The organism is Actinoplanes sp. NPDC051405 (genome assembly GCF_055586185.1).
The window spans coordinates 1-112,167 of sequence record NZ_JBVJIR010000013.1 but is presented as its reverse complement, the minus strand read 5'-3'; the positions used below and the strand labels follow the sequence as shown (position 1 = coordinate 112,167).

Here is a 112,167-nt window from a genome sequence, read left to right as displayed (position 1 = left end):
AGACCGCCGCGGCCCTGGCCGCGAAGACCGACGTGAAGGCCCGCGTACGCGCCAAGGCCTCCGACGTCGCCGTCCGGACCACCGCGCTGGCGGGCACCGTGCGCGACCGGGCCGCGACGACGGTACGGCGTCCCGTGCCGGTGGCGATCGTCGCCGCGGTCGCCTCCGCGGCCACGGTGGCGCTGGTGCTGATCCGCCGCAGCCGTCGCTGACCTCTGACGCTCGGCAGCCCGTCCCGAACCGGGGCGGGCTGCCGTCGTTAACCGAGCTTTTTTCCGGTTTCGCCAGCTTCACGCGCTGATCCGAGGCGTAATAGGCGATGTGAAAAGTCTGCTCACAGTGCTCAGCGCCCTCGTCCTGACCGTCGCGCCGGCTCTCGTCCCGGCCACCCCGGCAGCCGCGGTGACCCCGGCCGACGCAGCGCCCGCCTATCACGTGGTCCGCCCCGGCGAGACGATCAAGAGCATCGCCCGGGCCCGCGGCCTGCGCCCGCGTGACCTGCGCGCCTGGAACGGCATCGTCAAGCCGAACCAGCCCAGCGCGGACGGGGTGCTCAACCTGGCCCGCCCGGCGGCTGGGCGGCTCTCCGGCTGGCGCTCCTCGATCGAGGTCGTGACCCCGGGGACGGTGAACTGGGATCCCGCCAAGAAGTGCCCGGTACGCCCGGCCGACCTGCGCAAGGTCTGGGTCACCTACATCGACTTCTACGGCGTGTCGCACCAGGGCAGCATCATCGTGCACCGCACCATCGCCACCCGCACCCAGCGGGCGTTCCGGACCCTGTACCGGATGCGCTTCCGGATCCAGGGCATGAGCCCGATGACCCTCAACGCGCCCTACATCTCCGACATGGCCGCGGTCACCTCGGGCTACAACTGCCGCGTCGTCAGCGGGAGCAGGACCTGGTCGCAGCATGCGTACGGCAAGGCCATCGACGTCAATCCGGTGCAGAACCCGATGGTCCGCGGCTCGTACGTCGACCCGGCCGCCGGCACCGACTTCCTGCGGCGCGACGTCTACCGCCGCGGCATGATGCACGCGTCCGGCGCCGTCCGGGCGTTCACCGACCAGGGCTTCTACTGGGGCGGACGGTGGAACAGCCTCAAGGACGACATGCACTTCAGCATGAACAACCGCTGATCAGGCGGGCCGGAGCAGGGCCACCAGGAAGTCCGAGCCGGGGCCGAACGGGCGCAGATCCCAGGTCGCCAGCAGCACGTCCTCGGCCAGCCCGGCGGCGGCCGCGTCGGCGCGGAACTCGTCGAACTCATAGCCCCGGCCGGCGCCGAAACCGATCGCCACCCGGCCGTTGCCGCCCAGGTGGGCGCGCATCCGCCGGAGGATCTCACCGCGGGTGTCCGGGGCCACGAAGGTCATCACGTTGCCGGCGCAGACGATCACGTCGAAGCGGTCCGGCAGCTCCAGCTCGGCCAGGTCGCCGACCTGCCAGTCGGTGCCCGGATAGTCCTGCCGGGCGGCCGCGATCAGCTCCGGGTCAAGATCCACGCCGGTCACCCGGTGGCCGGCCGCGGCGAGCCGGCCGCCCACCCGGCCGGTGCCGCAACCCGCGTCGAGAATGCGCGCGCCGCGCGGGACCATCGCGTCGATCAGCCGGGCCTCGCCGCCGAGGTCGGCACCCTTGCTCGCCATGGTGCGGAAGCGTTCGACGTACCACTGCGAGTGGCCGGGGTTCGCCGCGATCTGCTGAAGCCAGAGGTTCTCCACGTCCACGAACACTGCCAGACGCGACGGGCCCGGTCTCACGAAGAGACCGGGCCCACATTGCTCCGGGACCTACCAGTTACGGAAGTTGTCCTGGGTCTGCGCGTTGAACTCGTCCGTCAGGAACCGGCGGGCCGGGTTGGTCCGCCGATCCTTGAGCTTGAGGACGTCGAGGCCCTTGACGATGTCGTTCGAGAAGATGTAGCCGTTGTACCAGTACGCGGACCACGAGCCACCCAGCACGAAGCTGTCGGCCGAGAGCGGGCCGCGCTCCCAGTAGGCGATCTCCTTGGGCTTGCGGGAGTTGGTGAAGTCCCAGACCGAGATGCCGCCCTGGTACCACGCCTGCACCATGATGTCGCGGCCCGGGACCGGGATCAGCGAGCCGTTGTGGGCCACGCAGTTCTCGTTCTCGGTGTTGGTGCGCGGGATCTTGAAGTAGCTGCGGAACTCCAGCTTGCGGTTCTTGCCCTTGCCGACGATGTCGTAGATCGCGTCGGCGCCCCGGTTCGGGCCGATCTCCGGGTTGCAGGTGGCCGCGCCGCCGCCGCCGAGCTCGTCGGTGAAGACGACCTTGGTGGCGTTGTTGTTGAAGGTGGCCGAGTGCCAGAACGCGAAGTTCACGGTGTCCCGCACGCTGGTGATCACCTTCGGCGCGCTGCGCACGGAGATGTCGAACAGCACGCCGTCACCCATGCAGGCGCCGGCCGCGATGTCCTTCTCCGGGTACGCGGTGATGTCGTGGCAGCCGGTCGTCGCGGACTGGCCCTCGGTGCCACCCGGGTAGCCGCCGTCCGGGAACAGCACCGGGGTCGCCACCACGGCCGCCGCGGTGGGGTTCTGCACCGGCACGCGCACGACCGAGATCTTGTCGTGCGGCAGCGGGCAGTTCGGCAGGTCCGCGCCGGCCAGGTTGTACGACGACACGTACAGGTAGATCGAGTTGTCGCCGCGCTTGCCCGGCACCAGCGTCTGGGTGTGCGAGCCGCAGTCCGTCTTGACCGACTTCAGGTACTTGGGCGACCGCGGGTCGCTGATGTCGAAGATCTTGATGCCTTCCCACCGCTCGCCGGGGGCGGCGGTGGTGGAGCCGACGTTGTCGCAGGAGTCGTTCGTCCGCTGCGAGTCGGTGCCGAGGAACAACAGGTTGCCCTTGACCGAGACGTCGTTCTGCGAGCCGGGGCAGAGCACCTGCGCGGCGACAGCGGGCTCCTCCGGGTCCTTGATGTCGTAGACGGTGAAGCCGTTGTAGTTACCGGCGTATGCGTAATCGTCCTGGAAGGCGAGGTCCGAGTTCGTCGAGGTGGCGAACGGGCCCGTCTTCGGCAGGTTGGCGACCTGGTTGAGGTTGGGGGTGCTGGCGACCTCGTCGACACCGGGCGGGGTGCCGGGATCGAGTGCGGGGGCCTGCGCGGCGCCGCTCGACGGCGCCGACAACAGTCCGATGAGGACCGCGGCCGCGCTGACGCACGCCAGGCGCTTGAGCTGCCGCCCTCGTGAGGCAGAGTGCTTCATGGAGCTCCTTCCGGCTGCTGGCGCACCGAGGGGCAGGATGTTGTCACGGTCGGTGCGCATTCACCTTCGTCGCTACAGTAGTGGCCAGAGGCGGAACGCGGGGGACATTGTTATCCGGGCGAGAGGACCTGATGACTCGGCAAAGGACATTCATGCTGGTCAGCGCGGCAGCCGTGGTGCTGGCGGCCGGCGGGACGGCAGTGGTCGCGCGGGCCGGCGACGACCGTTCGGCCGCCGCGCCGCGGCCCGCCGCGAGTTCCACGCCGCCGGTCCGCGTCGTGCTGCCCGGCCGGCCCGGGGAGTCGGCCCGGGTGACCGACTCCGATCAGGTACGCGCACCCGACGGCTCGACGTACAACACGATCGACGTCGCCTTCGTGCAGATGATGATCGTGCACCACACCCAGGCGATCGAGATGGCCGAGCTGGCTCCGGAGCGCGCCGGTGGCACCGGGCTGCGCGCGCTGGCCGCCCGGATCAGCGCCGCCCAGGGGCCGGAGATCACCTGGCTGAAGCGCTGGCTGGCGGATCGCAAGCTGCCCGCGACCGATCCGGGGCACGACCACAGCACCATGCCGGGCATGCAGTCCCCGGCCGACCTGGCGGCGCTCGGCGCGGCCCGCGGCGCCGACTTCGACCGCAAGTTCGTCGCGATGATGACCGCGCACCACAAGGGCGCCATCCAGATGGCCGGCGACGTGCTGGGCGGCGGCAGCGACGAGTTGCTGCGGGAGACGGCCAACGAGATGGCCGTCGAGCAGGGCAGCGAGATCCGGCGGCTGGAGCAGCTCTGAGCCCTGTTGCGTCGGTCACCTGATCGAGCTCCGGAGATGCGTTCCGTCCCTGTTCACCGATAGGTTGTCCGGTGTGGATATGAGGGGTGTGCTTCGCCGAACGAGGCTGCCGCTCGTCGTCTCCCTGTTCCTGGCCGCGCTGCTCGGGGCACCGACCGCGGCCGGCCCGGTCACCGATCCCCTGCCGGCGCCCGTCACCGCCGCCGCGGCCGCGGCCCCGGTCGCTCCGGCGCCCGCGCCGCTGGTTCCCGAGGAGATCGTCCCCGATCCGCCGGCCGCCGCCACGGCACCGGCCGGGCCCGTCCGGCTCGCCGCTCCCCTCCTGACCGACCAGGTCAGCACCGCTGCGACCGCGCCGCGGGGTCCCCCGCACACCGCCTGAACGTCTCGTCACGCCCTCGGCCCGCTTCGAGGGTGCTCGATTACTGACCTCTCGCGGTGGACAAGGGATAGATCATGGACTTCGCTGTGGAAATCTTCGTCGGCAACAGCGGCCGGATGGCCGCCATCTGGCTCACCCTGATCCTGCTGGCCCTGGTCGCGCTCTTCGCGCTGGCCCTGCCGCGCGGCGTGCACCGCCCCCGGCAGATCTCCGCCTGGCTGGCCGCCAGCGCGGAACAGAAGCGCGCCGAGGCCGAGCGCCGGGCCGCGGAGGCCGCCGAGGCGATCCGGTACGCCGATGAGATCACCGTGGCTGCCCGGGGCGCGGCCCACACCGCCGAGCGCCGCCGCGAGGAATGCCAGCGGGCCCAGGCGGCCGTGGAAGGCGCCTGGCAGGCGTACCAGCGGGCGGACGCGTCCCTGGCCCGGGCTCGCCGCGCCGCCGCGTACGGCGTGCCGCAGACCCCGATCACCGACGAGGAGCGCGCGGACCGGGCCCAGGCCCTGCGCCGCTCCGCCCAGGCCGCCTACCGCCGGGGCGACCTCTCCGACACCCAGTTGCTGGACGCGCTGACCCACCGCAACGGCTGGGACCCGGCCCTGCACCCGGTCGAGCAGGAGCTCGTCCTCGCCCGGGCCGCGGTCACCCACCGCTTCAGCGCCTACCAGGACGCGCTGGACGCCGAGCAGGCCGCCTGGCAGGCATCGGACATCGCGACCGCCGCCGTACGCAGCCTCCGCCAGGAGGTGGCCAACGCGGAGGCGCTGGCCGAGGCCGCCCGGGCCGTCGTGCCGGAGAGCGCCCGCCCGGCCCGCAGCGCCCGCCGCGTCCCAGCTGCCGCCTGAGCCGCGTCCCGGCTGCCGCCTGAGCCGCGTCCCGGCTGCCGCCTGAGCCGCGTCCCGGCTGCCGCCTGAGCGGCGTCGTGCTGCCGCCTGGGGGGCGTCGCGGGTCCGGCGGTGGCGTCAGGCCACGCCGCCGTTGACGTAGATCGTCTGGCCGTTGATCCACCGGGCCGGGCCCGCCAGCGACGAGATCACCTCGGCGATGTCCTCCGGCCGGCCCAGCCGCTCCATCGGGTTCATCTTGGCCATCCGCTCGATCGTCGCCTCGTCCTTGCCGTCCAGGAACAGCGCGGTCGCGGTCGGGCCGGGCGCCACGGCGTTGACGGTGATGTCGCGGCCGTGCAGCTCCTTGGCCAGGATCGGGCTGATCGCCTCGACGGCTGCCTTGCTGGCCGCGTACGCCGCGTAGGTCGGCAGGTGGAGCCGGGTCACCGAGGTCGAGAAGTTGATGATCGCGCCGCCGGCCCGGATCCGGCGGGCGGCCTCCTGCGCCACCACGAAGGTGCCGCGGATGTTGGTGCGGTGCATCCGGTCGAGCTCATCGAAGCTCAGCTCGGCGACGGGCGCGAGCAGCATGATGCCGGCCGCGTTGACGACCACGTCGATGCCGCCGTACCGCTGCTCGGCCCGGTCGAAGGCCGCCCGGACGGCGGTCTCGTCGGCCACGTCGGCCTGGATCGCGACCGCGGAGCCGCCGGCGGCCTCGATGGCCGCCACCGTCTTCTCCGCCTCGTCCTTGTTTCCCGCGTAGACGATGACGACGCTCTGCCCGTCGGCGGCGAGCCGCTCGGCGGCCGCGCGGCCGATGCCGCGGGATCCGCCGGTGACGATCGCGACGCGGTTCCGGTTGCCGGTCATGGTGACTCCTTCGTTAGCTCTGGTGGCGCCGATAACGTAACCACGTTATCACCGCTAACGGCAAGGCGCTAACAGTTGAGTGTTATCGTCGTTACATGGCGCCAACCACCCGCGAACGGATCATCGAGGCAGCTGCCGCCCTGCTCACCGCGGGCGGCCGGGAGGCCGTGTCGACTCGTGCGGTCAGCGCGGCCGCCGGCGTTCAGGCACCCACCATCTACCGCAGCTTCGGTGACAAGCAAGGCCTGCTGGACGCGGTCGCGAGCCACGGCTTCGCCACCTATCTGCGCAGCATGGCCGCCCTCGAGCCCGGCGACGACCCGGTCGAGGACCTGCGCCGCGGCTGGGACCTGCACGTGGCGTTCGGGGTGGAGAATCCGGCGTACTACGCGCTCATCTACGGCGAGCCGCGGCCCGGTGTGCAGTCACCGGCCGCGCGCGAGGCAGCGGTGATCCTCGCCGGCCAGGTACGCCGCATCGCGGAGGCCGGCCGCCTGCGGGTGAGCGAGGAACGCGCCGCGTACCTGATCCACTCGGCCGGCGCAGGCATGACCTTCCAGCTCATCAGCATGCTCCCGGAGCACCGCGACCCGGCCCTGTCCACGCTGGCCCGGGAGTCGGTCATCGCAACCGTGACGACGGACTCCCCCGCTGCCGGCCACGACGGCGTGACCGGCCACGCCGTCGCCCTGCGCGCCGCACTACCGCAGCTCACCGAGCTGTCCGGCGCCGAGCGGGCCCTGCTCGGCGAGTGGCTGGGCCGCATCATCCGCTAACGCAGGCGCACCCACGCGCCGCTGTCGACCGACCGGGCCATCGCGTCCAGCGCCAGCGCGCTGTGCACGGCGTCGTCGAGGGTCGCGCCGTACGGCTTGTCCTCGGCGATCGACCGCAGGAAGCGGTAGGCCTCGATGACCTTCAGGTCGTCGTAGCCCATCGCGATGCCGGCGCCCGGCTGGAACGCCGCATACTCGCCCGCTTCCGGTCCGACGTAGACGGTCCGGACCGGCAGGTCCTGGTAGTCGTCGCCGGTGCTGACACTCAGCTCGCCCATCCGGCGGAAGTCCCAGGCCACCGATCCGCGCGTGCCGTGCACCTCGAAGCCGTAGTTGTTCTGCTGCCCCACCGCCACCCGACTGGCCTCCAGCACCACCCGGGCCCCGGAGGCGAGCCGGAGCTGACTGGAGACGTAGTCCTCGTTCTCCACCGGGCCCAGCTCACCGCCGCTGGCCCGGCTGTGCCCGGCGGTCGCGCCGGTCGGCCGGGCCCGCTCGGTCACGAACGTCGCGGTGTCGGCGACCAGCGCGTCGATGTCACCGAGCAGGTGCCGCACCAGGTCGACGCCGTGCGCGGCCAGGTCACCGAGCACCCCGCTGCCACCCCGCGCCCGCTCGAAACGCCAGCTCAGCGCCCCCTCGGGGTGGGCGGCGTAGTCGCTGAACAGCCGGAACCGAGCGTGCGTCACCGGGCCCAGCTCACCGGCGGCGATCAGGTCGCGGGCGGCGGCCACCGCCGGGGCGTTGCGGTAGTTGAAGCCGACGGCACCCTGGACGCCCGCCTCGCGTACCGCCGCGGCGACCGCCTGCGCGTCCGCGGCATCGAGGCCGACCGGCTTCTCGATCCAGATGTGCTTACCGGCCCGGGCCAGCGCCACTCCCAGCTCGCGGTGCAGGAAGTTCGGCGCGGTGATGCTCACGGCCCGGACGCGCGGGTCGGTGGCCAGCTCGCGCCAGTCGAGGGTGGCGCCGGCGAAGCCGTACTGCTCGGCAGCCTCGGCGGCGCGGCCGGGCACCTCGTCGGCGACCGCGACCAGTTCCGGCCGGACCCCGAGCTGCGGGAAGTGGTGCGGGACCCGCAGGTAGGACTGGGTGTGCACCCGGCCCATCCAGCCGAAACCGGCGACGGCGACCCCGAGGGCTTCTCGACTCATCCGGCCAGTCTGCCCCAGCGCCGGCGCCCTGCTAGCCCAGAATCTGTCCGACCTCCAGCCGGCCGGGCTGGACAACGTCGGCGTAGGTGCCGAAGCAGGCGGCGCGGCCGAGGCCGGGGACCTGGATGCGGTACTGCCGGGCCAGCGTGCTCAGCACGGACTTGTCGGCCGGCAGCTCACCCTGGCCCAGACCGGGAATCACGCAACGCGGGGTGGGCAGGTCGATCCGCAGCACCACGTCGCCCAGCCGCAGCTCAGTGCCGGGCTCCGGGTCCTGCGGCAGGTCGAGGATCACATTCGGCCGGAACCGGGCCGCGGACACCGGAGCGCCGCCGCTGCGCTCACCCAGCCGGGTCAGCTCGCCCGTGGTCACGATGTGCAGCGCGCCGAAGTCGGCGAACCGGCCGAGCCGTTCCACGCCGCCGACCGGGCTGACGGTCTCCTCGCCGGGCAGGCTGCCCGCCATCCACTCCGGGACCATGCCGGCGTCGTCGGGCAGCACCCGGTGCAGGCGCGGATCGGCCGGCGCGGTCCGGCTGAGCCGTACCGGCCGGCCCAGGTGGGCGGTCAGGGCCGCGTCGGCCTCGGCGCTGCCCGCTCGTACGGCGGATGCACCGACCCGCAAGGTCAGTTCGTCCTCGTGCAGGGACGTGCCGACCTCGAGCAGCCGGCCCCAGCGGCGCGGGTGCTTGGCGCTGCCGACCATGCCGTCCTCGCCGTCCACGCAGGCCCAGATCCGGTCGCCGGCCAGGCCGGTACGGTCCACGTCGGCCGCGCCGAGGGCCTCGCCCAGCGCACTCTTCAGGGGATAGCGCCGAAGCGCGACGATTTTCGGCATACCGCGATCCTATTTGTCCTCAGGCCGGCCCGGTGACAACGCCGGCCCGGCCCGGCGCCTCCGCACGCCGGCCGAGGGCCCGGACGGCGACGATGATGATCGGCACGAGGACCAGGTGGCAGAGGGCGAGAGTCACCTTGCTGGTGGCATCGAGGTCCGTGGGCAGCGTCATCACGACGATCGTGGCGACGGCCAGCAGCGGTCCGACGATCAGCGCGGTGCGGACCACCCACGCGCCGAAGCGGGACAGCAGCGCCACCGCCACGAGCCCGGCCAGGAGCGGCAGGGCGCTGAAGGCCGCCACGGTGACACCGTCGACCACGGCCGGGCCGGTGGGTGTGGTGAAGCGGAAGGTGCCGCCGGCTGCGCGGCCGACGCCGTACAGGATCAGATTGATCAGCACCGCCGCGCCGGCGGCGGCCGCGATGACCAGCACCCGGCTACGCATCGGCCGGCTTGGTCCCGCGGATCAGGAACGCCTCGATGCGGTCGAAGGCTCCCACCCACACCTCGCTGACGAAGAAGTCGCGGACCTCGGGCACCGGGAAGCCGCTCTGCACGACGGTCATCAGGGTGCCGTCGCCGGCCGCCTCGAAGGTGACCTCGATCCGGGTGCTCATTGTCATGCCGTCCGGGCTGGTGCCGGTGGACTCGGTGACCAGCCGGTGCGGCCGGTCGATCTCCACGAAGGTCTGCGTCTCCCGGAACAGGGTGTCCCGGTCGGGGCCCCACACGGCGGTCTGCTGACCGCCGACCCGCAGGTCCACCTCGATCTCGACGATGCCGGGCTGCTCATCGAGGATGCTGAACCAGATCTTCTGCTGCTCCGCGTCGGTGTAGGCGTCGAAGACCTCCGCCGGTGTGGCCGGGAGCTGCCGGGTCATGCGCATGTCGAGGGTCACGATGCGTTTCCTTCCGTGCCGTTGCGAAGGGTGAAGTAGGCGTCGAGGCCGTCGAGCTTGCGGGCCCAGAGCCGCTGATAGAAGGCGATCCACGCCATGGCGTCGTCCAGCGGCGCCGGGCCCAGGCGGCACTGCCGCGACCGCCCGACCTTCTCCGTGACGACGAGGCCGGCGTCCTCGAGCACCTGGACGTGCTTCTTCATGCCGGTCAGGCTCATCCCGACCGGCTCCGCCAGCTCGCCGATGGTCGCCGGGCCTTCGCCGAGCCGGACCAGGATCCGGCGGCGCTGCTGATCGGCGAGCGACGCGAACACCCGGTCGAGAACCTCTCGCTGAACCATGTGGTTCACCTTACGACACTGAACCACTCAGTTCAACATGCTCGGGGATTGGCTTCCGTCGTCCCGGGTACCCGGCGCCCATGCGATTCGGAAACGTGGAAGTGCGACCGCTCGGCGGCGGAATGGGCTGCCTGTTCATGGTCCTGGGGTCGATCGTGCTGTCGGTGCTGTGCACCCTCGGCGCGAACCTGTTCGTGCGCTGAGAAGGGCGGGCGACCCCCGTGGCCGCCCGCCCTCTGCTCAGTCCGTCCTCACCAGGTGCTGGGGGCCGGCGGCGCGACGACCGGCGGACGGTCGTCACAGGTGATCGTGTTCGGCAGCTCCCAGGGCGCCAGCCACGGGCCGGTCGTGCCGCCACCGTCGTTGCCGCCGAGGTCCGTCACGGTGAACTCCGAGCCGGTCGGCTTGAAACCGAACGAGCCGCAGTTGTTGATACCGACGGCACCCACGTTGCGGGCGTCGACGTTGGCGAAGGAAGCCGAGCCGGCCACCCGGGCGCTGAGCACCGAGGTGCCGGTGCCGTCGACCCGGATGTCCTGGAAGGCGACCCCGTTGATCGAGTAGAGGTCCTTCACGCCCCAGTCGCTGACCAGCATGATCGCGTTGTAGGTGCTGTCCAGGTAGTGGTCGCCCGTCACCCGGATGTTGGCGTCGATGCTCTTGTCGAGGGCGTAGAACCAGATCGCGCCGAGGCCGATCTTCCAGTTGAGTTCGAACGTGCCCGCCCGTACCACGGTGTTGTTCTTGATCGTCAGATCGCCGGCGAACGGCTCGGCGCCGAACCGGGAGCCCACGTGGATGCCGCTGCCCTCGCGGATCGGGTCGGCGATCAGGTTGTTCGACACCGTGTTGTCGGTGCCGCCGTAGATGGCGATGCCGTTGGCCAGCGTCGGCGTCTGCACGGTGTTGTGGTCGAAGGTGTTGCCGGCGTTCGTCGTCTTCTCCGCCCACATGGCCAGGCCGTCGTCGCCGGTGTTGCGGATGAAGTTGTTGCGCACCACCGAATTCGTGACACCGGTGTGGAAGTTGAGCGCGTCGGCGATCTGGTCGACGATCACGTTGCCGGTGACCCGCAGATTGCGCATCGGGCCGTCGAACCACATGCCGACCTTGGTGTGCCGGATGAACAGGCCCTCGATGCTGGAATCGCTGAGCGCCCCGCCGACGCCGTTCACCTGGTCGGTGTCGATGCGCTCGCGGACGTCACCCTCGATCGTGAAGCCCTTGAGGTGCACGTTGCGGCTGCCACCGTCGGCGGCGTCCTTGCCGTAGAAGCCGACGCCGGTGTGCACCGAGCCGTCCGGGGCGGGCTCGGCCAGCGTGACCTGCTTGCCCTTGATGATCGTGTGCCAGCTGCCGGCACCCTCGATCGTCACGTCGTCGACGATGATGTGCCGGTTCACCTGGAACGTGCCCGGTGGCACGTACACCTTGAGCCGGGCCCGCTTGGCGAAGGCGATCGCCTTGTCGAACGCGGCGGCGGAGTCCCGCCGCCCGGTCGGGTCGGCCCCGAAGAGCAGCACGTTCGCCGCGACCAGGTCGACGTGCGGGCGGGCGACCAGCTGCGAGTCGAGCAAGTCGATGACCGTCCACGCGGCGCCGGTCGAGGCGGTGAGCCGGATCCGGTCACCCGCGCGGTAGGTGCGGCTGAGCAGCATCCGCTGCTCGTCGAAGAAATGCATGGGCCGGAACGGCTTGTCGACCTGCGGCGTGGGGGTGGTGGCCGACGGTACGCAGCCGCACTCGGTGATCCACCAGTCGGGGTGCAGCAGGTCCGCGGCCGGGTCGTTGCTGAACGGGTACTGGTTGTAGAGGTACGCGTACTGCGAGGTCAGCGTCATCGTGCCGGCCCGCCGGCCGTTGACGGCGACCTTCAGGGGTGCGGTGATCCCGCCGCCGGTGGGGGCGTCGGGGATGCTGTAGCGCACAGTGATCGCGTTGGCCGCGGCGGGCAGGACGAACTCGACGTACTGCCCCGGGGTCAGTTTGACCGCCGTACGCCCGGAGGCCTCACCGGCCACGGTGTAGGCGGCCCGGTCGGGGCCGATCCGGGAGCCGGTGAAGGTGGCGTTCTCCGCCTCCTGCTCGGCGAAGTCCACTGTCGCGCCGCGGCCGGCGACGAGGGCGGGATCGAGGCCGGCGCGGGTCACGACGGGGGCGGCCGGGGCGGCACTCGCGGGGACGCCCGCGCCGAACACCAGTCCCAACCCGACCAATGAGGCGGTAGCCAGGACGGGCCACCTCGCATACACAGACATCGAGGAGCTCATTTCTCTCGGGGAGCTCGTTCATCTCGGGAGCGACCTGACCTTAGGTCTGCTGTGACGAATTCCACAAGAGCCTGTCGACTAATTTCGCAGTTCTGCTCGCTTCTTTCAGACCGGCTCGTTCGGCAACACCACGAACTTGCCGACGGCGACGCCTGCCTCCATGTCCGTGTGCGCCTGGACGATCTGGTCGAAGCGGTAGGTGCGATCGAGCGGCACAACGGCCTCACCCGCGGCGACCGCGTCGAGGAAGTCCTGGAGAACCGCCGGCGGCAGATCGTCGGCGTCGCCGCCGTAGCCGGTCAGCCGGACGCCCCGCGGGATGTACCCGATGGGATAAAAGTCCGGCACGGTCCACTCGTTGGACAGCATCCCGGCCATGCAGACGACCCCGAACCGGCCGGCGGAACGCAACGTGTCGGGCAGCGTCGGAGTGCCGACCAGCTCGAGGGCGTTGTCCACACCGTCCGGCAGGATCGCGCGCACCTGGGCGGCCACGTCACCGTCGTCGACGAGCACGTGGTCGACCCCGATGGCCCGCAACGCCTCCGCCTTGGCGGGATTGCGGGTGGTGGAGAGCACGGTCAGGCCGCGGCGCTTGGCGAGGATCGCGGCGGCCATACCCACGGATGAGGTGCCACCCCGGACGAGCAGGGACTGGCCGGGCTGGGCGTCGAGGCCTTCGGTCAGCGCACCGTACGCGGTCTGCAGCATCTCCGGCACCGCGCCGAGCGTGGCCCAGTCCAGGTCGCTGCGGAACGCGATCACCTGGGTCGCCGGGACGCAGGTGAACTGGGCGTAGCCGCCGTCGAAGGTGCGGCCCATCCCGCCCATCATCGCGAAGACCTGCTGCCCGACGGCGAACTCACCACCGGGCGCCGCGGCGACGACGCCGGTGGCCTCGATGCCGGGGACGCGGGGGAAGGTGACGCCGTCGGCGAGCCCGAGCCGGGTGTGCAGCTCGGAACGGTTCAGCCCGAAGGCCTTCACCTGGATCAGCACTTGTCCTGGCTGGGGCACCGGGATGGGGAGCTGACGGATGTGCAGGGCTTCGGGTGGGCCCGGCGCGTCCAGCACGATTGCTTCCATAGAATTAGATTCCATGGAAGCAATGTAACCCGGGTCGTCGGGGATGGCGCGGTGGCCTTGCGCACACATGTCGGCTGGCTGGTCGCCCCCGCAGGTGGGCGTCGCCCCCCGCTGACCGCATGTCTCGCGGAGATGCGCCGACCCGGCTCACCGCATGTCGGCCGCCAGGTTGACCCGGAGATGGGCGTCGACCCAGGCCGCGACGGCCGCGTCGCCGGGGTCCGGGCCGAGCCGGCCGGCCAGGGCTTCGACGGTTTCCGCGACCCGGCGCAGCCCGGCCCCGCGCAACCGTCCCGCCGCTGCGCGCAGCCGCCCGGGCATGGTGGCGGGCGCGTGCTGGAGACCGACGTGTGCCAGCTCAGCGAGCAGCGCCGCGGCCTCCTCCAAGGCCAGACCGATCGCGTCCGTGGCGAGAGGCGCAGCGTCGTCGGGATCAGGCCCGCGAGCGGCCTCGGCGAGGTCCGGAACCACCACGGAGCCGTCGAGAGCGAAACCGATCGGGTCGACCACCACGCCACCGCCGGCGCGGCGCACACTGCCGGCGACGTACCGCAGCTCCCCACGCAGGGCGGCGGCCATGCTGTCGAGCCGGCCGGGGGCGCAGGCCGCGTGGGTGGCGGACACCACGGCAGTGACCCCGGCGGCATCGGCGATGACGGCATCGAGGCGCTGGGCACCGGGTGCGTAGCTGACCGCGTGGACCTCGGCGACCGGGATGACGCGTACCAGCTCCGCCTCGACCCGGGCCCGGACCGGGCGGGGCGGCAGCGCATCGAGCTCGTCGGAAAGGGCGGCCAGGTCGTCCGCGATCAGCGCCGGCGGCAGATCCTGCCAGGAACCCCGCGACGTCATCGCCTCCGTGCGGCTCAACCGCCGGGTGCCGAGCCGAACAGCCCGGCTCGCACTGCGGGCGGCCGACTCGGTGACGACGGCGCCACCGGCCAGCGCACCGATGCTGACCCCGGCCACCCGCCGGCCGGCAAGCTCGGGCCCGATGCCAGTGGTCTCGTAGGTGCGACCCAACACCAGCACGGTGGCGCTGTCGGCGTGGGCGAGGAAGACCTCGACCGTTCGCTCGCCGCCGACCGCGGACACCCGCGCACCGAGACCATCAAGCCGGGCGCGGCGCAGCGGGGTCTCGGAAGCCTCATCGGTCCCGAGCACCCGGGACCGCAACGCTCGGCGTTTGGCGGTGCTGGTCACCGCACGATGGCGGGCGTGCAGCTCGGCGACGTGATCGGCCAGTGCCTCCGGTCGGTAGCGGGCGCTGCGGTCCCGGTAGGCCTCCAGCTGTGCGACAAGATCGTCGACGGCGAGGAGCGGCCATCGCATTCGGGCGGCTTCCAGGGCGCGGCGGACAGCGGTTACGTCCGCCGCGATTCCGGCGCCGACGTGGACGGCGCCTTCGCGCAGGACCACGCTTGTGAGGGCTACGGCTGCGTCCAGGGCCGGGCTGTCCGTCGCGGCTGCGGTGCCGCCTACCTGCACCTGCACGTCGGCTTCGGTTTTGGAGGACGCGTCCGCTTCGCGGAAAGCCCAGACGGCCAGGGCCAGGACGTCATCGCGCGCTCCGGCGACCGCGTCGGTCCGGGCGAAACCCAGATCGCCGGGTACGAGGAAGCGCACGGTTGCGGTGGGCAGTTCCACGCTGGGTACCGGATCGCCGGGTCGCGCCCGGTGCACCCGGGCGACGTATCCCGTGCGCAGGATTCGGCGGGCGGCGGCCATCATGCGTGCACCGATCCGGGAGATGAGTTGGTCGTCGGTGAAGTCGCCCGGTGACCATCCGGTTTGTGCGGTCGTGGTCGTCGCGGGGTCCTCGGATGGGGCGGGCAGTTCCGCTGTGTGGCCCGGATGTGGGCCGGCGGGTGGCCCGGCTGAGCGATCTTGATGCTCGTCGGTTGACGCGGCCGCGAGATCTGGGTATCCGGCAGTCGGCGCCGCTGTCGGATTCACCTCATCGATGGGTGGCACCGCAGAGACATCTGGTTGGCCGGCGCGCGGCATCGCCGGGACATCCCGTTGGCCGGCAGTCGGCATCGCTGCAGGCGCCACGTGACCAGGCGCCGGCTGCGTCGCGAGATCCCTATGGTCAATGGTCGGCTCAGCCTCGGTTTCCGGGTGAACGACGGCCGGAACCGCCGCAACATCCGGCTGCCCACCGGCCGGCGCGGTTGAGGCCTCCAGATGACCGGCGGCCAGGTGATCGGTTTCGTCGACGTGGCTCAAGTAGGCGAGGACCAGTCCGACGATGTGCCGGCACACGCCCGGGGCGCCGCAGCTGCATCGTCCCCTTTCGAGCCCGCCGGTCGGCAATGCGGTGGTCACGCCGTCGTCGTAAATGGCGTGGACTGTCGCTTCGCCGTCTTCGGTGATTGCCGGGGCTGAGCGCTCGACCTCACGCGCTGCCCGCTTCACCAGGCCTCGGTTTGTCAGCTCCGCCAGCGTCGCGGGTGTCAGCGCCCGCAGGTCCGCCCTCACGCCGCCCTCCGACAGCCGACGGCGCTTCCCGGAAGCGTGCGGGCGTTCATCGGCCCACCTGTTCGGCGACGAAGGCCGCCAGCTGGGCCGGAGTCATCGCGCCCACCGAGGCTCCCACGTCGGCCAGTTGCTGGGCTGTTTCCCGGTCGTAGCCGGGGTTCGCGTCCTGGTCCAGGGCGGCCAGGCCGAGGACCTTGGTGCCCTGCTCGACGAGTTCCCGGACCGTACGGATCAGCAGCGCCGGGGAACCGCCCTCGTAGAAGTCGGTGATCAGGACGACGATCGCCCGGCGGGGCTGGTCGATCAGGCCGGCGCCGTAGCGGACCGCGCGGCCGATGTCGGTGCCGCCGCCGAGCTGGACCTTCATCAGCAGCTCGACCGGGTCGTCGACGTCGCTGGTCAGGTCGACCACGTCGGTGTCGAACGCGACCAGGTGCGTCCGTACCCCCGGCAGGCCCCACAGGCAGGCCGCCGTCACCGCGGAGTGGATGACCGAGTCGACCATCGAGCCGGACTGGTCGACGAGCAGGATCACCTGCCACTGCTCGACATGTTTACGGGTACGGGAGAAGAAGTGCGGTGTCTCGATGTACAACCGGCGTTCGTCCGGGCGGTAGTGGCCGAGGTTGGCGCGGATGGTTCGTCTCATGTCGAAGTCGCGGGCCTGCTTCCACCGGCTCGGCCGCCGGGCCCGGGTGCCGGTGAACGCCGCCCTTACCTCGGTGGCCATCCTCGCCATCAGGTCGCGGACCACGGCTTCCACGATGCGGCGGGCCAGGCGCAGCACCTCCGGGTTCATCAGATGCTTGGTCTGCAGGACGGCTTTGAGCAGCGCCGGGTTCGGCTCGATCCGTTCCAGCACAGCCGGATCCGTGACGATGTCGGTGATCTCGTAGCGTTCGATGGCGTCGCGCTGCAGTCGTTCGACCGTCTCGCGGGGGAAGAGCCGGTTGATGTCGTTCAGCCAGTCCACGGTGGTCAGCGCGGACGGGCCGTCGCCGCCGGCCCGGCCCTGGCTGCGCCTGACGTCGCGTTTCTCGAGTTCGCCGTCGCGGCCGTAGAGCCAGTCCAAGGCCGCGTCGCAAGCGAGGCCGTCCGCTCCGAGCGGTCCCAGTTTCGCGGCCGGGGCGCCGAGGACCAGCCGCCAGCGTTCGAGATCCGGATCAGTCATGGTCTCCACCCGTCAGTCCCTCACGGCGCAGTACGGCGTCGACCCGGTCGTCCAGCACCATCCCGGCGGCAACGAGCTCGGGATCGGTGACGCCGCGCAACAGGCTGCGCCCGGTGCCGGCGAGACCACGGCGTTCCAGCAGCCGGCCGGCGATGATCTCCCGCTCGCGCGGCGGGAAGAACTCGAACGCTTGCCGCAGTCCCGGCACCGCGACGAGGAACTCGTCCGCCGCCATCGCGGACAGCAGCTCGTCGAGGAGCCCTATCACGGCCGGGGTGTGCAGCACCTCCTCCCGCGCGAGCGCGAACAGACCGGCCAGCCAGTCCCCCGCCGACTCGGGATGGAAAGCGCCGCGCACCGCACGCTCAGGATCAAGCCCCCCGACCAAGGGCTGAACACCCGCCGGCTCCCCGCTCGCAGCATCAGCCGGCGATGGTTGTAAGGCCCAGCGCAGACCGAAAGCAGCACCACGCAGATCAGGCGGCGCCTCGGCATCGGCCCCGACTCGCGCCGCCACCTCCAGCGCTGCTGTCAGATCGAGTTCCAGCTTCGGACGGGCGTATCGCAGGGCGTCACGACAAGCCGCCAGCGCTCCGATCCGCCCCAGGTCAGCGGCCGCGGACCGCCCGTGCACGCCCTCGGCCAGCCACAGGATGCGGCGCACCGACGAGACAATGACCACCGCGAGCGTCGAGCTGTGCGCCGTCCCCAGGATACGGTCGTGCCGCCACATCGTCAGGACCACCGCGAGCATCCGGCCGAGCGAGCCGAGGTCGGCCGCCCCCGCGACCGTGCTCTCGATGGCCGCCAGCGCCTGCTCGGACACGTCCGCCGTGCCGGACAGAGCCGCGTCGAACAGCACGGCCGCGAGCAGGTCCACGTCGCGGCCGGCCTGAGCGGCGCGTTCGGCCAGGACTGCCGCGCATGCGTCGGCGAGGGTGGCGCCGTACGCGCCGGCCTCGATGAATGCGGTGAGCCGTTCCGGGCCTGGCCGTAGCGTCCAGCGTTCCTGGAGGATCGGGTCGAGACCTGTCGACGGTCCGGAGTCGCGGCGGAATCCTGGTACGGCCAGGACGCGGACCCGGTGCAGGACCTGGCTGCGGGCCCGGTCCGCGGCGACGGTCAGGTCCAGGTCGAGGTCGTCACTTCCGTCCAGGCCGAGGCGTTCGAGCTCCGCGTTGACGTGGTGCACCAGGGGCGGCGCGGGCGTGGCGGGGTGCAGGCGGCCGACGCGGGTGCCGCTGAGTGCGGCGACCATCTCGACCACGACCGGGTGGCTGCCGGTTCGGAGGGTGCCCCGGGCCGCCCACGGCAGGGGTACGTCCAGCGCCTCGTTCACCAGTGCGGATGCCAGCCCGTCCAGCACATCCGTACGGGCCGGATGCCGATGCCCCCGTACGGTGGCCAGCCCCTCCGCGGTGACCCGGGCCGCGATGAGGTCCGCGGTGGACACCGGCTGCTTGCGTTCGCGCAGCCGTCCCGCCACCGACTCGGTGAGGTGTCGCGCCGCGGCCCGCGGCCCCGATTCCCACAGCTCCTGGTAGTAGCCGGGTGACGGCATCCCGCTCTGGTAGCCGTCGAAGGCGTCCAGCCGGCGGAACGAGTACGGCACCAGGAAACTCCCGCCGACCGCGTCCGATGGCAGCACCGGCACCTCGGGCCACCCCGCGGACGACGGATCACTGGCGAGCGCGGACACCAGCGCGGGGCGGTGAAATCCGCCGGTCACCACCACGACCGGCCGCTCCCCCGCTTCGGCAGCCGCGGCCCGTACCCACTGCGCCATGTACGCCTCGCGCGCGGTGTCCGACTCGCCGGCTGCCGACTCACCGCGTACGAGATCGAAGTAGACCGCGAGTCGCTCCGCCAGATCGTCGTCGGCGGCGATCTCGAAGAGGTGGTCCCACAGCACGTCCACGTTGTCGACGCCGAAGCTGCCGCACAGCCGCTGCATCACGTCGGCGTAGCGCAGCTCGGCGTCCGCATAGCGATTGCTGCGCCCGGCGAAGGCGGGATGCCAGGCCGGCAGGTCGATGAACCTCAGCTCGGCACCGACCGCCCGGCCGTGGGTGAGCGCCACCCATTCCGGCGAGTACGCGCAGAACGGCGCCCACGACCCGTGCCGCCGCTCGCCGTCGCGGTAGCTGCTGAACACGGCGACCGGCAGCTCATGGCCGAGCAGCAGCTCCCCGATCCGCTCGTTGAGATCCGCCGGCCCCTCGATCAGCACGTACGCGGGCCGCAGCGCGTCGATCGTGGCGGCGACCAGCCGGGCGCACGCCGGGCTGTGGTGGCGGACCCCGATGAACGTGACCGTCACAGCTCAGCCCGGCAGCAGGTGACGGGCGTTGTGCAGGGCCTGCCACTGCTCGCCGTTGCGCCAGGTGACCTGCTGGGCCAGGTAGCGCCGCAGCTTCGCCAGGTCCTCCGGGTTGTCCTTGGCCGCGGTGCCGGCGAGGCAGGACACGAGATCCTCGGCCGTGCCGGGCTCGCCGCGCAGGAACCAGCCCCGCAGACCGACCGCGTGGGCGACGGAGACCGCCTCGGCGGTGCTCATGACCGCCGACAGCCGGTCCATCGAGTCGCCGCGAGCGGTCTCCCCGGTGCGCAGCTCCCGGAAGGTGGTGACCAGCACCTCGAGGACGTCGCGGCGGGGCTCGGCGGTGACTCCGGAACGCCGCAACAGCGCGGACGCCTCGGCCTCGACCAGCGCCAGCTCGGTGCCGAAGTCGGCGATCGGGAAGACCGTCTCGAAATTGAAGCGCCGCTTCAGGGCGGAGCTCATGTCGTTGACGCCGCGGTCGCGGGTGTTCGCCGTGGCGATGATGCTGAAGCCGTCGCGGGCGAAAACCATCGACTCCGGGCCGGTCAGCTCCGGGATCGCCAGGACCCGGTCGGACAGCGGGGAGAGCAGGCAGTCCTGGACCTCCAGCGGGCAGCGGGTGATCTCCTCGAAGCGGACGGTGCGGCCCTCGGCCATGCCGCGCAGCAGGGGCGCGGGCACCAGCGAACGCGGCGAGGGCCCGTCGGCGACGAGCAGGGCGTAGTTCCACGAGTAGCGGATCTGGTCCTCGGTGGTGGCGGCGCCGCCCTGGATGGTGAGGGTGGAGTCGCCGCTGACCGCGGCGGCGAGCAGCTCGGACAGCAGGGACTTCGCCGTGCCGGGCTCGCCGACCAGCATCAGCCCGCGGCTGGTGGCCAGCGTGATCAGGGCGCGTTCGATCAGCGAGGGGTCGCCGACGAACTTGCGGCTGATGCCCAGCTTGCTGTCACCGACGACGAACCGGCGGGCGGCCTGCACGCTGAGCACCCACCCGGGCGGGCGCTCGGCGGTGTCGGCCGCCCGCAGCCGGGCCAGCTCGTCGGCGTAACGCACCTCGGCCGGCGGCCGCTGCACCTGAGCGGCGGACTCGGAAACCTCCACAACAGACTCCGGACCGAGCCCGGCCGCCGATCCAGAAAATCCCACGACCGAACCGGAACCCGCGGAGACCGGCGAGGCGGAGGAAGGACCGGCCGGGCCGGCCGGGCCGGCGGAAGGGCGAGCGGGAGTCATGCGGTCAGCTCCGTCAGGTCGCGGATGATCTCGGAGGCGATGACCGGGTCCAGCCGGCCGAGCGGGACATAGCCCTGCGTGGTGCTCCAGCGCCCGCCCGTGCCGTCCGATACGAAGATCATGTCCAGGGTCTGCTCCGGGAAGATGTCCATCGCGCCGATCGCGATGCCCGGCTCCAGGCTGATGACGACCTCCTGACCGGGGCCCACGGCCAGCTCGATGCGGCTCTGCACGCCCGCGTCCTGCGGGGTCTCGCGCCGCCAGCCCTTGCGTTCGAGGCCGATCACCCGTCCGGTCGGCACGGTGTGCCCCTCGAAGCGGGCCAGCCGGCCGCTCCCGGCCTCCTCGGCGGTCAGGCTGAACGTCTCCCGACTGAGCTGCGGGAACGGCTGCAGGATCTCGTAGTCGGCGAAGACCTCGACCCAGTCGGCCAGGGTGTCGCCGAGATGCAGCGGGTGGGCGACCCCGACCGACGCGTCATCGGCCAGCGGCGTCCCGTCGTCGTGCACGTCCGAGAAGCTGCGGTCCTCGGCGACCCGGATCGCCCCGGTCGGCTTGCCGCTCTCGTCGTAGACGGCCCAGACCAGGCGCCGGACGATGTGCCAGAGCAGCGGGTGGTCCACGAACAGCTGGCGGAACTCAGCACCGGTCCAGCGGCGGCCGGTGACCATCGCTCGTTCGAGGCGGCGGATCTGGTCGGTGGCGACCGTGCGGACGTCCTTCTTCAGGGCGGCGAATCGCTGGTAGGCCGCGGGTGCCAGGTCGGCGTCGTCGCGGGCGCCGGGCTTGGGCAGGGCCTTGAGGTGCTTGCCGGCGCTGTCCGCCACGTACGGGCGGAGCTGCTCGTCGAAGCCGACGGTGAACTGGCGGCTGCCGTAGTCGAGCACCATGCTGCCGGCGTCGTCGAGCCCGAACCGAGGCACCAGCCGGTCGGCGAGCTGGTCGGCGCTGAGCCCCAGCCCGGCGGCGACCTCCGCCATCTTCTCGCCCGCGGCCGCCTTGAGCCCCTTGAACTTCGCCCGTTGTGCGATGCCGTGCAGGTGCATGAGGGCGACGTCGGTGCCGATCCGGGCCAGCACCTGCACGCCGGTGACCGCCCGCGCGTGTCCGCCCTCGCCCGGCCAGGCCAGGATCACCGGGGTCAGCCGGCGGACGGTCTCGTCGTCGCCGACCACGCCCAGGGTGTCCAGGACCCAGCTCTCCTTGCTGTTGGCGCCGGAGGTCTGCCAGCGCTGAAAGAGCCCCCAGGCGAACTCGGCGAGGTCGGCCGGCTCGCACGCCTGCCGGACGACGTCGACCCCGGCGTACGGCGTGCCGGCCCGGCCCAGCGCCAGCACCATCACGAGATTGGTGACCGCCTCGGCGGGCAGGGCGCCGGCGCCGTCACGCAACCGCACCGGGGGCAGCAGTCCCGGGACGGCCCAGGCGGGCACGGCCGGGAGTTTGGCCGGCAGCACGGCCAGCGGATCGGTCGCCAGCAACGTCTGGATGGCCGCGGCCGCCGCCTCGCCGTAGCTGCGGGCGGCCGAGCGCACCACCTCGGTGTATCCGTTGGCGTGCAACGCGAGCAGCGCCTCCTCGGCCTGACGGCGTGGGACACCGGCCCTGTCGAGCGCCGCCGGCACCAGCGCCCGGGCGGCCGCCTCGGGGTGCCGTCGCAGCCAGGTGAGGGCGGTCTCGCGGACGCTCTTGAGCCGTGCGTACGCGTCGGCCATCAGGACCGCGATCTCCGGAGCGGCGAAGGGCAGCAGCAGACCGGCGGTCTCTGCGGGGCTGCGCCGCGCCAGGTCCAGGGCCGCCGGCAGGGCGTCGAGCTCGAACCGCTCGACGACGATCCGCATCCACAGAGCGGCCTGCCAGGTGTCCCCGACGCGCCACGTCGCCAGCAGCGGACGCGCGAGCTCCTCGGGCGCGGCGGCGAAGAACTCGGCCGGCTCCGACCAGCGGCTGGTGCCGGCCGCGATCCGCTCGGCCTTGCGCTGCCAGTCCTTGGTGCCGTCGGAATACATCTCGTAGCGGGTCTCCCGCCAGCTCTCCCGCTCGTCGTGGAGCCAGCTGATCGAGGGCGCGTCGGTGCAGGCCAGGCCCGTGATCACCACCGGCTTGGCGGCTCGTTGCGGCTGCCGCCACGGCGGGTCGAGCAGCAGCGGCGGCACGGCCGACAGTGGCGCCGGCACGACCGCCGCCGCCTGCTCGCGGATTGCCTCCACGCGTTGCCGGGCCGGGGCGCTGAGCAGCGGCAGCACCGGCTCGACGACGCCGGGGTGGGCGAGGACGTGGGCGCGCAGCAGCTCGGCCACGGCGGGCTTGGTGGCGCTCTCGGCGAGCATCCGCAGGGCCCGCGCGGGACTGCGGCCGGCCGCCTCGAGCAGGGCCGGCGGCACGTACTTGACATCGATCCGGTCGATCAGCCCGCGCATCACCTCGTCGCTGGGCAGCACGGCGAGCACGCTCAGCAGCCGCCGCTCGGCCTCGGCGAAGTCGATGGTGTCGAGCCAGTGGAACAGGGCCGGTCCCGCGGCGACGCCGACGCCGTCGACCAGGGTGGCCAGCATCGCCATCGACGACGGTACGGAATAGGGGCTGACGATCGCCGCGAGCGCGGTCACCTGCTTTTCCGAGCCGGCGGCGCTCAGCATTGCGGCCGCGCGGCAGCTGTCCGCGTCGGTGATCGCGGTGTCGACGTCCTCGGCGACCCACTCGTGCCGGGCCGGCACCAGCACCGATGTCGCCGTCCGCGCGTAGGCGCCGCCCGCCCGGTACGGCGTGATGGCCTCGATCACCTCGGCATACTCCTGCTCGGAGGCGGCCGCGAGGGCCGTGCGGACGCGCAGCGCGGTCATCAGCGCCGGATCGCTGTGCCAGCCGCGGCGTTCCTCGCCCGGACGGATGACCCGGATGCCGAAGTGCTGGTGGGCGCCGGCGCGGGGGCCGGGCGGAAGGCCGTCGTCGAGCTTGAGAGTCATCAGCTCGACCGCGGCCACGGCGGCGAAGGACAGCCCCCGCTCGGCGATCCAGAGGTCGGCGAAGGCGACGAACTTCTCGTTGACGTCCCAGTTGCCCAGGGTCGCGGCGGCGGCGACGGCGGCCGCTCCGAGCGGGGTGGCCTGCGGATCTCCCTCCAGCCAGTCCGCGCCGGCCCGGGCCACGGCCGGGTCGGTGACCGGTGCCCGGAAGGCCTTGAGGACTCCACCGGGGCGGCGGCTGATGAGCTCGTCGGTCACCGCGCGGGCCTTGGCGTCGGGCACGAACGCGGTCAGGCCGGTGCTGCCGCGGCGGGCGTAGCGGTGCCGGTGCCACGCAGCGGGGAAGACGAAGGTGTCCTCGTCAGCGGGTGCCTCGGTGGGAGCGGGCGGCGTCGGATCCGGTGTGCGGGAGGGGGACGCCGGTGCGGTTGTCGCGGCCGTCTCGCCGTACCCCTTCCGGGTCTTCTCCGCGATCAGCTTGCCCTCGTGGGCCGCGGCCGCGGCCGCCGTGGCGAAGGTCTTGACCTTGGTCTGACCGGCCGTGCCGACGCGCCCCCAGCGGACCGTCACCTCGGTGCCGGCCTGGTCGATCTCCCAGAACTTCGCCGACGTGCCGTCGGCGAACTCGAAACTGCGCATGTGCGAAACCCTCCATCGGCACCGGTGCGAGGCACGGTAGCGATCCGGTACGACAAAATCATCGGATGGGCAGACCGGTGGTGGGAGTTGGATTGATCTTGGTGGATCCGCGGGGGCGGGTGCTGCTCGGTAACCGCATCAAGGCCGGCGAGGAGCCGACCTGGTGCCTGCCCGGCGGTCACGTCGAGGGCGGCGAGACCATCGAGCAGGCGGCCGCCCGGGAGGCGGCCGAGGAGGCCGGCATCGGGGGTACGCACCCAGAGGTCATCGCCATCGGCGTGCAGACCACGGGCAGCGGGATGACCGCCACGGCCGTGGCACCGTGGCCCGGTACCCCGCCGCAGGCCCTCGAACCGGACGTCCTGACCGACTGGGGCTGGTACGCCCCGGACGAGCTGCCCGAGCCGCTCTACCCGCCGTCGGCCATGAGCCTCACCGTCTGGCGCGGCCTGCCCCCGCCCGACGGCTGGCGCGTCTATCCGGTGGGCTAGCCGCGTTCGACCGCGACCAGTTCCCGGGTGGCCGGGGCGACCTCTGCCGCGAAGCGCTCGATCGTGGCCGGGTCATCGGCGGCCAGGATGAACGCGCTGACGCCGTGTTCCAGGGTCAGCCCGGCCAGGTCCTCGGCCCACTGCTCGGCCGGGCCCTGCAGGAAGGCCCGTCCACTCGGGGCGAACTCGCCGCTGATGTTGAGCAGCCGCCGGACCGCCCGCGGATCGCGGCCGGCCGCCTGCGCGCCTTCGTCGATGTGCTGGTTGATCGCCGTCAGGTCGTCCGCGCCGTTCGGCAGGTAGCCCAGCGACGGCAGGGCGCCGTCCGCGGCCCGGCCGATCAGCCGCAGCATCCGCGGCTTGTACGCCCCGACCCAGATCTTGATGTCGTGCGCCGGCGCGGGCCCCCGCTTGGCCCCGCTGACCCGGTAGTAGTCACCTTCCACCTTGACCGGCCCGGCCTGGTCCGTAGCCCAGATCTGCCGGATGATCTCGATGCCCTCGGCCAGTGCGGCCACCGACTCACCCGGGCTCAGCCGGCGGCTGCCCATCGCCTCGATCGCGTCCCAGAAGCCGCCGGCGCCGATGCCGAGCTCGATCCGGCCGCCGCTGAGCAGGTCGAGGCTCGCCGCCGCCCGGGCCAGCACGGCCGGCGGGCGCAGCGGCAGGTTGAGCACGTTGCCGCTGAGGTGGATCCGCTCGGTACGGGCCGCCGCGTACGACAGCAGCGTCCAGGTGTCGTGGAAGCGCGGCAGGTACGGGTGGTCCTGGAAGGTGGCCAGGTCCAGCCCGGCCCGGTCCGAGACGACAGCCAGTTCCGCCGCCTGGTGCACGGGTTGCGCGGTGGGCGTGATGAACGTGCCGAAGAGCAGGTCGTGCCCGTAGTCGGTCATCGGGTCTCCTGGGTGGTCCGGATCGGGAAGTTGTCGCGGAACAGGTGCTGCGGGTCGTAGCGGCGCTTGAGCTCCCGCAACCGTTCCAGGGTGCGCGGCGGGAAGGCGTCGGCGAGGCGTTCCGGGCGCTGGTCGCTCTCGAAGCTGAGGTAAAGGCCGTCGAAGTGGGCGGCCAGGGCGTCCCAGAGCGGGTCGAGCCGGCGCCGGCTGGAACCCATCACCACCACGGAGAAGTTGGCCGAGCGGTAGCCGTACGCGGTGGCCTCGGCCGGGACGTCGGCCACGGCGCCGCCGACCGTGCGGATCTGGAACCAGTGGATCGCGCCGCTGGCGATCAGCGCGGCCGCGGCCGCCGCGAACTCCGGGGTGAGGTGCTCGATCAGCCCGGACCGCGAGACCGGCTCGCCCTCAGCCTGGTGGTAGCCGTCACCGGGCCGGGCCAGGACCGCCGCGTACGGCGCCAGCACCACGTTCTGCTGGTACAGCGGCCCGGCGCTCGCCACCGGAGTGAGCTGGTCGATGATCGTCTGCGGGTCGTCGTTGTCGACCATGGCCATCAGCTGCGCGACGCCAGGCTGCCCCGGGCGCGGCCGGCCCATGATCAGCTGCCCGCTGAGGTCGCGCGGCGCGGCCTCGATCGCCGCACCCCAGCGCACCAGCAGGTCCGCCGGATCGTCCGCGCCCACCACGAACTGCGCCCAGCCCACCTCGCCGACCTCGTCCACCTCGAAGTCGAAGGAGGTCACCACGCCGAAGTTGGCGCCGGCCCCGCGGACGGCCCAGAACAGCTCCGGATTCTCGTCCTCGGCGGCGCGGACCACCGAGCCGTCGGCCAGCACCAGCTCCACCGCGCGCAGGTGGTCGATGGTCAGCCCGTGCTTACGGGCCAGCCAGCCGACCCCACCCGCGGTGGCCAGGCCACCGACCCCCACCCCGCCGTAGTCGCCCGAGCTCAGCGCCCAGCCGTACGGCCGCAGCGCGTCGGCCACCTCCGACCAGCGGGCGCCCGGTCCGACCCGGATGAGCCGGCGCTGCTCGTCGAGCACCTCGATCGTGTTCATCGCGGCCACGCTCAGCACCAGGCCACCGTCGTTGGTGGACCGTCCGCTGATCCCGTGTCCGGCGCTGCGTACCGAGAAGGGCAGGCCGGGATGGGCCCGGGCGAAGGCCAGCGCGTCGACCACCTCGGCGGTACTGCGCGCCCGCAGGACGAGACCGGGAGACCCGCCGCGCATGTACGTCGAGCGGACCCGGGCGTAGTCCAGGTCGCCGGGCTCGACGGCCCGCTCGGCCAGGCTCGCGGGCACGTTGTCGTAGTCGATGCCGGGACGGCGCTTGGCGCGTACCGCCGCGGGCCGGAAGACGGCCGTGGGCGCGGCCGGCAGCTCGCGGGCCGCGGCCTCGCGCAGCGCCGGCATCACCTCGCGGGCGAAGCGGTCCAGCGTGGCGGTGTCGTCGGCCCGGACGATGAACGTGCTGACGCCGTCCTCCAGCACCAGCGCGAGCAGCTCCGGCACGGTGTGGTCGGCGGTGATGTGCAGCAGGCGGCGGATCTCGGCGGGCTCGCGCCCGGCTTCCAGGGCGGCCTCGTCGATGATCTTGTTGGCGGCGGCGTACTCCCCGGGCCGGAACGCGGTCAGGGTGGCCGCCCATCCGTCCGCCTTACGCCCCGCAAGCCGCAGCATTGCCGGCTGGTCGCCGTCGAGCCGGATCGGGATGCGGTGCGCGGGCAGCGGACCGCGTTGCGCCTGCGGGATCCGGTAGTGCGCGCCCAGGTGCCGCAGCGGGCGCGGCTCGCCCGCGTCCAGGACGCCGCGGACGACGTCGATCGCCTCGTCCAGCGCGCCAGCGGCCTGGCCGGCCTCGATCCGGCGGCCGCCCATCGCCTCGATCGCGTCCTGATCGGCGCCCCCGCCGAGCGCCAGCTCGAGCCGGCCGCCGGAGAGCAGGTCCAGGCTCGCCGCGGCGCGGCCCAGCACCGCGGGATCACGCAGCGGGACGGTGAGCGCCGCCGGCACCAGCCGCACCCGCCCGGTACGCCCGGCGACCCAGCCCAGCACGGTCCACGCGTCGAGCAGCCCCGGCTCGTCCGGGCGGTCCTCAACGGTGACCAGGTCGTAGCCGAGCTCCTCCGCGTGGCGGGCCAGGTCGACCGCCTCCACGGGTGTCCCGGACGGCGACGCGACGAGGGCGCCGAACGTCAGCGGATGTCCGTAGTTCATCGCGCACTTCCTCAGCATCCCGGTTGACACATCAACCCAGTTGATACATCAACCGGCGGCCTTCCGGCAAATGGAAGTACGATTCCCGGCGTGAGTGCGACCGCCGACGTCTCCGCCGCCTGGCAGGCGTATCAGCGCATGCGCCTGCAACTCAACGGCCGGATCAGCCGTGAGCTCTACCGCTCCACCGGGCTGTCCGAGGCCGACTTCGACATCCTGTTCCTCCTGGAGGAATCACCGGGCGGCACCGCGCGCTCGATCGCCCTGCGCTGCGGCCTGGAGTGGGAGAAGTCACGGCTGTCCCACCAGCTGCGCCGGATGCAGGGCCGCGGGCTGATCACCAAGACCGCCGACGCGGTGGTGGAGCTCACCGACAAGGGCCGTGAGCAGATCGCCGCCGCCCGGGCCTGTCACGGCGCCGCGGTCCGCCGCTACTTCGGCGACGTGCTGACCGATGACCAGCTCGCCACGCTGACCGCGATCTCCGACCAGGTGGTGGCCCGGCTGACGGACGACTCCGCCCGGGACCACGCGCACGCGCGGCCCCGGGCGGAAGCCTGACCTACGGCTGACTGCGCGGGCTGTCCGGCGCCAGCGTGTCGATGAACTCGTGCGGGCTGTGCACCTCGACGGTCCGGCGGGCGGCGTCGGCCTCGGCCGCCAGCGCCTTGGCCGCACCGGCCGGGTCGACCCCGGCCCGCTTCGCGGCGGCGACGACCTGGTTGTAGGCGCCCTCGGCGAACGCGTACGCGGCCCGGTAGTCGTGCCGCGCGAACGCCTTGGTCGACAGGCCCAGCAGCACGTCGGCCGCGCGCAGCTGCACCTTCGCCCGCGACGCCCGCGGCGAGGCCAGCACGTCGGCGGCCAGCCGGTTGGCGGCCTCGTGGTACGCCGCCGTCAGGAACCGGTCGCTGTTGTCCCGGTCGAACTGGCTGAAGTCCCAGTTGACGTCGATGTAGCTCATCATCGAGTTGCTCTCGTCGCCGGCGTTGGCGAACAGGAAGCGGCCCGCCGGCTCGTAGTCCACCCCGGTCTCGCTGTCGTAGCCGTCGTGCGGGTGGCTCATGCCCAGGTGGTGGCCGACCTCGTGGATCTGGGTGGTGGTCAGGCCGTACCCGGAGGCGACGACCTCCGGCGAGATGAAGCTGAAGACCCCGGTCTGGGTGCCGTCGACGTAGTTGTCGTCGGCGAAGCCCAGCGCCGGCACGTCCACGCCCTCACCGACGGCGTAGTTGAACAGCGGGATCTCGTAGTCGACCCGGCCGGCGTCGTCCTTGGTGCGTTCCAGGTTCGCCCAGTTGTAGAGGTACAGGTTGGCGAACGCCGGGTAACCCGAGTCGGGGTAGCAGCTGGTGTCGGTGAGCACCCCGAGGTAGCACTCCTCGGCCTTGGCGTCGTACGGCAGGTCCTGGTTGTCGAAGTCCAGCCGGTTGCGCCAGCGCAGCTCGGCGAGCTCGTCGACCAGCAGCTCGGGGGTGATGTACCGCTCGGACGCGTCGACGCCGGGCCAGCCCTCGTAGGTGTTGCTGTCGATGTTGAGCGACTTGGGCGGTGCCGGCGTGGGCAGCTCGACCGGGTAGAGCGGAGACGACGTCATCAGCAGGTTGATCGCGACGTAGCGGGTGATCAGTGAGAGGTCACCGGCCAGGGCCCCGGGCGCTCGGAAGCCGCCCGCGGTGTACTCCCAGGTCGGGGGCATCCGGTAGTCGACCTCGCCGTCACCGTCGAGGTCCGGGTTGTCGACGTCGTAGTTGCTGGTCCAGGACTCGGGACCGGCGGACAGGTCGTGGAACCAGACCCGCCGGGTGCTGCCCAGACCGGTCTCCTCGTCGTCGGCGGTGGTGCCGCCCCAGGCGATGACCTTGCGGCTGTCCCGCTCCTGGCCGAAGTCGTAGCCGGTGTCGGGATCCGGTTCGCCGGTCTTGGTGTAGACGTGGAACTTGAAATCGGAGCGCCCGTACCAGTTGATGAAGAAGATCGTGTTGCGCCGGGTGTCGACCCCGGCGGGCGGGTGGTACGCGAGCCACTTCTCCACGCTGGGCGCGTCGATGGCGTGGTTGGCCGTGATGTCCTTGACGTTGTTCGCCTGCTCGTTGTAGGCCGTCTGGTACTCCGTCAGCGGCGCGGGCTTGGCCAGCTTGCCCAGCTGCTTGAAGAACTTGTCCTCGTACGACCGGCTGCCGTAGCTGACCTTGTAGTCGTAGGTGTAGGTGATGCCCAGCTTCTCGGTCTGGCCGTAGACCAGCCGGTAGCGGACGAGGGGTTCGTACTTCTTCGGCAGGCCGGACAGGTAGGCGGCCCGGCCGACCTGATCCGGCTCGTAGCCGAGGAAGACCACGTTGACCGGCACCTTCTCGGTCAGCCGGGGCTGGCCTCCGGGGTGCAGGTAGGCGTACGAGGATTTCGGTGCGGCGCCCGCTGCTCCCGCGGACGCACCCACCATCGCCGTAATAAGCGCAACGACGAGCGCGGCTCTCCGTCTCATGTGGTCACGCTGCCACTCCGCGGACACCGGGTAAAGATTTACGCAGGTAAAGGCATGGATACGTTGGTGCCACGGTTACCGGGTTTCACCGGGCCCAGGTTCTAAGCTCTTCCGGTGGCGAAGTATTTCGACGTACATCCGGACAATCCGCAGGCCCGGTCCATCTCCCAGGTGGTCCGCATCCTGCAGGACGACGGGCTGATCGCTTATCCGACCGACTCCTGTTACGCCCTGGGCTGCCGGATCGGCAACGCCAAGGGCCTCGACCGGATCCGCGACATCCGCCATCTGGGCAGCGACCACCACTTCACCCTGGTCTGCCGCGACTTCGCCCAGCTCGGCCAGTTCGTGCACATCAACAACGCGGTCTTCCGGGCGGTCAAGGCCGCCACCCCCGGCAGCTACACCTTCATCCTGCCGGCCACCCGGGAGGTCCCGCGGCGGCTGATGCACCCCAAGAAGAAGACCGTCGGGGTACGCATCCCGGAGAACACGGTGACCAGCGCGATCCTCGCCGAGCTGGGCGAGCCGCTGCTCTCCAGCACCCTGCTGCTGCCGGGCGACGAGGAGCCGCTCACCCAGGGCTGGGAGATCAAGGAACGGCTCGACCACGTGGTGGACGCGGTGATCGACTCCGGTGAGTGCGGCACGGTCCCGACCACCGTCATCGACCTGTCCGGCGGCGAGCCGGAGATCCTGCGGGTCGGCGCGGGCGACCCGACGCGCTTCGAATAACGGTGGCGGCCGCCCATAGGCTGGTAGGTACCACGCTCCGACGGAGGAACTGACGATGTATCTGCCCGTGCCGGCCCAGGTCGATCTGGGTGCGCTGGACCACGACGTGCTGCATTTCTGGCAGGCCGAGAGTGTGTTCCACCGCAGCCTCGAGCAGTCCGCGGGCCGGCGTGAGTGGATTTTCTACGAGGGCCCGCCCACCGCGAACGGCATGCCCGGCACGCACCACATCGAGAGCCGGGTCTTCAAGGACGTCTTCCCGCGGTACAAGACGATGAAGGGCTTCCACGTCGCCCGCAAGGCCGGCTGGGACTGCCACGGCCTGCCGGTCGAGCTCGCGGTGGAGAAGGAGCTCGGCTTCACCGGCAAGCAGGACATCGAGGCGTACGGCATCGCCGAGTTCAACGCCCGCTGCCGCGCCTCGGTGACCCGGCACACGGACGCGTTCGCCGAGCTCACCCGGCGGATGGGCTACTGGGTCGACATGGACGACGCGTACCGGACCATGGATCCGGGCTACATCGAGTCGGTCTGGTGGTCGCTGCAGCGGATCTTCGACAAGGGCCTGCTGGTCGAGGACTTCCGGGTGGCGCCCTGGTGCCCGCGGGACCAGACCGCCCTGTCCGACCACGAGCTGGCCCAGGGCTACGAGCAGGACGTCGACCCGTCGGTCTACGTGCGTTTCCCGCTGACCTCGGGCCCGTTCGCGGGGCAGGCCTCGCTGCTGGTCTGGACCACGACGCCCTGGACGCTGGTCTCCAACACCGCCGTCGCGGTCAACCCGGACGTCACCTATGTGGTGGCGACCGACGGCAATGAGCAGCTCGTCGTCGCTTCGGACCTGCTCGCCGAGGTGCTCGGCGCGGCCTGGACGGTGGTGGCCACCCTCGGCGGCAAGGAGCTCGAACGCTGGACCTACCGGCCGCCGTTCGACCTGGTCGAGGTGCCGGACGCGCACATCGTGATCCTGGCGTCGTACGTGACCACCGACAGCGGCACCGGCCTGGTGCACCAGTCGCCCGCCTTCGGCGCGGACGACCTGGCCAGCTGCCGGGCCTACGGGCTGCCGATGGTCAATCCGGTACGGCCCGACGGCACGTTCGCGCCGGAGGTGCCGCTGGTCGGTGGCGTGTTCTTCAAGACCGCGGACGCGACGCTGGTGACCGACCTGCAGAGCCGCGGCCTGCTGTTCCGCGAGACCCCGTACGAGCACAGCTACCCGCACTGCTGGCGTTGCCACACGCCACTGATCTACTACGCGCAGCCGTCCTGGTACGTGCGCACCACCGCCGTCCGCGATCAGCTGCTGCGCGAGAACGAGCGCACCAACTGGCAGCCCGCGACGATCAAGCACGGCCGGTACGGCGACTGGCTGACCAACAACGTCGACTGGGCGCTCTCCCGGCAGCGCTACTGGGGCACCCCGCTGCCCATCTGGCGCTGCCCGGAAGGCCACCTGACCTGCATCGGTTCCCTGCAGGAGCTGAGCGAGCGCACCGGCGAGGACCTGTCCGCGCTGGAACCGCACCGGCCGTTCATCGACGCGGTGACCTTCGCCTGCGAGTGCGGCGCCACCGCCACCCGGGTGCCGGATGTCATCGACGCCTGGTACGACTCCGGCGCGATGCCGTTCGCCCAGTTCGGCTACCCGTACCGCAACAAGGAGCTGTTCGAGCGCAGCTATCCGGCGCAGTTCATCTCCGAGGCGATCGACCAGACCCGCGGCTGGTTCTACACCCTGATGGCGATCGGCACGCTGGTGTTCGACCGGTCCGCGTACGAGAACGTGGTCTGCCTGGGGCACATCGTGGCCGAGGACGGCCGCAAGATGTCCAAGCACCTGGGCAACATCCTCGAGCCGTTGCCGCTGCTGGAACGGCACGGTGCCGACGCCGTGCGGTGGTTCATGGCCGCGGTCGGCTCGCCGTGGTCCTCGCGCCGGGTCGGGCACACCACCCTGCAGGAGGTGGTCCGCAAGACCCTGCTGACGTACTGGAACACGGCCGCTTTCCAGGCGCTGTACGGGCGTACCGCCGGCTGGACGCCGTCGGAGTCGGACCCGGCGCCGGCCGACCGCCCGGTGCTGGACCGCTGGGTCCTGTCCGAGCTGCACACGCTGGCCCGGGACGTGGACGCGGCGCTGGCCGCCTTCGACACCCACGAGGCCGGCAAGCTGCTCGCCGCGTTCATCGACGACCTGTCCAACTGGTACGTGCGCCGCAGCCGCCGCCGCTTCTGGCGCGGTGACCCGGCCGCGCTGGCCACGCTGCACGAGGCGCTGGCGACCGTGACGCTGCTCATGGCGCCGATCACGCCGTTCATCACCGAGCGGATCTGGCAGGACATGGTCGTGCCGGTCACGCCGACCGCCGCGCCTTCGGTGCACCTGGCCGCGTACCCGGTCGCCGACGAGTCCTTGATCGACCCGGCACTGATCGAGCAGATGGCGCTGGCCCGCCGGCTGGTCGAGCTGGGCCGCGCGGCGCGGGCCGACTCGGGCATGAAGACCCGGCAGCCGCTGTCGCGGGCGCTGGCGTCGGCGCAGGGGTTCGCCGGTCTCTCCCCCGAGCTGCTCGCCGAGATCGCGGCCGAGCTGAACGTCGGCGTCGTGCTGGCGGTCGGCGCGGCCGGCGACTCGCTGGTGGACACCACGGCGAAGGCCAACTTCCGGCCGCTGGGCAAGCGCTTCGGCAAGGGAGTGCAGCAGGTGGCGGCCGCCGTGGCCGCCGCCGACGCGACAGCGCTGAAGGAGTCCCTGCGCTCGACCGGCACCGCCGCAGTCATCGTCGGCGACGAGACTGTCACGCTCAGCCCCGACGAGGTGATCATCACCGAGACGCCTCGGGAGGGCTGGGCGGTCGCCGCGGAGGGCGGCGCGACCCTCGCCCTGGATCTGCACCTGACGCCGGAGCTGCGCCGGGCCGGCCTGGCCCGCGACGCGATCCGGCTGATCCAGGAGGCTCGCAAGACCAGCGGCCTGGAGGTCTCCGACCGGATCGCGCTGCGCTACGCGGCCACCGATGACGACACAGCGGCCGCGCTGGAAGAGCACGCGCAGCTGGTCTCCGACGAGGTGCTGGCCACGGACTACGCCCCCGGTGAGGCGTCCTGGGCCGAGGCCGTCCCGTTCCGCGAGGAGGCGATGGGTCTCACCTTCTGGCTCCGGAAGGCCTGATGCCGGCGGCCAGGTTGCTGCGCGCGCTCGCCGCCCTCGCGTTGGTCGGCGCCTGCGCGTCGGCGCCCACCAACGCCTGGACGGAGCTGTCGCTGCCCGGCCCCGGCACGCGGCTGCTGCGGGACGCGATCGCGTGCGGCGAGCACTGGTACGTCGTCGGCGGCCGCGCCGGGGCCGACGGCGAGACCAGCCCGGCCGCCTGGGACAGCACGGACGGCCGGAGCTGGCGCAGCCTCACGCTGACCCCGCTGCCCGGCAGCTACTACGGCCCGCGCAGCGTCCTGTACGCCGTGGGCTGCGCGAACGGCCGGATCGCGGCGGTCGGCTCGCGCAGCGGCGGCGCGCACGGCAATCCGCGGACCAGCACCTGGTATCAGCGCCCGGACGGCTCACTCGCCGAGGCGGCGGCACCCTTCGAGACGTACGGCGGTGACACGGCGGTCGACGTCGGCCGGATCACGGGCGGCCGGGCGGGCTTCCTGATCGCCGGCAACCGGACCAGCGGCGCGGCGGCCTGGCTCTCCCCGGACGGCACGCGCTTCCGCCTCTTCGAGAACGCTCCCGGCCTGGCCCGGGCCTTCGCGCGGGACGGCGCTGTCCTTGATGGACGGTTTCTGCTCGTCGGTAGCTCCGGCAACGCACCCGCCGCGTGGAGCTCGGTCGACGGCAGCTCGTGGCAGCGCGCGGATGTACCGGACGAGGACGGCTACGACGAGCTGCAACGCGTGGTCCGGCTGGGTGACCAGCTGATCGCGGTCGGACCGCGTGGTGACACCTTCGGCGCGTGGCAGGGCCCGGACTGGACGGCGGTCGGCCGCTTCGGCAAGCCCGACGCCGCCGGCGTACGGTCACTGACCGTGTCAGCCGGACGGTTGTACGCGGTCGCCGGCGGACTGTGGCGCTCCGTCGACGGCGGCCGGTCCTGGGTGACCGTCACGACACCGCGGGGCGCGAGCCCGCTGTCCGCCGTGGCCGGCCACGACGGCGACGTCCTGCTGGTCGCCGGCGATCGGGTCTGGCTGGCTCACGGGGTGTGACACGTACCCTTGGACCGGCCGCGCCCGGTCAGCGGGCTGGCTCCAGCCGGAAACGGTTGACGATCACTCGCAGGTCGTCGGACATCTCCGCCAGCTGACCGGCGGCCCGGTTGGCCTCGATGACGTTGCTCATCTCGTTGGTGGTCACAGTCTGCTCCTCGACCGCGGAGGCGATGGTGGTCCGGAACTCTGCTGGGACAGATCCCCTCGGCGACCGCCTCCAGCACCGAGGACACCCGGCGCGGGCGCGGCTCGGCCTGCTCAGACGTGCGGCGGCATTCTGCTCGGCGCAGTGGGCACCCGGGCGGCCCTGCTGCCGGCCGCACTCATCGGCGGCATCGGCTGGGCCGTGGCGCTGCTTGCCGCAACCGCCACCATCCGGGGCAGTGCCCGCACCGTCGCGCGGGCCGCCGTCGGACGGGTCCCGACTTCGTGCACCTGGGCGCGGGTCAGCAGGGTCACGCCGGCCGCCGCGACCACCGCGCTGACCAGGGCGACCGCCGCCCCGAGCAGCCCACCGGTGATCTGCTCCCCCAGCAGCACCAGACCGATGGTCGCCGCCGCGACCGGATTGGTGAGCGTGCTCACCGCCAGCGGCGCGCCCAGCCCGTCACGATAGGAACGCTGCGTGAACAACGTCCCAGCCGTCGACAGCACAGCGATCGCAAGCGCCGCGACGGCGACCGTCGGGTTGAGCAGCGCACCGAACCCGTCGTCCGTGACGTGCACCGCGACGGTCTGGGTCAGGGCCGACGAGACGCCGAACGACACCCCGGCCGCAGCCGCCGTCCACAGGCCCGAAGCGCCGGGCACCGCGCCCCACCCGCCCAGCGCGGTCAGCAGCGCCGCCGTGACCAGCAACAAGCCGACGAGCTGGGATGTGGTCAGCACCGCGATGCCGCTGGTCGTACCGGCCAGCAGCAGGATGCCGATCAGTCCGGCCACCGTCAGCCCGATGCCCCGGCCCTCGATCCGGGTGACCGCCCGCCGGGCCAGCATCGCCGCGAGCGGCACCGCCAGCACCAGAGTCAGCACCCCGAACGGCTGGACCAGCGACAACGGGCCGTAGCGCAGCGCAACCACGTGCAGAGCCGCGCCGACCCCGTTGAGAGCGATCGCCGCCCACCACAACGGCATCCCGAGCAGCACGCCGAGCGGTTGCTGCGCCAGCCGCGCCTGCAGCACGGCCGCGGCCGCATAACCCGCCGCTGACGCGACGCAGAGCAGGACCGCGAGAACGAGCGCGCTCACGGCTGGTCACCCGGACGGACCAGACCACTCTGGTACGCGATGACGACCAGTTGCGCCCGGTCCCGGACACCGAGCTTGCCCATGGCCCGGTTGATGTGCGTCTTCACGGTCAGCGGCGACAGGTACAGCCGCTCGGCGATCTCGTCGTTCGACAGCCCGTACGCCACCAGCGCCAGCACCTCCCGTTCCCGGTCGGTGAGCCCGCCCAGCTCCAGGGCGGCCGGCAGCGCACTCGGCACCGGCTGGCTCAGGAAGCGGCTGACCAGCCCACGCGTGGCGGCGGGCGACAGCAACGCCTCACCGGCGGCGACGACCCGGATGGCGTGCAGCAGATCGGCGGGATCGACATGCTTGCCGAGGAAGCCGCTGGCCCCGGCCCGGAGGGCGAGCACGACGTTGTCGTCGTTCTCGAAAGTCGTCAGGACGAGCACCCGTACGCCGGCCAGGTCCTCGGCGGCGGCGATCCGGCGGGTGGCCTCGATGCCGTCCATGTCCGGCATCCGGATGTCCATGAGCACGACGTCGGCGCGGGCGGAACGAGCGAGCTCAACAGCCTCACGACCGGTGCCGGCCTCACCGACGACCTCGACCTCGGGGTCAGGCTCGACGAACATCCGGAACCCGGCCCGGATCAGCGGCTGGTCGTCGACCAGCAGAACCCGGATCGTCATGACAGCACCTGCTCGCCGTCGACAGCCCTCGCGTTCAGCCGCTCTGCGTGGTCGCGGGGCGGGAGGTCAGCGCTGGGGAGATCGGCGTGGACCGTGAAACGGCCGTTGGCGTCCGGACCCACGGTCAGCGCTCCCCCGGTCGAGGCGGCGCGCTCCCGCATGCCGATGATGCCGTAGCCCGAGCCGGACCGCGGGACGTCCGGCCGGACCTGGTTGGTGATGTCCAGCGTCACCCCGTCGGCGGTGTAGGCCACGGTGAGCCGGGCGGTGCCGTCGCCGTACTTCTGGGCGTTGGTCAATGCTTCCTGGGCGATCCGGTACGCCGCGAGATCGACCAGCGCGGGCAGCTCCCGGGCCTCGCCGAGGCGGCGGTGGTCGACCCGCAGGCCGGCTGCGGCCAGGTCGTCGAGCAGGCCGGACAGCCGGGCCAGACCACGGGTCGGTTCGGTGGCCGGCGCCTCGCCCCCGTCCAGGTCGTCGGAGCTGCGCAGCAGGCCGACCACCGAGGCGATCTCCTTCAGCACCGCGTCCGAGGAGCGGCTGATGTGGTCCAGCGCCGGGGCGACCTGCTCCGGACGCAGGTGCAGGATGTGCTTGGCCCCGGTGGCCTGCACCTTGATGACCGCGATGTGGTGGGCCACGACGTCGTGCAGCTCACGGGCGATCCGTACGCGTTCCTCGACGACCTGCCGCCGGGCCTCCTCGTCGCGGCTCTGCTCGGCCCGCCGGGCGCGTTCCTCGACCTCGGCCACGTACGCCCGCCGGCTGCCGGTCGCGTCGCCGACCGCGGTGGCCATGCCGATCCAGGCCAGCGCGCCGAGATTTTCCGGGGCGTACCAGCTGCCGCCGGCCCAGATCACTCCGCTCAGGCAGACGACCGCCCCGAGGCACACGGCGGTGAGCCACGCGGTGCGCCGGTCGGCCCACGCGGCGTGCGTGAAGAAGAGCAGGACCAGGGCGATCATCAGCATCGGCTGCCGGTCACCCTGCTCGATGGTGAACAGGATCGTGGCGAACGTGGTGAGGATCAGACCGGCCACGGTGTACCGGCGGCGGAAGGTGATCGCCACGAAGCCGATGGTTGCGGCGATCATGTCGGCGGTGCCCAGCATGCGGGGCTCCTCGCCGTGCCCGCCGCGGCGCACGGCCAGGATCACCGGCACCACCACGGCGAGGGCCAGGGCTGCGTCGCAGAGCTGCGGGTGCCGGCGTACGGCCTGCCACGCCCGTGTCTCACGCACCTCGCCCAACTCCATGACGATCACGTTACGCGTGGACCTGCCTGCGAAGCGTCGTCCCGGCGCGGTAACAAGGTGACCTCGGATACCACGCTGGTAGTAGTCCGAGCTGCCCGCCGCCGGACGACGCCGATCACCGGTTCGCTGAACCAGGCTGGCTCACATGATCGAGGTCCACGAACTCACCAAGCGGTACGGCGCCAAGACCGCCGTCGACAACCTCACCTTCACCGTCAATCCGGGCATCGTCACCGGCTTCCTGGGCCCCAACGGCGCCGGAAAATCCACCACGATGCGGATGATCCTGGGACTGGACCGGCCGACGTCGGGCACGGCCACGATCAACGGCCGCCCGTACGCGGAGCACACCGCGCCGCTGAAGCGGGTCGGCGCGCTGCTGGACGCCAAGGCCGTGCACACCGGGCGGTCGGCGTACCACCATCTGCTGGCCATGGCCGCGACCACCGGGGTGCCGCGCACCCGGGTCGACGAAGTGATCGACATCGTCGGTCTGCACGAGGTGGCCCGCAAGCGGGCCGGCGCCTTCTCGCTCGGCATGGGTCAGCGGCTCGGCATCGCGTCGGCGCTGTTGGCCGACCCGGAGGTGCTGATCCTGGACGAGCCGGTGAACGGTCTCGACCCCGAGGGCATCCTCTGGATCCGGCACCTGATGCGGGGCCTGGCCGCGCAGGGCCGTACGGTTTTTGTCTCCTCGCACCTGATGAGCGAGATGGCGCTGACCGCCGAGCACCTGGTGGTCGTAGGTCGCGGCAAGCTGATCGCGGACGTCTCGGTGGCGGAGTTCATCGAGCAGGCCGCGCACGACTCGGTCCTGGTCCGCTCGCCGCGCGCGGTGGAACTGCACGACCTGCTGGCCGGACCGGGCGTCACGGTGCTCAGCGTGGAGCGCGGCGCCTTCGAGGTGACCGGCCTGTCCGCCGCCAAGATCGGCGAACGCGCGGCGAATGCCGGCATCGCCCTGCACGAACTGACCGTGCAGCGGCCGTCGCTGGAAGAGGCGTTCATGGAGCTGACGAGGGACGCCGTGGAATACCAGACCGTAGGAGCAGCAGCATGAGCACCGCGACCCTGTCCCCCGAAACGGCCCCGATCGTCGCCCCGGCGGCGGTGTCCAACCTCAAAGTGACGCAGGGCCGGGTGATCCGCTCGGAATGGATCAAGTTCTGGTCGCTGCGCTCGACGCTGATCACGCTGGCCACCGCGGTCGCGCTGCTGATCGGCATCGGCCTGCTCGCCTCGTCGATGCTGAACTCCGGAGCGGCGACCGGGCCGGGCCCGGAACCGGGAGAGCTCGGCCCGGTCGACGCGAGCCTGGCCGGCATCACGTTCGCCCAGCTGGCGTTCGGAACCCTGGGCGTGCTGTTCATGGCGAGCGAGTACAGCACCGGGATGATCCGGTCGTCGCTCACCGCCGTACCGAAAAGGTTGCCGGTCCTCTGGGCCAAGATCGCGGTTTTCGCAGTCGTGGTCTTGGTGATCGGCCTGGCGGCGTCGGCAGTCGCCTTCACCGGCGGGCAGGCCCTGATCGGCGACGGCGCGGCGTCCTGGTCCGACGCGGGTGTGGTGCGGGCGGTGGTGGGTTCTGCGGTGATCCTGGCCGGGTCGGGGGTGCTGGGCCTGGCGCTGGGTGCGCTGCTGCGGTCCACGCCGGCGGCCATCAGCACCCTGTTCGGGGCGATGTTCCTGCTCAGCGGGGTTGCGCAGCTGCTGTTGCCGGAGTCCTGGCGGGACAACGTCGTGCAGTATCTGCCGTCGGATGCGGGTAGCGCGTTCACGTCGGTCAGTCAGGGGGCGGATGCGCTGTCGCCTTGGGTGGGGCTCGGGGTGTTCGTGGCTTACGTCGGGGCTGTGGTTGTGGGTGGGGCTTGGCGGTTGAAGCGCGCCGATGCGTGATGAGGCTTTCGGCTTCGCGTCGCGTGCTGGTCAAGCTCCGGGATTCGCGTCGGCGGTCGGCGGCGGTTCGGATGCGCCGCCCGCCGGCAGCCGGGTCAGCCCGCAGCCCGGATGCGCCGCCCGCCGGCCGCCGGTTTAGCCGCAGCCCGGGTGCGCCGCCCGCCGGCGGCCGGGTCAGCGGTGGCCCGGATGCCCGGCCCGCCTGGGCCGGGGTCGGCGGATGTCCAGCTCGGCGCCGGGTGCGGTGCCCGGCCGTGGGTTTACGCTCGGGCGATGGTTTTCGAGCAGCACGGACACACCCACCGCCTCGACTGGGTTGATCCGACCATCCGTGAATGGGACTGCACCGTCGTCTGGTCCGACCCGGCCGATCCGGACGCCGGGATCGTGCTCGACCGGTCCGCGTTCTACCCGGGCGGCGGCGGCCAGCCCCCGGACCACGGCGTCCTCATCTGGCAGGGCGTACAGACCCGGATCGTCGACACCCGCAAGGGCGACGAGCACTACCTGATCCCCGCCCCGGGCGACCCGATCCCACCCGCCGGCGCGACCGTGCGCGGCGCAGTCGACGACGACCGGCGTACCACGCTGATGCGCACCCACTCCGGCTTGCACATCCTGTGCGGCACCGTGTTCCGCGACTTCGGTGCGCTGGTCACCGGCGGGAACATGCAGCCGGGCGAGGCCCGCATGGACTTCAACCTGCCCGAGGTGCCGCCGGGCTTCAAGCAGGCCCTGGAAGACGCCGTGAACGCGGAGATCGCCGCCGACCGCAAGATCGTCGCGCGGGTGCTGCCGCGGGAGGAGGCCCTGGCGATCCCGGACCTCGTCCGCACGCAGGATGCGTTGCCACCGTTGGAGAACCCGGAGATCCGGGTGGTGGACATCGTCGGCCTGGACGTCCAGGCCGACGGCGGTACGCACGTGGCGTCAACAGCGCAGGTGGGTCGCGTTCAGGTGGTGAAGGTCGAGAGCAAGGGCCGCCAGAACCGTCGCGTCCGCATCAAGCTGGTCAGGTGATTCTGGCTTTCACCTCCCACCGCCGCCTCACATAGCCGGCGGAACCGCGGGGCGGCCGAGGCGCCGACCGCGACGGAGGGATCCCGGAAAACGAAGTCACCGCATGCCGCAGGGCGGAGTTGGTCGCCGCGGCGATCAGCGACCCGACAGCCCCCAACGCGGCCCGGCAGATCGCCGGGGCGGCCACCGCCCGCCGGTCCACCGGTAACCCGGCGGGCCGACGCATGCCGACCCGCCCAGGAGCCCAAGTTATCTGATTGAGGACGCAGAATTTCTCTGAACTATGAACGACGCGACAGCCGGAAACGCCATTGTCGAGCCTGGATAGACAGCGGCCGAATATGAACCGGAGATTGCCGGCCGCACGAGCGGCAGTCGGACGGGCGAAAAGGTGGCATCGAGTTCCTACGATCCACCCGACCGCAGCACCCTCGCTGCGGTCACCGTCCGAAAGGCAGTTCGTATGCCCTCTTCCGCCAGTCGTTTGGCGATCGCCGGAATCGCCGGCGTTGTCCTCGCAGCCAGTGCCGTGGTGCCCGCAGTGGCCGCCACGCCTCGCACCGTCGCCCCCGTGTCCGCCGTCCCGTCGCTGGCCGCCAAGAAGGCCGCGACGACGAGCGCCAAGGAACGTAAGCGAGTCGACAGCGTCAAGACGCCCAAGCTGGGCTGGTACAAGTGTTATGACACGGCGGAATGCGCCACCGTGCGCCTGCCGCTCGACTACGACAAGCCCAAGGGTGCGACGACCGAAGTCGCGGTTCTGCGCGTCAAGGCCCGCGACCAGAAGCGCAAGATCGGCAGCCTGTTCCTGAACCCCGGTGGCCCCGGCGGCTCGGGCACGTCCATCGCGCTCAACGCGCCGCTGTTCCTGAGCGACTCGGTGCTCGACCGCTTCGACATCGTCGGCGTCGACCCGCGCGGCATCGCCAACAGCGAGAACGTCAAGTGCTTCAAGTCCACCAAGGACCAGACCCAGGCGTACGCCGGCCTGAACGTCTCTTTCCCGTACGGCAAGGCCGAGGAGAAGGCGTACATCAAGTCCGCCAAGGCCGTGGCCAAGGCCTGCTCGACGACCGGCAAGAAGATCGCCGGTGCCATGTCGACCGCCGAGGTCGTCCGGGACATGGACGTGCTGCGCCGCGCCGTGGGTGACAAGAAGCTGACCTACCTGGGCTTCAGCTACGGCACCGCGATCGGCCAGTACTACGCCAACATGTTCCCGGACCGCTTCCGTGCGCTGGTCGTCGACGGTGTCATCGACCCGGTTTCGTGGACGGGCACCAGCAAGACGAAGAACCAGATCCAGGACGAGCGCATGCACTCGGCCGACGGCGCGTACAAGGCGTTGCGCGAGATTCTCAAGCGCTGCGACAAGGCCGGCGAGAAGTACTGCAGCTTCGCGGCCGGTGACCCGGTCAAGAACTTCGAGACGATCGCGCAGAAGCTGCGGGCGAAGCCGCTCGTCATCACCGACGAGTTCGGCACCTACACGATCACCTATGCCGACTTCGTCGGCGGCATTCTCGGCTCGCTCTACGACACCTACGCGGGCGACGTCGTGGCCGACCTCTCGTCCCAGCTGTGGACGCTGCTGGCCGCGCCCGCCGCGACCAGTGCCGACAAGGTGGTCGCGAAGAAGGCGGTCATCGAGCGGATCAAGGACGCCCGCAACCGCAAGCCGGGTCGCGACTTCCCGTACTACAACGACTTCGAAGCCTTCAGCGGTGTGATGTGCACCGACGGTCTGCACCCGAAGGACGCGAACTCGTGGCCGGCGGCGACGGCCAAGGCCGACAAGCGCGCTCCGTACTTCGGCCGCGCCTGGGCCTGGGGCAGCGTGCAGTGTGCCCGCAACTCCTGGACCGTCCGCGACGAGGACGCCTACACCGGTCCCTTCAACCGTCGCTCCGCTGCGCCGGTCCTCGTAGTCGGCAACTACTGGGACCCGGCCACGAACTACCAGGAGGCCGTCTCCTCCGCCAAGCTCCTGCCGAACAGCCGCCTGCTGTCCAGCACGAACTGGGGCCACACCGCGTACGGCACCTCGGCGTGCGCGACGACCGCGATCGACAACTACCTGCTCAAGGCCACGCTGCCCGCCAAGGGCAAGGTGTGCCAGGGTGACATCCAGCCGTTCACCGAGCCACTGGTGAGCCCGGACAAGCCGGAGGAGATGTCGACGATGCGCGCGGACCAGTCGAAGCAGCTTCCCCCGGTCGCCGACCTGATCCCGGCTTCGGTGCTCAACGGCACCAGGTAGTACCGCAGCGGCGCTGCCACCGGCTGTCGGCTCTTCGGAGCTGCCAGTCGGCCGGCAGCGCCGCACTGCGGCCACCATCACGAATCCCCTACCAGCTCGTCAGAAGCAGATGGTTGACCAGCAGCGCCATCGCGGCCTGCAGGATGAGCCAGGCCCGGCGACTTCGCAGAGGTAGCAGCACAGCGCCCGCGGCGAACCAGACCGCGAAGGGCAGCCAGATCCGTTCCACCTCGGCCTTGCTGAGCCCCGAGACGTCAGCGATCAGAATGGCCACCAGGGCAGCGATCGGAAGCAGCCGCTCCGCGGTGACCGGTCGCGCCAGGACAGCTCGCCGCAGGATGGGTGCCGCCGCCAGCCCGGCAGACGCCGCCACCGCTGCGAGATTCGCCCAGACCCAGTAGCCGTACGAGCGCTGGCTCGCCACACCTTGGTAGTACCGCTCCACCACGAGCTGGTAGCCGTCCCACCACCAGAAGCCGGATGCGGTGAAGGCGGCGACGGCCACGCCACCGCCCAGCGCCGCGAAGACGAGCGGCCGCCAACGCCGGGCAAGGAAAACCACAGCCAGCACGATCGGCGCGAGCAATGTGAGCCCGTACGAGAGATAGAGCGCGAAGGCGAGCAGAACGCCACCGAAGAAGGCCGCCACCGGCGCGCGCCGGGTCAGCCCTCGCGCCAACAGCATCACTCCCACCGCGGCCAGCCCGGCGAACAGGCCGTCGGCGGACGTGCCCACCCACACCGCTCCCGGAAACAGCACGGCGAACGGCACAGCGGCCCGGGCAGCTTCCGCGGTATCCGAAGCTCTCCCCGCGCCCAGCAGCCGAACTGTCTCAGGCACTGCCACCGCTGCCGCCGCACCGCCCAGGACGCAGACCATGGCTGCCCATCCCCCGCCATCGAGACCGACGCGGTCCAGGCCGACGAAGACGAGAAGAGCTCCCGGCGGGTGCCCCGAGACATGGGTGGTCCAGGAATCCGGCTGGAAGTCGAGAATCCGAGCGGCGAACCCTCGCAGCATCGCCGGCACGTCGGTGACACCGGGCACCTCGTGCAGATACTCCGGCTGTGTGGTGAGGCGACCCGCGAGTCCTCGCTGCCAGCCGTCGACGAGGCCCAGGCTCAGCGTCCAGACGACCGCTGTGCCGTAGCCCGCAACAAGCAGAGACCGCCACGACAGGCGCGAGGCCAACGCCTGCCCATGCCAGACGACAAGGCCCGCGATCAGCAAGGCCAACGGCGTTCCCGGGCCGATGTGCGGCACCCAGTGTGCGTAGAAGGGCGCTGAACTGGCCTGCACCGGATGACCGGCCAGATAGAGCAGGCCTCCCACCAGAGCTCCGACACCGACCAGCGCCAGGGCCACCAGAGCCGCCACAATGTCCGCCCGTGACGAGCTGGACAGGCGCCCCCGGGTCCGCGACGACCGGATCCGCTGCAGGGTGGTCACGCCCGCAGCTCCGCGGCGGCGAAGTCAGCCATCCCGGTAGAGAGGTCGATCTCCGCCGAGAAGCCGAGCTCCTCGGCCGCCCGTTCCGGGGAGGCGACCACGTGGCGAACATCGCCGAGGCGGAACTCCCCGGTCACCACCGGCGCGGTACCGGCCATCACGTCGGACAGTGCCTGCGCCATGTCACCGACCGTCGCCGGGCGGCCGGATGCGATGTTGTAGGCCGAGAAGGCGGACGTCCCGGTCGCTTCGAGAGCCGCCACATTGGCCCGGGCCACATCGGTCACGTGCACGAAGTCACGGCGTTGGCGGCCGTCCTCGAAGACTCGCGGTGCGCGGCCCGCCTCCAGGGCAGAGCGGAAGATCGCTGCGACTCCGCTGTAGGGAGTGTCGGGGGGCATCCCCGGCCCGTAGACGTTGTGGTAGCGCAAGGCGACCACTGAACCACCGCTCTGCCGTGCCCATGCTGCCGACAGGTGCTCCTGGGCGAGTTTGGTTGCCGCGTACACACTGCGTGGCTCGAGCCTGGCGTCCTCGCTGGTGGTGATCGAGACCAGCGGAGCCCGGCACACGGGGCACGGCGGTTCGAACTGGCCGGCTTCGAGATCCGCGGCGGTTCGGGACGGTGGGCGCTGGGGGCCGTGGTCCGGGCACGCGTACGAGCCCTCGCCGTAGACGACCATGGAGCTGGCCAGCACGAGGCGACGCACCTTGGTGCGGGCCATCTCGGCGAGCAGCACGGCGGTGGCCAGGTCGTTGCTGCCGACGTAGTCCGGGAGGTCGGCGAGATCCACGCCCATGCCGACCATGGCTGCTTGATGCACGACAACGTCGACGCCCCGAAGCGCGGCAGCGACGGCATCGCGGTCACGAAGATCGGCGATCTGGACCGTGGCGCCCGCAACGGTCTCCGGTAGGGGCTGCCGGTGCGCCGCCGGGTGGCCGTTGTCGAGGATCGCCACGGAATGCCCTGCCGTGAGCAGCGCAGCGGTCACGTGGGTTCCGATGAAGCCGGCGCCGCCGGTCACAAGCACATGGGTCACGGCGGCCACGTTAGGCCTCGGCGGCGGGATGCGGGATGGTTCGGCGGGAGGCGTCAGCGGTTCGTAAGAACTGTCCCCGACGTCATTATCTTGTAAGGGTTTCCGCAGCTCTTCCCTCGATAGCTTGCGGACATGACCGATGTGGTGCTGCCCTGCCTGAACGAGGCCCCCGCCCTGCCGTGGCTGCTCAGCCGACTGCCCTCGGGCTACCGGGCGATCGTCGCCGACAACGGCTCGACGGACGGGTCGGCGGACGTCGCACGCGCCCACGGTGCCGAGGTGGTGCCGGTCCCCGAGCCGGGTTACGGCGCCGCCGTGCACGCCGGGCTCCTGGCAGCGGATCCGGATGACGGTGTCGTCTGCGTGCTGGATGCCGACGGCTCGTTCGATCCCGCCGTCCTTCCCCGGCTGGCCGATCCCGTGCGCGCGGGTGCGGCGGAGCTGGTCGTCGGGCGACGGCGGCCGACCACCCGGAACGCGTGGCCGGCGCACGCCCGGCTCGGCAACGCGGTGCTGTCACAGCGTCTGCGCCGCACCACCGGGCTGCCCGTACACGACATCGGGCCGATCCGTGCCGCGCGCAAGTCCGACCTGCTGGCGCTCGGGCTGCGTGACCGCCGTTTCGGCTACCCGCTCGAGCTGTTGATCGCGGCCGGCAAGGCTGGTTGGCGGGTCACCGAGATCGACGTCGCCTATCACCCGCGCACCGCCGGCACCCGTTCCAAGGTCACCGGGACGGTGCGGGGCACCGCTCGGGCGATCCGCGACATGAGTGCGGTGCTGGCCCGATGACCCGGATCCTCGTGCTGGCCAAGACACCCGTCCCCGGTCGGGTGAAGACCCGGCTCTGCCCACCCTGGACACTCGAGCAGGCCGCCATGGTGGCAGCAGCCGCGCTGAACGACACCCTCGAAACCGTGGGCGCGGGTGTGCTGGTGGTGGACGGCGACCGGCCCGCGCCGCCCGGCTGGGCCAGGATCGCCCAGCGCGGCGACCAGCTTCCGTCACGGCTGGCCAACGCCTTCGCGGACGCCGGAGCGGGTCCCGCAGTGCTGATCGGCATGGACACCCCGCAAGTGACGCGCGCCCTTCTGGCCCAGGCCGCGGCCCGGCTCGCCGATGCGGACGCCGTTCTGGGACTGGCCGAGGACGGCGGCTGGTGGGCTCTCGGACTGCACGATCCCGCCCATGCCGAAATACTCCGGGCGATTCCCACCTCCCTGTCGGACACGGGCGCACGCACCCTCCGGGCGCTGCAGGACTCAGGTCTGCGGGTGAGCTCGCTGCCGGTTCTGCGCGACGTCGACACAGTCGCGGATGCTCGTGGGGTCGCCGACCTGTGCCCGGCCGAGAGCCAGTTCAGGCGTCTCGTGACCGCTCTCGATGCGGGAGTGCCGGTATGACCACCACGACGATCAGCAGCCTCGAGATCCTCGATGTCTATGAGGAAGCATTGCGCCGGGCCGAGGCGGGCGAGAACGCCGAGCTCGTCCTGCGGAGCCCGCACGGCTCCGAGCGGGTCATCGATGCCGCGTCCTGGTGCCGGGCCCGGATCCCGGGTGATGCCGGGCTGCTCAGGCGCTGTTCCGGCCCGACCCTCGACGTCGGGTGTGGTCCCGGTCGGCTCATCAATGCCCTGAACCGCTGGGGTTGTCCCGCTCTCGGTGTCGACATCAGCGCCACCGCTGTTCGCATCGCTCGGGCGCGGGGAGCGACTGTGCTGCGGCGTGACGTCTTCGGGCAGTTGCCGGGGCACGGCCGCTGGCGGCATCTGCTGCTGGCCGACGGAAACATCGGCATCGGGGGTGATCCGGTGACTTTGTTGCGTCGCTGCCGCGAACTGCTCGGCTCCGACGGACGCCTGCACGCCGAACTCTCCGCCGCGGGCACCCGCAGCTGGGCCGGCGCGGCGAGCATCCGCGCGGCGGGTGACCCGGCCGCCGCGACGTTCCGGTGGGCTGAGGTGGCGCCGGAGGACCTGGCTGATCTTGCTGATCTGTCGGCTCTGCGGGTGACCGGGACCTGGAAGGAGGCAGGGCGATGGTTCGCGACCCTCACCCCGGCATGACCACTTCGCCGGCCCGACGCATCCGGCTGCCCAATCTGCTCCGACAGCCGCTCCCGCAACCTCCTGAGGCGTTGCGCCGCGGGCCGTTGAGGGAGGGTGCGTTCCCCTCGACGCTGAGGTCAACACGACTGACGAGTCAGCTCGGGACTGCCCTCGCGGTCGCCTTCACCATCTGCTTCCTGACCGGGCTGACCAGCCACTTCATCCAGCACCCACCGTCCTGGTTCTGGTGGCCGTCGCGCCCCGCCGGCCTCTACAGATTCACCCAGGGGCTGCACGTCATCACAGGCCTGGCCTCGATACCCCTGCTCGGCGCGAAGCTCTGGTCGGTCTATCCACGGCTTTTCGAATGGCCACCGGCGCGAAGCATCATGCACGCCATCGAGCGCACAAGCATCGCGGTGCTGGTCGCGTCGGCCCTCTTCCAGCTGATCAGTGGCGTTCTCAACATCGCCCGCTGGTACGGCCCCCTGCCGTTCTACTTCACGACCGGCCACTACTGGGTGGCATGGCTGACCGTCGGCGCGCTACTGGTGCACATCGGCGTCAAGCTTCCGGTGGTCCGCGAGGCGTTCGCCCGGCCCGCTCCAGAGGAACCCGGTCGAGGGCTCAGCAGGCGCGGACTGCTCGGCACCGTCGGAGCCGCAGCCGGTGTGATCACTCTCGCTACGGCGGGACAGACCATCACCCCGCTGGAGCCGGTCTCCGTGCTCGCGCCGCGACGGTCCACTTTCGGGCCGCAGCACCTTCCGGTCAACAAGACGGCAGCCGGCGCCGGCGTGCGTGATCGAGCGCTCGACCCGGCCTATCGCCTGACGATCGCCGGTCCGACCGGCGAAGTCACCCTCTCGTTGGACGGCCTGGCCGCGCTGGAACAGCACACCGTCGTGCTACCCATCGCATGCGTCGAGGGCTGGAGCGCGACCGGCACCTGGACGGGAGTACGGCTCCGGGACCTGATCGTCCTTGCCGGCGGTGACCCGGAAACGGCGTCCGCCGAGATGGAATCACTGGAGCAGGGCGGGCGATACCGAACGTCGACCGTGGCGTCTCCGCACGTGCGGGACCCCTGGACGTTGATCGCGCTTCGGCTCAACGGCGCACCGCTGGATCTGGACCACGGCTATCCGGCGAGGCTCATCGCACCGAACCGGCCCGGCGTGCTGCAGACCAAGTGGCTCGCCCGGATCATCGTTCAGGAGGCGTCGTGAGGGGCGCCCTGATCGCGGCGGGCGCGATCGTGATGGGGTACGGGGTGCTGGGCGCGGCCACCGACCCGGACCTCAAGCCCGGCGGCGTCCTGCTCTTTCTGGCCGCGGTTCTCGTGGCGCACGATGCGGTGCTTCTGCCAGCAACGATCGCGGGAGGGGCAATCATCGGGCGCTTCGCTCCTCACCGGTTCCTGCCCGGCATCCGGGCAGCGGCGATCATCAGCATCGCCGTTGGTGTGGTGGCACTGCCACTCGTGCTCGGCTACGGCCGATCCGCCGACAACCCGTCGGTCCTACCACTCGCCTACGGTCGCGGCCTGCTCCTGATCCTCGCCGTGACCTGGGCTGCCGCGCTTGTGTCGGCCGGACTGGTGCGCCACCGTGCCGGTGCAGCGAAGGGCGACCGTCCGACACCGGTTCAAGCCCCGCGTGCGCCATCGCACCAACTGGCTGACGGCCCGGGAGCCCCCACCACAAGCATGCGCACGCCATCATCCGAGCCTGCCGAAGGTCCGCAACCGGCACCACCTCAGCCGTCCGAAGGACAGCAGTGACTGACTCCCACCGCGAGCAACCGCGCCTCACGTCCGCCCGGCCGCGGCCACGACGCGGCATCACCGCCGGCTCCCACTCCCAACCAGCTCAACCTGGCCGGGTCCGCCGAGAACAGGTACCCCGCGGCAACACCGTAAGAGGATCGCAAGGTCTCTCAGCCCCGCGCATGGGTAGCGTCGCAGCCGTGAGCCACCGCGTACTCGTCGTCGACGACGACCCGACTGTCAGCGACGTCGTCCGCCGCTACCTTGAGCAGGAGGGCTGCCAGGTCCGGCTCGTCGGTGACGGCCTTGCCGCCCTCGCTGCCGTGGCGTCCGAGATGCCCGACATCGTCGTCCTCGACCTCATGATGCCCGGCATCGACGGCCTGGAGGTCTGCCGGCGCCTACGGCGCGACGCACCCGAGCTACCCGTCGTCATGCTCACCGCGCTGGGCGAGGAATCGGACCGCGTGCTGGGGCTCGAGGTCGGCGCCGACGACTACGTCACCAAGCCGTTCTCGCCGCGTGAGCTTGTGCTGCGGATCCGCTCGGTGCTGCGCCGGACAGTGGCACCGGTCGCTCCGCCCGCCTCGGCCACTGTCGTCGACGGTGATCTGACCGCCGACACCGGGCGCCGGATCGCTCGCCTCGGTGGTGAAGTGCTTCCGCTGACCACCCGGGAGTTCGATCTCCTGGAGTTCCTGATGCGTCATCCGGCTCGGGCCTGGTCCCGGGCCGAGTTGCTCGACAAGGTGTGGGGCTGGCAGTTCGGCGACCACTCGACGGTGACGGTTCACGTGCGGCGGTTGCGGGAGAAGATCGAGGCCGATCCGGCTTCTCCGCGGCGCATCCTCACCGCCTGGGGTGTCGGTTACCGCTACGAACGGGTGTCCGGCAATGTCTGATCTCATTCTCATCGGTCTCTACGCCCTCGCCGCCGGCGCTGTCGTCGGGGTGGTCGGCGAGATCGCTCTGCGACTGCTGCGGAAGCGGTCGATCATCCTGCATGTCTGCGTGCTGCTGACGATCACCGTCGCTTCTGTCGTGGCCGGCGTCGCCGCTGTTGCCCGGGCCATGTTCCTGTCGGCTCACGACCTTCAAGTCGTGCTGATCACCGTGGCAGCATCGGCCGCGGTCAGCCTCGGTGTGGGCGCCACCTTCGGCCGCCGGCTCGCCACCGCCTCGGTCTGGGCCACCCAGGCCCGTGAGCGGGAACGCCAACTAGAAGCCGGCCGGCGCGACCTGGTGGCCTGGGTGTCGCACGACCTGCGTACTCCGCTCGCCGGACTGCGGGCGATGGCCGAGGCCCTCGAGGACAACGTCGTCGGCGACCCGGCGACCGTGGCGGAGTATCACCGGCGGATCCGCGTCGAGACCGACCGGATGGCCTATCTCGTCGACGACCTGTTCGAGCTGTCCCGCATCAACGCCGGCGCACTGCGGCTCGCGCTCTCCAGCGTGCCGCTCGGTGACGTCGTCTCCGATGCCATCGCCACCACCGCACCCCTCGCTGCCATGCGAGGAGTGCGGATTCTTGCCCGCGAGTCCGGCTGGCCCATCGTGACGGCCGGTGAGCCGGAGCTGAGCCGGGTCGTGGCCAATCTCCTGGTCAACTCCGTGCGATACACCCCACCGGACGGCACCGTGGTGGTCGACGCCGGGGCCGAGCGCGGTGAGGTCTGGCTGGCTGTGTCGGACACCTGCGGCGGCATCCCGGAGGACGACCTGCCCCGGGTCTTCGATGTTGCTTTCCGTGGCGAGCGCGCCCGGACACCGCGACCGCAGGATCACGGTCCGGACAATGCGGCAGCCGGTGGTGGTCTCGGGTTGGCGATCGTCCGGGGGCTGGTTGAGGCGCACGGCGGACACGTCGGCGTACGCAACACCGTCGACGGCTGTCGGTTCGAAGTACGGATACCTGCGAGTAGCCTGGGCAGCCGGACCTAGACCGGGGGGAACAGGTGAGCCGGCTGCGTCGGCGCTGCGAGCGCCGCCTCGAGAACATTGCCATTCCGAATCCGTTCGATCTGGACATTTTCTGCGCTGCCATGGCCGCTTATCGGGGACGTCCGCTCACTCTGCGACCGATGCCCGGGCTCAGCGCAGGCTTGCCGTGCGGGTTGTGGATCTCCGTTGAGAGCGCGGATTACGTGTTCTACGACCCGGAGACCTCGCAGCTGCATGCCGAGCACATCGTTTTGCATGAGCTGAGTCACATGCTCAGCGGCCACACCACTGGCATCAACGCCGGCCCGGACGACAAAGGCAGCGGCGGACGCAGCGGCAGTGCCAGCAACGGGATCGGCCGGCTGGTGCCCGATCTCGACCCCCGGACGATCGACACGATCCTCGGCCGCGTCAGCTACACCACTACCCAGGAGCGCGAGGCCGAGATGCTGGCTTCGTTGATCAGGGCCCGTTCAGCCTTCGGGGCAACCACCGGTCGCCGGTCCGGGGACACACTCGGCCGGGTTGCCGACGTCCTGAAGTTCTCGTCTTGAACGGCGCCCTCACCGGCATCGTGCTCGTGCTGCTGTGGGGCACGGTCGTCGCTCGCCTGCCCACCCTCTGGCGCGACGCCCAGCAACGGGCCATGTGGGCGACGCTGTTCTCGCTCGCCCTGGCCAAGACGGTGGCGACGCCCGGAGTCAACGCGACGGTCAGCGAGTGGATCCCGCAATCACGGGTCATCCCTCACGTTCTCGGCGTTCTCGCCGCGTTCTTCCTGTTGCGGTTCGTCTCCCTGATCACCGACTACGACGCGAAGCACCCGCACGCGGCGCGTTATCAGCAGCTGCTGGCCGCCTCGGTGCTGGTCGCGCTCATCATCTTGATCGGCGTCACACCCGGCGGCATCAAGACCAGGGCAACCGAGCTTTCAGGTACGGACATACCGCCGACGGCAGCAGCCTATTGGGTCGTTCTGAACGGATATCTGGGCGCAGTGCTCGCCATCACCACGGCGTTGTTCTGGCGGACCAGCCGCTCGGCCTCAGCCGCCCTGCTGCGCAACGGGCTGCGCGCGATGGCACTCGGCACCTTCCTGGTCGCCGTTTACGCAGTGCTGAAAACCGTGGCGATAGTCGCGCACAGCCTCGGCGTCTTGATGCCCATCGAACGAGCCGAGCCCGCGGCCAACGCCCTCCGCGCATTCGGCATCATCATCTGTCTCATCGGCGTGACCGTGCCGGCGAGCGGCAAGCTGCGCTCCGGTCTCCACGCGTACCGCTCACTCTGGGCGCTGCGTCCACTGTGGCGGATCATGCGACAGACCTTCCCTGACGTCATCCTCTTCCCCCGGCGACGGGCACTGCTCGAACTGGCCGGGGTGGACGAGGTTCAGCTGCGCCTCTACCGGCGGGTGATCGAGATCCGGGACGGCATGCTCACGCTGCGGGACTACCTGCCGGCGGGCGCGCTCGATGAGGCGCGGAAGTACGTCGGTGACCGTCCGGCGCTCATCGAGGCATGCGGTATCGCCCTCGCCCTGCGACTGCACCGGGCCGGGGCACCGCCGGTCGAGAACGGTGACCGGTGGGCGGACATCGGCGGGGAGATCGCCGACGAGGTGGCCTGGCTCAGCGCCGTGAGCGCCGCCTTCCGCCGCGACGAGCCGGCAGCCTTCGCCGCCCGCCAGCCCGCAACCGCAGCCCCTTGAACCAGAACCGCAGCTCGCTGGGCGGTCACGCTGCTGACGAGCAAGGAGAGCGCCAGCCGGCCGACACAGGCCGGCGAGCTGCGCCGGCTGCTGCTGACCGTCATTGGCAGCGTCGAGGGTGCCGCCCTGGTGCATGCGTCCGGCCCCGGCAACCACAAGGGATGAGCGGCCGTGCCCGATGATCTTGGCGGCCCCGAAAGACAACCTGCCGCCTGATGGCCCGAAACCACAGCTCAAGCGTCAGGCTTGCCCCGGTCGCGTTCCAGCTCCCACACCTGGCGCACCAGCTCGCCGATCGTGTCGCGACTGCTCGGTGACACATCGGCCGCACGCAGGGCGATCTCCTTCACCTTGGCGTCGCGCAGGGTGCCGAGCAGGGCCAGCTGACTGTCGATCTTCCGGGCCTCGTCGTCGTCCAGGAAGTAGGCGATCGGGACGCCGAAGTAGGTCGCCAGGCCCTTCAGGTGCTGGACGGTCGGGTTGGTGCGGCGTCCGGTGCGGAGCTGCCAGATGTAGGTGTGCGAGATCTGGATGCCCTGCTGCGCCCGGATGGCCTCGGCCACCGCCATGTAGCTGGCCTCGCCCTGGCCAGCGGACCTGACCTGGGTGAAGAGGCGGTCCAGCTTTTCGGCGATGGAGAACTCGCTGGGCACCGCACTCCCCTCGTCGCCGGGCCAAGATGGGACATGCGGATCATACCGACGAAAACCGGTCGCTGCATCGACGCCCATGAGCAGCCGAGGCTGCACATCCCCCGATGTTGGGGCGTCGTTGAACGACCGTAAACTCAGATTGATGACGCTCGGCCGAGCCTAAACGATGCAACCCGCCTGCTCAACCCGCCGGTATCCTTTTCACCGTGACGGACATTGTGGAGAGTCCAGAAGTATCGACCTTGCTCGATGAGTTGACTCGCCTGACCGGCCGCGAGGATCCGTACCCCCGTTATCAACGACTCCGCGAGATCTCCCCCGTCGTGCGCGCCGACGACGGCGCGCTGGTTGTCACCCGGCACGCCGACTGCATCGCGGTCACCCGCGATCCGCGGCTCGGGCACATGCCGTCGCACATGCTCGAGTTCGTCCGGGCCGACTGGGCCGATCACCCCGCGCTGCACCAGCTCTTCACCAGCATCCTGGCGATCAACCCGCCGGACCACACCCGGCTGCGCCGGCTGGTCAGTTCCTCCTTCACCGCCCGCCGGGTCCAGGCCCTGCAGCCGCGGATCACCGAGATGGTCGAGGATCTTCTGGTACGCATGAACGGCGACGTCGACTTCATCGATGCGTTCGCGTTCCCGCTGCCGGTCAACGTCATCGGCGAGCTGCTCGGCATCCCGGAGGAGGACCGCGCGCAGTTCCAGGGGCTGGTCCGGGACTGGACCCAGGTGCTCGAGGTCATCACACCGGAGGTGCTGGCCACTGCGGACCCGGCGGCCGCCACCATCCGGGCCTATCTCGCCGGCCTGGCCGCCGAGCGCCGCCGCAAACCGGGTGCCGACCTGATCAGTGCGCTGGTAGCAGCCGAGGAGGACGGCGAGAAGCTCACCGAGGACGAGCTGCTCACAATGGCGGCGCTGCTGTTCGCGGCCGGGTTCGAGACGACCACCAACCTGCTGGCCAACAGCGTGGTCGCGCTGCTGCGCAACCCCGACCAGCTTGAGCTGCTGCGCCGGGAGCCCGAACTGGCGGCATCAGCGGTCGAGGAACTGCTGCGCTTCGACACCCCGGTGCAGCTGCTGAGCCGGGTGGCCTGGGACGACGTGGAGATCGCGGGCGTGCCGGTGTCGGGCGGCGAACGGATCGTGGCCTACCTGGGGGCAGGCAACCGTGACCCGGAACGCTTCACCGACCCGGACCGGCTGGACCTGCGCCGCCCGGACAATGCACCGCTGTCCTTCGGCGGCGGCATCCACTACTGCCTCGGTGCGCCCCTGGCGCGTCTCGAGGCACAGATCGCCATCCCGGCGTTGCTGGCCCGCTTCCCGCAGCTCGCCCTCGCCGGCAGCCCCGGCCGGCGCGACAGCCTCGCGATCCGCGGCTACACCAACCTGCCGATCTCCGTCGGCTGAGCGGGCCACCAACCAGTCCGCGAACGCCGGGCGGTTCAGCGACGGACCGGAGACCGGCAATCAGCGGCGGGCGCTCAGCGCTCGCAGTAGAGCGAGGACGCGCGGCAGAACGAGAACCGACGCGCCGCGGAGGGAGGACCAGCTCGCGGCAAAGCAGGGACCGACGCGCCGCGGAGCGAGGATCCGGCTCCCGGCAGAGCGGGAACCGGCGAGGCCTGGCCCACCGGGCCGGGAGCCGGGCCGGGAGCCGGGCCGGGCCGGGCCGGGAAGGCCGGGAGCCGGGCCGGGCCGGGCCGGGAAGGCCGGGAGCCGGGCCGGGCCGGGCCGGGAAGGCCGGGAGCCGGGCCGGGCCGGGAAGGCCGGAAGCCGGGCCGGGAAGGCCGGAAACCGGGCCAGGAAGGCCCGAAGCCGGGCCAGGCCGGGCCAGGAAGGCCGGAAGCCGGGCCGGGCCGGGAAGGCCGGAAGCCGGGCCGGGAAGGCCGGAAGCCGGGAAGGAAGGCCGGAAGCCGGGGAAGGCCGGAAGCCGGGGAAGGCCGGAAGCCGGGGAAGGCCGGAAGCCGGGGAAGGCCGGAAGCCGGGGAAGGCCGGCAGGGCCGGAAAATAGGAGCGCCGCTGCGAATTCCACGGGGGAAGAACTCGCAACGGCGTCGTAGGAAAGAGTATCGACCGTGGCGGTTATTGTCCATCCGTACCGTCGATCATCGCCGAATGGCCGAATCTCCGATGGCCCACTCTCCGGTCAGCAGGGGCGGGTCGGCGGAAGCGGCGGCCCGCCGGGCCGTCGCGACGGTCGCAGCCTCCGGTCGGCGGACGTCGCCCCACCGCCCGGCCCGGACCTGACCCGGCTCGGCTGAGTACCGGCATTGACGTGCGTAATTAGCCGACCGGCGATTATTCCGTGACGCCCACAGGCGGCGCCTCGGCGCTCTCCGCCAGCAGCCGCTTACGCTTCTTGGCCGGCAGCCGGTCGACGTAGAGCAGCCCGTCAAGGTGATCGGTCTCGTGCTGGAGGCAGCGGGCCAGCAACCCCGTCCCGTCGATGCGCACCGGCTGGCCGAACATGTCGACGCCCGTCACGTAGGCGGTCGCGGGCCGGCCGACTTCGGCGCGCACTCCCGGGACCGACAGGCAGCCTTCGCTGTCCACCTCGAGGTCCCGCGCGTCCGGCACGTGCAGGACCGGGTTCACCACGTGCGCCACGACGTTCGTCTCGGTGGCGTCGGGGCAGTCGACCACGAAGATCCGGGCGTCGACGCCGATCTGGTTCGCCGCCAGGCCCACCCCTTCCGCGGCGGCCATCGAGGCGAACATGTCGGCGATGAGCTGTTGCAGCTCCTCGTCGAACACGGTCACGTCGGCGCATCGCCGATGCAGGACGGGATTCCCGTAGCGGGTGATGGGTCGTGGGGTTCCGGCACGCGTCTGCACAGCACGATTTTATGCCGTCCGCCGGGCTGGGGACCGCCCGCGCCGGGGGTGGGGTACCGGAGGCGCGGGCGGTCCCGGTCAACGAGGACCGGCAGGTCAGACCGGCGGGGTGTCGCCGGCCGGCGGGTCAGCGGGCCGATCGGCCGGCCGGCTCTCGCGGCGCGCCGCCCGTCCGGCCGCGTCCGCCGCCGTGCTGGCCCACGCCCGGGCCTTGCCGGCCTGGGTGCCGGCCCAGTCGCCGAGGTCCGCCGCTCCGCCGGTCACCCGGCGGGCCAGTGTCACCAGCGGGTCCTGCGAGTTCTCGAACGACTCGCGGTAGTGGCTGGCCGCCGCCTTCACGTCGCCGGTCACCGAGGTGTTGCCGTCCGAGTCGCGGCGCGGATAGTCGCCGCCGATGATGCGGCTGTACTCGCCGGAGTCGACCCACTTGCGCAGTTCCGCCGCGCGGGCCACCGGGACCGGGTGGCTGCTCCACGCGGTCATGCTGATCTTGTGGATGCTGTCGCGCAGGTCCCCACCGCCCTGGTACTCGGCCGCCTGCTCCAGGAACGCCGCCGTGTCGATCTGGGAGAGGTCGCCGCCGCCGGCCAGTTTCATCAGCAGGCGGATCGACGCGGCCGGGTCCTGGCCGGCGAGCAGGCCCGCGCGGTCGGCCGACAGTTCCGCCTTGCGCCACCACTCGTACATGGCCGCGATGATGGCGCGCAGGGCGATCGCGCCGATCGGGAGCCAGCTGACGTTGGTCGCCCACTTGGTCAGAATCATCATGATCGTCTTGTAGACGGCGTGGCCGCTGCGTACGTGACCGATCTCATGACCCAGCAGGGCCCGCAGTTCGTCGTCGTCCAGCTTCTCGACGGCCGCGGTCGTGATCACGATGAACGGCTTGTCCATGCCGATCGCCTGGCCGTGGATCATCGGTGACTGGCTGACGAACAGTTCCGGCAGCTCGGCCACGTCGAGGGTGGTCGCCGCCTCGGTGAAACGCTGGTACACCCGGGGGTACTGGCGGTGGTCGACCCGGATCGAGCCGGCCAGGTACTGCAGGCGGAAGCCGCGCTCGTTCCACATGCCGAAGAACGCCTTCACGACGTCGTCGAAGCCGCGCAGTTCACGCAGGGCGGTCAGGGCGCCGCGGTCGGCGGGGTGTTCCCACGCCCGGGAGCTGATGTCGGTCAGCGTGACCCGTTGCCGGGCCGGCCGATTCTCGTCGTCGATCGTCATGGTGGTCCTTCCGCGCCTCGTCTGGAGATCCGAGATGAGCTTCGCCAATGCGGCAGCCGGGCGCATCGGCTCGGAGCGGGACTTCCCCGCGTACGGATCAGACTTTTGGCCGACCCGGCCCGCCTGGCGCTGAGGTCTTTTTGATGGACCCGGCCGCTTGTTACGGACTCGTCACCGGCCCATTCTCAGCGTGAGCGACGTGAGGAGCGGAGCATGAGAATCGCCGGAGCGCCCATCTCCTGGGGTGTGTGTGAGGTGCCGGGCTGGGGACATCAGCTGAGCCCGGAGCGGGTCCTGCGGGAGATGCGCGAGGTGGGCCTGACCGCTACGGAGTTCGGCCCGGACGGCTTCCTGCCCTCCGACGAGCTCCTGCGGGAACTGGGCCTGCGCGCGGTCGGCGGCTTCGTACCGGTGGTCCTGCACGACCCGGCGCACGAGCCGGTGCTGGATCTCGACCGGTTCGTGGCGGCCGGCGCGGACACCGTGGTGCTGGCCGCGGCCACCGGCCAGGAGGGTTACGACGCCCGGCCGGAGCTGGACGCCGCGGGCTGGCAGCGGTTGCTCACCAACCTCGACAAGCTCGACGCCCAGGCCCGGGAGCGCGGCCTCACCGCCGTGCTGCACCCGCACGTCGGCACGATGGTCGAGCAGACCGCCGAGGTGCGGCGGGTCCTGGACGGCAGCGGCATCGGGCTCTGCCTGGACACCGGGCATCTGCTGATCGGTGGCACCGATCCGGTGGCGCTGGCCCGGTCCGCCGGTGACCGGATCGCCCACGTGCACGCCAAGGACGTCGACGACAGCATCGCCGCGCAGGTCCGCTCCGGACAGCGAACCTACACCGACGCGGTGGACGCGGGCATGTACCGGCCGATCGGCGATGGGGACGTGGACTTCGCCGCGGTCGCGGCGGCGCTGCGCCGCCACGACTACGACGGTTGGTGGGTGCTCGAGCAGGACACGATCCTGCGGGCGGAGCCGGTGGGCGAGGGCCCGGTCGCCGACGTACGCCGCAGCGCCGACCGGTTACGCGAGATCCTCGGCTGAGGCGAAGCGGTACCTGGTCTGCGTGTACGGCCCCTTGCCGAAGGAGAGCACCTTCGCGGGCCGGATCCCGTACACCAGGCCGTTGCGCCCGGCCGGGTCCCGGAAGGCGTCCTCGCCCACCTCGAAGTCCCAGTCCAGTTTGGACTTCCACAGCGCCGCGAGCTCCCGCAGCCGGCCCGGCTCGGTGACCCGGACGGCGACGCCCTCGACCACGACGTCCAGCCCGCCGTGCAGCGCGCTCGTGCCGGTGGACAGCACACAGGCCGGGTTTCGGGCCAGATTCTTCGCCTTCTGCTCCTGGTCGCCGGTGCAGATGTGCAGCACACCGCGGTCCCAGATGGCCGGAAGCGGGGTGACGTGCGGACGGCCGTCGGCGCGGACGGTCGACAGGAAGAACATCTCCGACGTCGTCAGCACCCGCTCGACGTCGGCCCACGGCACCGCAGGGGCGCCCGGCTCGCTGAAGTCACCGTTGAATTCGACGGTCGGTGTGGTCATGGTTCCTCATCTCGGGAGAGTTCCTCGGCGCGGGTCAGCAGAGCCCGGCGCACCGGTCCGGCCGCGGCGGCCCCGGCGGCCTGTTCGAAGAGCGTCACGGCCCGGCCGGTGTCTCCGGCCCGGGCGGTCAGGTCGGCCTCCGCGGCGATGGCGTACGGGTACCCGTCCAGCGCCCCACCGACTCCCGCCTCGGCCAGCAGCCGCAACCCGGCCGCCGGCTCGTACGCGTACCCGTGGGCCACCGCCCGGTTGAGTGCCACCACCGGTGTCGGCAGCAGCGAGAACAACTGGTCGTAAAGGGCGGCGACACCCGGCCAGTCGGTCGGCGTCGTGGCGTGGCAGGCGGCGATGCGGGCCTGCAACGCGTACGGGCCGGTGGTTGCCGGCAGCAGCGCGAGCGCCTCGGCGATGGCAGCGTGGTCCCAGAGTGACCGGTCCTGCTGGTCCAGTGTGCGCAGGTTGCCGTCGTCGTCGCGGCGGGCGGCCCGCCGGGAGTGCTGGAGCAGGCACAACGCCAGCAGCCCGGTGATCTCCGGCTCCCCGGGCATCAGCTCGGCGAGCAGCCGGGTCAGCCGGATCGCCTCCTCCGCGAAGGCCGGCTCACCGTCGGCGTCGTAGCCCCGGGTGAACAGCAGATACAGCACCGCCAGGACGCCGGGCAGCCGCTCGGCCAGCGCCGCCCCGGCCGGCACCCGGTACGGGATACCGGCCGTGGCGATCTTGGCCTTGGCCCGGGTCAGCCGGCGCGTCATGGTCGACTCGGTGACCAGGAAGGCGCTCGCGATGTCCGCGGTCGGCACCCCGGCGATGGTCCGCAGGGTCAGCGCGACCCGGGCCTCCAGCGCCAGCGCGGGATGGCAACAGGTGAAGATCAGCCGCAGCCGGTCGTCCACGACTTCCTCCCCCTCCTCGTCCTCCGGCCCGGCGGACTCGGTCAGCAGAGCCAGTTCCTGGAGCTTGCGGCGTTCGACGGTCGCGCGCCGCAGCACGTCCAGCGCACGGTTGCGCGCGACCGTCATCAGCCAGCCACCCGGGTTCGCCGGCACCCCGTCCCGCGGCCAGCGTTCGAGGGCCATCGTCAGCGCCTCCTGGGCGCAGTCCTCGGCCAGGGTCCAGTCGCCGGTGATCCGGATCAACGCGGCGACGATCCGGGGGTACGAGACCGCACCCGCGTCGGCGACTGCCTGCCCGAGGTCCGGCATTCAGCTGGCCAGGTCCACGAACGGCCGCAGCTCCAGCCGGCCGTTGTAGGCCATCGGGTGCTTGCGGGCCACCTCGATCGCCTCGTCCAGGTCGGCGCACTCCAGGATGTCGAAGCCGACGATGACCTCCTTGGTCTCGGCGAACGGGCCGTCGGAGACGAGCAGGTCGCCGCCGCGTACCCGGACGGTCGTGGCCGCCGCGGGCGAGCCGAGCACGCTGCCCTCCACCCGCCGGCCGGCGGCGTCGTTCTCGGCCACCCAGGCCTCGATGTCGGGCACCAACGACTCGTCGGTCTCCGGCTCGGTGTCGGTGCAGACGAACATCATGAACTTCATCTCGGGGTTCTCCTCTTCTTCGTGATCTCACCACGGTGACGAACGGGGACCACGGTTCCGGACAGCCGGACGAAGAAAACTTCAGAATTCCGCGGGCGGGGCGTTGTGCGGCGTGATCACCTGGATCGCCGACGGGTTCGAGCGCACCGGCCCGGGCAGCGCACCCTGCGCCTGCATCACCACCTGACAGGCCCGACGCAGGTCCTGGCGCAGGTCGTGGTGCAGCACGGCGGAGAGCCGGCGCTCGCGCAGCAACGCCGTGTTCTCCCCGTCGAGGTCGTGCGCGACGAACACGTCGTAGGGACGCCGCTGCCGGTCGAAGGCGTCCACCACCGCGGCGTTGCCGCCGGCGCCGGCATAGAGCGAATAGACCGCGCGGACCGCCGGGTGGGCGGCGAGGACCTCCCGGGTGCCGATGTGTACGGCGTCAGCCCGGTCCTCCTCGTCCACGACCTCCAGCAGCCGGCGCCCCCCGTTACGCGCGCGCATCTCGGCCCGGAAACCCATCTCCCGCTCGTCCTCACCCCGGAAAGAACCGTGCCCGCGCACCACCAGCACGTCCCCGGCCCGGTCCGCGAGCCACTGTTGCACCAGGTAAGCAGCCGTCGCACCGGCCGCGCGGTTGTCGATGCCCACGTACGCGGCCCGGGCGCTCGTCGGCAGGTCCGTCACCAGGGTCACGACCGGCGTGCCGCGCCCGGTCAGCCGGGTCACCGCGGCCACCACCTCGGGCACGTCCGGGGCCTTGAGGATGACGCCGTGCGAGCCCTTGCGGATCACCCGGTCGAGCACGCCGACGAGGTCGCCGACCGCCGGGCTGTCCAGGAAGTGGAAACGGGACCGGATGACGGCGGGACGCAGCGCGGGCAGCTCGGCCTCGAGGGCGGCGCGCACGGCGGTGCAGAACCGCTGCGGGGCCTGCACGACGACGTCGACCATGAACGTACGGCCGCCGAGGCGCAGCTGCGACTGCTGCCGGTCCAGGTCGGCGATGGCCTGCTCGACCTCGCGGACCGTGCTCGCCCGGACCCCGCCCCGGGAGTGCAGCACCCGGTCGACCGTGGCGGGGCTCAACCCGGACTGGGCGGCGATCTCGCGGATCCGGTACGGATGCTTCACCCCGTACACGATGAGGGTTTTTTGAGGGGTTCTCAAGGGCTTCTGAGGTGGTCCGCGGGCCTAGCCTGCCGTTATGACTACCTGGTTCGCGGCGGCCGACTGCCGCCTCGCCGACTTCCGGGCCCTGGTCGAGCAGGCGACCGACCGGGCCGACTACCCGCACGCCGCCCAGGTGCGGCAGAACGTGCTGATCTACGAGCCGGACGTCCACGCCGCCGATCGCCGCGAGGTGCAGTCCGAGCTGGCCCGCGCGCTGCTCGACGGCCCGGGCATCGTGGTCTTCCGGGGCGCGTTCGACCCAGCGGTGGTGGACCGCGCCACCGCGGTCTTCACCGCGATGATCGAGGAGCAGAAGGCCGCCGGCGTGGTCGGCGGCGACCACTTCGCCAAGCCGGGCGCCAACGACCGGGTCTGGGGCGCGCTGGACAAGTTCGCCCTGCGGGATCCGGCGGCGTTCGCCGGCTACTACGCCAACGACACCCTCGCGCTGGTCTCGTCGGCCTGGCTCGGCCGCGGCTACCAGCTCACCTCTCAGATCAATGTGGTGAACCCGGGCGGGCAGGCCCAGGTGGCGCACCGCGACTACCACCTCGGCTTCATGAGCCAGGAGCAGGCCGAGAGCTATCCGGCGCACATCCATCAGCTCTCCCCCGCGCTGACGTTGCAGGGTGCGGTCGCGCACGTCGACATGCCGGTGGAGACCGGCCCGACGCTGTACCTGCCGCACTCGCAGAAGTACCCGGCCGGCTATGTGGCCTTCCACCTGCCCGAGTTCACCGCCTACTTCGAGGCCAACTACGTGCAGCTACCGCTGGAGAAGGGCGACGCGGTGTTCTTCAACCCGGCGCTGTTCCACGGCGCGGGCACCAACCGCAGCGCGGACGTCCGCCGGATGGCCAACCTGTTGCAGGTGTCCTCGGCGTTCGGCCGGGCCATGGAGACCGTGGACCGGACCGCCATGTGCCACGCGCTCTATCCGGTGCTGCGCAGCTTCACCGGGAACGTGGCGAACGTGGTCGCGGCGGCGGCCGAGGGCTACGCGTTCCCCACGAATCTGGACCGTGACCAGCCGATCGGCGGGCTGGCCCCGCAGACCCAGGCGGACCTGCTGAGGCAGGCCCTGACCGAAGAGTGGGACACGCCACAATTTGCCAAGTCCCTGCTTGACCAGCAGGAACGCCGGGTCTGAGGAATCCGGACCCAGCAGCGATCTTGGGGCTCGGACGCTATGGTGGAGCGAGCGCCCGAAAGCGGCGCGAGCCCCGGGTCGAGAGGCGCTGCGACGGAGTCCACGGACATCCGCCACGCTCGGCCCCTCGGGTCACAGACGCAAGGGCGCCTCCCGATGAGGGGGGTGCCCTTCTTCATGAACAATCGTCTCCAGCAGCGCAACGGCCTCGACTTCGCCGTTGCCGACCTGTCGCTGGCCGCCTTCGGCCGCCACCAGATGCGTCTGGCCGAGCACGAGATGCCGGGCCTGATGTCGATCCGCGCCGAGTACGCCGACACCAAGCCGCTGCGCGGCGCGCGCATCGCCGGCTCGCTGCACATGACCATCCAGACGGCCGTGCTGATCGAGACCCTCGTGGCTCTCGGCGCCGACGTCCGCTGGGTCTCCTGCAACATCTTCTCGACCCAGGACGAGGCCGCCGCGGCCGTCGTCGTGGGCCCCGAGGGCACGGTCGAGGCGCCCACCGGCACCCCGGTCTTCGCCTGGAAGGGCGAGACGCTGGAGGAGTACTGGTGGTGCACCGAGCAGCTGTTCACCTTCGGTGACGGCCTCGGCCCCAACATGATCCTCGACGACGGCGGCGACGCCACCCTGCTCGTGCACAAGGGCCGGGAGTTCGAGCTGGCCGGTGCCGTCCCGGCGACCACCGCCGAGGACAGCCACGAGTACACGATCATCCTCGACACCCTGCGCCGCAGCCTGGCGTCGGACTCCCAGCGGTTCACCAAGATCGCCGACGGGATCAAGGGCGTCACCGAGGAGACCACCACCGGCGTCGCCCGGCTCTACAAGTTCGCCAAGACCGGCGAGCTGCTCTTCCCGGCGATCAACGTCAACGACTCGGTCACCAAGAGCAAGTTCGACAACAAGTACGGCATCCGCCACTCGCTGGTCGACGGCCTCAACCGCGCGACCGACGTGATGCTCGGCGGCAAGCTTGCCGTGGTCTGCGGCTACGGCGACGTCGGCAAGGGCTCGGCGGAGACGCTGCGCGGCCAGGGCGCCCGCGTCGTCGTCACCGAGATCGACCCGATCTGCGCGCTGCAGGCAGCCATGGACGGCATGCAGGTCGTCCGCATCGAGGACGTCGTCTCGCAGGCCGACCTGTTCATCACCACCACCGGTGGCCAGGACATCATCACGCCCGAGCACATGGCGCAGATGAAGCACAACGCGATCGTCGGCAACGTCGGCCACTTCGACGACGAGATCGACATGGCCGGCCTGGCCAAGGTGCCGGGCATCGAGAAGGTCGAGATCAAGCCGCAGGTCCACGAGTGGCGCTTCCCGGACGGCCACGCGGTCATCGTGCTGTCCGAGGGCCGCCTGATGAACCTGGGCAACGCCACCGGGCACCCGAGCTTCGTGATGTCGAACTCCTTCACCAACCAGGTGATGGCCCAGATCGAGCTCTGGACCAAGCCGGAGGCGTACGACAAGCAGGTCTACGTGCTGCCGAAGCACCTGGACGAGAAGGTCGCGCGGCTGCACCTGGACGCGCTCGGCGTCCGGCTCACCACGCTGACCAAGAAGCAGGCGGAGTACCTCGGCATCGACGTCGAGGGCCCGTACAAGCCGGACCACTACCGGTACTGATCGATCGACGGCCCGGGTCTCCGCGCTCGCCGGGAGACCCGGGCCACCGTCGATCATGAGCGCGTGATCGGCCGCCGTCCGGGAGAATGTGCCGGGTGAAAGTCGAGACGACGTTGCTGTTCATCCTGGCCGGTGTCGCCGTGGTGGTGGCGATGCGCTGGGTTGCCGGAAAATCCGGCCTGCCCGCCGCCGCCCTGCTGACCGTCACCGGCATTGTCTACGCCGTCCTGCCCGGCCCCAACATCGAGCTGGACCCGCATCTGGTCCTGACTCTCATCCTGCCGCCGCTGCTCTACAGCGCGGCGCTGGACTCCTCGCTGGTCGACATCCGGCGCAATCTGCGCACAGTGATCAGCCTCTCAGTCGTGCTGGTCCTGCTCACCGCCGTGCTCATCGGCTACGGCTTCAGCCTGTTCGTGGCCGGCGCCACCCTCGCGGCCGGGGTCGCGGTGGGCGCCGCGGTGGCGCCGCCCGATCCGGTGGCCGCGCTCGCGATCGGCAAGCGGATCGGCCTGCCCCGCAACATCGTCACCCTGATCCAGGGTGAGGGCCTGCTCAACGACGCCACCGCGCTGACCCTGCTCAGCGTCGCGCTGGCCGCCGCCTCCAACGGCAGCTTCTCCATCACCTCCGCGGTGGGCGAGTTCGTCATCATGGCGGTCGGCGGGGTGATCGCCGGCACGGTGGTCGCCTACGCGGTCCGGGCCGCCCGGCGGCTCATGCAGGACCCGCTGATCGCCAACGCCATCTCGCTCGGTACGCCGTTCGTGGCGTACCTGCTGGCCGAGCGGGTGCACGTCTCCGGTGTGCTGGCCGTGGTGGTGGCCGGCCTGATCGTCGGGCACGACATGCCCAGGATGAGCTCGGGCGCGAGCCGGCTGCAGGTCAGCGCGGTCTGGCGGCTGGTCGACTTCCTGCTGGAAGGGCTGGTCTTCCTGATGATCGGCCAGCAGCTGCCGGCCGTGGTCCGGGGCCTGTCGCAGTACGAGACCTCGACGATCGTCATCGCGGTGTCCATCTCCGTCGGCGTGGTGCTGCTGCTGCGCCCGCTGTTCCTGGTGCTGACCCAGATGCTGCCGATCTCGCTGCACACCCGCCTCGGCGGCACCAGCGACGAGACCGAGCAACGCGGCCGGGACCGGGAACGCCGCCTCAACGGCAGGGAGATCACGGCGCTGAGCTGGGCCGGCACCCGCGGGGTGATCACCCTGGCGGCGATCTTCACCGTGCCGCTCACCCTGCGCGACGGCTCGCCGTTCCCGGACCGGGACCTGCTGCTGTTCTGCGCGTTCGTCGTGGTGCTGGTGACGCTGGTCGGCCAGGGCGTCACCTTCGCCCCGCTGGTGCGGATGCTCGGGCTGCGCGCCAACGAGGCCGACAAGGTACGGCTGCGCAACGAGGCCCGCTCGGCGTCGGTGCAGGCGGCCCTGGACCGGCTCGACGAGATCGACCACGAGAAGCATGACGACATCGAGGACCACGCCATCGAGACGGTACGCAAGCAGCTCGGCTCCCGGATGGAGCGCTACCGCCGGCGGTTGGACCTGCTCGACCAGTCCGACTCGGATGAGGTGCCGGTGTCCCCGCAGTACGAGGCCGGGCTGCGGGTACGCCGGGCGGTGATCGACGCGCAGCGGGAGGAACTGCTGCGCTGGCGGGACGCGGACCGGCTCTCCGACGAGGGGCTGCGGGTGCTGGAACGCGAGCTCGACTTCGAGGAACGGCTGCTCCCCGACCGGCCCCGCTGACGGAGTCGGACGGAGAGCGGATCAGGTGGTGGGCACGTCGCGGCGCCGGAAGCCGGCCAGGCCGGCGGCGCCCACCACCACCGCGACCAGCGTCAGCACCACGAAGGGCGTGGCCGTGGCGTGCCCGCCCGGCAGGTGCGGGACGTGGGTGAACGGCGACAGGTCCAGCACCCACTGCGAGAGCCGCAGAGCGGCCCCGACCAGCAGCACGAGCAGGCACGCCGCGACCGCACCCCAGGCGACCGGGGCGAATCTCGGCAGCAGGCCGAAGAGCCCGACCGCGACGGCGGCCAGCACCCACACCGCGGGCACCTGAGCGAGCACACCGCCCAGCATCGCGGCGACCTGGCCGCCCACGTCACCGGACGCCAGCCCGTGCACCAGCCCGGCGACCGCGCCGCTCACCACCAGGGCGAGGACCGGCCCCAGGAAGGCGAACACGAGGTGGCTCGCCAGCCAGCGCAGCCGGCTCGCACCGGTGGTCAGCACCAGCTCCGCGGACCCGGCACCTTCCTCGTCGCGTACCCGGAGCAGAGCTTGCACGGCGTAGGCCGCGGCGATCAGTCCCAGGATGCCGGTGACCCCGGCGAGGTAGCTGTCGACCGCGCCCGAGGCGCCACCCAGCCGGGCGAAGACATCGGCCAGCTCGGGACTGTCGTCGACCAGGTCGGCGACGCTCCGCGCGACGGCACCGAAGACGAGGCCGAGCAGCGCGAAGCCGGTCACCCAGCCGATCAGCATGCCGCGGTGCAACCGCCAGGCCAGCGCCAGCGGGGAACGCAGACCGGGGGCAGCGACCGCCGGGCCGGGGCGGTCGGGCAGCACGCCGGCACCGACGTCGCGGTGTGCGGCCAGGAGCACGGCGGCCCCCACGAGCAGGCAACTGAGGCCGGCTGCCGGGATGATCGGCCACCACACGTCCGCGCCGTACGGGAACATGTGCTGGACCCAGCCGATCGGCGAGAGCCAGGAAAGCCAGCCGGTCGCGCCGTCGCCGATGTCGCTGACGTCGCCGGCCAGGCGTAGCACGTACGCGATGCCCAGCGCGACCAGCGCGAACGAGCGCGCCGACCGCGCGCCACCGGCCAGCTGGGCGCAGACCGCGGCGACGGCGGCGAACATGCAGCCGGCCAGCGCGAACTCGAGCGCCATCAGCACCGAGCCGGTGACCGGCAGCCCCTGGGAGATCATCACCGGCGCCTGGATCAGGGCCAGCACCGCGTTGGCGCCGAAGGCCACGATCAGTGCCGCGAAGAGCCCGGCGTGCCGCGAGACCGCGGCGGCCCCGATCAGCTCGGTGCGTCCGGCCTCCTCATCCGTACGGGTGTGCCGGATGACCGTGAGCACACTGAACAGCGCCACCAGCACCGGGATGAAGCCGCCCCGCCAGGCGATCAGCTCGCCGAGGCCGGTGCCGTGCAGCGGACCGTAGAGCGCGACGAAACCGGCGTTGCCCGCGCTGACCCGGGCGTATTCGATGCGTTCGGCGTCGGTCGGGAACAACGCCTCGAAGGACGAGACGTAGAGGGCGGGGATGAGCGCCAGCGGCACCACCCAGAGCGGCAGCAGCACCCGGTCGCGGCGCAGGATCAGCCGGATGAGCTGTCCCGTGCCGGTCATCGCGCCGGCTCCCGGTACTGCCGGAGGAACAGCTCCTCCAGGGTCGGCGGCTGGCTGACCAGGCTGCGCACGCCCACCCCGACCAGCTTGCGCAGCGCCGGGTCGAGCGCGTCGGCGTCCACGTCGAAGTGCACCCGGCCCGCCTCGGTGCGCAGGTCGTGCACGCCCGGCAGGGTGGCCAGCCCGTCGACCGGCCCGATCAGCTCCGCCTCGATCGAGGTGCGGGTCAGGTGGCGCAGGTCGACCAGCGTGCCCGTCTCCACGGTGCGCCCCTCGCGGATGATGGTGATCCGGTCGCAGAGCGCCTCGACCTCGGACAGGATGTGGCTGGACAGCAGTACGGTCCGGTCGTTGCGGCGTTCGTCGCGGATGACGTCGCGGAACACCTCCTCCATCAACGGGTCCAGCCCGGAGGTCGGCTCGTCCAGGATCAGCAGCTCCACATCGGAGGCCAGCGCGGCGACCAGAGCGACCTTCTGCCGGTTGCCCTTGGAGTAGGTGCGCCCCTTCTTGCGCGGGTCCAGCTCGAAGCGCTCCAGCAGCTCGTCGCGGCGCCGGGGATCGAGGCCGCCGCGCAGCCGGCCCAACAGGTCGATGACCTCGCCACCGGACAGGTTGGGCCAGAGCGTGACGTCGCCCGGCACGTACGCGAGCCGCTTGTGCAGTGCGGTCGCGTCGGCCCACGGATCGCCGCCCAGCAGCGAGGCGCTGCCACCGTCGGCGCGCATGAGGCCCAGCAGGATCCGGATGGTGGTGGTCTTACCGGCGCCGTTGGGCCCGAGGAAGCCGTGCACCTCGCCGGTCCGCACGTGCAGGTCCAGGCCGTTCAGGGCCCGGGTCCGCCCGAAGCTCTTGGTGAGCCCCGCGACGGTGATCGCCTCGGTCATGTCATGACTCCTCAGGGACAGTGAGCCGGTCCAGGGCCGCGTACGCCTCGTCGGCCCGGCCGGCATCGAGCAGGGGTTGCGCGAAGATCTCGACGGAGGCCCGGAGCATGCGGGCGTGGTGGGCGGGCACGTCGAGATCGACGTCGAGCACCCGGGAGAGCTGTTCGCGCATGAGGAACATGCCCATCTTCATCGCGACGAGCACGGCCGCGTACGCACGCGGATCCTTGCTCTTGATCGGCTGCTCGGCCAGCCACAGCTCACCGGCCTCCACCATCCGCTCGAACATGGCCTCGGCCGCGGGTGAGCCGTCCATCATGGAACGGACGAGATAGCGCTGCAGCAGCATCGCTTCGGGATGCACCGCACCGACGAAGGCGGCGTCACCGAAGGCGCCCCGCGCCAGCAGTTGCGCGCGCAGGGTGGCCATCCGCTCCGTCGCGAAGTCGTCGCAGGCGTCGCGCAGGCCCTCCTTGGACCCGAAGTGGTGGCGCAGCAGGCCGGAGGACACCGAGGCGGCGTGGGCGATGTCACGGATCGTCGCCGGACCGATGCCCTTCTCGGCGAAGAGGCGGATGGCCGCGTCCCGGATGCGGGCTCGCGCCGTCAGATCACTACTCATGTGTGTAGTTTATTACACACGTGTGTAGCCGCCTAGAGCGGCGGCGCAAGATCTTTGCTGCCGACGCCGATCAAGATCGCTCTGTCCACCGCCGTACGCGGGCTGCTGAGCACCGGGATCGGCAGGTCGGCGAGCAGATCGGCGGCGGGGGCCATGCTGGCCTGCGCGAGCACGATCACGTCGGCGTCCAGGGTGCGGGCGTGCGCCGCGATCACCCGCAGATAACCGGCCTGGTCGCCGGCCTCGAACAGGGCCCAGGCGTCCAGGCAGGGAGCCATCACCACGTCCGCTCCGGCCGCGCACTCCAGCAGCAGGTCCCGGGTCGGCGCGAGGGTGGACTCCACCGCCGCCACCACCGCGATGCGGCCTCCGATCGCGACCGCCCGCTCGGCCATGGGCCGGTCGATCCGCAGCACCGGCACAGCAACCGGGATCCGCTCGGCGTGCCCGCTCAGGGTCGAGCAGGTGCACACGATGACGTCCGGACCCCGGCCGGCGAGCTCCCGCAGCCGCTCAGCCAGACGCTCCTCAAGAACGGCGTCCACGCCGCGTTCTCGGGCGTCGGCCAGCAGAGTGGCGTCGACGAGGTGCAGATCCCGATGGCCCCGCTCAGCCACCAGGGCGTGGAAAGTCGCGACGTGGACATCGGCGGTGTGCAGGAATCCGATCGTGGTCATGGCCCGAGCATGCCAAGACCCAGGACGCTCACGGCAGACGCAGGTGCTCCGCCGCCCAGGCCGTCAGCGTGGTCGGGGTTGTGCTGACGAAGCTCCGCGGCTGCTCCGGGACGAAGCCGTCGCGCAGCCCGGCCGTCATCCCGACGATCCCCTCGACCACCCCCGGTGTCAGCCCGGCACCCCGCAGCGCGCCTCGCAACTCGTCATCGGTGATCACCTGCACCGCGACCTCGCGCCCGAGCGCGGCACCGACGATGCCGGCGACCTCGTGCCAGCTCAGATCGGCCGGTCCGTGCACCGCCTGCACGGATGAGGACGACCACTGCCCGCTCAGCAACCGGGCGGCCGCCACCTCACCGACGTCACGCGGATCGACCCACGGCATCGGCGCGTCCGCCGGTCTGGTGGTGGTGAGCGTGCCGGCCCGCATCTCCTCCAGGCTGCCGAGCAGATTGGTGAAGTAGTAGCCGCAGCGCAGCGTGCACACCGGTCCCGCGCCGGTGAGCAGCTCCTCGGCGCGGGCCAGTCCGTCGATCATCCCGGCGCCGTGCCGCCGTTCCGCGCCGACGCTGCTGATCAGCACGGTGCGGCCAATGGAGTTGGCGGCGACCGCGGCGGCACCGTTGGCGGCGATCCGGGTCATCTCGGCGACCGGGTCGTCGGCGGTGAAGGATTCGGGCACGATCCAGAGCAGAGCGTCGACACCTTTGGTGGCCTCGGTGACGTAGGCGGCGTCGCGCAGGTCGCCCGGGAGCACGTCGACGAGGTCGCGGACCTCGGCGGGCAGCTTGGCGGGATCACGGATCAGCACGGTGGGGCGCACCCCGGCCTGGATCAGCACCTGCACGGCGCGGGAGCCGACATGACCGGTTGCGGCGGTGACAGCAATAGTCATCCCGGCACCATAAGCACCGGGTACGACAGTTCGCCCCGCTCAGACCTGGCGGAAATCGATGCCCAGCAGGCTCGCCGCCGCCTTGTAGTCCGCGGCCCGGTGATCCAGCGACAGTGACCAGTGGTGACCCACGCCGGACGCGCTCCAGTCGTCCACCCATTCGCCCGGGTCCCGGCCGAAGTCGACCCGGCTGGTCGTGTTGCCGATCGCCAGCAGCGGACCCGGCACCACGGTCCCCTCGGCGGCGATGAACGACAGCGAGCCGTCCCGGTCCTGCCCCAGACCCAGCAGGGTGACCGGGCCGGGCCGTACGTCGAACTCCACGCTGACGCCCCAGCCGCGCTTGCCGTGATAGACGCCCAGCCCGCGCAGCAGCGGGTCGCGGGCGCTGACCGCCAGGTGCGCCGGGCCGTCGTGGCCCATCTCCACCACGTTGTCCTCGAAGTTCAGGGCCTGCAGCTCGCAGAAGGAGCCGCCGGCCCCGACCGCCTGGGTGGCCAGCTGGGCCACGGTCGTGCGCAGCTCGTACTCGCCGGTCGTCGGGATGCCGCGGGCGGTGAGCAGGGACGCGCCCAGGATCATGCCGGCGCCGAGCCGTTCGTGCTGCTCGCCGTCGAGGCCGCGGTGGTAGTAGGCGATGCTGTCCAGCTCGAAGTCGTCGACGAGGCGGTCCAGCGCCACGGAGACGGTCGCGCCCCAGGCGAAGTCCTCCTCCCGGACCGTGTCGTCCAGGGTGAAGATCTCCCGGGCCAGGTCCATCCGCTGCTTGGTCTCGGCCTCGGTGACCTTCTCGACGCGCTGGCGCAGGTCGTCGAACTCCAGCACCTCGACGTGCGAGCCGAAGGTCACCGGCAGCAGCGTCAGGTCGGTCGAGACGTCCAGCATGCCGGGGTAGAGGTGGCCCATCAGGCCGTGCCGGGCGTGCCGCAGCGCCGCGCGGACGTGCGCGGCCCGGATCCACTGGCCGATCCGCCGCCAGGCCGACTCCTGCCGCAGCCAGCCGGAGACCGACCGGAACGGGATCCCGGCCCGGCGGAACGTGTTGCCCATCTCCGGCACCGGGCACTGCCCGCAGTAGGCCAGCCAGGCCCCGGTGTCGAAGGACGCGTGGTCCATCTTCTCGGTCGGCTGGAGGTCGATGACCAGCACCGGGGTGTTGGCCCGCTGCGCGATCGGCAACACCATCGAGGCGGTCAGGTACGTCGTCAGGAACAGCACGATCAGATCGCAGTCGGCCCGGCGCAGCTGTTCCGCGGCGGCCGCCCCCTCCTGCGCGTCGGAGATGAAGCCGACGTCGGTGACCTCGGCGTCCATGTCCTGGAAGCGCTGCGAGACGTAACGGGCCGACTCCTGCAACTGCGGCAGCAGGTCCGGGAACTGCGGCCAGTACGTGCCCAGGCCACCGGCGACCAGGCCGATCCGGGTCTTGCGCCGCTGCTTGACGGGCAGAAGTTCGGTCATGACGGAGCCTCCGTGAGGATGACGTGCAGGCGGCGCGGGCCGTGGACGCCCTCGACGCGGTTGAGTTCGATGTCGCTGGTGGCCGACGGGCCACTGATCCAGGTGAGTGGGCGGTACGGGTCGAGCCGGGTCAGCGCCTCGGGCACCGACGCGACCACCTGGTCCGCGCGTACCACGCAGATGTGCAGGTCCGGCAGCAGGGAGATGATCCGGCGGCCCTGGTCGGGCGAGCCGTCGAGCACGATGGTCCCGGTCTCCGCGACGGCGACCGTGGCCGCGGTCAGCACTCCCCCGGCGACCGCCAGCGTGTCGGCGCTCAGCCCCTCGTCGCGCAGCACCTCGACACGGTCCGGCAGCCACGCGGGGTCGATGCCGGGCGGCACGATCAGCGGCGCGGGGGCGAGTGCGGCGACGGTCTCCGCAATCGAGACACCGCGGTGCACGACCGCCTTGTAGTCCTCCAGCCGGTGCACCAGCAGGTCGAGGTCAGCTACCTGGTCACCACGGCGGTAGTCGCGCGGGATCCCGGCCGGCCGGGCGGTGTCGCCGAGCGCGGCCCGGATCCGGCCGAGCATCAGCTCGCGGCTGCTCATCGCTTCGCCCACCAGTCGCGGAAGGTCTCCGGCGGCGGCTCCGGCAGATCCCGGCCGGCGGTCCAGCCGTTGAACGGCGGCGGCAACCGCCGGCCGGCGAGCTTGCTGAGCTTGGCGGCATGCTGCGCGGCCGCGTAGAGCTTCGGGTGGTCCATCGTGTACGCCGCCGACGCCATCACCGCCTTCTCGGCCCGTGGATGAGGCACCTCGTTGCGCAGGTGCACCAGGATCGAGGGAATGTCGATCTTCACCGGGCAGGCGTCGAAACAGGCACCGCAGAGCGACGACGCGTACGGCAGCGAAGCGTTGTCCTCGACCCCGGTGAGCTGCGGCGACAGCACCGCCCCGATCGGCCCCGGATAAACCGACCCGTACGCGTGCCCGCCGGTCCGCTCGTACACCGGGCACACGTTGAGGCACGCCGAGCAGCGGATGCAGTGCAGCGCCTGGCGGCCCACCTCGTCGGCCAGCACCGCGGTACGCCCGTTGTCGAGCAGCACCAGGTGGAAGTTCTGCGGCCCGTCGCCGGGCGTCACCCCGGTCCACATAGACGTGTACGGGTTCATCCGCTCCCCCGTCGACGCCCGCGGCAGCAGTTGCAGGAACACCTCGAGGTCCTGCCAGGTCGGCACGAGCTTCTCGATGCCCATGACCGTGATCAGGGTCTCCGGCAGGGTCAGGCACATCCGGCCGTTGCCCTCGGACTCCAGCACCGCCAGCGTCCCGGTCTCCGCGATGGCGAAGTTGGCCCCCGACACCGCGACCTTGGTGCTCAGGAAGGTCTCGCGCAGGTAGCGCCGGGCGGCTCCGGCCAGGATCGCCGGTTCGTCGGTCAGCGCCGGGTCGACGCCGGGCATCTCGCGCAGGAAGATCTGGAGGATCTCGGCGCGGTTGCGGTGGATCGCCGGCACCAGGATGTGGCTCGGCTTGTCGTGCCCGAGCTGGACGATGAGCTCGGCCAGGTCGGTCTCCACCGGCTCGATGCCGGCCGCCTCCAGCGCCTCGTTGAGGCCGATCTCCTGGGTGGCCATCGATTTGACCTTGATGACCCGGTCGTGGCCGGTGGCCCGCACCAGCTCCGTGACGATCTGGTTGGCCTCGTTCGCGTCGGCGGCCCAGTGCACGACTCCCCCGGCCGCGGTGACCTTCTCCTCCAGCTGGAGCAGCAGCTCGGGCAGCCGGGCCATGGTGTCGGTCTTCAGCGCCGAGCCGGCCGTACGCAGCTCCTGCCAGTCGGGCAGCTCGCTGATGACCGCGCCGGACTTGGCCCGGATCGTCGTGGTGGCGTGGCCCAGGTTGCGGCGCAGCTGGGCGTTGCCCAGAGCCTTGCGGGCGGCGGCCGGGAACGGCTCGTCGCCGCGCAGGTTTCCCACTCCGCGCGGGGCGGGCGTGGGCATACCCAGGAAAGTGGTCATGCGGCCTCCGTCGCGGCGAGGATCTCGGCGAGGTGCACGGTCCGGACGCCCGCGTCGAGCCGGGACAGGCCGCCGCCGATGTGCATCAGGCAGGACGAGTCGCCGGCCGTGCAGACCTCCGCGCCGGTGTCGAGCACGTGGCGCATCTTGTCGGCCAGCATCGCGGTCGACGTGTCGGCGTTCTTCAGCGCGAAGGTGCCACCGAAGCCGCAGCACTGGTCGGCCGCGGGCAGCTCGATCAGCTCCAGCCCGCGGACGTGGCGCAGCAGCCGCTGCGGCTTGTCGCCGACCCGGATCATCCGCAGTGAGTGGCAGGTCGGGTGATACGTGACCCGGTGCGGGTAGTACGCCCCGACGTCCTCCACCCCGAGCACGTCCACCAGCAGCTCGGACAGCTCGTACGTCCGGCCGGCGACGTCCTCGGCCCGCGCGGCCAGCCCCTCGTCGCCCGCCGCCCGGGCCACCATCGCGTGCTGGTGCCGTACCGACCCGACGCACGATCCGGAGGGCGCGACCACCACGTCGTACGGCGCGAACGTGCGCACGTGCCGGCGGATGAGCGGCAGCGCGTCCTTCTGGTAGCCGGTGTTGATGTGCATCTGACCGCAGCAGGTCTGCCCCGCGGGGAAGACCACCTCGTGGCCCAGCCGCTCCAGCACCTGCACGGTCGCCTTGGCCGCGGCCGGGAACATGGTGTCGGCCAGGCAGGTCACGAACAAGGCGATGCGCATGTCAGGCCTCCAGCCGGCGCTCGACCGCTTGCCACGCGGCTGCGTCGCCGCGCGGTTCGTAGCGCACGATCTGCTGAGTCTCCCGCAGCAGGGCCCGTAGTGCCGAGAGATCACCGCTGATCGTTCCCGCGGCCCGGGCCTGTACGAGTACGTTGCCGAACGCGGTCGCCTCGACCGGCCCGGCCAGCACGGGCAGCCCGCAGGCGTCGGCGGTCAGCTGGCAGAGCAGCTCGTTGCGGGCGCCACCGCCGACGATGTGCACCGCGTCGACGTGCCGCCCGGACAGCTCCTGGGCCTGGCGCACCGCACGACGGTGGGCGAGCGCCAGGCTGTCCAGGATGCACCGCACAACCGCGGCCGGCGAGCCGAACGAGCCGCGGCCACCGGCCGCGGTGAGCCGGGCGATCATGTCGCCCGGCGGCAGGAACACCGGGTCGTCGAGATCAACAACGGCCTGGAACGCCGGTACGGCCGCAGCCTCGCGCAGCAGCACGGGCAGGTCGGGCGCACCCCACTCGCGCAGGCACTCCTGCAACGGCCAGAGCCCCATCACGTTGCGCAGATAGCGCACGGTGCCGTCGACGCCGCCCTCGTTGGTGAAATTCGCCAGCCGGGACGCCTCGGTCAGCACCGGTGCGTCCAGCTCGACGCCGACCAGTGACCACGTCCCGCAGGAGATATAGGCGAAATTGTCACCGGCGGCCGGGACGCCCACCACGGCCGAGGCGGTGTCGTGCGAGCCCACCGCGATGACGTCCGGGGTGCCCAGGCCCAGCTCGGGCCGCACCGGGCCGATCACCGTGCCGGGCGCGCGCAGCGGCGGGAAGAGAGTGGGCCGGATCCCGAGCGCGGACATCAGTTCTCCGGCCCACCCCCCTGAGCCTAGATCGAGAAGCTGGGTGGTGGAAGCGTTGGTGAATTCCGCTCCCGTTTCGCCGGTCAGCCAGTACGCCAGCAGGTCCGGGATCATGAGCAGCTGCCGGGCCGCGTCCAGCTGCGGGGTGCCGGCCGCGGCCACCAGCTGGTAGATCGTGTTGAACGGCAGCTTCTGCAGGCCGGTCAGCGCGTACAGCTTGTCCTCGCCGACGACCGCGGCGACCTTGGCGGCCGCGCCCTCCGTGCGGGTGTCCCGGTAGTGCACCGGGTTGCCGAGCAGCGTGCCGGTCGCGTCGAGCAGCCCGTAGTCCACCGCCCACGAGTCGATGCCGATGCCGTCGACCGGCCCGGCGAGGCGCAGACCCTCCAGGACACCGCGGTACAGCGCCAGGATGTCCCAGTACAGCGTTCCGCCGGCGCGTACCGGTTCGTTGGCGAAACGGTTGACGGCGTCCAGTGACAGCGACCCCGGGCCGACCCGGCCGACCATGACGCGCCCGCTGGACGCGCCCAGGTCGACCGCCGCGAAGGTGTTCACCGCAGGAAGGCCGCCGCCACCCCGGCGTCCACCGGGATGTGCAGGCCGGTCGTGTGCGACAGCTCGCCGCCGGTCAGCACGAACACCGCGTTCGCCACGTGCTCCGGGAGCACCTCGCGCTTGAGCAGCGTGCGCTGGGCGTAGTAGGCGCCGAGCTCGGATTCCGGTACGCCGTACACGGCGGCCCGCTTGGCGCCCCAGCCACCGGCGAAGATGCCGGAGCCACGGACCACGCCGTCGGGGTTGATGCCGTTGACCCGGATGCCGTGCCCACCCAGCTCGGCGGCGAGCAGCCGGACCTGGTGGGCCTGGTCGGCCTTGGCCGCGCCGTACGCGACGTTGTTCGGGCCCGCGAACAGCGAGTTCTTGCTGGAGATGTAGACGATGTCGCCGCCCAGCCCCTGCCCGATCATGACGCCGGCGGCGGCCTTGGCGACCAGGAACGAGCCCTTGGCCATGACGTCGTGCTGCAGGTCCCAGTCGGCCTCGGTGGTCTCCAGCAGCGGCTTGGAGATCGACAGCCCGGCGTTGTTGACCACCAGGTCCACCCCGCCGAAGGCCAGCACCGCGTCCCGCAGCGCGGTGCTCACCTGTGCCTCGGACGTCACGTCGGCGGCCACCGCCACCGCGACGTCCGGACCGCCGATCTCGGCCGCCACCGCGGTCGCGGCATCGAAGTCCCGGTCCGCCACGACAACGCAGGCACCCTCGGCGGCGAGCCGCAGCGCGATCGCTCTGCCGATGCCCGAGCCGCCGCCGGTGACGAACGCGATCCGGGTGGCCAGTGGCTTGGGCCTGGGCATCCGCTGAAGCTTGGCCTCTTCCAGAGCCCAGTACTCGATCCGGAACTTCTCCGACTCGTCGATCGGCGCGTAGGTCGAGACCGACTCGGCGCCGTGCATCACGTTGATCGCGTTGACGTAGAACTCGCCGGCCACCCGCGCGGTCTGCTTGTTGGCGCCGAAGCTGAACATGCCGACGCCGGGCACCAGCACGATCGCCGGGTCCGCGCCGCGCATGGCCGGGCTGTCCGGGCCGGCGTGCCGCTCGTAGTACGCGCGGTAGTCCTCGCGGTAGGCGGCGTGCAGTTCCTTGAGCCGGGCCTCGACCTGCTCCAGCGGGGCGTCCGGCGCGGTGTCGAGCACCAGCGGCTTGACCTTGGTCCGCAGGAAGTGGTCCGGGCAGGAGGTGCCCAGCGCGGCCAGTTCGGGCATCCGCTCGCGGCGTACGAAGTCGAGCACGACCTCGCTGTCGGTGTAGTGGCCCACCTGCGGACGGTCGGTGGAGGCGAGACCGCGCACGATCGGGAACAGGGCGGCCGCGCGCTCACGGCGTACGTCATCGGGCAGAGGCTCGTGCACCAGCGGGCCGAAGGGCGCCTCGCGGCCGTGCCCGGCGATCCACGCCGCGGCGGTGTTGATGATCTCCAGCGAGTTGGCCTCGCACTCGGCGCTGGTGGCGCCCCATGCGGTGATTCCGTGCCCACCGAGCACGACGCCGATGGCCTGCGGATTGGCCCGCTGCACGGCGGCGATGTCGAGGCCGAGCTGGAAACCGGGCCGGCGCCACGGCACCCACAGCACGCGGTCGCCGAAGATCTCCTTGGTCAGCGCCGGGCCGTCGGCGGCCGTCGCCAGCGCGATGCCGGCGTCCGGGTGCAGGTGGTCGACGTGCGGCGCGTCCACCAGGCCGTGCATGGCCGTGTCGATCGACGGGGCTGCCCCACCGCGGCCGTGCAGGCAGTAGTCGAAGGCGGCCACCATCTCGTCCTCGCGCTCAACGCCGGGGAAGACGCCGGCCAGCGCGCGGAGCCGGTCGAGCCGCAGCACCGCGAGGCCGGGCTCCTTCAGCGTGCCGAGGTCGCCGCCCGAGCCCTTGACCCAGACCAGCTCGGTCGGCGCGGCGGCGACCGGGTCGATCTCCGTCCCCTTGGCCGAGGTGTTGCCGCCGGCGTAGTTGGTGTTGCGCGGGTCGGCGCCGAGGCGGTTGCTGCGGGCCAGGAGGTCGCTGACTGCGGGGTTAGACATGAGCATCCTTCGCAGGCGGGGTCATGAAACGTTTCACACGTTGCCAGCAGGTTACGGGCCCGGCGCTGGCGCGGTCAATACTTCGCGTCGGATCCGCCGCCTGATGAAACGATGTCAGTAGGCCCGCGAACGGACGACCGTGGAGGCCCGCGCGACCAGCTCCGGGACGAACAACGGCTGCTGGTGCACGTGCTCGGGATTGGTCGCCTCGTCGATCACCAGCTGCGCCGCGGCCCGGCCCAGCTCCTGGCGCGGCTGGCGCACCGAGGTCAGCGGCACCGCCGCCGCTGCGGCGAACTCGATGTCGTCGAAGCCCACGATGGCCAGCTCCTCCGGCACCCGCAGACCCGCGCCGATGCTCTGCTGCAACAGGCCGAGGGCGAGCAGATCGTTGGCGCAGAACGCGGCGGTCGGCCGGCGTCGCGCCGGGATACCGGCGAGCCGCTCACCGGCCGAGCGGCCCTCGGCGACGGTCAGCCCGGCCGTCGGCAGATAGGTCAGATCCTCCGGCGGCAGGCCCAGCTCGCCCCAGATCTGCCGGGCCCCCTCGACGCGCTCGCGGACCTGACCGATCGACTCCGGCCCGCCGACCACCGCGACCCGGGTGTGCCCCTGCTCGGCCAGGTGCTCGACGGCGATCCGGCCGCCCAGCACGTCATCGACGGCGACCGAGCAGAAGAGACCACCCGCACCGACCCGGTCGACGATGACCACCGGGATGCCGCGCCGGCTGATCTCGGCCAGGTGCGGCGCGTCCGGATTGACCGGGGTGATCAGGATGCCCTGCACCCGCTGCTGCATGAGGCGGTCGAGGTGGACCTCCTCGCGCTCGGCCCGGCCGTTGCTGTTGCAGATGAACAGCGAGAGGTCGGCGTCCTCGGCGGCGAGCTCGATGCCCTGCGCGACGTCGTGGAAGAAGGGGTTGCTGCCGTCCAGCATCACGTACGCCAGGGTGCGGCTGGTGCCCGCCCGCAGCTGCCGGGCCGACTCGTTGCGCACGAAGCCCAGCTCCACCATGGCGCGCTCGACCCGCTCCCGGGTGGTGGGACTGACCACCTCGGGGCGGTTCATCACATTCGAGACCGTGCCCAGGGAGACCCCGGCCGAGCGGGCGACGTCCTTGACGGACGGTGTCCTGCCGTTGACCACGGATCCCCCTTTGAAACGTTGAAGCGACATCGTACGGGATAACTCGTACCACCCGGCTTCCCGTTTCGAGAAGGTTTCATCCAGGTGCTTGACACGTGTGATCGGGGCCACCTACGTTCGTCACACGCCGTATGAAACATTTCAAACATCCCTGCGGAGGTGGCCCGTGGCGGCAACGCCCGACGAGTCGCGGCCCGGCCCGGCATTGCTCGAAGTGCGCGAGGTGACCAAGTCCTTCGGCGCCGTCGCGGCCGTGCAGGGCGTCAGCTTCCCCCTGTACGCGGGCGAGGCGCACGCTCTGGTCGGCGAGAACGGCGCGGGCAAGTCCACCATCGTCAAGATGCTCGCCGGCGTGCACCGGCCGGACACCGGCGCGCTGGCCGTCAACGGCACGGAGGTCGAGTTCGCCGGTCCCGGTGACGCCAAGGCGGCCGGCATCGCGGTGATCTACCAGGAGCCGACGCTCTTCCCCGACCTGTCCGTCGCCGAGAACATCGCGATGGGCAACCAGCCGCTGACCCGCCTGCGGCAGATCGACCGCCGGGCGATGCACGACAACGCGGCCCGGCTCTTCACCCGCCTCGGCGTGCACATCGACCCCGACCGCCCGGCGCGCGGGCTCTCCATCGCCGACCAGCAGCTCGTCGAGATCGCCAAGGCGCTCTCCAGCGAGGCCCGCGTCCTGATCATGGATGAGCCGACCGCCGCGCTCAGCGGCGTCGAGGTCGACCGGCTCTTCGCGGTCACCCGGGCGCTGCGCGACGAGGGCGCCGCGATCATGTTCATCTCGCACCGCTTCGAGGAGATCACCGCGCTCTGCCAGCGGGTCACCATCATGCGCGACGGCAAGCACGTGTGCACCGAACCGGTCGCCGACCTCAGCGTCGACGACATGATCCGGCGGATGGTCGGGCGCGACCTGAGCACGCTGTTCCCCAAGCAGGACACCGAGATCGGCGAGACCGTGCTCGAAGTGGACGGACTCGGCCGCGAGGGGATCTTCCGGGACATCAGCTTCACGGTCCGGGCCGGCGAGATCGTCGCGCTGGCCGGGCTGGTCGGTGCGGGCCGTTCCGAGGTCATGCAGGCGGTGTTCGGCGTCGACCGGTACGACACCGGGTCGGTCCGCTTCCTCGGCAAGCCGCTCAAGGCGGGCTCGCCCCGCGCGGCCATGGCGGCCGGCATGGCGCTGGTCCCCGAGGACCGCCGCCAGCAGGGGCTGATCATGGACCTGTCGGTTGAGCGCAACGTGACCCTGCCGCGCAGCCGGGCGCTGGCCAGGCTCGGCCTGCTCTTCGGCGCGGCCGAACGCCGCGAGGCGACCAGCTGGACGAGTCAGCTGCAGACCAAGCTGGGCCGGCTGTCCGACCCGGTGGGCACGCTCTCCGGCGGCAACCAGCAGAAGGTGGTGCTGGCCAAGTGGCTGGCCACCAACCCCAAGCTGCTGATCGTCGACGAGCCCACCCGCGGCATCGACGTCGGCACCAAGGCCGAGGTGCACCGGCTGATGTCGTCGCTGGCGGCCCGCGGGCTCGCCGTCGTCATGGTCTCGTCCGAGCTGCCCGAGGTGCTGGGCATGGCGGACCGGATCATCGTCCTGCGCGAAGGGCACGTGGCCGCCCAGCTCACCCGCGCCGAAGCCACCGAGGAGAACGTCATGTACGCGGCAATGGGCCAGCAGGTGACGGCATGACCGCCTGCACCGAGCGACACCTTCCGGCGGCCGACAACGGCCGCGACCGCGAGGGCCAGAAGGGCATGCCAAAGGAAGGCACAGCATGACCGCGGCCGTGGCGGCACCCCGCCGGATCTTCTCCGGCCTGGTCAAGATCCGCGAGCTCGGCATCATCCTGGCCCTGGTGCTGCTGGTGGCCTACACCGCGGCCAGCAACCCGCGCTTCCTGTCCGGGCAGAGCATCCGCGACATCCTGCTGAACACGGCGATCCTCGCGGTGATGGCCGCCGGGCAGGCCGTCGTGGTCATCACTCGCAACATCGACCTCTCCGTCGGGTCGGTGCTCGGCCTCAGCGCCTTCACCGTCGCCACCATGATGAGCGACAACCCCGGCCTGCCGATGGTCGTCGCGATCATCGTGGGCCTCGCCGTCGGCGGCGCGGCCGGCCTGCTCAACGGCGTGCTCGTCCGGTACGGCCGGGTGCCCGCGCTCGTGGTCACGCTCGGCACGCTCTACATGTTCCGCGGCATCACCTACTCGTGGGCCGGTGGCCAGCAGGTCAACGCCGACGAACTGCCGCGGCACTTCCTGACCTTCGCCAACGACTCGATCCTGGGCATCCCGTGGCTGGTGCTGATCGCGCTGGTCGTGGTGGGCGGCGTCTCGCTCCTGATGCGCAACTACCGGGTGGGCCGCGAGCTGTACGCGATGGGCTCCAGCCCGCAGGCCGCCGAGCTGGCCGGCATCAAGGTGGCCCGCAACCTGCTCGGCGCGTTCATCCTGAGCGGTGCCCTCGCCGGGCTGGCCGGGGTGCTCTTCGCCGCCCGCTTCGGCACGGTCGACGCGGCCGCCGGCACCGGCCTGGAGCTCAACGTCGTCGCGGCCGTGGTCGTCGGCGGGGTGGCGGTCTTCGGTGGCAGCGGCACGGTCTGGGGCGCGGGCCTCGGCGCCCTGCTGCTGACCGTGATCGGCAGCGCGCTGACCGTGCTGGACATCAACCAGTTCTGGCAGCAGGCCATCGTCGGCGCCCTGATCATCCTGGCCATCTGCGCCGACCGCCTGGTCGCGGTGCGGATCGCCCGCTCGCTGCGGAAGAAGGACAGCCATGTCTGAAATCAGAAGGAGACTCTCATCCTGGGACAGCATCATCGTCCTGCTGACCGTCTTCGTACTGGTCGTGGCCTCGTTCTCGGTGACCAACTTCGGCACCAGCCGCAACTTCACCTTCCTGATCCTGGACCTGCTGCCGATCATGCTGGTCGCGCTGCCGATGACGTTCATCATCGTCACCGGGGAGATCGATCTGTCGGTGGCGAGCACCCTCGGGCTGTCCAGCTCGATCATGGGCTACCTGTGGAACCAGGGACTGTCCATCGAGTCGATCATCCCGATCTGCATCATCGCCGGCGCGATCCTCGGTGCCGTCAACGGCTTCCTGGTCACCGGGCTGGGCCTGCCGTCGCTGGCGGTCACGATCGGCACCCTCGCCCTCTACCGCGGGCTGGCGCTGGTGGTCCTGGGTGACGGCGCGGTCGCGGACTTCCCGTTCAGCTACACCGGCTGGGTGACCGGCACCATCGGCGACGGGCCGGTGCCCAACGTCGCAATCCTCATCGTCGTCCTGGCGGCGATCTTCGGGGTGATCCTGCACGCGACCCCGTTCGGCCGGTCGCTGTACGCGATCGGCGCGAACGCCCAGGCCGCCCATTTCTCCGGCATCCGGGTGGCCCGCACCAAGTTCTGGCTGTACGTGGTCAGCGGCGCGGTCGCCGGACTGGTCGGGGTGCTCTGGACGCTGCGTTACTCCAGCGCCCGGGCCGACAACGGCGCCGGACTCGAGCTGGCCGTGGTCGCCGCGGTCCTGCTCGGCGGCGTCTCCATCTTCGGCGGCAAGGGCACCCTCCCCGGTGTCCTGGCCGGCGTGGTCCTGCTCGCCGCTCTGCAGAACGCCCTGCGCCTGCAGGACGTGTCGGGTCAGGCGCTGAACATCGTCACCGGTGCCCTGCTCGTGCTCTCCGTGCTGCTGCCCAACATCGCGACCTCGATCCGTACCACCTGGCAAAGGCGGAAACTTCGCCGCGCCGCTGCTGTCTGACCCCTCGCCCTCCAAGGAGTACGCCATGCTTCGTTCCCACCGACGCCTACTCTCCGCAGGCGCCGCCTCACTTCTCGTCCTCGGCATTGCCGCCTGCGGTGGCACCACCAAGGACAGCACCGACAACTCCGGCCCCGCCGCCGCGCAGTCCGGCGCGGCCGACCCGAACGCGAAGCTCAAGGAAGGCCTCAAGATCGCCTTCCTGCCGAAGCAGCTCAACAACCCGTACACCGACGTCGAGGTGGGTGGCGGCAAGGTCGCCGCGGGCGAGCTCAAGGGCGAGTACAAGCTGGTCGGCCCGAACGACGCCAGCGCCTCCTCGCAGGTCAGCTACATCAACACGCTGATCCAACAGCAGCAGGACGTCATCGGCATCGCGGCCAACGACCCGAACGCGGTCTGCCCGTCGCTCAACCAGGCCCGCCAGGCCGGCATCAAGATCGTGGCCTTCGACTCGGACGCGTCCAAGGACTGCCGGGACGTCTTCATCAACCAGGCCACCACCCAGGGCATCGGCGAGAGCCTGGTCAAGATGGCCAGTGAGCTGGCCGGCGGCTCCGGTGAGATCGCGATCCTCTCGGCGACCCCGAACGCGACCAACCAGAACGCCTGGATCGAGGTCATGAAGACCGAGCTGGCCAAGCCCGAGAACGCCAAGCTCAAGCTGGTCAAGACGGCGTACGGCAACGACGACGACCAGAAGTCCTTTCAGGAGGCGCAGGGCCTGCTGCAGTCGTACCCGAACCTGAAGGTCATCGTCTCGCCGACCACCGTGGGCATCGCCGCGGCCTCGCGCTACGTCAGCTCCTCGAACTACAAGGGCAAGGTGGCGATCACCGGGCTGGGCCTGCCGAACCAGATGCGCGAGTACGTCAAGGACGGCACCGTGAAGAAGTTCGCGCTGTGGAACCCGGCCGACATCGGCTACCTGGCCGCGTACGCGGGTGCGGCGCTGGCCTCGAACCAGATCACCGGCAAGGAGGGCGAGAAGTTCAAGGCCGGCAAGCTCGGCGAGTACACCGTCGGCGCGGCCGGCGAGATCGTGCTCGGCCCGCCGACCGAGTTCACCGCCGAGAACATCGACCAGTTCAACTTCTGACCGATGCGCTACTGCTTCAACCTTCAGGTCCGCCCCGAGCGGATGGCGGAGTACGTGGAGCGGCACCAGGCCGTGTGGCCCGAGATGCAGGACGCATTGCGGGCCACCGGCTGGCGCAACTACTCCCTGTTCCTGCGTTCCGACGGGCTGCTGGTCGGCTACGTCGAGACCGACGACCTCGCGGCGGCCCAGGCGGCAATGGCGCGGACCGAGGTGAACGCCCGCTGGCAGGCGGAGATGGCCGAGTTCTTCACCGGCATCGACGGCCGCCCGCCGGACGAGAGCTTCGTGCTGCTGACCGAGGTCTTCCACCTATCAGAAGAGAAGTGATCCACATGGCTGATCTGGCCGCCGTCAAGCGGGCCCTCGCCGCCCAGCGGATCGAGACCCCGTCCTGGGCCTTCGGCAACTCCGGCACCCGGTTCAAGGTCTTCGCCCAGGCCGGCGTGCCCCGCAACCCGCAGGAGAAGATCGCCGACGCCGCGACCGTGCACAAGTTCACCGGGGTGGCGCCGACGGTCGCGCTGCACATCCCGTGGGACAAGGTGGACGACTACGCCGAGCTGCGTTCCTACGCCGAGTCGCTCGGGGTGGGGATCGGCGCCATCAACACCAACGTCTTCCAGGACGACGACTACAAGCTGGGCTCGGTCACCAACCCGGACGCCGGCGTACGCCGCAAGGCCACCGATCACCTGCTCGAGGCCATCGCCATCATGGACGCGACCGGCTCGCGCGACCTGAAGCTGTGGTTCGCCGACGGCATCAACTACCCCGGCCAGGACGACCTGCGCAACCGCCAGGACCGGCTGGCGGCGGCGCTGCGCGAGACGTACGACCGGCTCGGCGACGACCAGCGCATCCTGCTGGAGTACAAGCTGTTCGAGCCGGCCTTCTACGCCACCGACGTCCCGGACTGGGGCACGTCGTACGCGCACTGCATCGAGCTGGGCGAGAAGGCGACGGTGTGCATCGACACGGGCCACCACGCCCCGGGCACGAACATCGAGTTCATCGTGGCGTTCCTGCTGCGCCAGAACAAGCTGGGTGCCTTCGACTTCAACAGCCGCTTCTACGCCGACGACGACCTGATGGCCGGGGCGGCCGACCCGTTCCAGCTCTTCCGGATCATGTACGAGATCGTCCGCGGCGGCGCGCTGGACCCGGCCTACGGCATCAACTTCATGCTGGACCAGTGCCACAACATCGAGACGAAGATCCCCGCGATCATCCGCTCGGTGATGAACATCCAGGAAGCGACGGCCAAGGCGCTGCTGGTCGACCGGGACGCGCTGAGCAGGGCCCAGAACGACGGCGACGTGCTGGAGGCCAATGCGGTGCTGATGGACGCCTACAACACCGACGTCCGGCCGCTGCTCGCCGAGGTCCGCGCGGACGCGGGCCTGGACCCGAACCCGGTCGCGGCCTATCGGCGCAGCGGCTATCAGGAGCAGATCGTCCAAAACCGGGTCGGCGGCCAACAGGCTGGCTGGGGCGCCTGACCCAGCCATCGCGCGGCGGGGCTGCCGCGCTCAGCGCAGCGCGGCGGCTCCGAACGAGACGGCGAAGCGCTTGCACCAGATGCTGATGCTGCGGTAGTCCTCGGGGTCGACCTTGCCCGGGACCGGGTAGACCTGGTCGCCGCGGTTGCCCTTGAGGCGGCCGAGCTCCGTCCACTTGCCGTCGTCGAAGACCCGCCAGCCTACGGAGCCCTCGCGGACTTCCTGGTCGGTGAGCCAGACCCGCAGGTCCGGGCCGTCCGAGGTGTCCAGGCCGACCAGCTCGACCTGGTGGCTGCCGTCCGGGTTGCGGACCAGGCGGGCGGTGCCGGCCGTCGCATGCTCATGGGTGATGAAGGAACCCGTCCGCACCACGACCGGCCGTGCAGGCTCGGCGGGCGGCGGCGCCGCGCTGCTCGGCGCGGCAGCACTGCCCGGCGCCTCAGCCACAGTGGACAGCGTCTCGTTGACCGTGGTGTCGGTGAACAACCGCCAGGGCTGGAACCAGTAGAGACCAACGGCAGCGCCGGCCCCCAGCACCAGGACGGCCACCCAGGTCACGGGTTTGGTGAACAAGCGTTTCAGCACAGTGCTGAGTCAACACGGCCGCCGCGACCACCGGAAGAATCCCGGGCATTACCGCTTCCTTACGGCTGCCGGACAGGACTCCGCCCCCGCTGGGACGCACGGGGGCGGAGAACCGGTCAGGCCACCGCCGGCGGTGGCTCCGCAGCGCCGGTCATGATGGCGACGGCTTCGGACATGGAGTGGCTCTTCGGGGTGATCACGGCCGCCCGGCGGCCCAGCCGCTGGATGTGGATGCGGTCCGCCACCTCGAAGACGTGCGGCATGTTGTGGCTGATCAGGATCACCGGCAGGCCCCGGTCGCGGACGTCGCGGATCAGTTGCAGCACCCGGTTGCCCTCCTTGACGCCCAGCGCCGCGGTGGGCTCGTCCAGGATCACGACTTTGCTGCCGAACGCGGCCGACCGGGCCACCGCCACCGCTTGGCGCTGGCCGCCGGACAGCGACTCCACCGCCTGGCCGATGTTCTGCAGCGTCGCCACGCCCAGCTCGTTCATGTGGCGCCTGGCCTCGGAACGCATGTGCTTGCGGTCCAGCATGCGAAAGACCGAGCCGAGCGGGCCTTTGCGACGTTCCTCCCGGCCAAGGAAGAGGTTGTCGGCGATGTCCAGGCCGGGCGCGACTGCGAGAGTCTGGTACACCGTCTCGATGCCGGCGGCACGGGCGTCCATCGGGCTACGGAAGTTGATCCGCTCGCCGTCCAGGTAGATCTCGCCGGCGTCCGGGATGAGGGCGCCGGAGAGGGCCTTGATGAGGCTCGACTTGCCGGCACCGTTGTCGCCGATCACCGCGAGGATCTCGCCGGGGTAGAGCTCGAGGTCGCTGTTCTCGATGGCCGTGACCCGGCCGTAGCGTTTGGTGAGTCCCTTCGCGCTGAGGACCGGCGTCTGCGTCGTGGTCGTCATGCCTTGACCTTCCTGATCCACTGGTCGAGCGAGACCGCGACCAGGACGAGCAGGCCGATGGCGAAGCCTTGCCAGACCACCTCGACGCCGCCGAGTTGCAGGCCGTTGCGGAACACACCGACGATCAACGCTCCGATCAGGGTGCCGATCACGCTGCCGCGCCCGCCGAAGAGGCTGGTGCCGCCGAGCACGACGGCGGTGATCGAGTCGAGGTTGTACTCGGCCCCGACGTTGGGGCTGGCCGACGCCAACCGGCCGATGAGGATCCAGCCGCCGATCGCGTAGAGCAGGCCGGCCACGGTGTACACGGAGAAGAGCACCCGGTTGGTGCGGATGCCGGCCAGCCGGGCCGCCTCGACGTCGTCGCCGGTGGCGTACACGTGCTTGCCCCAGGCCGTGGAGCGAAGCGCGTAGAAGAAGTACGCGAACAGCAGGAGCATGATGATCGAGCCGTACGTGAGGCGGAAGTTCCCGATCGGGATCGAGTTGCCGGTCCAGGTCATCAAGCTCGGCATGTCGGCGCCACGGACGGTCTCGCTGTTGCTGACCACCGCGTTCAGGGAGAAGAAGATGGTCAGCGTGCCCAGCGTGACGATGAAGGGCGGAAGCCTGAGCTTGGTGACCAGGAAGCCGTTGACGGCCCCCATCGCCGTGCCGCACGCGAAGCCGAGCAGCAGCGCCAGGAAGCCCGGCATGTTGAGGCCGGTACAGAAATTCGCCATCAGGATCGCCGAGAAGACCGCGATCGCGCCGGCCGACAGGTCGATGCCGGCGGTCAGGATGATCAGGGTCTGGCCCAGGGCGAGCGTCGCGATCACGGTGACCTGAGCGAGGACCAGGGACAGGTTCGCCGCGGAGAAGAACCTGGTGTTGACGATCGAGAACGCGATGATCGCGACGATCAGCACGGCCAGCGGCCCGAGGACCGGGTTGGCGTGCAAAAGATGTTGAAGGCGGAGGCCGAACGAGTCGCGGTGAGCGACCTCGAAGTCGGCGCCGGGTGTCTCCGTCGCAGTTGCCATCTCAGCCCCAGCAGTTCTGTTTGCCCCAGGCCGAGTCCTTGGCCTCGATACCGGTCTGCGGCTGGTCGGTGATCAGGGTCGCGCCGGTGTCCACGAAGTCCTTGCCCGCGCTGGCCTGCGGCTTGCTGCCGTCCTTGGCGAAGGCCGAGATCGCGTCGATGCCGAGCGAGGCCATCTTGAGCGGGAACTGCATCGAGGTGGCCCCGATGACTCCGGCCTTGACGTTGTCGACGCCGGGACAGCCACCGTCGATCGAGACGATGGTGACGTCCTTGTCCTTGCCGGCTGCCTTCAGCGCCTGGTATGCGCCGGCCGCCGCGGGCTCGTTGATCGTGTAGACCAGGTTGATCGACGGGTCCTTCTGCAGCAGGTTCTCCATCGCGGTCCGGCCGCCGTCCTCGGCGCCGTCGGTCACGTCGTGCCCGACGATGCGGGGGTCGGACTCGTCACCGATCTTGTTGGCGTCGCCCACCGGGATGCCGAAGCCGTCCAGGAAGCCCTGGTCGCGCTTGACGTCCACGGAGACCTGGTTGGCGTTCAGGTCGAGCATGGCGATCTTGGCCTGCTTGCTCTCCTTGTCGAACTTGGCCTTGGCCCACTGCCCGATCAGCTTGCCGGCCTGGTAGTTGTCGGTGGCGAAGGTCGCGTCGACGGCGTTGGCCGGGTCGGTCGGCGTGTCCAGGGCGATGACCAGCATGCCCGACTGCTTCGCCTTGTCGATCGACGGGACGATCGCCTTGGAGTCGTTCGGGGTGATCAGGAAGCCCTTGGCGCCGGCCGAGATCAGGCTCTCGATGGCCTGCACCTGCGCCTCGTTGTCCCCGTCCTGTTTGCCGGCGAAGCTCTGCAGCTTCACGCCGGCCTTGTCCGCCGCCTGTTGCGCACCCTCCTTCATCTTGACGAAGAAGGGGTTCGTGTCCGTCTTGGTGATCAGTCCGACGGTTGCCCCGTCCCCGGAGCCCGAGTCGCCACCGCAGGCCGCGGTGCCGAGCACCAGGCCCACGGCGAGCAGGGCGGGCCCGAGGCGCCCGCGCTTGATCAGCGTTGATTGGCGCATGTCCCCTCCAAATCGATTTAGCAGCAATCGAGAGACAACGTTGTCTTGCAGTAGACGACTCGGCGCATCCGGTGTCAACAATTAGTTTCGGCAATGTTGCGCAGCGTGATCGACATCGGCAGAGTTCGATCAATGGAGGGATCCATGACCCCCGGGCGACCCACCATGAACGACGTCGCCCGCACCGCGGGGGTCAGCCTCAAGACCGTGTCGAGGGTGGTCAACGGCGAGACCACGGTGGACCCCGCGCTCGTCGCCCGGGTCCGCGCGGCAGTCGACTCGCTGCACTACCGGCCGCACCTCGGGGCGAGCATGCTGCGCCGCAACGACCGGCGGACCGCGACCATCGGGCTGCTGCTGGAGGACGTGGGCAACCCGTTCTCGGCGGTGCTGCACCGCGCGGTGGAGGACGAGGCCCGGACCCGCGGGGTGCACGTGCTCACCGGCAGCCTCGACGAGGACCCCGAGCGGGAACGGGAGCTGACCCGGGCCTTCGCGCGCCGGCACACCGACGGGTTGATCCTCGCGCCGGCCGGTCCCGACCAGGGTTACCTCGCCGGGGAGTTGCCGCCGGACATCCCGGTCGTCTTCGTGGACCGCCCCGCCGCCGGCTTCGCCGCCGACACCGTGCTGACCGGCAATGTGGCCGGGGCGGCGGAGGCGGTGCGGCATCTGATCGGGTACGGGCACCGGCACATCGCGTTCCTCGGCGACCTGGCCGGGATCGCCACGGCCCGGCGCCGGTTGCGGGGCTATCTCACGGTGCTCGACAATGCCGGGCTGGCGCCGACCGTGGTGGGGGGCCTGCACGACTCGGTGGCGGCCGAGGCAGCCACTCTGGACCTGCTGGACCGGGCCGACGCGCCGACCGCGCTGTTCACCGGACAGAACCTGATCACCATCGGCGCGGTCCGGGCGCTGCGCCGGCTCGGCCGGCAGCACACCGTGGCCCTGGTCGGCTTCGACGACTTCCCGCTGGCCGACCTGCTGGAGCCGGCGGTCACCGTGATCGCCCAGGACCCGGCCGCCATGGGCCGGGCCGCGGCGCGGGCGCTCTTCGAGCGGATGGACGGGCTCACCGCGGAGCCGCGCGAGATCAGGATTCCGACAGCCCTGATCCCGCGCGGCAGCGGTGAGATTACTGGTCGATCTACGGGAAGTTGGTGACCGTACGCGGCACGACCTGGTCAGCCGTGGCCGCCGCCCCGATGTTGTTGACGACGTGGTCGATGGTGCCGGAGGCCAGCGAGATGGTGAAGATGTTGCGGAACCGCACGTTGCCGTTGGCCGGCGCCTGGAAGCCGTTGGCCGAGTGCACCGCCGGGTTGTTCTGGAAGAAGGCGTAGCTGCCCATCGCCCAGGCGTCGTGACTGGTCACGTTGTCGGCCACCTTGTACGCCGGGTAGCCGACGCCGTCACTGCGCCAGACCGCGTTCGACGGCGGGTCGTACGGCTGCTCGTTCTGCAGGAAGTAGGTCCGGCCGCCGTTGCCGTTCCAGAGGACCTCGGTCTTCTGGTAGTGCTCGACGAACAGGCCGTACGCGGTCACGTTGTTGCCGTTGACGATCAGGCCGTGGTCCGCGGTGTTGATGGTCCAGCCGTACGTGCCGGCGTTGCCGTGGTCGGCCCGCCACGCCCAGATGTGGTCGATGATCGTGTTGTTGCTGTTGACCAGCAGGCTGTTGGTCGCCTTGCCGGCGATCGAGCCGCCGATCCGGAAGAACACGTCCTGCACGGTCGTCGGGTTCCCGGCGTGGTTCGCCGAGGAGCCGTTCGGGCCGATCACCAGCAGGTTCGCCGAGTTGGTGGTGCCCGCGTCGAAGAACAGGCCGGCCAGCTTGACCCCGTCGACGTCGGCCACCTGCATCGGGGTGACGCCGTTGTCCGGGATGATGGTGGCGTAGCCCAGGCCCATGACCACGGTGTTGGCCCGGGTCACGTTGATGGTCTGGTTCACGTGATAGATGCCCGGCTGGAACATCAGGTTCAGGCCCTGGGCCAGCGCCTGGTTGATCGTCGCGGCGGAGTCACCCGGCTTGGCCACGTAGAACTGGCTCAGCGGGATGCTGGTGCCCGGGGTGTTGCCGTTGGCCCAGGTCACGCCGGCCGCGTTGGTCTGCAGGTTGGGCACGAAGACCGCGTACTGGCCGTTGGCCTGGTAGAGGTACGGCTTCTCCCGGATCACCGGGGTCTGGCCGATCACCGTGTACGGCGGGTTCGGGTAGCTGGCCGCCGGAGCACCCTGCACGCCGACGAAGGTCTGGTTCCACACCGCGTTGGAGTTGGAGCCGATCGTGCTGTTGCGGGTGAACCACTGCTGCTGCGAGTACTGACCCTCGGTGCCGCTGATCCGGGAGTCGGCGATGTAGCCGCCGGACGCCCAGCCGTATCCGTTCGGGGCCAGGTTCAGGTCACCGTGGATGTCCATCCGGCGGAACGGCGCGGCCTGCGAAACGGCCCAGCGGTTGGCCCCCGAGACCGGGTAGACCGACATGTTCTCGACCGAGCGCCAGAAGTTCTGGGTCGCGTTGCCCTGGAACCAGCCGGCGTCGACGGTGATGTCACCGTTGATCCGTACGTCCTGCGGGTTCTGGCCGAGGCCGATCACCGAGGTGTTGAAGCCGACCTGGATGTTCAGGCCGTTGTAGGTGCCCGGCTTGAACGCGAGCAGGTTGCGCTGGAGGCCGAACTGGTTGGTCTCCTGCTGCTTGAAGATCGCGTCGGCGGTGCTCTGGATCGAGGCCATCGACATGGTCGGGTCGAAGACCGTCACGTTGGCACCGAGGCTGCCGCCGCCCGGAAGCGTCGGCCCGGTGGTGGGCGGGGTGGTGGTCGGCGGGGTTTCCGTGGTGCCGCCGAAGACCTTGAACTCCCAGAGCGAGTAGCCGTACTGGGTGGCGCGCTCGGTGCCGTACATCCGCACGTAGCGGGCGGTGGCGGTGACCGGCAGGCTCTGCACCCCGGCCGTCCCGGCGGTCGCCGCGGTGGCGTCGGCCCAGGTGGTGCCGTTCAGCGAGGTCTGGATCCGGAAGGTCCGGGCGTACGCGGCCTCCCAGTTCAGCTCGACGCGGGTGATGGCCGAGCTGGCACCGAGGTCGACCTGCAGCCACTGCGGGTCGGCGAACGCGGACGCCCAGCGGGTGCCCGTGTTGCCGTCGACCGCGGCCGTGGCCGGGAAGGCGCCGGGGTTCTCCGAGGACGAGGCGGTCGCGGGCTTGCCCTGGGAGAGCAGCGTCTCGGCGGCTTCGGCACTCAGCGCGGTGACCGCGCCGAAGCCGGCGACGACGGTGGCGACCAGGGCGCCGGTGGCGGCGAGCCGCCATCGGCGGCGCGACCGCCCGGCGGGGGCGACGGAGGGAGCGGGGATGACCATTGCTTCTCCTAGACACAGCGGTACGGGCGCGGGGGTCACGCGTCCGAGGGGCGGGAGCCGGGGAAAGCACCCGATTGGGGATGACAGCCGAGCGATCCAAGGAAGCGCTCCACTGCCTCCTGGACGCTAAGTTCGTTACGGCAATGTGTCAAAGGATCGGCGAACCCGTTTCCTCGCCCGATTTTGTGGCCGGCAGACGTCCTAGCTGCACGAAAGCTCTCCCGCCGGGCCGGCCGACGGCCCCGCCCGCGAGTTCCGGAACCGGTTCCGACGTGCGCTGATACGGTCCGGACGCCCCCGTGCGGCAGCGGCCTGCGCGCCCGCTCCCCGACGGGAAAAACGGTTCTGCATAACGCTTTGCCCGCGCGGATCGACGCGCCCGAATGAGCCCGCTCTTGCAAGACGCTCGTAAGCCGCTTAACCCCTAAAAGGGACGCCGTGGTGGTTCTTGAGGGAAGCGCTTCCCGATCAGCCGGGGCTCTAGGGTGGCGTCATGCGGTTGGTACTGATGGCGGACACCCACCTGCCGAAGCGGGCCCGTGACCTCCCGGCCGAGCTGTGGGCGGCGGTCGACGCGGCCGACGTCGTCGTCCATGCCGGCGACTGGGTCGACGTCCCCCTGCTGGATGAGCTCACCGCCCGGTCGAAGCGGCTGATCGCCTGTTACGGCAACAACGACGGTCCGGCACTGCGGGCCCGGCTCCCCGAGATCGGCCGGGCCGAGCTGGACGGGCTACGGCTGGCCGTGGTGCACGAGACCGGTCAGGCCACCGGCCGCGAGCAGCGCTGCGCGGCCCGGTTCCCGGACGTGGACGTGCTGGTCTTCGGCCACTCCCACATCCCGTGGGACACCACGGCGGAGACCGGCCTGCGCCTGCTCAACCCGGGCTCCCCGACCGACCGGCGCCGCCAGCCGTACGCGACGTACCAGACGGCGACCGTGTCGGACGGGGTCCTGACCGGCGTCGAGCTGCACCGGATCGTCAGACGAGCCTGACCGGGCCGGCGTCGATCGGCACCCGGAACAGCGAGTACGGGTACTGCCGCCGGTCCGTACCGCCCTGGTACTTGGCCTGGCGGTGCAGCTGGTTGGCGGTCACGTAGAGGTGCCGGTCCGCGGCCACCGACATCGTGTCGGGCCAGAGCAGCCGCGGATCGTGCACCACCGTCTCCAGCGTGCCGTCCGGCAGCCGCCGCAGGATCGCGTTGTGCTCGCCGTGGGTGAGGTAGAGCCGGCCCTGGTCGTCGGTCTCCAGCCCGTCGGAGACGCCGCCCTTGTCCCCCTCGTCCACCACCGTCGCGGCCACCTCGTCGTCACCGGCCGAGCGGTCCACCAGGGCATCGGTCGACACGCTGTACCAGTGCCGGGAGGCGAGCGGGCAATAGTAGAGCCGGCTGCCGTCCGCGCTGATGGCGATGCCGTCCGCGCCCATCAGCACCGGCTTCGCGGGGCCGTCGGCCGGACGCTCCAGGAACGGCGAACCCTCCACCACGGGCAGGAACGCCGGCGGCTGCTCGGCCTTGGTGGACGGGTGGTCGTGCAGCTTCCGCCAGGCCGTACCGGAGGCCAGGTCGACGACGATGACGCCGTTCGGGCCCTGGTCGGAGGAGTCGGTGATGTAGGCGACGTTGCGCCGCAGGTCGAACCGCACGTCGTTGAGATAGGTCGTGGGCAGCGCCACGTCGGGCTCGAAGACGATCGTCTGCACGACGGTGTCGGTGCTCAGATCGACGCAGACCATCTTGGGACCGCCGGGCTTGGTCGGCTGGAACAACGGACTCCCGGTGTCCAGCACCCACAGCCGATCAGCGGGATCAACAACGATGCTCTGCACCGACACGAAGGCCTTGGCATCGTCATCCCCGGACGGGGTGTTCCACGCCTGGTCCGGATAGGGAACGGCGGTGCCGTCCCGCAGCTCGGCCACGGTGAAGGCAACCTCGTCGCCCCACTTCGGATAGTTGACGAAGATCCGCCCGCCGGCCGAGACACTGACGCCCGTAGGCATCGGCCCGCTGTCGAACGTGTGCACGGTCTCGAGGTCGCCGATTGTCTGATCGCTCGGTTGATTCGTCATGACGGGGAGCTACCCGGTTCTGCCAGGCAATCACCCGGCCGGCTGAGGTCAACGCTTCCAACGGACATAGTCGACGAGCATGGTCTGCGGGAAGGTTACGGTCGCAGCGGGTTCGCCGGGCCAGTCACCGCCCACCGCCACGTTGAGCAACAGGTAGAACGGCTTGTCGAAGACCCACTGCTGGCCAGGTGGCAGGTCCTCGGGCGCGTACGTGGCGAAGACGGTTCCGTCGACCGACATCTGGATGAGGCCAGGCCACCAGTCAACCGCGTATGTATGGAATTCGTCGGCCAACGGCGCCGCCGCAACGGTCGACGTGGTCGTTTTCCATGGCGCGCCATCGAGGTCCGGTCCGTGCAGGGAGGCATGCACGGTGTGCGGTTCCCGGCTGCCGAGGTGCTCCATGATGTCGATCTCGCCGCAGGCCGGCCAGCCCGCCGGTTGGGCATCGATGCCGAGCATCCAGAAGGCGGGGAGCAGCCCGGTGCCGCCCGGAGTTCTTATCCGGCCCTCGATCCGACCGTACGTGCCGGAGTAGGTGCTGTTGAGACGGGCCGACGTGTAGCGGACTCCCGCATCCGCGTGTCCACGCCGCGCCGCGACCGCGAGATGGCCCGCCGCAACCTGCACGTTCGAAGGATCCGCAGTGTACGTCTGCAGTTCATTGTTCCCCCACGTACCGAAGCCGGTCTCGAGCCGCCACCTCGTGCCGTCCGGTGCCGTGCCGATGCCGTCGAACTCGTCGGAGAACACGGTTGCCAGCGGCGCGACGTCATGCCGGGCGAGGGTGAACGCCGCGGAGGTGACCGCCACGCTGTGGCCGCGTTCCACCATCGTGACCCGCAGCGAGCCGGCCGGTGCGCGGACGAGCACGGACACCCTGGTCAGCCGGGCGTCGGTGCTGATCACGTGCGTCTCGTGCCCATCGGTCGTGTCGGTCGACACCTCGACGGTGGAAACCGGCTGATCATCCCGCATCACCACGCCGAAGGTGACCAGCCAGGTGCCGCCGGTCGGCACTGGGAACAGGTAGCAGTGGGGGCCGAGCCGCTCGCCCGTCGGCTCACTCGACGAGCTCACCCAGCGCCGGGTCCATCCGACCTCGACCGGAGGTCCGGGTGCTCCACCCGGAACGCTCAGCAGCGGAGTCTCGCAGGGATGTTCGCCGCCCGTCGCTTCGGATGCTCCGGCGATGTGCCCGTACAGGCCGGCCAAGACGATCACCAGACCCACCATCGCAACTGCACGGTGCCGCAGGCTTTCTATCACCGCCGGTCGTCAGGGCTTCGTCTTGCCGCTGGGGCGGAGCAAGCCGACGACCGCCCCGACCGCGAAGGTGATGGTGACCGACGCGAGAATCCAGGCCGGCAGGTCGATGAGCACACCGGTGACCGGAAGAGCGCCACCACCGGCGAGTGCCACCTTCGATCCGTACATTGTCATTCGCCCCTTCAGTATTGGTTACGCCGCGCCTTCGGCGGCGTACTGCAAATTCCACCGATCCTTGCGCTTACCGGTGAATCTGCTTTTCAGAACTTCGAACCAGGCAGCGATGAACCAGCCGGCGCGCATCCAGGCGAACGCTTCCTGGGGCAGCAGCACAGCGGCGAGAAGAATGTCCCAGCGGTCGCGGTCAGGGATCCGCAGCGCTTGTTTCACGTCATTGGCGATGAACAGCAGCGGTACCAGGAACCAGATCGGCGCGAAATGCAGGATCCCGAGCGCGGCGTAGAGGACGGTGAAGAAGATCCAGCCGAACCGCACCGCGGCCGCGAGCAGGCCTGCCGCTTGCTGCCGCCAATCGATCCACGTTCTACGGTTCAGGCCGAAACGGATGAGGTCCTCGACGGTGCCGACCTGCCACTTCATCCGCTGGCCCCACAGCGCTCTGACCGTACGCATCGCGTCGGTGTAGGCGCGCACCGTCGGGGAGACCCGGCAGTAGTAGCCGAGTTCGCGGATCCGGTAGGTCAGTTCGAAGTCCTCGACCTGACTGGCGTGCAGCCACGGCCCGTACCGGCGGTGGGTGCGCACCACCTCGTGCAGGACCGAGTTCCGTATCGCACAGGCTGTTCCGGCGAGCACCGACGTCCACCCTCGTCGCAGCGAGGAGTCCGTCCACTTGGCGAATTCGGCCCGCTGCAACCGGACGAGGAACTCGGTGCCGCGCATGGTGAACTTGCTGCTCGATCCGGCGAGGCCGGGATCCTCGGCGAACTCCCGCACCCAGTCCTCAATGGCGTTGCTCGGCAGGATCGTGTCGGCGTCCAGGCAGATCACGATGTCCGAGTCGAGCGCATACTGCCGCCATGCCGCGTTCAGGCCACCACATTTCTTGTCCCGGTTGTTGACCGTCCGGGTCACCGTCAACGAAGGGTGCCGATACGACGCGGCGACGTCAGCAGTGCTGTCGGAGCAGTTGTCCGCGATCACGATGATCCGGTCCGGCACCCGGGTCTGCGCCAGCAGAGCCTCGACGGTCGCCCCGATGGAGCGCTCCTCGTTGTGCGCCGGAATCAACGCCACCACGCAGGCCCGCCAATGCCCCTCAAAATTGCTGTCTCGCACTTGTCGCCTTCCGAAGCAATGCGCACGGCATCGCCAAGAGCTACCAACGGGAGGTGAAGAACGGCCCACGGCCCGTTCGTCGTGCAAATGATGGCAGGCGGTTTCGCTGCTTGAAAAGCCCGTTTTGCACCCTTGCGGGTGAAGGAAGCAGCATGCACTCCGGAGCGATCGACCGTTCGGTTACCCGCGCTCAACAGTCAGCGGTGACACGGCGCCATGGCGCCGGAAGTGATCCGTTGTTCGGCGGCATACCCAGGAGAACAGGGTGTGACAACTGCCCGGCCGGCGGCCAGGAACGCGAAGTCCCGCCTCGGACAAAGAAAAGGGGACCCACTCATCAGTGGGTCCCCGAACCTCAGAAGTACGGCCATGGCATTGCTCAGGCCGAAATATCCACCGTCGGGTAGAGGGGGAAGTCGGCCAGCAGTTCGGTGGCCTGCTTCGACACCCGGTCGGACACCGCCGCGTCCAGGTCGAACTTCGCCTTCGAGGCGCCCGCCTTGGTGCTGCTCAGCACCGTGTGCATGAGCTCGGCGATCTGGTCCATCTCGGCCGTGCCCAGGCCCCGGGTGGTCAGCGCCGGCGTGCCGATCCGGATGCCGGACGTGTACCAGGCGCCGTTCGGGTCCTGCGGGATCGCGTTGCGGTTGGTGACGATGCCCGAGTCGAGCAGCGCCTGCTCGGCCTGGCGGCCGGTCAGGCCGTACTTGTCGACGTCGATGAGCACCAGGTGGTTGTCGGTGCCGCCGCTGACGACCGTGGCGCCGCGGCTGGTCAGGCCGGCTGCCAGGGCCTGCGAGTTGTCGACGATGCGCTGCGCGTAGTCGGCGAACTCGGGCCGGCGGGCCTCCGCGAAGGCGATCGCCTTGGCCGCCATGACGTGCGCGAGCGGGCCGCCGAGGACCATCGGGCAGCCCCGGTCGACCTGGTCGGAGAGCTCGGGCTGGCAGAAGACCGCGCCGCCGCGCGGGCCGCGCAGGCTCTTGTGGGTCGTGGTGGTGACGATGTGCGCGTTGGCGATCGGGTCGAAGTCACCGGTGAAGACCTTGCCCGCGACCAGGCCGGCGAAGTGCGCCATGTCGACCATGAAGGTCGCACCGACCTCGTCGGCGATCTCCCGCATGATGCGGAAGTTCACCTTGCGCGGGTACGCCGAGTAGCCGCCCACGATGACCAGCGGCTTGAACTCCTTGGCCGACTCGCGCAGCGCCGCGTAGTCGATCTGGCCGGTGGCCGCGTCGACGCCGTAGCTGCGCTGGTCGAACATCTTGCCGGAGATGTTGGGCCGGAAGCCGTGGGTGAGGTGGCCGCCGGCGTCCAGGCTCATGCCGAGCATCCGCTGGTTGCCGAACGCGGCGCGCAGCTCGGCCCACTCGGCGTCGGTCATGTCGTTGACGTTGCGCTTCTGCACCTTGGCCAGCGCCGGCGCCTCGACCCGGTCGGCCAGGATCGCCCAGTACGCGACCAGGTTGGCGTCGATGCCGGAGTGCGGCTGGACGTACGCGTACGGCGCGTCGAACAGGGCCTTGGCGTGCTCGACAGCGACCGACTCGACGGTGTCGACGTTCTGGCAGCCGGCGTAGAAGCGGCGGCCGATCGTGCCCTCGGCGTACTTGTCGGAGAGCCAGTTGCCCATCGCGAGCAGCACGGCCGGGGACGCGTAGTTCTCGGAGGCGATGAGCTTGAGAGACTCACGCTGGTCGGTGAGCTCCTTGGCGATCGCGTCGGCGATGCGGGGCTCGACGGCGCGGACCGCTTCCAGGGCGGAGCGGAACGCGGTCGATTCGGCGTTCAGTGCAGACATCGGACCTCCCTATCACAGGTGAAGAGGCCCAGGCGCACGGCAGGTCGTCTCCGGAGAACGGTCGTCCGGCACGGGGCCGCTCCCCGATGGTTGGCCCATCCGAACGCGCCAGTCACGGCCCGCCGACCAGCATACCGGCGCCGCCCCGGCCACGCGATCGCTCATCCAGGGAGTACGTCACACCGGCGGGCCCGGCCACTAGCCTGGCGATCATGAACGGCGTGCAGATCCTGCTCATCGTCGGGGCCGGCATCGCGGTCTCCGCCCTGGCCCACCGGCGCGGCGTCCAGCCCGGGCTGATCATCGTCGCGCTGGCCGCCGGGATCAGTTTTGTGCCCGGGGTGCCGCGGCTGGAGCTGGACAGCGAGCTGATCCTGGCGATCGTGGTGCCCCCGCTGCTCTACTCGGCCACCCGGAACGCCTCGGTCACGGCGTTCGGGCAGAACCTGCGGAGCATCGTCGACCTCGGGGTGCTGCTGGTGGTGCTGACCGCGGGCGCGCTCGGCGTGGTGACCTCGTGGCTGCTGCCGTCGATCGGGCTGGCCGCCGCCTTCGTGCTCGGTACGGTGCTGGCCCCGCCGGACACCATCACGACGGTGTCGCACGGCAGGGAGCTGGGCCTGCCCCGCCGGGTGACCTCGATCCTGACCGGGGAGAGCCTGGTCAACGACGCCACCGCGCTCACGCTGTTCAGCATCGCGGTGGCCGCGGTCGCCGGGGATCACACGAGCTGGGGCGCCGGCACCCTGGAGCTGCTGCGCAACGCGGCGCTCGGTGCGGCCATCGGCGGTCTGCTGACGGCGGCCACCTTGCTGCTGCGCAAGCGGCTGGGCAATCCGACCCTGGAGACCACGCTGGTGCTGCTGGTGCCGTTCACCGCGTTCCTGCTGGCCGAGCAGATCGAGGCCTCCGGCATCATCGCGGTCGTCTCCGCGGCCTTCCTGATCAGCGCGAACACGTCCCTGGACCCGCGCCACCAGTATCCGGGGGCCTACCGGACCCGGTTGCAGGAGGACGCCTTCTGGCCGGTCGTCGACTTCCTGCTGGAGACGTTCGTCTTCGCGTACATCGGGTTGCAGCTGAGCTTCGTGCTGGACGACCTGGCCGCCGAGCCGGAGCCGGGGCTGAACCGGACGCTCATCGCGGCGGGAGTGCTGCTGTTCGCCGCGATCCTGCTGCGGCTCGTCGGCGTGTTCCTGCTGTTCGGGCGGTGGCGGATGGGCGACCGGCTCGCCCGGGCGCGGCTCGCCCGGGCTGCTCGGATCGCGCCGCGCCGGTCCCGTGGCCGAGGCAAGGGCGGCGACGACAACCGCCTGGCCGCTCCCGGCGTACGGGAGAGCGTGGTGGTGGGCTGGACGGGCATGCGCGGCATCCTCACCCTGGCCGCGGCGGCCGCGGTGCCGGAGACTGTCCCGGGCCGCGACGCCATCCAGGCCATCGCACTGTTCGTCACCCTGGGCACCCTGCTGCTGCAGGGCACCACGATCCGCCTGCTGGTCCGGTGGCTGCGGCTGGACGTCAGCGGCGAGGAGGAGCAGGCCCGCGTGATGCTGGCCCGGGGCGTGGAGATCGCGACGGCGGCCGGCGACGGCTACGACCAGCAGCGGCTGGCGGTCAGCGAGGCCATGATGCGGCGTGAGCTGGACGAGGAGACCGCTCGCCGGCTGATCGGCGACATCGACCTGCGGCAGGCCGCTGGGAGCACGCTCGGTCAGGGCCTGGCGTAGACCGAGATGTGGCTCCCGCTGGTGGCGCGGAACGGCGTACGGTCCCAGTCGGCCCACCGTTCCCGCAGGTGCAGGCCCGCGAGCTGGGCCATCAGGTCGAGCTCGGCCGGCCAGCAGTAGCGGTGAGCGGTGGGCAGGAGCCGGATGCCCTTGCCGTCCACCGTCACGTGCTGCATCTGGATCCGCTGGGCGATCCGGTCGTGCACGGTGAGGGTGAAGCCGACCGAGTCCTCTTGTACGTCGTCGGTGCTGAACTGCCGGTCGTAGGCCGCGGGGTCGGGCACGTAGCACTCGAGCACGAACGCCCCGCCCGGCTCCAGCACCCGGGCCACGTTGCGGAACGTGTCCACCTGACGCTGCTGGCTGGTGAGGTTGAACAGGCTGTTCCAGACGACGTACGCCAGCGGGTACGGCCCGGTGTTGGGCACGTCGGCCATGTCCGCGGTGAGCACTGGCAGGTCCTGGCCGCCCGGTACGGTGCGGAGCTTGTCCACGACGGCCTGGGACGCCTCGACGCCCTCGACGGCGAAGCCCCGGCGGGCCAGCGGGATCGCGACCCGCCCGCCGCCGATGGCCAGCTCGAGGATCCGGCCCCCGGGCGTGACCATCCCGGCCAGGAAGTCCACGGCCGCGCTGGGGTCCGGGCCCTGGCTCAGATCGTCGTAGCGACTCGCCCAGCGGTCGCCGAAGAACGCGGGATCATCGAAGTCGGTCATCCCCTGGACGCAACCAGAGCCGCGTCCGGGCCGCCACCGCTTTTCCCCTGGGGCGCACCGGTGGAAAACCAGATGACCGGTTCCGGCGGCCGAGGTTAAGGTCGCCGGATGCCTACGACGCATGCTCTCCTCGGCCGGGCTCTGATGCCTGCGGCGCGGGGACCGCTGCACTCGTCCCGCCTGCGCTTCCGGCGTCGCGCCCTGCGCCGCCGCACCGCCTAGAGCCGCCTGCCGCGCCAGGGCCCTCCGCGTCCTTTTCCACCGGACGGGCCACGATGACGCCTGTCCGCGTTCGCCGCCGAGAAGGCGGCAGACAGGACCACGGCCATGGCACTACCCCATTCCAAACCGGCCGGACGTGAGCACGCCCGCACGCGCCGGGCGTTCGGCCAGAACTTCCTTTCCGATCCGCGAGCAGTGCGTCAGGTGGTCGCCGCGGCCGGCATCCGGCCCGGTGACCTGGTGTACGAGGTGGGGGCCGGCCGCGGCGTCCTCACCGGCGAACTGGCCCGGCATACCCGCGACCTCGTCAGCTACGAAGTGGACCCGCAGGTGGCGGCCGGGTTGCCGGTGCTGCCCGGCGTCACCGTACGGGTGGCGGACTTCCTGCGGGCCACGCCGCCGGACCGGCCGTTCGCGGTCGTCGGCAACATCCCGTACGCGCTGACGTCGGCGGTCGTCGACTGGTGCCTGCACGCCGGAACCCTGACCGCGGCCACGCTGCTCACCCAGCTGGAGTACGCCCGCAAGCGCACCGGCGACTACGGGCGGTGGACCCGGCTCACGATCAGCACCTGGCCGCTGGTGAGCTGGACGCTCGCCGGCCGGATCCCCCGGTCGGCGTTCCGCCCGGTGCCGCGGGTCGACGGCGGCATTCTGCGCCTGGACCGGCGGCCGGTGCCGCTGGTCGAGCCGGCTGCTCTGCCCGCCTACCGGCGGTTCGTCGAGGTGGGCTTCACCGGCGTCGGCGGGTCGCTGCACAGTTCGCTGTCCCGGCGGTACGGCGACCGGCGGGTCTCCGCGGCGTTCCGGGCGGCCCGGCTGGCCACCGGCGTACCCGTGGGTCTGGTCTGGCCGGAGCAGTGGCTGACGCTGTTCCGGCTGGTCGACGCCCCGCGGCGCTGACAGCGCAGGGCCTGCCGGCTGCGGCCGGCAGGCCCTGGTCCGTGCTGGTCCGGGTGCTCAGACCCGGAAGCGTTCCGCCACCACGCGCAATTCCTCGGCCACCTCGTTGAGCTGGCTCACCGCGGCGTCCGCCTCGACCAGCGTGCTGCTGGTCTGCTCCGCCGAGTGCGCCACGCCGTTGATGTTGGTCGCGATGGTCGAGCTGCCGCCCGCCGCCTCGCTGATGCTGCGGCTCATCTCGGCCGTGGTCGCCGTCTGCTCCTCCACCGCCGAGGCGATGGTGACCTGGTAGTCGTTGATCCGCTGGATGATCTGGGAGATCTCGCCGATCGCCTCAACCGCGCTGGACGTGTCGGCCTGGATCGTCTCGACCCGCCGGGAGATGTCCTCGGTCGCCCGCGCGGTCTCCTGGGCCAGGTCCTTGACCTCGCTGGCCACCACCGCGAAGCCCTTACCCGCGTCGCCGGCCCGGGCCGCCTCGATGGTCGCGTTCAGCGCCAGCAGGTTGGTCTGCTCGGCGATCGCGGTGATCACCTTGACCACGTCGCCGATCTCGGCGGACGAGGTGCCCAGCTTGGCCACGGTGTCGTTGGTGCTCTGGGCGACGCCGACGGCGCTCGATGCGACCTGCGCGGCGTCGTTGGCGTTCTGGGCGATCTCGCGGATCGAGGCGCCCATCTCGTCGCTGCCGGCCGCGACCGACTGCACCGAGCCGGAGACGTCACCGGCGGCCGCCGCGACCAGACCCGCCTGGGCGGCGGCCTCGCGGGCGCTCTCGCCGATCCGGGCCGTCACGCCGGTGAGCTGCTGGGTGCTGGCGCCCAGGTTGTGGGCCCCGGTGGTCAACGAGCCGACCGTGGCGCGCAGCCCGTCGCGGGCCCGGTTGACGGCCATGGCCATCCGGCCCAGTTCGTCGCGGGAGCGCACCTCGGCGGGGATGGTGAGGTCGTTGTCGGCCACCGCGCCCAATGCCGTCGCCACGGTCGCGAGCTGCTGCCTGATCAGCCGGACCACCAGCATGGCGATGGCCGCGGCCAGCAGGATGCCGACGATCAGGGCGGTGATCATGATGGTGCGGGCCGAGCGGAACTCCTCACCGGCCTCCTGGGCCAGGGCGTCGGCCTCGGTGTCCTCCAGCTTCTGCAGATCCGCCACCGAGGTGTTCATACCGGCCTCGACGGTGTTGAACTCGTTGAGGATCTGGTCCGGCGCGGGCAGGGTGTATCCGCCCGCGATGGGCTCCCCGAAGAGGACGGTGTCGCGCAGCGCCCGGTAGTGCTTGAGGGCCTCGGTGAAGGTGGCCAGGCTCTGCTCGCGGGCCTGGGAGTCCGCGGCGATCTCGGAGTAGGCGCCGAGGGCCGAGTCGATCTTGGTGTCCGCGGCGCTGACGGCGTCCCGGCCCAGCTTCTTGCCGGCGGCGTCCTCGCCGATCTCGTACAGCAGCATGCCGCGGAACATCTCGGCGATGCTCCCGCGCAGCTCGGCCACCTGCTGGAGGCTGTCGACGTGCTCGGCCTTCATCTGGGTGAGGTCGTTGCTCATCTCCGAGATCCGGTAGATGCCGAGCCCGCCGACGACCACGGCGACGATCGCCATCGCGGCCACCGCGACCACGTTCTTCACCGCCAGGCTACGGTCGGCCAGCAGACCCGTGATCGGGCCGCGTTTCACCGTGACCTGCTGGGCGTCGTTCAGCACTGCATTCGGCATTCCCGTCACCTTCCGCTCGCGATGAATCATCGCTCCAGGAGCGGAGAAATTTGGGCAAAATGCGAAAGCTGATCAAAGAGCGGATCACCGGACGGTGAGATGCACCAGCTCCGCGTCGCCCGGACGCCAGCCGTCGACCGCGACCGCCACATAACGGGCCTGCCCGCTCAGTGGCGCGTACGTGACGCCGTCCCGCGAGACCTCGACCCGCACCGGCCGGCGGCGGCCCTTCGTCCAGGTCAGCTGCACGTCGGCGACCGCCACCACGGCACCCAGGTCCACGACCATCCGGCCGGACGGGCCGGGGCGCCACGCTGTTCGCGGATCGCCGTCCACCGCCCGGGCGGGTGTGCTCATGCCGGCCGGCAGCGGCGAGGTGGGGAACGTGGTGCGGCCCCGGGCCAGGTCGGCGGTCGGAGTGACCGGGGCTCCCGGCACCGTGACGCTGCGCGACCGCCCCGCGGACACCCGGATCGTCGACGACCAGGACCCGGACCGGACGGTGACCACCACCTTGTGCTTCGCGGGCGCGGTGACGGTCAGGTGGTGGGAGTCGGCCACCTCGAACCGGGTGCCGTCGGGCACCGCGTCCTCGACCGTGAACCGGGGTGGCTCGACGACCGCGGTGCCACCGGCGAGGCTGACCGTCCAGTCCAGGCCCCGGCGGCGCGCCACCTGGGTGCCGCGGTAGAGCCGGCGGGCGGAGGGCACGCGCACCACGGCCCCCGTCACCGGCCGGGCCGCGAGATTGAAGACGCTGAGATAACCGTCGGCGTCACTGATCAGCAGGCCCCGGGCGGTGGGCAACGGGCGGGCGGCGAGCTTGGCCAGGTCGGTGCGGCGGCCCGGATACCCCTCGATGATCGGGGCCGGCGCGACCACCTCGGTCGGGCTCACCACGATCTTGCGCTTGGTGCCGTGCGTCACGAGCCCGGCCCGGCCGTCGATGCCGACCCAGCCCGCGGCCGCCCGGGTCTGCGGCACAGCGGCCGCGTCGGTCCAGGTCAAGCCGTCGGTCGAGGTCTGGATGACGAACCTCTTGCCGTACGCGGCCTCCCACGAGATGCGCACTCCGGCCACCCGGACGGCGGAACCCAGGTCCACGGCGAGCCAGCTGTCGGCCCGTCCGCGCTCCTCGCGGGCCACGGCCCAGCGGGTGTCCGGGTTGCCGTCGGTGGCGTTGCGGGCCGGATTCCAGATGTCCTCGGAGGACGCGGTCGGCATCGCACCCTGGGCCAGGTCGGCGCCGCTGGTGTCCAGCACGGAGAAGGTGAAGATCGAGTAGCCGTACTCGGTGCCGGGCTCACGGCCCAGCATCCGCACCCAGCGGGCGTCCCGCGGGGCGAAGGTGATGTCGCCGTCACCCGGGTCACTCAGCAGCGCCGAGCCGGTCGGGGTGGTGAACAGGCGGCTGCCGGTCAACCCCGGCACACCCGGCATGTACAGATTGAACAGGGAGAGGCGGCCCTCGCCGGGAAGCCCGGTGCTCGCGTAGACGACTGTGCCGGTCGGCAGCGTGGCGAAGCCGGCCCGGCCGCCGGAGACGGCCAGCACGGTGGCGGTGGCGTCCACCCCGTCGCGAACCTTGCTCCACGCCCTGGTCCACCGGGCCGTCGGCGCGGTGTCCGCGGGCAGGAAGGCCGGCTCCCGCGTGTCGATCAGCCAGTTGTCGTGTCCCGGCTGCCAGAGGAAGTTGACGAAGCCGGGCTTGGTCACGGCCGCCGCGAACGCCTGCTCCGACTGATGGGCGGTGAGGCCGACGTCGCGGCCGAAGTCCCGGGTGCCGCTCGCGCGGCGGAAGAACTCGGCTTTGCCGACCGGCTGGACCGGCCGGTCGCGCAGGCGGTGGAAGAGGTACGAGATGGCCAGCTCGGCGCGGGCCTCGGGCTCGTACTTGTCCTCGCCGCTGAACTTGGTGAGCTGGTACTTCGGCTCGTACCGCAGGTAGGGCACCAGTCGCTCGGCCAGGTCGGCCTCGGCGCGCGCGGCGTCCCGGTCACCCTGGACCTGGGCGAGGAACGCCAGCGGCAGCACGTCGCGGCCGTACAGGTGGTAGCGGTCGGCGACCATCGGCATGACCGGCTCACCGGCGTCGCTGGCCAGCAGGCGCAAGGTGGCCCAGAGCTGGGCGCCGTTGGGCTGGTGGGTGAGCACCTCGGGCAGCGGGCGGCCGGCCACCAGGAAGTGGATCGCCGCGCGCCCGGCCGTACGCCAGAGCTCGGCCTGGTAGTGCGGGCTGGCCGACTCGTGGTTTTCCACGATGAACGAGTCGTGCAGGTTGTGCGCGGTGGCTCGCTGGTCGATCCGTTCCCCGTCCACGACGGCGGGGTTGGCCAGGTCGGCGGCGGGCAGGCCGCTCGCGTTCGTGGCCCAGAGCAGGAAACGCTCCCGCCAGCCCTCGGCCGCCTCGTCGTCACCGGCCCAGGCGAGGCCGGGCGCGATGGCCTGGGCGTAGACGCCCATCTCCTCGAGCTTGGTGTCGCCGAGCCAGCCGCCGGCCGTGCCGTTGGGCGACCAGTCACCGCTGAGCGGATCGTCGTCGGAGCCCAGCCCGTACGCGTACGAGGCCTGGCCCACGGCGATCTGCTGCACGTTGCGCCGGGTCTGGGTGTCCAGGTCGGCCCAGAGCAACCGGGCGGCGAGCACGAAATACAGCTCGAATGTGGAGTCCCAGAAGAGCTGCCGGCCCCACTCGGTGCCGCCGGCGAACCGGTTGGTGGCGGCGAAACGCTGGATCGTGGCGACGGTCTTGGCCTTCAGCGTGCCGGCGTCGACGTCGGCCAGGCGGGCGTCGTAGTCGTCCAGGCCGAGCAGGACGGCGTTGCCCAGCACCGCGGCGAAGCGGAAGTCCGCCGCGCGGTAGGCACCGATCTCGGTGTCCCATTGCTCCTCCACCCACCGGGTGTGCATGTGCAGCAACTGCCGGTAGATATCGGCGACCGGATCCGGCGCGGCGGCCGACACCGGCGCGGGCAGGCTCAGGGCACCACTGATGCCACTGACGCCGGCCAGGGCCAGCAGCCGGCGGCGGGACAGTGCGAACAAGGAACCTCCACGGCGGAACAGGATGCCCTGGACAGCCTTCGCGTCCGCCCCAAAGACTGTCAAATCACCTTTCGGCCACGAGGGCGCTCGATGCGAACCGAGCATCAAGCATGCCCGGCCTCAGCGGCCGAAACCCGTCCGGGGAGATCCACCTCACCCGCGACCGTGGTTCCGGAACTCAGATTACTTGCGTGTTAACTAATGCATCGATGAAACTGGCTGGACCGTCCCCGCGGAACGTCCCCCAACCGATGGCGCCGGCTCCACCCGAGGCCGGCGCCTCGGCTTTGTCCAGGGACCGGTGATCCGTGGACCGGCGGTTCCTCCATCCGGTGCCGCCGCGCAGGGACACTGAGCTGGTGGACCGTGCCCAGCTTGCCGACTTCCTCCGCACCCGGCGCGAAGCGCTGCAGCCCGAGGACGTGGGGGTGCCGCGGGGGCCACGCCGGCGCACCGGAGGCCTGCGCCGCGAGGAGGTCGCAGCGCTCTGCGGCATGTCGGCCGACTACTACAGCCGGATCGAGCAGCAGCGCGGCCCGCACCCGTCCGAGCAGATGCTCGCCGCCATCGCCCGCGGCCTGCGGCTGAGCCTGGACGAGCGCGACCATCTGTTCCGCATCGCCGGGCACGCCGCCCCGCAGCGGGTGCACCGCGCCGACCACATAAACCCGGGGATCATGCGCATCCTGGACCGGCTGTCCGACACCCCGGCCCAGGTCATGGGCAGTCTGGGTGAGACGCTGCGGCAGACACCGCCGGCGGTCGCGCTGCTCGGCGACGACTCCCGGTGGACCGGCCCAGCCCGCAGCGCGGTCTACCGCTGGTACACCGATCCGGAATCACGGCGGATCTATCCCGAGGAGGATCACGAGCTGCACGGGCGGATCTACACCGCCCAGCTGCGGCTGGCCTACACCCGCGCGGGCCGCGGCTCGCGCGCGGCGGCTCTGGTCGACGCGCTACTGGCGGCCAGTCCGGAGTTCGCGGCGGTGTGGGGCGAGCACGACATCGGCGCCGTGTTCGAGGATCAGAAGCGCTTTGCTCATCCCGAGCTCGGGCTGCTGGAGCTGCACTGCCAGACCCTGATCGACCCGGACCAGTCCCAGACATTGCTGGTCTTCACCGCCGTACCGGGCTCGGCGAGCTACGAGAAGCTCCAGCTGCTCTCAGTCATCGGCGACCAGCGCCTGTAGGCCTCGGGTGACGGGGCCGGCGCCCCGCCACCCGCCCCGCTCACTCGCCCGAGCCCGGCTCGGCCATCTTGCGGTGCATCTGGGCCTTGGCACTGTCCGGCATGACTTTGGACGCCGCGGCCTGCACCTTGGTCTTCACCGAGCCGGCCACCACCTTCTCGTCGCCCTTCATCAGGGCCTCGAAGCCCTGCTTGGCCACCACGGCCGGGTCGTCCTTCTTGCTCGCGCCGACCCGGGTGTCGTCCATCTCGGCGCGGTGGAAGAAGTTGGTGTCCGTGGGGCCCGGCATCAGCGAGGTGACCGTGACCCCGGTGTCCTTCAGCTCGTTGCGCAGCGCCTCGGCGAAGGACTGCACGAACGACTTCGACGCGTTGTAGACCGCCTGGTAGGTGCCCGGCATCATCGACGCGATCGACGACGTGAACAGCACCCGGCCGGCCCCGCGCGCCACCAGATCCGGCAACACCCGCTTGGCCAGATGCACGGTCGACGTCACGTTCACATCGATGACGTTCAGCTCTTCCCGCAGGTCGGTCTGGCTGACGAAGTCGCCGCCGATGCCCCGGCCGGCGTTGATGGCGATCGCGTCCACCGGGCGGCCGGACTTTCCGATCGCGGCGTAGAGCTCCTCCACGCCGTCGAAGGTGGCCAGGTCGGCGCGTACCGCGATCACCTCGTGCTGCCCGTCGCGCCGCAGGTCGGCCGCCGCCTGCTCGATGGCCTCGTCCTCGGCGGTCATCAGCACGTCGTAGCCGTTCTCCACGAACTGCCTGGCCAGCTCGTAGCCGATGCCGCTGGACGCACCCGTGACCACCGCGAACTCCCGGCCCGTCGGTCCCGTCATGGTTGTTCCTCTCTTCGTCGGTCTCGATGCGATGCCCGGCCTCGGGGCCGCTAACCGTGGAATATCCCGATCCGCAGTGGGCACCTGCTGAAGTGACGACACCCATCGGAGGCGCACGGTATGCGAGCACTCACCTGGCAGGGCACGTCCAAGGTTTCGGTGGAGACCGTGCCCGACCCCAAGATCCAAGAACCGACGGACGCGATCGTCCGGATGACCTCGACCGCCATCTGCGGGTCCGACCTGCACCTGTACGACGTCCTGGGGATGTACCTGGACCAGGGCGACATCCTCGGCCACGAGCCCATGGGCATCGTGGAGGAGGTCGGTCCCGAGGTCACCCACATCAAGCCCGGCGACCGGGTGGTCATCCCGTTCAACATCTCCTGCGGCTTCTGCTGGATGTGCAGCCGGGGCTTCTTCGCGCAGTGCGAGACGACCCAGGTCAAGGAGCACGGCAAGGGCGCGTCGCTGTTCGGCTACACCAAGCTCTACGGCCAGGTGCCCGGCGGCCAGGCGGAGTACCTGCGGGTCCCGCAGGCGCACTTCGGGCCGATCAAGGTGCCGGAGGGCCACCCCGACGAGCGGTACCTGTTCCTCTCCGACGTGCTGACCACGTCCTGGCAGGCCGCGCAGTGGGCTGACATCACCCCCGGCGGCACGGTCTTCGTGACCGGCCTCGGTCCGATCGGCCAGATGACCGCCCGGATCGCCCGGCACCTCGGCGCGGCCCGGGTCATCGCCACCGACAACGTCCCGGAGCGGCTGGCCATGGCCGCCCGGCACGGCATCGAGACGATCAACTTCGACGAGGTCGACGACGTGCCGGCCGCGGTGCTGGAGCTGACCTCGGGACGCGGCGCGGACAGCGTCGTCGAGGCCGTCGGCATGGAGGCACACGGCACGCCGTTCCAGGAGTTCGCCCAGAAGGCCGCGGGTGTGCTGCCCGACGCGGTCGCCCGCAAGGCGATCGACAAGGCCGGGGTGGACCGGATGGGCGCGCTGCGCACGGCGTTCGCCGCGGTCCGCCGGGCCGGCACGGTGTCGATCATCGGCGTGTACGGCGGCCAGGCCGACCCGTTCCCGATGTTCGACCTCTTCGACAAGGGCGTGACCCTGCGGATGGGCCAGGCGCACGTGAAGCAGTGGGTGGACGACATCCTGCCGCTGCTGACCGGTGACGACGACCCGCTGGGCGTCGACGACCTGACGACGCACCGGGTGCCGCTGGAGCAGGCGCCGCAGGCCTACGACATGTTCAAGAAGAAGGAGGACGGCTGCATCAAGGTCGTCCTGAAGCCGTGAGCCGCGGGGGGGGGGGGGGGGGGGGGGGGGGGGGGGGGGGGGAGGAGGGGGAGGGGGGGGGGAGGGGGTTGGTGTCAGAAGAGCGGTCTCTCCCTCTGC

98 protein-coding genes and 1 riboswitch (1 of these 99 only partly in view) are annotated in these 112,167 nt (G+C 70.9%); of the genes, 42 read left to right on the top strand and 56 right to left on the bottom strand.

The window, feature by feature from the left end; genetic code table 11:
• Together ACZ6S4_RS26650 and ACZ6S4_RS26645 are read left to right on the top strand one after the other, a co-directional pair.
• Positions 1-212, top strand: partial view of a DUF3618 domain-containing protein gene (locus ACZ6S4_RS26650; RefSeq protein ID WP_465477528.1) — the 3' portion only. It extends 97 nt beyond the left edge of the window; only the last 212 of its 309 coding nucleotides appear in the window; the start codon falls outside the window, past its left edge; it ends in the stop codon at positions 210-212.
• Between the two features lie 109 nt (positions 213-321).
• Entirely contained in the window at positions 322-1,140 is an 819-nt protein-coding gene (locus tag ACZ6S4_RS26645; protein ID WP_465477527.1) for a M15 family metallopeptidase, read from the top strand.
• On the opposite strand, the gene ACZ6S4_RS26640 is transcribed toward ACZ6S4_RS26645, so the two are convergent.
• Together ACZ6S4_RS26640 and ACZ6S4_RS26635 are read right to left on the bottom strand one after the other, a co-directional pair.
• Complete coding sequence (locus tag ACZ6S4_RS26640; protein WP_465477689.1) at positions 1,141-1,650, bottom strand: class I SAM-dependent methyltransferase; 510 nt, start codon at positions 1,648-1,650, stop codon at positions 1,141-1,143.
• A 144-nt stretch (positions 1,651-1,794) separates the two neighbouring features.
• Positions 1,795-3,237 carry an LVIVD repeat-containing protein gene (locus ACZ6S4_RS26635; RefSeq protein WP_465477526.1) on the bottom strand — a complete coding sequence of 481 codons (1,443 nt, stop codon included), beginning with the start codon at positions 3,235-3,237 and terminating at the stop codon, positions 1,795-1,797.
• Between the two features lie 152 nt (positions 3,238-3,389).
• On the opposite strand from ACZ6S4_RS26635, the gene ACZ6S4_RS26630 reads away from it, so the two are divergent.
• The 3 genes from ACZ6S4_RS26630 (at position 3,390) to ACZ6S4_RS26620 (ending at position 5,258) form a co-directional block, all read left to right on the top strand.
• Entirely contained in the window at positions 3,390-4,031 is a 642-nt protein-coding gene (locus ACZ6S4_RS26630) for a DUF305 domain-containing protein (protein WP_465477525.1), read from the top strand.
• 79 nt (positions 4,032-4,110) lie between these two features.
• Positions 4,111-4,413: a hypothetical protein gene (locus tag ACZ6S4_RS26625; protein ID WP_465477524.1), complete on the top strand. Its 303-nt coding sequence runs from the start codon at positions 4,111-4,113 to the stop codon at positions 4,411-4,413.
• Between the two features lie 74 nt (positions 4,414-4,487).
• Positions 4,488-5,258 (top strand): hypothetical protein, encoded by a 771-nt coding sequence (locus tag ACZ6S4_RS26620; RefSeq protein WP_465477523.1) that lies wholly within the window; start codon positions 4,488-4,490, stop codon positions 5,256-5,258.
• A gap of 117 nt (positions 5,259-5,375) precedes the next feature.
• On the opposite strand, the gene ACZ6S4_RS26615 is transcribed toward ACZ6S4_RS26620, so the two are convergent.
• Entirely contained in the window at positions 5,376-6,113 is a 738-nt protein-coding gene (locus ACZ6S4_RS26615; RefSeq protein ID WP_465477522.1) for an SDR family oxidoreductase, read from the bottom strand.
• 95 nt (positions 6,114-6,208) lie between these two features.
• Here ACZ6S4_RS26615 and ACZ6S4_RS26610 point away from each other — a divergent pair, with 95 nt between their 5' ends.
• The gene (locus tag ACZ6S4_RS26610; RefSeq protein ID WP_465477521.1) at positions 6,209-6,889 is read left to right on the top strand and encodes a TetR/AcrR family transcriptional regulator; all 681 of its coding nucleotides are present in this window, start codon (positions 6,209-6,211) and stop codon (positions 6,887-6,889) included.
• Here the strand turns inward: ACZ6S4_RS26610 and ACZ6S4_RS26605 are convergent.
• From ACZ6S4_RS26605 to ACZ6S4_RS26570, 8 genes are all read right to left on the bottom strand, one after another.
• Positions 6,886-8,043, bottom strand: coding sequence for a Gfo/Idh/MocA family protein (locus ACZ6S4_RS26605; protein ID WP_465477520.1), 1,158 nt, complete (start codon positions 8,041-8,043; stop codon positions 6,886-6,888). The two genes, ACZ6S4_RS26610 and ACZ6S4_RS26605, sit on opposite strands and share 4 nt — an antisense overlap.
• Positions 8,044-8,074: 31 nt before the next feature.
• Positions 8,075-8,881 (bottom strand): MOSC domain-containing protein, encoded by an 807-nt coding sequence (locus ACZ6S4_RS26600; protein WP_465477519.1) that lies wholly within the window; start codon positions 8,879-8,881, stop codon positions 8,075-8,077.
• A 19-nt stretch (positions 8,882-8,900) separates the two neighbouring features.
• Complete coding sequence (locus ACZ6S4_RS26595) at positions 8,901-9,329, bottom strand: DUF6069 family protein (RefSeq protein ID WP_465477518.1); 429 nt, start codon at positions 9,327-9,329, stop codon at positions 8,901-8,903.
• Entirely contained in the window at positions 9,322-9,783 is a 462-nt protein-coding gene (locus ACZ6S4_RS26590; RefSeq protein ID WP_465477517.1) for an SRPBCC family protein, read from the bottom strand. Before ACZ6S4_RS26590 ends, ACZ6S4_RS26595 begins: the two co-directional genes overlap by 8 nt.
• Positions 9,780-10,124: an ArsR/SmtB family transcription factor gene (locus ACZ6S4_RS26585; protein WP_465477516.1), complete on the bottom strand. Its 345-nt coding sequence runs from the start codon at positions 10,122-10,124 to the stop codon at positions 9,780-9,782. The genes ACZ6S4_RS26590 and ACZ6S4_RS26585 overlap by 4 nt, the downstream gene beginning before the upstream one ends.
• A 251-nt stretch (positions 10,125-10,375) precedes the next feature.
• Positions 10,376-12,382: a glycosyl hydrolase family 28-related protein gene (locus tag ACZ6S4_RS26580; RefSeq protein WP_465477515.1), complete on the bottom strand. Its 2,007-nt coding sequence runs from the start codon at positions 12,380-12,382 to the stop codon at positions 10,376-10,378.
• Between the two features lie 117 nt (positions 12,383-12,499).
• Positions 12,500-13,495: a zinc-binding alcohol dehydrogenase family protein gene (locus ACZ6S4_RS26575; protein WP_465477514.1), complete on the bottom strand. Its 996-nt coding sequence runs from the start codon at positions 13,493-13,495 to the stop codon at positions 12,500-12,502.
• Between the two features lie 132 nt (positions 13,496-13,627).
• Positions 13,628-14,683: a hypothetical protein gene (locus tag ACZ6S4_RS26570; RefSeq protein WP_465477513.1), complete on the bottom strand. Its 1,056-nt coding sequence runs from the start codon at positions 14,681-14,683 to the stop codon at positions 13,628-13,630.
• 15 nt (positions 14,684-14,698) lie between these two features.
• Here ACZ6S4_RS26570 and ACZ6S4_RS26565 point away from each other — a divergent pair, with 15 nt between their 5' ends.
• On the top strand, positions 14,699-15,262 hold the full coding sequence (locus ACZ6S4_RS26565; protein WP_465477512.1) for a hypothetical protein: 564 nt from the start codon (positions 14,699-14,701) through the stop codon (positions 15,260-15,262).
• A gap of 745 nt (positions 15,263-16,007) precedes the next feature.
• Here the strand turns inward: ACZ6S4_RS26565 and ACZ6S4_RS26560 are convergent.
• The 4 genes from ACZ6S4_RS26560 to ACZ6S4_RS26545 all read right to left on the bottom strand — a co-directional run bounded on the left by ACZ6S4_RS26560 (position 16,008) and on the right by ACZ6S4_RS26545 (position 24,293).
• Positions 16,008-17,132 carry a VWA domain-containing protein gene (locus tag ACZ6S4_RS26560; protein WP_465477511.1) on the bottom strand — a complete coding sequence of 375 codons (1,125 nt, stop codon included), beginning with the start codon at positions 17,130-17,132 and terminating at the stop codon, positions 16,008-16,010.
• Positions 17,125-19,452, bottom strand: a complete 2,328-nt coding sequence (locus tag ACZ6S4_RS26555) for a DUF5682 family protein (protein ID WP_465477510.1) — start codon at positions 19,450-19,452, stop codon at positions 17,125-17,127. Before ACZ6S4_RS26555 ends, ACZ6S4_RS26560 begins: the two co-directional genes overlap by 8 nt.
• 3 nt (positions 19,453-19,455) lie before the next feature.
• Complete coding sequence (locus ACZ6S4_RS26550) at positions 19,456-20,556, bottom strand: ATP-binding protein (RefSeq protein WP_465477509.1); 1,101 nt, start codon at positions 20,554-20,556, stop codon at positions 19,456-19,458.
• 128 nt (positions 20,557-20,684) lie between these two features.
• The gene (locus ACZ6S4_RS26545; protein WP_465477508.1) at positions 20,685-24,293 is read right to left on the bottom strand and encodes a DUF4132 domain-containing protein; all 3,609 of its coding nucleotides are present in this window, start codon (positions 24,291-24,293) and stop codon (positions 20,685-20,687) included.
• A gap of 65 nt (positions 24,294-24,358) precedes the next feature.
• On the opposite strand from ACZ6S4_RS26545, the gene ACZ6S4_RS26540 reads away from it, so the two are divergent.
• A complete protein-coding gene (locus ACZ6S4_RS26540; RefSeq protein ID WP_465477507.1) occupies positions 24,359-24,784 on the top strand; it encodes an NUDIX domain-containing protein in 426 nt (141 codons plus the stop codon).
• Here ACZ6S4_RS26540 and ACZ6S4_RS26535 read toward each other — a convergent pair.
• Both ACZ6S4_RS26535 and ACZ6S4_RS26530 read right to left on the bottom strand, forming a co-directional pair.
• On the bottom strand, positions 24,781-25,677 hold the full coding sequence (locus tag ACZ6S4_RS26535; protein WP_465477506.1) for an LLM class flavin-dependent oxidoreductase: 897 nt from the start codon (positions 25,675-25,677) through the stop codon (positions 24,781-24,783). The genes ACZ6S4_RS26540 and ACZ6S4_RS26535 overlap by 4 nt on opposite strands.
• Positions 25,674-27,899 (bottom strand): LLM class flavin-dependent oxidoreductase, encoded by a 2,226-nt coding sequence (locus ACZ6S4_RS26530; protein ID WP_465477505.1) that lies wholly within the window; start codon positions 27,897-27,899, stop codon positions 25,674-25,676. Before ACZ6S4_RS26530 ends, ACZ6S4_RS26535 begins: the two co-directional genes overlap by 4 nt.
• Before the next feature lie 90 nt (positions 27,900-27,989).
• Between ACZ6S4_RS26530 and ACZ6S4_RS26525 the strand changes: the two genes are divergently transcribed.
• Complete coding sequence (locus tag ACZ6S4_RS26525) at positions 27,990-28,460, top strand: MarR family winged helix-turn-helix transcriptional regulator (protein ID WP_465477504.1); 471 nt, start codon at positions 27,990-27,992, stop codon at positions 28,458-28,460.
• Position 28,461: 1 nt separating this feature from the next.
• Here ACZ6S4_RS26525 and ACZ6S4_RS26520 read toward each other — a convergent pair whose 3' ends face one another.
• Positions 28,462-30,384: a zinc metalloprotease gene (locus tag ACZ6S4_RS26520; RefSeq protein ID WP_465477503.1), complete on the bottom strand. Its 1,923-nt coding sequence runs from the start codon at positions 30,382-30,384 to the stop codon at positions 28,462-28,464.
• Between the two features lie 114 nt (positions 30,385-30,498).
• Between ACZ6S4_RS26520 and ACZ6S4_RS26515 the strand changes: the two genes are divergently transcribed.
• Genes ACZ6S4_RS26515 through ACZ6S4_RS26505 form a run of 3 tightly spaced genes read left to right on the top strand, consistent with a single transcriptional unit; the run spans position 30,499 to position 35,331 of the window.
• Entirely contained in the window at positions 30,499-31,119 is a 621-nt protein-coding gene (locus tag ACZ6S4_RS26515) for an L-threonylcarbamoyladenylate synthase (protein WP_465477502.1), read from the top strand.
• Positions 31,120-31,174: 55 nt separating this feature from the next.
• Positions 31,175-34,294 (top strand): isoleucine--tRNA ligase, encoded by a 3,120-nt coding sequence (ileS, locus tag ACZ6S4_RS26510; protein ID WP_465477501.1) that lies wholly within the window; start codon positions 31,175-31,177, stop codon positions 34,292-34,294.
• A complete protein-coding gene (locus tag ACZ6S4_RS26505; protein WP_465477500.1) occupies positions 34,294-35,331 on the top strand; it encodes a WD40/YVTN/BNR-like repeat-containing protein in 1,038 nt (345 codons plus the stop codon). Before ileS ends, ACZ6S4_RS26505 begins: the two co-directional genes overlap by 1 nt.
• A gap of 261 nt (positions 35,332-35,592) precedes the next feature.
• On the opposite strand, the gene ACZ6S4_RS26500 is transcribed toward ACZ6S4_RS26505, so the two are convergent.
• The 3 genes from ACZ6S4_RS26500 to ACZ6S4_RS26490 are packed head-to-tail and all read right to left on the bottom strand — an operon-like array spanning position 35,593 to position 38,509.
• Positions 35,593-36,582, bottom strand: coding sequence for a DMT family protein (locus ACZ6S4_RS26500; RefSeq protein WP_465477499.1), 990 nt, complete (start codon positions 36,580-36,582; stop codon positions 35,593-35,595).
• On the bottom strand, positions 36,579-37,253 hold the full coding sequence (locus ACZ6S4_RS26495; protein WP_433724411.1) for a response regulator: 675 nt from the start codon (positions 37,251-37,253) through the stop codon (positions 36,579-36,581). The genes ACZ6S4_RS26500 and ACZ6S4_RS26495 overlap by 4 nt, the downstream gene beginning before the upstream one ends.
• Positions 37,250-38,509: a sensor histidine kinase gene (locus tag ACZ6S4_RS26490; RefSeq protein WP_465477498.1), complete on the bottom strand. Its 1,260-nt coding sequence runs from the start codon at positions 38,507-38,509 to the stop codon at positions 37,250-37,252. Before ACZ6S4_RS26490 ends, ACZ6S4_RS26495 begins: the two co-directional genes overlap by 4 nt.
• Positions 38,510-38,654: 145 nt before the next feature.
• On the opposite strand from ACZ6S4_RS26490, the gene ACZ6S4_RS26485 reads away from it, so the two are divergent.
• From ACZ6S4_RS26485 to ACZ6S4_RS26470, 4 genes are all read left to right on the top strand, one after another.
• Positions 38,655-39,569 carry an ATP-binding cassette domain-containing protein gene (locus ACZ6S4_RS26485; RefSeq protein WP_465477497.1) on the top strand — a complete coding sequence of 305 codons (915 nt, stop codon included), beginning with the start codon at positions 38,655-38,657 and terminating at the stop codon, positions 39,567-39,569.
• Positions 39,566-40,405: an ABC transporter permease gene (locus ACZ6S4_RS26480; protein ID WP_465477496.1), complete on the top strand. Its 840-nt coding sequence runs from the start codon at positions 39,566-39,568 to the stop codon at positions 40,403-40,405. Before ACZ6S4_RS26485 ends, ACZ6S4_RS26480 begins: the two co-directional genes overlap by 4 nt.
• Positions 40,406-40,678: 273 nt before the next feature.
• Positions 40,679-41,425: an alanyl-tRNA editing protein gene (locus ACZ6S4_RS26475; RefSeq protein WP_465477495.1), complete on the top strand. Its 747-nt coding sequence runs from the start codon at positions 40,679-40,681 to the stop codon at positions 41,423-41,425.
• 571 nt (positions 41,426-41,996) lie between these two features.
• A complete protein-coding gene (locus ACZ6S4_RS26470; RefSeq protein WP_465477494.1) occupies positions 41,997-43,685 on the top strand; it encodes an alpha/beta hydrolase in 1,689 nt (562 codons plus the stop codon).
• Between the two features lie 88 nt (positions 43,686-43,773).
• On the opposite strand, the gene ACZ6S4_RS26465 is transcribed toward ACZ6S4_RS26470, so the two are convergent.
• Together ACZ6S4_RS26465 and ACZ6S4_RS26460 are read right to left on the bottom strand one after the other, a co-directional pair.
• Positions 43,774-45,054 carry a hypothetical protein gene (locus ACZ6S4_RS26465; protein ID WP_465477688.1) on the bottom strand — a complete coding sequence of 427 codons (1,281 nt, stop codon included), beginning with the start codon at positions 45,052-45,054 and terminating at the stop codon, positions 43,774-43,776.
• Positions 45,055-45,131: 77 nt separating this feature from the next.
• Positions 45,132-46,178 carry an NAD-dependent epimerase/dehydratase family protein gene (locus tag ACZ6S4_RS26460; RefSeq protein ID WP_465477493.1) on the bottom strand — a complete coding sequence of 349 codons (1,047 nt, stop codon included), beginning with the start codon at positions 46,176-46,178 and terminating at the stop codon, positions 45,132-45,134.
• 132 nt (positions 46,179-46,310) lie between these two features.
• On the opposite strand from ACZ6S4_RS26460, the gene ACZ6S4_RS26455 reads away from it, so the two are divergent.
• From ACZ6S4_RS26455 to ACZ6S4_RS26415, 9 genes are all read left to right on the top strand, one after another.
• A complete protein-coding gene (locus ACZ6S4_RS26455; RefSeq protein ID WP_465477492.1) occupies positions 46,311-46,970 on the top strand; it encodes a glycosyltransferase family 2 protein in 660 nt (219 codons plus the stop codon).
• A complete protein-coding gene (locus ACZ6S4_RS26450) occupies positions 46,967-47,581 on the top strand; it encodes a TIGR04282 family arsenosugar biosynthesis glycosyltransferase (protein WP_465477491.1) in 615 nt (204 codons plus the stop codon). Before ACZ6S4_RS26455 ends, ACZ6S4_RS26450 begins: the two co-directional genes overlap by 4 nt.
• On the top strand, positions 47,578-48,246 hold the full coding sequence (locus tag ACZ6S4_RS26445; RefSeq protein WP_465477490.1) for a methyltransferase domain-containing protein: 669 nt from the start codon (positions 47,578-47,580) through the stop codon (positions 48,244-48,246). The genes ACZ6S4_RS26450 and ACZ6S4_RS26445 overlap by 4 nt, the downstream gene beginning before the upstream one ends.
• The gene (locus tag ACZ6S4_RS26440) at positions 48,243-49,457 is read left to right on the top strand and encodes a molybdopterin-dependent oxidoreductase (protein WP_465477489.1); all 1,215 of its coding nucleotides are present in this window, start codon (positions 48,243-48,245) and stop codon (positions 49,455-49,457) included. Before ACZ6S4_RS26445 ends, ACZ6S4_RS26440 begins: the two co-directional genes overlap by 4 nt.
• Positions 49,454-50,011, top strand: coding sequence for a hypothetical protein (locus tag ACZ6S4_RS26435; RefSeq protein WP_465477488.1), 558 nt, complete (start codon positions 49,454-49,456; stop codon positions 50,009-50,011). Before ACZ6S4_RS26440 ends, ACZ6S4_RS26435 begins: the two co-directional genes overlap by 4 nt.
• Before the next feature lie 167 nt (positions 50,012-50,178).
• Positions 50,179-50,898 (top strand): response regulator transcription factor, encoded by a 720-nt coding sequence (locus tag ACZ6S4_RS26430; RefSeq protein ID WP_360816134.1) that lies wholly within the window; start codon positions 50,179-50,181, stop codon positions 50,896-50,898.
• Positions 50,891-51,940 carry a sensor histidine kinase gene (locus ACZ6S4_RS26425; RefSeq protein ID WP_465477487.1) on the top strand — a complete coding sequence of 350 codons (1,050 nt, stop codon included), beginning with the start codon at positions 50,891-50,893 and terminating at the stop codon, positions 51,938-51,940. The genes ACZ6S4_RS26430 and ACZ6S4_RS26425 overlap by 8 nt, the downstream gene beginning before the upstream one ends.
• A gap of 14 nt (positions 51,941-51,954) precedes the next feature.
• A complete protein-coding gene (locus ACZ6S4_RS26420) occupies positions 51,955-52,494 on the top strand; it encodes a hypothetical protein (protein WP_465477486.1) in 540 nt (179 codons plus the stop codon).
• Positions 52,491-53,651 (top strand): MAB_1171c family putative transporter, encoded by a 1,161-nt coding sequence (locus tag ACZ6S4_RS26415; RefSeq protein ID WP_465477485.1) that lies wholly within the window; start codon positions 52,491-52,493, stop codon positions 53,649-53,651. Before ACZ6S4_RS26420 ends, ACZ6S4_RS26415 begins: the two co-directional genes overlap by 4 nt.
• A gap of 233 nt (positions 53,652-53,884) precedes the next feature.
• Here the strand turns inward: ACZ6S4_RS26415 and ACZ6S4_RS26410 are convergent, their stop codons facing one another.
• On the bottom strand, positions 53,885-54,304 hold the full coding sequence (locus tag ACZ6S4_RS26410) for a helix-turn-helix domain-containing protein (protein WP_465477484.1): 420 nt from the start codon (positions 54,302-54,304) through the stop codon (positions 53,885-53,887).
• A gap of 215 nt (positions 54,305-54,519) precedes the next feature.
• Here ACZ6S4_RS26410 and ACZ6S4_RS26405 point away from each other — a divergent pair, with 215 nt between their 5' ends.
• A complete protein-coding gene (locus ACZ6S4_RS26405) occupies positions 54,520-55,722 on the top strand; it encodes a cytochrome P450 (protein WP_465477687.1) in 1,203 nt (400 codons plus the stop codon).
• An 891-nt stretch (positions 55,723-56,613) separates the two neighbouring features.
• Here ACZ6S4_RS26405 and def read toward each other — a convergent pair.
• A complete protein-coding gene (def, locus tag ACZ6S4_RS26400; protein ID WP_465477483.1) occupies positions 56,614-57,150 on the bottom strand; it encodes a peptide deformylase in 537 nt (178 codons plus the stop codon).
• Positions 57,151-57,246: 96 nt separating this feature from the next.
• Complete coding sequence (locus ACZ6S4_RS26395; RefSeq protein ID WP_465477482.1) at positions 57,247-58,374, bottom strand: M48 family metallopeptidase; 1,128 nt, start codon at positions 58,372-58,374, stop codon at positions 57,247-57,249.
• A 213-nt stretch (positions 58,375-58,587) separates the two neighbouring features.
• On the opposite strand from ACZ6S4_RS26395, the gene ACZ6S4_RS26390 reads away from it, so the two are divergent.
• Positions 58,588-59,421 carry a TIM barrel protein gene (locus ACZ6S4_RS26390; protein ID WP_465477481.1) on the top strand — a complete coding sequence of 278 codons (834 nt, stop codon included), beginning with the start codon at positions 58,588-58,590 and terminating at the stop codon, positions 59,419-59,421.
• Here ACZ6S4_RS26390 and ACZ6S4_RS26385 read toward each other — a convergent pair.
• From ACZ6S4_RS26385 to ACZ6S4_RS26370, 4 genes are all read right to left on the bottom strand, one after another.
• Positions 59,401-59,919 carry a pyridoxamine 5'-phosphate oxidase family protein gene (locus ACZ6S4_RS26385; RefSeq protein WP_465477480.1) on the bottom strand — a complete coding sequence of 173 codons (519 nt, stop codon included), beginning with the start codon at positions 59,917-59,919 and terminating at the stop codon, positions 59,401-59,403. The two genes, ACZ6S4_RS26390 and ACZ6S4_RS26385, sit on opposite strands and share 21 nt — an antisense overlap.
• The gene (locus ACZ6S4_RS26380; RefSeq protein WP_465477479.1) at positions 59,916-61,121 is read right to left on the bottom strand and encodes an RNA polymerase sigma factor; all 1,206 of its coding nucleotides are present in this window, start codon (positions 61,119-61,121) and stop codon (positions 59,916-59,918) included. Before ACZ6S4_RS26380 ends, ACZ6S4_RS26385 begins: the two co-directional genes overlap by 4 nt.
• On the bottom strand, positions 61,122-61,457 hold the full coding sequence (locus ACZ6S4_RS26375) for a YciI family protein (protein WP_465477478.1): 336 nt from the start codon (positions 61,455-61,457) through the stop codon (positions 61,122-61,124). It abuts the gene before it with no gap.
• Between the two features lie 81 nt (positions 61,458-61,538).
• A complete protein-coding gene (locus ACZ6S4_RS26370) occupies positions 61,539-62,576 on the bottom strand; it encodes a LacI family DNA-binding transcriptional regulator (protein ID WP_465477477.1) in 1,038 nt (345 codons plus the stop codon).
• A 73-nt stretch (positions 62,577-62,649) separates the two neighbouring features.
• On the opposite strand from ACZ6S4_RS26370, the gene ACZ6S4_RS26365 reads away from it, so the two are divergent.
• The 3 genes from ACZ6S4_RS26365 (at position 62,650) to ACZ6S4_RS26355 (ending at position 67,151) form a co-directional block, all read left to right on the top strand.
• Complete coding sequence (locus ACZ6S4_RS26365; RefSeq protein ID WP_465477476.1) at positions 62,650-63,765, top strand: phytanoyl-CoA dioxygenase family protein; 1,116 nt, start codon at positions 62,650-62,652, stop codon at positions 63,763-63,765.
• A 177-nt stretch (positions 63,766-63,942) separates the two neighbouring features.
• On the top strand, positions 63,943-65,403 hold the full coding sequence (gene ahcY / locus ACZ6S4_RS26360) for an adenosylhomocysteinase (protein ID WP_465477475.1): 1,461 nt from the start codon (positions 63,943-63,945) through the stop codon (positions 65,401-65,403).
• Positions 65,404-65,489: 86 nt separating this feature from the next.
• Positions 65,490-67,151: a Na+/H+ antiporter gene (locus ACZ6S4_RS26355; RefSeq protein ID WP_465477474.1), complete on the top strand. Its 1,662-nt coding sequence runs from the start codon at positions 65,490-65,492 to the stop codon at positions 67,149-67,151.
• A 21-nt stretch (positions 67,152-67,172) separates the two neighbouring features.
• On the opposite strand, the gene ACZ6S4_RS26350 is transcribed toward ACZ6S4_RS26355, so the two are convergent.
• From ACZ6S4_RS26350 to ACZ6S4_RS26295, 12 genes are all read right to left on the bottom strand, one after another.
• Positions 67,173-68,771, bottom strand: coding sequence for an ABC transporter permease (locus ACZ6S4_RS26350; RefSeq protein ID WP_465477473.1), 1,599 nt, complete (start codon positions 68,769-68,771; stop codon positions 67,173-67,175).
• Positions 68,768-69,658, bottom strand: coding sequence for an ABC transporter ATP-binding protein (locus tag ACZ6S4_RS26345; RefSeq protein WP_465477472.1), 891 nt, complete (start codon positions 69,656-69,658; stop codon positions 68,768-68,770). The genes ACZ6S4_RS26350 and ACZ6S4_RS26345 overlap by 4 nt, the downstream gene beginning before the upstream one ends.
• Position 69,659: 1 nt before the next feature.
• Positions 69,660-70,280: a TetR/AcrR family transcriptional regulator gene (locus tag ACZ6S4_RS26340; RefSeq protein ID WP_465477471.1), complete on the bottom strand. Its 621-nt coding sequence runs from the start codon at positions 70,278-70,280 to the stop codon at positions 69,660-69,662.
• Positions 70,281-70,312: 32 nt separating this feature from the next.
• Positions 70,313-70,957 (bottom strand): aspartate/glutamate racemase family protein, encoded by a 645-nt coding sequence (locus tag ACZ6S4_RS26335; protein WP_465477470.1) that lies wholly within the window; start codon positions 70,955-70,957, stop codon positions 70,313-70,315.
• A 28-nt stretch (positions 70,958-70,985) separates the two neighbouring features.
• Positions 70,986-71,852, bottom strand: a complete 867-nt coding sequence (locus ACZ6S4_RS26330; protein ID WP_465477469.1) for an NmrA family NAD(P)-binding protein — start codon at positions 71,850-71,852, stop codon at positions 70,986-70,988.
• Positions 71,853-71,891: 39 nt separating this feature from the next.
• The gene (locus tag ACZ6S4_RS26325) at positions 71,892-73,313 is read right to left on the bottom strand and encodes an arabinose isomerase (RefSeq protein WP_465477468.1); all 1,422 of its coding nucleotides are present in this window, start codon (positions 73,311-73,313) and stop codon (positions 71,892-71,894) included.
• Positions 73,310-73,906, bottom strand: a complete 597-nt coding sequence (locus ACZ6S4_RS26320; protein WP_465477467.1) for a LutC/YkgG family protein — start codon at positions 73,904-73,906, stop codon at positions 73,310-73,312. The genes ACZ6S4_RS26325 and ACZ6S4_RS26320 overlap by 4 nt, the downstream gene beginning before the upstream one ends.
• Positions 73,903-75,321: a lactate utilization protein B gene (locus ACZ6S4_RS26315; RefSeq protein WP_465477466.1), complete on the bottom strand. Its 1,419-nt coding sequence runs from the start codon at positions 75,319-75,321 to the stop codon at positions 73,903-73,905. Before ACZ6S4_RS26315 ends, ACZ6S4_RS26320 begins: the two co-directional genes overlap by 4 nt.
• Complete coding sequence (locus ACZ6S4_RS26310; protein WP_465477465.1) at positions 75,318-76,052, bottom strand: (Fe-S)-binding protein; 735 nt, start codon at positions 76,050-76,052, stop codon at positions 75,318-75,320. Before ACZ6S4_RS26310 ends, ACZ6S4_RS26315 begins: the two co-directional genes overlap by 4 nt.
• Position 76,053: 1 nt before the next feature.
• The gene (locus ACZ6S4_RS26305; protein ID WP_465477464.1) at positions 76,054-77,466 is read right to left on the bottom strand and encodes a rhamnulokinase; all 1,413 of its coding nucleotides are present in this window, start codon (positions 77,464-77,466) and stop codon (positions 76,054-76,056) included.
• Positions 77,463-79,493, bottom strand: coding sequence for a bifunctional aldolase/short-chain dehydrogenase (locus ACZ6S4_RS26300; RefSeq protein ID WP_465477463.1), 2,031 nt, complete (start codon positions 79,491-79,493; stop codon positions 77,463-77,465). Before ACZ6S4_RS26300 ends, ACZ6S4_RS26305 begins: the two co-directional genes overlap by 4 nt.
• A 114-nt stretch (positions 79,494-79,607) precedes the next feature.
• Positions 79,608-80,642, bottom strand: a complete 1,035-nt coding sequence (locus ACZ6S4_RS26295) for a LacI family DNA-binding transcriptional regulator (protein WP_465477462.1) — start codon at positions 80,640-80,642, stop codon at positions 79,608-79,610.
• A gap of 166 nt (positions 80,643-80,808) precedes the next feature.
• Between ACZ6S4_RS26295 and ACZ6S4_RS26290 the strand changes: the two genes are divergently transcribed.
• From ACZ6S4_RS26290 to rhaI, 6 genes are all read left to right on the top strand, one after another.
• Positions 80,809-82,335, top strand: coding sequence for a sugar ABC transporter ATP-binding protein (locus ACZ6S4_RS26290; protein ID WP_465477461.1), 1,527 nt, complete (start codon positions 80,809-80,811; stop codon positions 82,333-82,335).
• Between the two features lie 85 nt (positions 82,336-82,420).
• On the top strand, positions 82,421-83,431 hold the full coding sequence (locus tag ACZ6S4_RS26285) for an ABC transporter permease (protein ID WP_465477460.1): 1,011 nt from the start codon (positions 82,421-82,423) through the stop codon (positions 83,429-83,431).
• Positions 83,424-84,413 carry an ABC transporter permease gene (locus ACZ6S4_RS26280; protein WP_465477459.1) on the top strand — a complete coding sequence of 330 codons (990 nt, stop codon included), beginning with the start codon at positions 83,424-83,426 and terminating at the stop codon, positions 84,411-84,413. Before ACZ6S4_RS26285 ends, ACZ6S4_RS26280 begins: the two co-directional genes overlap by 8 nt.
• Before the next feature lie 25 nt (positions 84,414-84,438).
• A complete protein-coding gene (gene rhaS / locus ACZ6S4_RS26275) occupies positions 84,439-85,512 on the top strand; it encodes a rhamnose ABC transporter substrate-binding protein (protein ID WP_465477458.1) in 1,074 nt (357 codons plus the stop codon).
• 3 nt (positions 85,513-85,515) lie between these two features.
• Complete coding sequence (locus ACZ6S4_RS26270; RefSeq protein ID WP_360551330.1) at positions 85,516-85,842, top strand: L-rhamnose mutarotase; 327 nt, start codon at positions 85,516-85,518, stop codon at positions 85,840-85,842.
• A 5-nt stretch (positions 85,843-85,847) separates the two neighbouring features.
• On the top strand, positions 85,848-87,014 hold the full coding sequence (gene rhaI, locus ACZ6S4_RS26265) for an L-rhamnose isomerase (protein WP_465477457.1): 1,167 nt from the start codon (positions 85,848-85,850) through the stop codon (positions 87,012-87,014).
• 30 nt (positions 87,015-87,044) lie between these two features.
• Here rhaI and ACZ6S4_RS26260 read toward each other — a convergent pair whose 3' ends face one another.
• The 4 genes from ACZ6S4_RS26260 to ACZ6S4_RS26245 form a co-directional block, all read right to left on the bottom strand.
• On the bottom strand, positions 87,045-87,599 hold the full coding sequence (locus tag ACZ6S4_RS26260; RefSeq protein ID WP_465477456.1) for a DM13 domain-containing protein: 555 nt from the start codon (positions 87,597-87,599) through the stop codon (positions 87,045-87,047).
• A gap of 116 nt (positions 87,600-87,715) precedes the next feature.
• A complete protein-coding gene (locus tag ACZ6S4_RS26255) occupies positions 87,716-88,501 on the bottom strand; it encodes an ATP-binding cassette domain-containing protein (RefSeq protein ID WP_465477455.1) in 786 nt (261 codons plus the stop codon).
• Positions 88,498-89,523, bottom strand: a complete 1,026-nt coding sequence (locus tag ACZ6S4_RS26250) for an ABC transporter permease (protein ID WP_465477454.1) — start codon at positions 89,521-89,523, stop codon at positions 88,498-88,500. The genes ACZ6S4_RS26255 and ACZ6S4_RS26250 overlap by 4 nt, the downstream gene beginning before the upstream one ends.
• Before the next feature lies 1 nt (position 89,524).
• The gene (locus tag ACZ6S4_RS26245; protein ID WP_465477453.1) at positions 89,525-90,580 is read right to left on the bottom strand and encodes a substrate-binding domain-containing protein; all 1,056 of its coding nucleotides are present in this window, start codon (positions 90,578-90,580) and stop codon (positions 89,525-89,527) included.
• A 144-nt stretch (positions 90,581-90,724) separates the two neighbouring features.
• Between ACZ6S4_RS26245 and ACZ6S4_RS26240 the strand changes: the two genes are divergently transcribed.
• Positions 90,725-91,747 carry a LacI family DNA-binding transcriptional regulator gene (locus ACZ6S4_RS26240; RefSeq protein WP_465477452.1) on the top strand — a complete coding sequence of 341 codons (1,023 nt, stop codon included), beginning with the start codon at positions 90,725-90,727 and terminating at the stop codon, positions 91,745-91,747.
• Here the strand turns inward: ACZ6S4_RS26240 and ACZ6S4_RS26235 are convergent.
• Positions 91,731-93,953 (bottom strand): discoidin domain-containing protein, encoded by a 2,223-nt coding sequence (locus ACZ6S4_RS26235; protein ID WP_465477451.1) that lies wholly within the window; start codon positions 93,951-93,953, stop codon positions 91,731-91,733. The two genes, ACZ6S4_RS26240 and ACZ6S4_RS26235, sit on opposite strands and share 17 nt — an antisense overlap.
• A gap of 493 nt (positions 93,954-94,446) precedes the next feature.
• Between ACZ6S4_RS26235 and ACZ6S4_RS26230 the strand changes: the two genes are divergently transcribed.
• On the top strand, positions 94,447-94,950 hold the full coding sequence (locus ACZ6S4_RS26230; protein ID WP_465477450.1) for a metallophosphoesterase family protein: 504 nt from the start codon (positions 94,447-94,449) through the stop codon (positions 94,948-94,950).
• Here ACZ6S4_RS26230 and ACZ6S4_RS26225 read toward each other — a convergent pair.
• The 5 genes from ACZ6S4_RS26225 to ACZ6S4_RS26205 all read right to left on the bottom strand — a co-directional run bounded on the left by ACZ6S4_RS26225 (position 94,937) and on the right by ACZ6S4_RS26205 (position 100,403).
• Positions 94,937-96,031, bottom strand: coding sequence for an L-dopachrome tautomerase-related protein (locus tag ACZ6S4_RS26225; RefSeq protein WP_465477449.1), 1,095 nt, complete (start codon positions 96,029-96,031; stop codon positions 94,937-94,939). The genes ACZ6S4_RS26230 and ACZ6S4_RS26225 overlap by 14 nt on opposite strands.
• 48 nt (positions 96,032-96,079) lie before the next feature.
• A complete protein-coding gene (locus ACZ6S4_RS26220) occupies positions 96,080-97,051 on the bottom strand; it encodes a glycoside hydrolase family 16 protein (protein WP_465477448.1) in 972 nt (323 codons plus the stop codon).
• Positions 97,052-97,309: 258 nt separating this feature from the next.
• Positions 97,310-97,474, bottom strand: coding sequence for a hypothetical protein (locus ACZ6S4_RS26215; RefSeq protein ID WP_465477447.1), 165 nt, complete (start codon positions 97,472-97,474; stop codon positions 97,310-97,312).
• A gap of 18 nt (positions 97,475-97,492) precedes the next feature.
• On the bottom strand, positions 97,493-98,668 hold the full coding sequence (locus ACZ6S4_RS26210; RefSeq protein ID WP_465477446.1) for a glycosyltransferase family 2 protein: 1,176 nt from the start codon (positions 98,666-98,668) through the stop codon (positions 97,493-97,495).
• Between the two features lie 310 nt (positions 98,669-98,978).
• On the bottom strand, positions 98,979-100,403 hold the full coding sequence (locus ACZ6S4_RS26205; protein ID WP_465477445.1) for a glycine hydroxymethyltransferase: 1,425 nt from the start codon (positions 100,401-100,403) through the stop codon (positions 98,979-98,981).
• Positions 100,404-100,422: 19 nt separating this feature from the next.
• Positions 100,423-100,529: riboswitch (ZMP/ZTP riboswitch) on the bottom strand.
• 86 nt (positions 100,530-100,615) lie between these two features.
• On the opposite strand from ACZ6S4_RS26205, the gene ACZ6S4_RS26200 reads away from it, so the two are divergent.
• Positions 100,616-102,130: a cation:proton antiporter gene (locus ACZ6S4_RS26200; protein ID WP_465477444.1), complete on the top strand. Its 1,515-nt coding sequence runs from the start codon at positions 100,616-100,618 to the stop codon at positions 102,128-102,130.
• On the opposite strand, the gene ACZ6S4_RS26195 is transcribed toward ACZ6S4_RS26200, so the two are convergent.
• Positions 102,115-102,846, bottom strand: a complete 732-nt coding sequence (locus tag ACZ6S4_RS26195) for a class I SAM-dependent methyltransferase (protein ID WP_465477443.1) — start codon at positions 102,844-102,846, stop codon at positions 102,115-102,117. The two genes, ACZ6S4_RS26200 and ACZ6S4_RS26195, sit on opposite strands and share 16 nt — an antisense overlap.
• A 327-nt stretch (positions 102,847-103,173) precedes the next feature.
• On the opposite strand from ACZ6S4_RS26195, the gene erm reads away from it, so the two are divergent.
• Entirely contained in the window at positions 103,174-103,971 is a 798-nt protein-coding gene (erm, locus tag ACZ6S4_RS26190) for an ErmE/ErmH/ErmO/ErmR family 23S rRNA (adenine(2058)-N(6))-methyltransferase (protein ID WP_465477442.1), read from the top strand.
• Positions 103,972-104,028: 57 nt separating this feature from the next.
• Here the strand turns inward: erm and ACZ6S4_RS26185 are convergent, their stop codons facing one another.
• Both ACZ6S4_RS26185 and ACZ6S4_RS26180 read right to left on the bottom strand, forming a co-directional pair.
• Positions 104,029-105,681, bottom strand: coding sequence for a methyl-accepting chemotaxis protein (locus tag ACZ6S4_RS26185; protein ID WP_465477441.1), 1,653 nt, complete (start codon positions 105,679-105,681; stop codon positions 104,029-104,031).
• A gap of 84 nt (positions 105,682-105,765) precedes the next feature.
• Positions 105,766-108,726, bottom strand: a complete 2,961-nt coding sequence (locus ACZ6S4_RS26180; RefSeq protein ID WP_465477440.1) for a discoidin domain-containing protein — start codon at positions 108,724-108,726, stop codon at positions 105,766-105,768.
• 359 nt (positions 108,727-109,085) lie between these two features.
• Here ACZ6S4_RS26180 and ACZ6S4_RS26175 point away from each other — a divergent pair, with 359 nt between their 5' ends.
• Positions 109,086-109,919, top strand: a complete 834-nt coding sequence (locus ACZ6S4_RS26175; RefSeq protein ID WP_465477439.1) for a helix-turn-helix transcriptional regulator — start codon at positions 109,086-109,088, stop codon at positions 109,917-109,919.
• A gap of 40 nt (positions 109,920-109,959) precedes the next feature.
• Here ACZ6S4_RS26175 and ACZ6S4_RS26170 read toward each other — a convergent pair whose 3' ends face one another.
• A complete protein-coding gene (locus tag ACZ6S4_RS26170; RefSeq protein ID WP_212993940.1) occupies positions 109,960-110,763 on the bottom strand; it encodes an SDR family NAD(P)-dependent oxidoreductase in 804 nt (267 codons plus the stop codon).
• A gap of 120 nt (positions 110,764-110,883) precedes the next feature.
• Here ACZ6S4_RS26170 and ACZ6S4_RS26165 point away from each other — a divergent pair, with 120 nt between their 5' ends.
• Positions 110,884-112,068, top strand: coding sequence for a zinc-dependent alcohol dehydrogenase (locus tag ACZ6S4_RS26165; protein ID WP_465477438.1), 1,185 nt, complete (start codon positions 110,884-110,886; stop codon positions 112,066-112,068).
• The last annotated feature ends 99 nt before the right edge of the window (positions 112,069-112,167 follow it).

Excerpts from the sequence above, each read along its gene's own strand:
- ACZ6S4_RS26640 (WP_465477689.1), bottom strand. The coding sequence starts at position 1,650 with ATGGCGAGCAAGGGTGCCGACCTCGGCGGCGAGGCCCGGCTGATCGAC.
- ACZ6S4_RS26635 (WP_465477526.1), bottom strand. The coding sequence starts at position 3,237 with ATGAAGCACTCTGCCTCACGAGGGCGGCAGCTCAAGCGCCTGGCGTGC.
- ACZ6S4_RS26630 (WP_465477525.1), top strand. The coding sequence starts at position 3,390 with ATGCTGGTCAGCGCGGCAGCCGTGGTGCTGGCGGCCGGCGGGACGGCA.
- ACZ6S4_RS26625 (WP_465477524.1), top strand. The coding sequence starts at position 4,111 with ATGAGGGGTGTGCTTCGCCGAACGAGGCTGCCGCTCGTCGTCTCCCTG.
- ACZ6S4_RS26620 (WP_465477523.1), top strand. The coding sequence starts at position 4,488 with ATGGACTTCGCTGTGGAAATCTTCGTCGGCAACAGCGGCCGGATGGCC.
- ACZ6S4_RS26615 (WP_465477522.1), bottom strand. The coding sequence starts at position 6,113 with ATGACCGGCAACCGGAACCGCGTCGCGATCGTCACCGGCGGATCCCGC.
- ACZ6S4_RS26610 (WP_465477521.1), top strand. The coding sequence starts at position 6,209 with ATGGCGCCAACCACCCGCGAACGGATCATCGAGGCAGCTGCCGCCCTG.
- ACZ6S4_RS26605 (WP_465477520.1), bottom strand. The coding sequence starts at position 8,043 with ATGAGTCGAGAAGCCCTCGGGGTCGCCGTCGCCGGTTTCGGCTGGATG.
- ACZ6S4_RS26600 (WP_465477519.1), bottom strand. The coding sequence starts at position 8,881 with ATGCCGAAAATCGTCGCGCTTCGGCGCTATCCCCTGAAGAGTGCGCTG.
- ACZ6S4_RS26595 (WP_465477518.1), bottom strand. The coding sequence starts at position 9,329 with ATGCGTAGCCGGGTGCTGGTCATCGCGGCCGCCGCCGGCGCGGCGGTG.
- ACZ6S4_RS26585 (WP_465477516.1), bottom strand. The coding sequence starts at position 10,124 with ATGGTTCAGCGAGAGGTTCTCGACCGGGTGTTCGCGTCGCTCGCCGAT.
- ACZ6S4_RS26580 (WP_465477515.1), bottom strand. The coding sequence starts at position 12,382 with ATGTCTGTGTATGCGAGGTGGCCCGTCCTGGCTACCGCCTCATTGGTC.
- ACZ6S4_RS26575 (WP_465477514.1), bottom strand. The coding sequence starts at position 13,495 with ATGGAATCTAATTCTATGGAAGCAATCGTGCTGGACGCGCCGGGCCCA.
- ACZ6S4_RS26560 (WP_465477511.1), bottom strand. The coding sequence starts at position 17,132 with ATGACTGATCCGGATCTCGAACGCTGGCGGCTGGTCCTCGGCGCCCCG.
- ACZ6S4_RS26545 (WP_465477508.1), bottom strand. The coding sequence starts at position 24,293 with ATGCGCAGTTTCGAGTTCGCCGACGGCACGTCGGCGAAGTTCTGGGAG.
- ACZ6S4_RS26540 (WP_465477507.1), top strand. The coding sequence starts at position 24,359 with ATGGGCAGACCGGTGGTGGGAGTTGGATTGATCTTGGTGGATCCGCGG.
- ACZ6S4_RS26535 (WP_465477506.1), bottom strand. The coding sequence starts at position 25,677 with ATGACCGACTACGGGCACGACCTGCTCTTCGGCACGTTCATCACGCCC.
- ACZ6S4_RS26530 (WP_465477505.1), bottom strand. The coding sequence starts at position 27,899 with ATGAACTACGGACATCCGCTGACGTTCGGCGCCCTCGTCGCGTCGCCG.
- ACZ6S4_RS26520 (WP_465477503.1), bottom strand. The coding sequence starts at position 30,384 with ATGAGACGGAGAGCCGCGCTCGTCGTTGCGCTTATTACGGCGATGGTG.
- ileS (WP_465477501.1), top strand. The coding sequence starts at position 31,175 with ATGTATCTGCCCGTGCCGGCCCAGGTCGATCTGGGTGCGCTGGACCAC.
- ACZ6S4_RS26505 (WP_465477500.1), top strand. The coding sequence starts at position 34,294 with ATGCCGGCGGCCAGGTTGCTGCGCGCGCTCGCCGCCCTCGCGTTGGTC.
- ACZ6S4_RS26495 (WP_433724411.1), bottom strand. The coding sequence starts at position 37,253 with ATGACGATCCGGGTTCTGCTGGTCGACGACCAGCCGCTGATCCGGGCC.
- ACZ6S4_RS26490 (WP_465477498.1), bottom strand. The coding sequence starts at position 38,509 with ATGGAGTTGGGCGAGGTGCGTGAGACACGGGCGTGGCAGGCCGTACGC.
- ACZ6S4_RS26485 (WP_465477497.1), top strand. The coding sequence starts at position 38,655 with ATGATCGAGGTCCACGAACTCACCAAGCGGTACGGCGCCAAGACCGCC.
- ACZ6S4_RS26480 (WP_465477496.1), top strand. The coding sequence starts at position 39,566 with ATGAGCACCGCGACCCTGTCCCCCGAAACGGCCCCGATCGTCGCCCCG.
- ACZ6S4_RS26475 (WP_465477495.1), top strand. The coding sequence starts at position 40,679 with ATGGTTTTCGAGCAGCACGGACACACCCACCGCCTCGACTGGGTTGAT.
- ACZ6S4_RS26455 (WP_465477492.1), top strand. The coding sequence starts at position 46,311 with ATGACCGATGTGGTGCTGCCCTGCCTGAACGAGGCCCCCGCCCTGCCG.
- ACZ6S4_RS26450 (WP_465477491.1), top strand. The coding sequence starts at position 46,967 with ATGACCCGGATCCTCGTGCTGGCCAAGACACCCGTCCCCGGTCGGGTG.
- ACZ6S4_RS26445 (WP_465477490.1), top strand. The coding sequence starts at position 47,578 with ATGACCACCACGACGATCAGCAGCCTCGAGATCCTCGATGTCTATGAG.
- ACZ6S4_RS26440 (WP_465477489.1), top strand. The coding sequence starts at position 48,243 with ATGACCACTTCGCCGGCCCGACGCATCCGGCTGCCCAATCTGCTCCGA.
- ACZ6S4_RS26430 (WP_360816134.1), top strand. The coding sequence starts at position 50,179 with ATGGGTAGCGTCGCAGCCGTGAGCCACCGCGTACTCGTCGTCGACGAC.
- ACZ6S4_RS26425 (WP_465477487.1), top strand. The coding sequence starts at position 50,891 with ATGTCTGATCTCATTCTCATCGGTCTCTACGCCCTCGCCGCCGGCGCT.
- ACZ6S4_RS26395 (WP_465477482.1), bottom strand. The coding sequence starts at position 58,374 with ATGACGATCGACGACGAGAATCGGCCGGCCCGGCAACGGGTCACGCTG.
- ACZ6S4_RS26390 (WP_465477481.1), top strand. The coding sequence starts at position 58,588 with ATGAGAATCGCCGGAGCGCCCATCTCCTGGGGTGTGTGTGAGGTGCCG.
- ACZ6S4_RS26385 (WP_465477480.1), bottom strand. The coding sequence starts at position 59,919 with ATGACCACACCGACCGTCGAATTCAACGGTGACTTCAGCGAGCCGGGC.
- ACZ6S4_RS26380 (WP_465477479.1), bottom strand. The coding sequence starts at position 61,121 with ATGCCGGACCTCGGGCAGGCAGTCGCCGACGCGGGTGCGGTCTCGTAC.
- ACZ6S4_RS26375 (WP_465477478.1), bottom strand. The coding sequence starts at position 61,457 with ATGAAGTTCATGATGTTCGTCTGCACCGACACCGAGCCGGAGACCGAC.
- ACZ6S4_RS26365 (WP_465477476.1), top strand. The coding sequence starts at position 62,650 with ATGACTACCTGGTTCGCGGCGGCCGACTGCCGCCTCGCCGACTTCCGG.
- ahcY (WP_465477475.1), top strand. The coding sequence starts at position 63,943 with ATGAACAATCGTCTCCAGCAGCGCAACGGCCTCGACTTCGCCGTTGCC.
- ACZ6S4_RS26355 (WP_465477474.1), top strand. The coding sequence starts at position 65,490 with ATGTGCCGGGTGAAAGTCGAGACGACGTTGCTGTTCATCCTGGCCGGT.
- ACZ6S4_RS26350 (WP_465477473.1), bottom strand. The coding sequence starts at position 68,771 with ATGACCGGCACGGGACAGCTCATCCGGCTGATCCTGCGCCGCGACCGG.
- ACZ6S4_RS26345 (WP_465477472.1), bottom strand. The coding sequence starts at position 69,658 with ATGACCGAGGCGATCACCGTCGCGGGGCTCACCAAGAGCTTCGGGCGG.
- ACZ6S4_RS26340 (WP_465477471.1), bottom strand. The coding sequence starts at position 70,280 with ATGAGTAGTGATCTGACGGCGCGAGCCCGCATCCGGGACGCGGCCATC.
- ACZ6S4_RS26335 (WP_465477470.1), bottom strand. The coding sequence starts at position 70,957 with ATGACCACGATCGGATTCCTGCACACCGCCGATGTCCACGTCGCGACT.
- ACZ6S4_RS26330 (WP_465477469.1), bottom strand. The coding sequence starts at position 71,852 with ATGACTATTGCTGTCACCGCCGCAACCGGTCATGTCGGCTCCCGCGCC.
- ACZ6S4_RS26325 (WP_465477468.1), bottom strand. The coding sequence starts at position 73,313 with ATGACCGAACTTCTGCCCGTCAAGCAGCGGCGCAAGACCCGGATCGGC.
- ACZ6S4_RS26320 (WP_465477467.1), bottom strand. The coding sequence starts at position 73,906 with ATGAGCAGCCGCGAGCTGATGCTCGGCCGGATCCGGGCCGCGCTCGGC.
- ACZ6S4_RS26315 (WP_465477466.1), bottom strand. The coding sequence starts at position 75,321 with ATGACCACTTTCCTGGGTATGCCCACGCCCGCCCCGCGCGGAGTGGGA.
- ACZ6S4_RS26310 (WP_465477465.1), bottom strand. The coding sequence starts at position 76,052 with ATGCGCATCGCCTTGTTCGTGACCTGCCTGGCCGACACCATGTTCCCG.
- ACZ6S4_RS26300 (WP_465477463.1), bottom strand. The coding sequence starts at position 79,493 with ATGTCTAACCCCGCAGTCAGCGACCTCCTGGCCCGCAGCAACCGCCTC.
- ACZ6S4_RS26285 (WP_465477460.1), top strand. The coding sequence starts at position 82,421 with ATGACCGCGGCCGTGGCGGCACCCCGCCGGATCTTCTCCGGCCTGGTC.
- ACZ6S4_RS26280 (WP_465477459.1), top strand. The coding sequence starts at position 83,424 with ATGTCTGAAATCAGAAGGAGACTCTCATCCTGGGACAGCATCATCGTC.
- rhaS (WP_465477458.1), top strand. The coding sequence starts at position 84,439 with ATGCTTCGTTCCCACCGACGCCTACTCTCCGCAGGCGCCGCCTCACTT.
- ACZ6S4_RS26270 (WP_360551330.1), top strand. The coding sequence starts at position 85,516 with ATGCGCTACTGCTTCAACCTTCAGGTCCGCCCCGAGCGGATGGCGGAG.
- rhaI (WP_465477457.1), top strand. The coding sequence starts at position 85,848 with ATGGCTGATCTGGCCGCCGTCAAGCGGGCCCTCGCCGCCCAGCGGATC.
- ACZ6S4_RS26255 (WP_465477455.1), bottom strand. The coding sequence starts at position 88,501 with ATGACGACCACGACGCAGACGCCGGTCCTCAGCGCGAAGGGACTCACC.
- ACZ6S4_RS26250 (WP_465477454.1), bottom strand. The coding sequence starts at position 89,523 with ATGGCAACTGCGACGGAGACACCCGGCGCCGACTTCGAGGTCGCTCAC.
- ACZ6S4_RS26245 (WP_465477453.1), bottom strand. The coding sequence starts at position 90,580 with ATGCGCCAATCAACGCTGATCAAGCGCGGGCGCCTCGGGCCCGCCCTG.
- ACZ6S4_RS26240 (WP_465477452.1), top strand. The coding sequence starts at position 90,725 with ATGACCCCCGGGCGACCCACCATGAACGACGTCGCCCGCACCGCGGGG.
- ACZ6S4_RS26235 (WP_465477451.1), bottom strand. The coding sequence starts at position 93,953 with ATGGTCATCCCCGCTCCCTCCGTCGCCCCCGCCGGGCGGTCGCGCCGC.
- ACZ6S4_RS26230 (WP_465477450.1), top strand. The coding sequence starts at position 94,447 with ATGCGGTTGGTACTGATGGCGGACACCCACCTGCCGAAGCGGGCCCGT.
- ACZ6S4_RS26225 (WP_465477449.1), bottom strand. The coding sequence starts at position 96,031 with ATGACGAATCAACCGAGCGATCAGACAATCGGCGACCTCGAGACCGTG.
- ACZ6S4_RS26215 (WP_465477447.1), bottom strand. The coding sequence starts at position 97,474 with ATGACAATGTACGGATCGAAGGTGGCACTCGCCGGTGGTGGCGCTCTT.
- ACZ6S4_RS26205 (WP_465477445.1), bottom strand. The coding sequence starts at position 100,403 with ATGTCTGCACTGAACGCCGAATCGACCGCGTTCCGCTCCGCCCTGGAA.
- ACZ6S4_RS26200 (WP_465477444.1), top strand. The coding sequence starts at position 100,616 with ATGAACGGCGTGCAGATCCTGCTCATCGTCGGGGCCGGCATCGCGGTC.
- ACZ6S4_RS26195 (WP_465477443.1), bottom strand. The coding sequence starts at position 102,846 with ATGACCGACTTCGATGATCCCGCGTTCTTCGGCGACCGCTGGGCGAGT.
- erm (WP_465477442.1), top strand. The coding sequence starts at position 103,174 with ATGGCACTACCCCATTCCAAACCGGCCGGACGTGAGCACGCCCGCACG.
- ACZ6S4_RS26185 (WP_465477441.1), bottom strand. The coding sequence starts at position 105,681 with ATGCCGAATGCAGTGCTGAACGACGCCCAGCAGGTCACGGTGAAACGC.
- ACZ6S4_RS26170 (WP_212993940.1), bottom strand. The coding sequence starts at position 110,763 with ATGACGGGACCGACGGGCCGGGAGTTCGCGGTGGTCACGGGTGCGTCC.
- ACZ6S4_RS26165 (WP_465477438.1), top strand. The coding sequence starts at position 110,884 with ATGCGAGCACTCACCTGGCAGGGCACGTCCAAGGTTTCGGTGGAGACC.